Origin of the sequence: Streptomyces djakartensis (assembly GCF_014651075.1) — a bacterium.
GTDB classification, from domain to species: Bacteria; Actinomycetota; Actinomycetes; order Streptomycetales; family Streptomycetaceae; genus Streptomyces; species Streptomyces djakartensis.
Window position 1 is genome coordinate 1 of the sequence record NZ_BMWE01000013.1, and the last position, 111,797, is coordinate 111,797.

Annotated in this window: 107 protein-coding genes and 4 pseudogenes; 52 read left to right on the top strand and 59 right to left on the bottom strand. The window is 71.6% G+C overall.

The genetic code is table 11. The features are described 5' to 3' along the window. The 4 genes and pseudogenes from aspA to IE212_RS35550 form a co-directional block, all read left to right on the top strand. Window positions 1-164: pseudogene (gene aspA / locus IE212_RS22370) on the top strand (aspartate ammonia-lyase); the annotation flags it as partial. Between the two features lie 35 nt (window positions 165-199). Continuing rightward, entirely contained in the window at window positions 200-1,132 is a 933-nt protein-coding gene (locus tag IE212_RS22375) for a glutaminase (protein WP_190199691.1), read from the top strand. A gap of 222 nt (window positions 1,133-1,354) precedes the next feature. Then, window positions 1,355-2,749: a polyprenol phosphomannose-dependent alpha 1,6 mannosyltransferase MptB gene (gene mptB / locus IE212_RS22380; protein ID WP_190199692.1), complete on the top strand. Its 1,395-nt coding sequence runs from the start codon at window positions 1,355-1,357 to the stop codon at window positions 2,747-2,749. Continuing rightward, on the top strand, window positions 2,746-4,128 hold the full coding sequence (locus IE212_RS35550) for a glycosyltransferase 87 family protein (RefSeq protein ID WP_190199693.1): 1,383 nt from the start codon (window positions 2,746-2,748) through the stop codon (window positions 4,126-4,128). The genes mptB and IE212_RS35550 overlap by 4 nt, the downstream gene beginning before the upstream one ends. 59 nt (window positions 4,129-4,187) lie before the next feature. Here IE212_RS35550 and IE212_RS22390 read toward each other — a convergent pair. From IE212_RS22390 to IE212_RS22400, 3 genes and pseudogenes are all read right to left on the bottom strand, one after another. Then, window positions 4,188-5,024 (bottom strand): annotated as a pseudogene (locus tag IE212_RS22390) (D-alanyl-D-alanine carboxypeptidase family protein); the annotation flags it as partial. Between the two features lie 188 nt (window positions 5,025-5,212). Next, window positions 5,213-6,040 (bottom strand): class I SAM-dependent methyltransferase, encoded by an 828-nt coding sequence (locus IE212_RS22395; protein WP_190199694.1) that lies wholly within the window; start codon window positions 6,038-6,040, stop codon window positions 5,213-5,215. A gap of 70 nt (window positions 6,041-6,110) precedes the next feature. After that, on the bottom strand, window positions 6,111-6,509 hold the full coding sequence (locus IE212_RS22400) for a nuclear transport factor 2 family protein (RefSeq protein WP_190199695.1): 399 nt from the start codon (window positions 6,507-6,509) through the stop codon (window positions 6,111-6,113). A gap of 71 nt (window positions 6,510-6,580) precedes the next feature. On the opposite strand from IE212_RS22400, the gene IE212_RS22405 reads away from it, so the two are divergent. Both IE212_RS22405 and IE212_RS22410 read left to right on the top strand, forming a co-directional pair. Beyond that, on the top strand, window positions 6,581-7,144 hold the full coding sequence (locus tag IE212_RS22405; protein WP_190199696.1) for a PadR family transcriptional regulator: 564 nt from the start codon (window positions 6,581-6,583) through the stop codon (window positions 7,142-7,144). 4 nt (window positions 7,145-7,148) lie between these two features. Beyond that, complete coding sequence (locus tag IE212_RS22410) at window positions 7,149-7,928, top strand: class I SAM-dependent methyltransferase (protein WP_190199697.1); 780 nt, start codon at window positions 7,149-7,151, stop codon at window positions 7,926-7,928. Here IE212_RS22410 and IE212_RS22415 read toward each other — a convergent pair. The 4 genes from IE212_RS22415 to IE212_RS22430 all read right to left on the bottom strand — a co-directional run bounded on the left by IE212_RS22415 (window position 7,871) and on the right by IE212_RS22430 (window position 11,725). Continuing rightward, window positions 7,871-8,641, bottom strand: a complete 771-nt coding sequence (locus IE212_RS22415; protein WP_190199698.1) for a GntR family transcriptional regulator — start codon at window positions 8,639-8,641, stop codon at window positions 7,871-7,873. The genes IE212_RS22410 and IE212_RS22415 overlap by 58 nt on opposite strands. A gap of 130 nt (window positions 8,642-8,771) precedes the next feature. After that, on the bottom strand, window positions 8,772-9,938 hold the full coding sequence (locus IE212_RS22420) for a serine hydrolase domain-containing protein (RefSeq protein WP_190199699.1): 1,167 nt from the start codon (window positions 9,936-9,938) through the stop codon (window positions 8,772-8,774). Window positions 9,939-10,050: 112 nt separating this feature from the next. After that, entirely contained in the window at window positions 10,051-11,019 is a 969-nt protein-coding gene (locus tag IE212_RS22425) for an acetylxylan esterase (RefSeq protein WP_190199700.1), read from the bottom strand. A gap of 121 nt (window positions 11,020-11,140) precedes the next feature. Beyond that, window positions 11,141-11,725, bottom strand: coding sequence for an Rv1733c family protein (locus IE212_RS22430; protein ID WP_190199701.1), 585 nt, complete (start codon window positions 11,723-11,725; stop codon window positions 11,141-11,143). A gap of 421 nt (window positions 11,726-12,146) precedes the next feature. Here IE212_RS22430 and IE212_RS22435 point away from each other — a divergent pair, with 421 nt between their 5' ends. After that, complete coding sequence (locus tag IE212_RS22435) at window positions 12,147-12,950, top strand: putative protein N(5)-glutamine methyltransferase (RefSeq protein WP_190199702.1); 804 nt, start codon at window positions 12,147-12,149, stop codon at window positions 12,948-12,950. Between the two features lie 33 nt (window positions 12,951-12,983). Here the strand turns inward: IE212_RS22435 and IE212_RS22440 are convergent, their stop codons facing one another. After that, on the bottom strand, window positions 12,984-15,050 hold the full coding sequence (locus IE212_RS22440; RefSeq protein ID WP_190199703.1) for a SpoIIE family protein phosphatase: 2,067 nt from the start codon (window positions 15,048-15,050) through the stop codon (window positions 12,984-12,986). A gap of 239 nt (window positions 15,051-15,289) precedes the next feature. Between IE212_RS22440 and IE212_RS22445 the strand changes: the two genes are divergently transcribed. The 3 genes from IE212_RS22445 (at window position 15,290) to IE212_RS22455 (ending at window position 18,542) form a co-directional block, all read left to right on the top strand. Next, on the top strand, window positions 15,290-15,658 hold the full coding sequence (locus IE212_RS22445; protein WP_190199704.1) for a hypothetical protein: 369 nt from the start codon (window positions 15,290-15,292) through the stop codon (window positions 15,656-15,658). A 293-nt stretch (window positions 15,659-15,951) separates the two neighbouring features. Further along, complete coding sequence (locus IE212_RS22450; RefSeq protein ID WP_190199705.1) at window positions 15,952-17,967, top strand: NADPH-dependent 2,4-dienoyl-CoA reductase; 2,016 nt, start codon at window positions 15,952-15,954, stop codon at window positions 17,965-17,967. A gap of 32 nt (window positions 17,968-17,999) precedes the next feature. Then, window positions 18,000-18,542: a PadR family transcriptional regulator gene (locus IE212_RS22455; protein WP_190199706.1), complete on the top strand. Its 543-nt coding sequence runs from the start codon at window positions 18,000-18,002 to the stop codon at window positions 18,540-18,542. An 80-nt stretch (window positions 18,543-18,622) separates the two neighbouring features. On the opposite strand, the gene IE212_RS22460 is transcribed toward IE212_RS22455, so the two are convergent. Then, on the bottom strand, window positions 18,623-19,165 hold the full coding sequence (locus IE212_RS22460; protein ID WP_190199707.1) for a hypothetical protein: 543 nt from the start codon (window positions 19,163-19,165) through the stop codon (window positions 18,623-18,625). 733 nt (window positions 19,166-19,898) lie between these two features. Between IE212_RS22460 and IE212_RS22465 the strand changes: the two genes are divergently transcribed. Then, complete coding sequence (locus IE212_RS22465; RefSeq protein WP_190199708.1) at window positions 19,899-20,639, top strand: glycoside hydrolase family 75 protein; 741 nt, start codon at window positions 19,899-19,901, stop codon at window positions 20,637-20,639. 93 nt (window positions 20,640-20,732) lie between these two features. On the opposite strand, the gene IE212_RS22470 is transcribed toward IE212_RS22465, so the two are convergent. From IE212_RS22470 to dhaK, 3 genes are read right to left on the bottom strand one after another with little or no spacing between them, the layout of a single operon-like run. Continuing rightward, on the bottom strand, window positions 20,733-21,143 hold the full coding sequence (locus tag IE212_RS22470; RefSeq protein WP_190199709.1) for a PTS-dependent dihydroxyacetone kinase phosphotransferase subunit DhaM: 411 nt from the start codon (window positions 21,141-21,143) through the stop codon (window positions 20,733-20,735). Beyond that, a complete protein-coding gene (gene dhaL, locus IE212_RS22475; protein ID WP_190199710.1) occupies window positions 21,136-21,735 on the bottom strand; it encodes a dihydroxyacetone kinase subunit DhaL in 600 nt (199 codons plus the stop codon). The genes IE212_RS22470 and dhaL overlap by 8 nt, the downstream gene beginning before the upstream one ends. A 49-nt stretch (window positions 21,736-21,784) precedes the next feature. After that, window positions 21,785-22,777 carry a dihydroxyacetone kinase subunit DhaK gene (gene dhaK, locus IE212_RS22480; RefSeq protein ID WP_190199711.1) on the bottom strand — a complete coding sequence of 331 codons (993 nt, stop codon included), beginning with the start codon at window positions 22,775-22,777 and terminating at the stop codon, window positions 21,785-21,787. 275 nt (window positions 22,778-23,052) lie between these two features. Between dhaK and IE212_RS22485 the strand changes: the two genes are divergently transcribed. Continuing rightward, on the top strand, window positions 23,053-24,006 hold the full coding sequence (locus IE212_RS22485) for a Rieske (2Fe-2S) protein (RefSeq protein ID WP_190199891.1): 954 nt from the start codon (window positions 23,053-23,055) through the stop codon (window positions 24,004-24,006). Window positions 24,007-24,037: 31 nt separating this feature from the next. Beyond that, window positions 24,038-24,532: a DUF1360 domain-containing protein gene (locus tag IE212_RS22490; RefSeq protein ID WP_190199892.1), complete on the top strand. Its 495-nt coding sequence runs from the start codon at window positions 24,038-24,040 to the stop codon at window positions 24,530-24,532. Between the two features lie 10 nt (window positions 24,533-24,542). Here IE212_RS22490 and IE212_RS22495 read toward each other — a convergent pair whose 3' ends face one another. Both IE212_RS22495 and ctaD read right to left on the bottom strand, forming a co-directional pair. Further along, window positions 24,543-24,917: a hypothetical protein gene (locus IE212_RS22495; protein ID WP_190199712.1), complete on the bottom strand. Its 375-nt coding sequence runs from the start codon at window positions 24,915-24,917 to the stop codon at window positions 24,543-24,545. Next, window positions 24,914-26,626, bottom strand: coding sequence for an aa3-type cytochrome oxidase subunit I (gene ctaD / locus IE212_RS22500; RefSeq protein ID WP_190199713.1), 1,713 nt, complete (start codon window positions 26,624-26,626; stop codon window positions 24,914-24,916). The genes IE212_RS22495 and ctaD overlap by 4 nt, the downstream gene beginning before the upstream one ends. A 312-nt stretch (window positions 26,627-26,938) precedes the next feature. Here ctaD and IE212_RS22505 point away from each other — a divergent pair, with 312 nt between their 5' ends. Next, window positions 26,939-28,039 (top strand): winged helix DNA-binding domain-containing protein, encoded by a 1,101-nt coding sequence (locus tag IE212_RS22505; protein ID WP_190199714.1) that lies wholly within the window; start codon window positions 26,939-26,941, stop codon window positions 28,037-28,039. Window positions 28,040-29,349: 1,310 nt separating this feature from the next. Continuing rightward, a pseudogene (locus IE212_RS22510) lies at window positions 29,350-29,682 on the top strand (DUF1731 domain-containing protein); the annotation flags it as partial. 136 nt (window positions 29,683-29,818) lie between these two features. On the opposite strand, the gene IE212_RS22515 reads toward IE212_RS22510, so the two are convergent. From IE212_RS22515 to IE212_RS35440, 5 genes are all read right to left on the bottom strand, one after another. Beyond that, on the bottom strand, window positions 29,819-30,757 hold the full coding sequence (locus IE212_RS22515) for a nuclear transport factor 2 family protein (protein WP_190199715.1): 939 nt from the start codon (window positions 30,755-30,757) through the stop codon (window positions 29,819-29,821). A gap of 64 nt (window positions 30,758-30,821) precedes the next feature. After that, window positions 30,822-31,337: a helix-turn-helix domain-containing protein gene (locus IE212_RS35650; protein WP_190199716.1), complete on the bottom strand. Its 516-nt coding sequence runs from the start codon at window positions 31,335-31,337 to the stop codon at window positions 30,822-30,824. A gap of 449 nt (window positions 31,338-31,786) precedes the next feature. Continuing rightward, window positions 31,787-32,665: an intradiol ring-cleavage dioxygenase gene (locus tag IE212_RS22525; protein ID WP_190199717.1), complete on the bottom strand. Its 879-nt coding sequence runs from the start codon at window positions 32,663-32,665 to the stop codon at window positions 31,787-31,789. A 63-nt stretch (window positions 32,666-32,728) separates the two neighbouring features. Then, on the bottom strand, window positions 32,729-33,760 hold the full coding sequence (locus tag IE212_RS22530; protein WP_229864531.1) for a helix-turn-helix domain-containing protein: 1,032 nt from the start codon (window positions 33,758-33,760) through the stop codon (window positions 32,729-32,731). Between the two features lie 276 nt (window positions 33,761-34,036). After that, complete coding sequence (locus tag IE212_RS35440; RefSeq protein ID WP_268250774.1) at window positions 34,037-34,159, bottom strand: hypothetical protein; 123 nt, start codon at window positions 34,157-34,159, stop codon at window positions 34,037-34,039. Window positions 34,160-34,327: 168 nt separating this feature from the next. Here IE212_RS35440 and IE212_RS22535 point away from each other — a divergent pair, with 168 nt between their 5' ends. Both IE212_RS22535 and IE212_RS22540 read left to right on the top strand, forming a co-directional pair. Then, window positions 34,328-35,029, top strand: coding sequence for a hypothetical protein (locus IE212_RS22535; protein ID WP_190199719.1), 702 nt, complete (start codon window positions 34,328-34,330; stop codon window positions 35,027-35,029). A 30-nt stretch (window positions 35,030-35,059) separates the two neighbouring features. After that, window positions 35,060-35,992, top strand: coding sequence for an IS5 family transposase (locus IE212_RS22540; protein WP_190199893.1), 933 nt, complete (start codon window positions 35,060-35,062; stop codon window positions 35,990-35,992). Between the two features lie 15 nt (window positions 35,993-36,007). On the opposite strand, the gene IE212_RS22545 is transcribed toward IE212_RS22540, so the two are convergent. The 3 genes from IE212_RS22545 to IE212_RS22555 all read right to left on the bottom strand — a co-directional run bounded on the left by IE212_RS22545 (window position 36,008) and on the right by IE212_RS22555 (window position 37,263). After that, entirely contained in the window at window positions 36,008-36,358 is a 351-nt protein-coding gene (locus IE212_RS22545) for a DUF8129 domain-containing protein (RefSeq protein ID WP_190199720.1), read from the bottom strand. Between the two features lie 95 nt (window positions 36,359-36,453). Then, a complete protein-coding gene (locus IE212_RS22550; RefSeq protein ID WP_190199721.1) occupies window positions 36,454-36,813 on the bottom strand; it encodes a DUF6479 family protein in 360 nt (119 codons plus the stop codon). Between the two features lie 36 nt (window positions 36,814-36,849). Further along, window positions 36,850-37,263: a ChaB family protein gene (locus tag IE212_RS22555; protein ID WP_190199722.1), complete on the bottom strand. Its 414-nt coding sequence runs from the start codon at window positions 37,261-37,263 to the stop codon at window positions 36,850-36,852. A gap of 124 nt (window positions 37,264-37,387) precedes the next feature. Between IE212_RS22555 and IE212_RS22560 the strand changes: the two genes are divergently transcribed. The 3 genes from IE212_RS22560 (at window position 37,388) to IE212_RS22570 (ending at window position 39,704) form a co-directional block, all read left to right on the top strand. After that, window positions 37,388-37,762 carry a four-helix bundle copper-binding protein gene (locus IE212_RS22560; RefSeq protein WP_190199723.1) on the top strand — a complete coding sequence of 125 codons (375 nt, stop codon included), beginning with the start codon at window positions 37,388-37,390 and terminating at the stop codon, window positions 37,760-37,762. Between the two features lie 117 nt (window positions 37,763-37,879). Then, a complete protein-coding gene (locus IE212_RS22565) occupies window positions 37,880-39,058 on the top strand; it encodes an acyl-CoA dehydrogenase family protein (protein ID WP_190199724.1) in 1,179 nt (392 codons plus the stop codon). Between the two features lie 430 nt (window positions 39,059-39,488). Further along, window positions 39,489-39,704 (top strand): hypothetical protein, encoded by a 216-nt coding sequence (locus IE212_RS22570; RefSeq protein ID WP_190199725.1) that lies wholly within the window; start codon window positions 39,489-39,491, stop codon window positions 39,702-39,704. A gap of 6 nt (window positions 39,705-39,710) precedes the next feature. Here the strand turns inward: IE212_RS22570 and IE212_RS22575 are convergent, their stop codons facing one another. The 4 genes from IE212_RS22575 to IE212_RS22590 form a co-directional block, all read right to left on the bottom strand. Then, window positions 39,711-40,583: a TrmB family transcriptional regulator gene (locus tag IE212_RS22575; RefSeq protein ID WP_190199726.1), complete on the bottom strand. Its 873-nt coding sequence runs from the start codon at window positions 40,581-40,583 to the stop codon at window positions 39,711-39,713. A 75-nt stretch (window positions 40,584-40,658) separates the two neighbouring features. Next, a complete protein-coding gene (locus IE212_RS22580) occupies window positions 40,659-41,501 on the bottom strand; it encodes an amidohydrolase family protein (RefSeq protein ID WP_190199727.1) in 843 nt (280 codons plus the stop codon). A 10-nt stretch (window positions 41,502-41,511) separates the two neighbouring features. After that, window positions 41,512-42,312 (bottom strand): enoyl-CoA hydratase, encoded by an 801-nt coding sequence (locus IE212_RS22585; RefSeq protein ID WP_190199728.1) that lies wholly within the window; start codon window positions 42,310-42,312, stop codon window positions 41,512-41,514. Window positions 42,313-42,370: 58 nt separating this feature from the next. Beyond that, a complete protein-coding gene (locus IE212_RS22590; protein ID WP_190199729.1) occupies window positions 42,371-43,147 on the bottom strand; it encodes an SDR family NAD(P)-dependent oxidoreductase in 777 nt (258 codons plus the stop codon). 94 nt (window positions 43,148-43,241) lie between these two features. Here IE212_RS22590 and pcaF point away from each other — a divergent pair, with 94 nt between their 5' ends. After that, on the top strand, window positions 43,242-44,456 hold the full coding sequence (gene pcaF, locus IE212_RS22595; RefSeq protein WP_190199730.1) for a 3-oxoadipyl-CoA thiolase: 1,215 nt from the start codon (window positions 43,242-43,244) through the stop codon (window positions 44,454-44,456). A 74-nt stretch (window positions 44,457-44,530) separates the two neighbouring features. Here the strand turns inward: pcaF and IE212_RS22600 are convergent, their stop codons facing one another. The 10 genes from IE212_RS22600 to IE212_RS22645 form a co-directional block, all read right to left on the bottom strand. After that, window positions 44,531-45,355, bottom strand: coding sequence for an ABC transporter ATP-binding protein (locus IE212_RS22600; RefSeq protein ID WP_229864518.1), 825 nt, complete (start codon window positions 45,353-45,355; stop codon window positions 44,531-44,533). Next, window positions 45,352-46,200, bottom strand: coding sequence for an ABC transporter permease (locus IE212_RS22605; protein WP_190199731.1), 849 nt, complete (start codon window positions 46,198-46,200; stop codon window positions 45,352-45,354). The genes IE212_RS22600 and IE212_RS22605 overlap by 4 nt, the downstream gene beginning before the upstream one ends. Beyond that, window positions 46,197-47,057 carry an ABC transporter permease gene (locus IE212_RS22610; protein WP_190199732.1) on the bottom strand — a complete coding sequence of 287 codons (861 nt, stop codon included), beginning with the start codon at window positions 47,055-47,057 and terminating at the stop codon, window positions 46,197-46,199. Before IE212_RS22610 ends, IE212_RS22605 begins: the two co-directional genes overlap by 4 nt. Then, on the bottom strand, window positions 47,054-48,022 hold the full coding sequence (locus IE212_RS22615) for an ABC transporter substrate-binding protein (RefSeq protein WP_190199733.1): 969 nt from the start codon (window positions 48,020-48,022) through the stop codon (window positions 47,054-47,056). The genes IE212_RS22610 and IE212_RS22615 overlap by 4 nt, the downstream gene beginning before the upstream one ends. A gap of 164 nt (window positions 48,023-48,186) precedes the next feature. Continuing rightward, a complete protein-coding gene (locus IE212_RS22620) occupies window positions 48,187-50,361 on the bottom strand; it encodes a hydantoinase B/oxoprolinase family protein (protein WP_229864520.1) in 2,175 nt (724 codons plus the stop codon). Beyond that, the gene (locus tag IE212_RS22625; RefSeq protein ID WP_229864522.1) at window positions 50,358-52,481 is read right to left on the bottom strand and encodes a hydantoinase/oxoprolinase family protein; all 2,124 of its coding nucleotides are present in this window, start codon (window positions 52,479-52,481) and stop codon (window positions 50,358-50,360) included. Before IE212_RS22625 ends, IE212_RS22620 begins: the two co-directional genes overlap by 4 nt. Next, on the bottom strand, window positions 52,478-53,065 hold the full coding sequence (locus IE212_RS22630) for a PadR family transcriptional regulator (protein ID WP_190199734.1): 588 nt from the start codon (window positions 53,063-53,065) through the stop codon (window positions 52,478-52,480). Before IE212_RS22630 ends, IE212_RS22625 begins: the two co-directional genes overlap by 4 nt. 3 nt (window positions 53,066-53,068) lie before the next feature. After that, on the bottom strand, window positions 53,069-54,004 hold the full coding sequence (locus IE212_RS22635; protein WP_190199735.1) for a beta-keto acid cleavage family enzyme: 936 nt from the start codon (window positions 54,002-54,004) through the stop codon (window positions 53,069-53,071). A 324-nt stretch (window positions 54,005-54,328) separates the two neighbouring features. Beyond that, the gene (locus IE212_RS22640) at window positions 54,329-54,496 is read right to left on the bottom strand and encodes a hypothetical protein (protein ID WP_190199736.1); all 168 of its coding nucleotides are present in this window, start codon (window positions 54,494-54,496) and stop codon (window positions 54,329-54,331) included. A gap of 128 nt (window positions 54,497-54,624) precedes the next feature. Then, a complete protein-coding gene (locus tag IE212_RS22645; RefSeq protein WP_190199737.1) occupies window positions 54,625-55,131 on the bottom strand; it encodes a MarR family winged helix-turn-helix transcriptional regulator in 507 nt (168 codons plus the stop codon). A 287-nt stretch (window positions 55,132-55,418) separates the two neighbouring features. Between IE212_RS22645 and IE212_RS22650 the strand changes: the two genes are divergently transcribed. Next, entirely contained in the window at window positions 55,419-56,687 is a 1,269-nt protein-coding gene (locus IE212_RS22650) for an MFS transporter (protein WP_190199738.1), read from the top strand. 169 nt (window positions 56,688-56,856) lie between these two features. Here IE212_RS22650 and IE212_RS22655 read toward each other — a convergent pair whose 3' ends face one another. Next, entirely contained in the window at window positions 56,857-57,801 is a 945-nt protein-coding gene (locus IE212_RS22655; RefSeq protein WP_190199739.1) for a LysR family transcriptional regulator, read from the bottom strand. 122 nt (window positions 57,802-57,923) lie between these two features. Between IE212_RS22655 and IE212_RS22660 the strand changes: the two genes are divergently transcribed. The 9 genes from IE212_RS22660 to IE212_RS22700 all read left to right on the top strand — a co-directional run bounded on the left by IE212_RS22660 (window position 57,924) and on the right by IE212_RS22700 (window position 66,463). After that, window positions 57,924-58,904 (top strand): fumarylacetoacetate hydrolase family protein, encoded by a 981-nt coding sequence (locus IE212_RS22660; protein WP_190199740.1) that lies wholly within the window; start codon window positions 57,924-57,926, stop codon window positions 58,902-58,904. Further along, complete coding sequence (locus tag IE212_RS22665; RefSeq protein WP_190199741.1) at window positions 58,901-59,872, top strand: cyclase family protein; 972 nt, start codon at window positions 58,901-58,903, stop codon at window positions 59,870-59,872. Before IE212_RS22660 ends, IE212_RS22665 begins: the two co-directional genes overlap by 4 nt. 182 nt (window positions 59,873-60,054) lie before the next feature. Beyond that, window positions 60,055-61,218 carry an FAD-dependent oxidoreductase gene (locus tag IE212_RS22670; RefSeq protein WP_190199742.1) on the top strand — a complete coding sequence of 388 codons (1,164 nt, stop codon included), beginning with the start codon at window positions 60,055-60,057 and terminating at the stop codon, window positions 61,216-61,218. Next, window positions 61,215-62,243, top strand: a complete 1,029-nt coding sequence (locus IE212_RS22675) for an amidohydrolase family protein (protein ID WP_190199743.1) — start codon at window positions 61,215-61,217, stop codon at window positions 62,241-62,243. The genes IE212_RS22670 and IE212_RS22675 overlap by 4 nt, the downstream gene beginning before the upstream one ends. A gap of 15 nt (window positions 62,244-62,258) precedes the next feature. Beyond that, entirely contained in the window at window positions 62,259-63,194 is a 936-nt protein-coding gene (locus IE212_RS22680; protein WP_190199744.1) for a VOC family protein, read from the top strand. A gap of 109 nt (window positions 63,195-63,303) precedes the next feature. Continuing rightward, a complete protein-coding gene (locus tag IE212_RS22685) occupies window positions 63,304-64,275 on the top strand; it encodes a fumarylacetoacetate hydrolase family protein (protein ID WP_190199745.1) in 972 nt (323 codons plus the stop codon). Further along, the gene (locus tag IE212_RS22690; protein ID WP_190199746.1) at window positions 64,272-65,021 is read left to right on the top strand and encodes an SDR family NAD(P)-dependent oxidoreductase; all 750 of its coding nucleotides are present in this window, start codon (window positions 64,272-64,274) and stop codon (window positions 65,019-65,021) included. Before IE212_RS22685 ends, IE212_RS22690 begins: the two co-directional genes overlap by 4 nt. Window positions 65,022-65,051: 30 nt before the next feature. Beyond that, on the top strand, window positions 65,052-65,807 hold the full coding sequence (locus IE212_RS22695; RefSeq protein ID WP_190199747.1) for a CoA transferase subunit A: 756 nt from the start codon (window positions 65,052-65,054) through the stop codon (window positions 65,805-65,807). Between the two features lie 20 nt (window positions 65,808-65,827). Further along, entirely contained in the window at window positions 65,828-66,463 is a 636-nt protein-coding gene (locus IE212_RS22700; protein ID WP_308430241.1) for a CoA transferase subunit B, read from the top strand. A 79-nt stretch (window positions 66,464-66,542) separates the two neighbouring features. On the opposite strand, the gene IE212_RS22705 is transcribed toward IE212_RS22700, so the two are convergent. Beyond that, window positions 66,543-66,956 carry a DUF6069 family protein gene (locus tag IE212_RS22705; protein ID WP_190199749.1) on the bottom strand — a complete coding sequence of 138 codons (414 nt, stop codon included), beginning with the start codon at window positions 66,954-66,956 and terminating at the stop codon, window positions 66,543-66,545. A gap of 108 nt (window positions 66,957-67,064) precedes the next feature. Between IE212_RS22705 and IE212_RS22710 the strand changes: the two are divergent. Further along, window positions 67,065-67,256 (top strand): annotated as a pseudogene (locus tag IE212_RS22710) (hypothetical protein); the annotation flags it as partial. Between the two features lie 254 nt (window positions 67,257-67,510). Here IE212_RS22710 and IE212_RS22715 read toward each other — a convergent pair. From IE212_RS22715 to IE212_RS22730, 4 genes are all read right to left on the bottom strand, one after another. Continuing rightward, window positions 67,511-68,374 (bottom strand): universal stress protein, encoded by an 864-nt coding sequence (locus IE212_RS22715; protein WP_190199750.1) that lies wholly within the window; start codon window positions 68,372-68,374, stop codon window positions 67,511-67,513. 291 nt (window positions 68,375-68,665) lie between these two features. After that, window positions 68,666-70,393 (bottom strand): DNA polymerase/3'-5' exonuclease PolX, encoded by a 1,728-nt coding sequence (polX, locus tag IE212_RS22720; protein WP_190199751.1) that lies wholly within the window; start codon window positions 70,391-70,393, stop codon window positions 68,666-68,668. 463 nt (window positions 70,394-70,856) lie between these two features. Beyond that, window positions 70,857-71,738, bottom strand: a complete 882-nt coding sequence (locus IE212_RS22725) for a universal stress protein (protein WP_190199752.1) — start codon at window positions 71,736-71,738, stop codon at window positions 70,857-70,859. Window positions 71,739-71,787: 49 nt separating this feature from the next. Further along, complete coding sequence (locus tag IE212_RS22730; protein ID WP_190199753.1) at window positions 71,788-72,462, bottom strand: CBS domain-containing protein; 675 nt, start codon at window positions 72,460-72,462, stop codon at window positions 71,788-71,790. A gap of 183 nt (window positions 72,463-72,645) precedes the next feature. Between IE212_RS22730 and IE212_RS22735 the strand changes: the two genes are divergently transcribed. Further along, window positions 72,646-73,527, top strand: coding sequence for a pyridoxamine 5'-phosphate oxidase family protein (locus IE212_RS22735; protein ID WP_190199754.1), 882 nt, complete (start codon window positions 72,646-72,648; stop codon window positions 73,525-73,527). A gap of 61 nt (window positions 73,528-73,588) precedes the next feature. Here IE212_RS22735 and IE212_RS22740 read toward each other — a convergent pair whose 3' ends face one another. Beyond that, window positions 73,589-74,041 (bottom strand): universal stress protein, encoded by a 453-nt coding sequence (locus IE212_RS22740; protein WP_190199755.1) that lies wholly within the window; start codon window positions 74,039-74,041, stop codon window positions 73,589-73,591. Between the two features lie 175 nt (window positions 74,042-74,216). Between IE212_RS22740 and IE212_RS22745 the strand changes: the two genes are divergently transcribed. After that, on the top strand, window positions 74,217-74,948 hold the full coding sequence (locus IE212_RS22745) for a CBS domain-containing protein (protein ID WP_190199756.1): 732 nt from the start codon (window positions 74,217-74,219) through the stop codon (window positions 74,946-74,948). Between the two features lie 96 nt (window positions 74,949-75,044). On the opposite strand, the gene hypE is transcribed toward IE212_RS22745, so the two are convergent. Genes hypE through IE212_RS22785 form a run of 8 tightly spaced genes read right to left on the bottom strand, consistent with a single transcriptional unit; the run spans window position 75,045 to window position 82,371 of the window. Further along, a complete protein-coding gene (gene hypE, locus IE212_RS22750) occupies window positions 75,045-76,079 on the bottom strand; it encodes a hydrogenase expression/formation protein HypE (protein WP_190199757.1) in 1,035 nt (344 codons plus the stop codon). Next, window positions 76,076-77,179, bottom strand: coding sequence for a hydrogenase formation protein HypD (hypD, locus tag IE212_RS22755; protein WP_190199758.1), 1,104 nt, complete (start codon window positions 77,177-77,179; stop codon window positions 76,076-76,078). The genes hypE and hypD overlap by 4 nt, the downstream gene beginning before the upstream one ends. Further along, window positions 77,176-77,841: a CBS domain-containing protein gene (locus IE212_RS22760; protein WP_190199759.1), complete on the bottom strand. Its 666-nt coding sequence runs from the start codon at window positions 77,839-77,841 to the stop codon at window positions 77,176-77,178. Before IE212_RS22760 ends, hypD begins: the two co-directional genes overlap by 4 nt. Before the next feature lie 17 nt (window positions 77,842-77,858). Next, window positions 77,859-79,175, bottom strand: a complete 1,317-nt coding sequence (locus IE212_RS22765; RefSeq protein WP_190199760.1) for a Ni/Fe hydrogenase subunit alpha — start codon at window positions 79,173-79,175, stop codon at window positions 77,859-77,861. Beyond that, complete coding sequence (locus tag IE212_RS22770; protein WP_190199761.1) at window positions 79,172-79,936, bottom strand: NADH-quinone oxidoreductase subunit B family protein; 765 nt, start codon at window positions 79,934-79,936, stop codon at window positions 79,172-79,174. Before IE212_RS22770 ends, IE212_RS22765 begins: the two co-directional genes overlap by 4 nt. Window position 79,937: 1 nt before the next feature. Beyond that, window positions 79,938-80,756: an FAD/NAD(P)-binding protein gene (locus IE212_RS22775; protein WP_190199762.1), complete on the bottom strand. Its 819-nt coding sequence runs from the start codon at window positions 80,754-80,756 to the stop codon at window positions 79,938-79,940. Next, window positions 80,753-81,211, bottom strand: coding sequence for a Crp/Fnr family transcriptional regulator (locus IE212_RS22780; protein WP_190199763.1), 459 nt, complete (start codon window positions 81,209-81,211; stop codon window positions 80,753-80,755). Before IE212_RS22780 ends, IE212_RS22775 begins: the two co-directional genes overlap by 4 nt. Continuing rightward, window positions 81,208-82,371, bottom strand: coding sequence for a 4Fe-4S dicluster domain-containing protein (locus IE212_RS22785; RefSeq protein ID WP_190199764.1), 1,164 nt, complete (start codon window positions 82,369-82,371; stop codon window positions 81,208-81,210). Before IE212_RS22785 ends, IE212_RS22780 begins: the two co-directional genes overlap by 4 nt. Before the next feature lie 275 nt (window positions 82,372-82,646). On the opposite strand from IE212_RS22785, the gene IE212_RS22790 reads away from it, so the two are divergent. The 4 genes from IE212_RS22790 (at window position 82,647) to IE212_RS22805 (ending at window position 87,602) form a co-directional block, all read left to right on the top strand. After that, a complete protein-coding gene (locus tag IE212_RS22790) occupies window positions 82,647-83,519 on the top strand; it encodes a universal stress protein (RefSeq protein ID WP_190199765.1) in 873 nt (290 codons plus the stop codon). 124 nt (window positions 83,520-83,643) lie between these two features. Further along, window positions 83,644-84,714 (top strand): zinc-dependent alcohol dehydrogenase family protein, encoded by a 1,071-nt coding sequence (locus IE212_RS22795; RefSeq protein WP_190199766.1) that lies wholly within the window; start codon window positions 83,644-83,646, stop codon window positions 84,712-84,714. A gap of 156 nt (window positions 84,715-84,870) precedes the next feature. Continuing rightward, window positions 84,871-86,595: a sensor histidine kinase gene (locus IE212_RS22800; RefSeq protein WP_190199767.1), complete on the top strand. Its 1,725-nt coding sequence runs from the start codon at window positions 84,871-84,873 to the stop codon at window positions 86,593-86,595. 104 nt (window positions 86,596-86,699) lie between these two features. Further along, window positions 86,700-87,602, top strand: coding sequence for a universal stress protein (locus IE212_RS22805; protein WP_190199768.1), 903 nt, complete (start codon window positions 86,700-86,702; stop codon window positions 87,600-87,602). Between the two features lie 6 nt (window positions 87,603-87,608). Here the strand turns inward: IE212_RS22805 and ppk2 are convergent, their stop codons facing one another. From ppk2 to IE212_RS22840, 7 genes are all read right to left on the bottom strand, one after another. Further along, window positions 87,609-88,412, bottom strand: coding sequence for a polyphosphate kinase 2 (gene ppk2 / locus IE212_RS22810; protein ID WP_190199769.1), 804 nt, complete (start codon window positions 88,410-88,412; stop codon window positions 87,609-87,611). A gap of 14 nt (window positions 88,413-88,426) precedes the next feature. Then, window positions 88,427-88,930: a flavodoxin domain-containing protein gene (locus tag IE212_RS22815; RefSeq protein WP_190199770.1), complete on the bottom strand. Its 504-nt coding sequence runs from the start codon at window positions 88,928-88,930 to the stop codon at window positions 88,427-88,429. 15 nt (window positions 88,931-88,945) lie between these two features. Next, window positions 88,946-89,677 (bottom strand): CBS domain-containing protein, encoded by a 732-nt coding sequence (locus IE212_RS22820; RefSeq protein ID WP_190199771.1) that lies wholly within the window; start codon window positions 89,675-89,677, stop codon window positions 88,946-88,948. Between the two features lie 38 nt (window positions 89,678-89,715). Beyond that, entirely contained in the window at window positions 89,716-92,412 is a 2,697-nt protein-coding gene (locus IE212_RS22825) for a bifunctional acetate--CoA ligase family protein/GNAT family N-acetyltransferase (RefSeq protein ID WP_190199772.1), read from the bottom strand. A 107-nt stretch (window positions 92,413-92,519) separates the two neighbouring features. Continuing rightward, a complete protein-coding gene (locus IE212_RS22830; protein ID WP_190199897.1) occupies window positions 92,520-92,777 on the bottom strand; it encodes a HypC/HybG/HupF family hydrogenase formation chaperone in 258 nt (85 codons plus the stop codon). A 5-nt stretch (window positions 92,778-92,782) separates the two neighbouring features. Beyond that, window positions 92,783-95,059 carry a carbamoyltransferase HypF gene (gene hypF, locus IE212_RS22835; protein WP_190199773.1) on the bottom strand — a complete coding sequence of 759 codons (2,277 nt, stop codon included), beginning with the start codon at window positions 95,057-95,059 and terminating at the stop codon, window positions 92,783-92,785. Further along, window positions 95,056-95,574 (bottom strand): hydrogenase maturation protease, encoded by a 519-nt coding sequence (locus IE212_RS22840; RefSeq protein WP_190199774.1) that lies wholly within the window; start codon window positions 95,572-95,574, stop codon window positions 95,056-95,058. Before IE212_RS22840 ends, hypF begins: the two co-directional genes overlap by 4 nt. A gap of 232 nt (window positions 95,575-95,806) precedes the next feature. Between IE212_RS22840 and IE212_RS22845 the strand changes: the two genes are divergently transcribed. From IE212_RS22845 to IE212_RS22860, 4 genes are all read left to right on the top strand, one after another. Continuing rightward, window positions 95,807-96,412 (top strand): Rv1733c family protein, encoded by a 606-nt coding sequence (locus tag IE212_RS22845; protein WP_190199775.1) that lies wholly within the window; start codon window positions 95,807-95,809, stop codon window positions 96,410-96,412. Between the two features lie 61 nt (window positions 96,413-96,473). Next, complete coding sequence (locus tag IE212_RS22850; protein WP_190199776.1) at window positions 96,474-96,761, top strand: DUF1876 domain-containing protein; 288 nt, start codon at window positions 96,474-96,476, stop codon at window positions 96,759-96,761. 61 nt (window positions 96,762-96,822) lie between these two features. Next, the gene (locus tag IE212_RS22855; RefSeq protein WP_190199898.1) at window positions 96,823-97,743 is read left to right on the top strand and encodes a DUF1918 domain-containing protein; all 921 of its coding nucleotides are present in this window, start codon (window positions 96,823-96,825) and stop codon (window positions 97,741-97,743) included. Between the two features lie 88 nt (window positions 97,744-97,831). Further along, window positions 97,832-98,734 carry a universal stress protein gene (locus IE212_RS22860; protein ID WP_190199777.1) on the top strand — a complete coding sequence of 301 codons (903 nt, stop codon included), beginning with the start codon at window positions 97,832-97,834 and terminating at the stop codon, window positions 98,732-98,734. A 53-nt stretch (window positions 98,735-98,787) separates the two neighbouring features. Here the strand turns inward: IE212_RS22860 and IE212_RS22865 are convergent, their stop codons facing one another. Next, window positions 98,788-100,407: a PucR family transcriptional regulator gene (locus IE212_RS22865; protein ID WP_190199778.1), complete on the bottom strand. Its 1,620-nt coding sequence runs from the start codon at window positions 100,405-100,407 to the stop codon at window positions 98,788-98,790. Window positions 100,408-100,686: 279 nt separating this feature from the next. Between IE212_RS22865 and solA the strand changes: the two genes are divergently transcribed. The 10 genes from solA (at window position 100,687) to IE212_RS22915 (ending at window position 111,768) form a co-directional block, all read left to right on the top strand. After that, window positions 100,687-101,823: an N-methyl-L-tryptophan oxidase gene (solA, locus tag IE212_RS22870; RefSeq protein ID WP_190199779.1), complete on the top strand. Its 1,137-nt coding sequence runs from the start codon at window positions 100,687-100,689 to the stop codon at window positions 101,821-101,823. A 120-nt stretch (window positions 101,824-101,943) separates the two neighbouring features. Further along, window positions 101,944-102,624, top strand: a complete 681-nt coding sequence (locus IE212_RS22875; RefSeq protein WP_190199780.1) for a haloacid dehalogenase type II — start codon at window positions 101,944-101,946, stop codon at window positions 102,622-102,624. A 136-nt stretch (window positions 102,625-102,760) separates the two neighbouring features. Beyond that, window positions 102,761-103,870, top strand: coding sequence for an ABC transporter substrate-binding protein (locus IE212_RS22880; RefSeq protein ID WP_190199781.1), 1,110 nt, complete (start codon window positions 102,761-102,763; stop codon window positions 103,868-103,870). Continuing rightward, window positions 103,863-105,002 carry an ABC transporter ATP-binding protein gene (locus IE212_RS22885; protein WP_190199782.1) on the top strand — a complete coding sequence of 380 codons (1,140 nt, stop codon included), beginning with the start codon at window positions 103,863-103,865 and terminating at the stop codon, window positions 105,000-105,002. The genes IE212_RS22880 and IE212_RS22885 overlap by 8 nt, the downstream gene beginning before the upstream one ends. 3 nt (window positions 105,003-105,005) lie before the next feature. Further along, window positions 105,006-105,899, top strand: coding sequence for an ABC transporter permease (locus IE212_RS22890; RefSeq protein WP_190199783.1), 894 nt, complete (start codon window positions 105,006-105,008; stop codon window positions 105,897-105,899). After that, on the top strand, window positions 105,896-106,762 hold the full coding sequence (locus IE212_RS22895) for an ABC transporter permease (protein ID WP_190199784.1): 867 nt from the start codon (window positions 105,896-105,898) through the stop codon (window positions 106,760-106,762). Before IE212_RS22890 ends, IE212_RS22895 begins: the two co-directional genes overlap by 4 nt. A 136-nt stretch (window positions 106,763-106,898) precedes the next feature. Then, window positions 106,899-108,179, top strand: a complete 1,281-nt coding sequence (locus IE212_RS22900; protein ID WP_190199785.1) for an NAD(P)/FAD-dependent oxidoreductase — start codon at window positions 106,899-106,901, stop codon at window positions 108,177-108,179. A gap of 40 nt (window positions 108,180-108,219) precedes the next feature. Continuing rightward, a complete protein-coding gene (locus tag IE212_RS22905) occupies window positions 108,220-109,671 on the top strand; it encodes an NAD-dependent succinate-semialdehyde dehydrogenase (RefSeq protein ID WP_190199786.1) in 1,452 nt (483 codons plus the stop codon). A gap of 1 nt (window position 109,672) precedes the next feature. Continuing rightward, window positions 109,673-110,656, top strand: a complete 984-nt coding sequence (locus tag IE212_RS22910; protein WP_190199787.1) for a D-2-hydroxyacid dehydrogenase — start codon at window positions 109,673-109,675, stop codon at window positions 110,654-110,656. Between the two features lie 239 nt (window positions 110,657-110,895). Further along, a complete protein-coding gene (locus IE212_RS22915; RefSeq protein ID WP_190199788.1) occupies window positions 110,896-111,768 on the top strand; it encodes an oxygenase MpaB family protein in 873 nt (290 codons plus the stop codon). The last annotated feature ends 29 nt before the right edge of the window (window positions 111,769-111,797 follow it).

The window sequence follows — 111,797 nt, forward strand, 5'->3', positions numbered from 1 at the left end:
ACATCGGCTACACCGCCGCCACCGAGATCGCCAAGGAAGCCCTCGCCACCGGCCGCGGCGTGGCCGAACTCGTCCTGGACAAGGGCCTGCTGCCCGCCGACCGGCTCGCGGACCTGCTCCGCCCCGACATCCTGGCCGGCAGCGGCCCGGCCCCGGTGGCCTGACCCGCGCGAGCGCGCCGGGACCGGCAGAAGGGAGAATGCTGATCGTGACGTCGCCGACGACCTTCCAGCCGGTCCTGGAGCGCATCGCCGAGGAGATCGAGCGGACCCCGGGCCGCGGCCGGCCCGCCGACTACATTCCGGCGCTCGCCGCCCGCGACCCGCGCAGTTTCGGCATGGCTGTCGCCGAACCGGACGGCACGGTGTACGGCGTGGGGGACTGGCGGCAGCCGTTCTCCGCGCAGTCCATCACCAAGGTCTTCACCCTCGCCCTGGGCCTGGCCCGCGAAGGCGACACCCTGTGGGAACACGTCGGCCGCGAGCCCTCCGGCAACCGCTTCAACTCCCTGGTGCAGCTGGAGTACGAGAACGGCATCCCGCGCAACCCGTTCATCAACGCGGGCGCCCTCGTCGTCACCGACCGCCTCCACACCCGGACCGGCGACGCCTCGGGCGAACTGCTGGCGTTCCTCCGGGCGGAGAGCGGCAACCCGGAGCTGGACTTCGACACGGAGGTCGCCGTCTCGGAGTCCGCCCACGGTGACCGCAACGCCGCGCTCGGCCACTTCATGGCCTCCTACGGCAACATCGACAACCCGGTGCCGGTTCTGCTCGAGCAGTACTTCCGGCAGTGCTCGATCGCCGCGTCCTGCGCCGACCTGGCCCTCGCCACGACCTTCCTCGCCCGGCACGGCATCCGCGCCGACGGCACCCGCCTGCTGAGCCGCAGCCAGGCCAAGCAGATCAACGCGATCATGCTGACCTGCGGGACGTACGACGCGGCGGGCGACTTCGCCTACCGGGTCGGCCTGCCCGGCAAGAGCGGCGTGGGCGGCGGCGTCATCGCGGTCGTCCCGGGCCGCTGCACGCTGTGCGTGTGGAGCCCCGGCCTGGACGAACGGGGCAACTCGGTGGCGGGCGTGGCGGCCCTGGACAGATTCACGACACTGACGGGCCTGTCGGTGTTCTGACCGAACCTCCGGAAGCGGTCTGTGCACACCCCTTCGGGGTGCGGGGAACCGCGCGACAAGCCCCCATCCCCGCGGCCTGCCGGCAACCGCACCCCGCAGACGCCGCGCGGCTCCCGGACGCACGCCGCTTGATCACCGCCCGGTTACACTCCGGCCTTTCCCCGGAGTACTCCGCGTCGCTTGGAAGCCACTGCGCAGCGCGAGGCTGACCGAGTGTTGGCCATGGCTCCCTTCGTCGATCTCCGCCGCTGCCAGATACTGGGGCTGGCCGGCACCGCCTTCCTCGCGGCGGGCGGTGAGACATCCGGTGCCCTGCCCGTGCGGGACCTCCTCCACCCGGCCTCCGCACGCGCCGCCCTCGGGCTGGTCGGTGTCTACTTCGGCCTCGTCCTGCTGATTGCGGCCTGGGCCCTGCTGGGCCGTCTGGTCCGAGGACCGAGACCGCCCGCGCCCCGCGCCCTGCTGGCCGTCCTCGCCGTCTGGGCCATCCCTCTGCTGGTGGCCCCACCGCTGTTCAGCCGGGACGTCTACAGCTACCTCGCGCAGGGGGCGATGGTCGAGGCGCACATGGACGTGTACGCGCACGGGCCGTCCCGGCTCGGCGGCCCGCTCGCCGACGAGGTCGCCCCGCTCTGGCGGCACACCGGAGCCCCGTACGGGCCGGTCTTCCTCGCCGTCGCGGCGGCCCTGTCGGGTCTGACCCGTGGGAGCCTGCCCGCCGGACTGTTCGGGATGCGGCTCGTCGCGCTCGCCGGTGTGGCCCTGATGGCGGCGGCGCTGCCGCGCCTCGCCCGCCACAGCGGCGCCGACCCGTCGGCCGCGCTGTGGCTGGGCGCCCTCAACCCGCTCGTCCTGCTGCACCTGGTCGCGGGCGCTCACAACGACGCCGTCATGCTGGGCCTGCTCGGCGTGGGTCTGGTGGCGGCGCTCGGCCGGTGGCCGGTCCTCGGCACCGTCCTGGTCACGCTCGCCGCCCTGGTCAAGGTGCCCGCCGGGCTCGGGCTTGCCGCCGTCGCCGTCATCCAGGTCCGCGCCGGCCGCGGACCTGCGAAGGCCCTCCTGACGACGGCCGTCGCGGCGGCCGCGACGACCGCCGCCGCCACGGCCGTGGCCGGAACCGGATACGGCTGGACAGGCGCCCTCAGCACTCCCGTCTCACCGCAGAACTGGGCCTTGACCACCTTGCTCGGCCGCGCCACCCGGGCCCTGCTGGAACGCCTCGGCAGCGATCTCGCGCCCCTGGCGATCCCGGCCTGGCACACCCTGGGGATCGCGGCGGCCGTGGCCGCGATCGTCCTGATCTGGCTCCGGCTGCGCCCCCGGCCGGTGTACGCACTGGGCCTGAGCCTGGCGACGGTGGCCGCCCTCGGTCCGGCCATCCGCCCCTGGTACGCCCTGTGGGGGCTGTTCCTCATCGCCGCCGCGGCGCCCAGCACCTCCGTGCGCCACCGGATGGCGGCCGTGACCGCTGTCCTCGCGCTCCTCGTCCTGCCCGGCGGCGCCCCGGCGGACACCGGGCAACTGGTGCTGGCCGTCTCCGGCGGCGCGCTCGCGATGGTCGTGCTGTGGCAGGCCCACCAGGCCGAACTCGCCCCGGCGCCGGGACGCGCGGCATGACCCCGGCCCTGCCGCGCACCGATCGGGGCCGGCTGCTGCTGGTGCTCGTGCTCGCCACCGTGGTGACCGCCTTCACCGCGACCGTGCCGCTGCTGCGGGACTGGTTCGATCTGCGCGTCTACCACGGAAGCATCGACAGCTGGGTCCACCACGGCGGCCGGATCTACGACTACCGGGTGCCCGGCACGACGTACGGCTTCACCTACCCGCCGTTCGCCGCGGTCGTCATGCTGCCCATGGCGTTGCTGGACCTGGGCACCGCCGTCATGGCCGCCCTGCTGCTCAACCTGGCGGCCCTGGTGGTGGTCCTGCGCCTGCTCGCCGGACCGGCCTGGCGGCGCCTCGGCTGGTACGGCTGGGCCGTGACCGCCTGCCTGCTCCCCCTGTTCGAACCGCTCCGGGACACCTTCAGCTTCGGCCAGGTGAACCTGCTGCTGCTGGCTCTCGTGCTCACCGACGCGGCGCTGCTGGCCACCGGACGCACCCGCTGGGCGGGGATCGGCATCGGGCTCGCGGCCGCGATCAAGCTCACCCCGGCGCTGTTCATCGGTCTGCTGCTGGTGGCCGGACGATGGCGCGCGGCGGCGGTCGCGACGACCGTCGCCCTCGGGGCCACCGCCGTCGCGGCACGGGTGGATCCCGGGGCCTCGCGCTTCTACTGGACCGACGCACTGTGGGACACCGACCGTGTGGGTCGCCTCGGCTACGTCTCGAACCAGTCGCTGCAGGGCGTTCTGGCGCGTCTGGGCGAACCGGAGCGGGCTTGGTGGGCGGCAGGGGTCGTGGTGGTCCTCGCGGTGTGGGCGCTGCGGGCCCGCCGGGCGGCCGACGCGGGGGACTGGACGGCCGCGTTCGCCCTGACCGGCCTCGCCGCCTGCCTCGTCAGTCCGATCACCTGGGTGCACCACCTCGTGTGGCTGCTGCCGTCCTTCGCCGTGCTGGTCCGTACCGGTCACCTGAGGATCGCGGCCGCGCTGTACGCGGTGCTGTGCTCCAGCGTGGTGTGGCTGTGGTTCGACGACGCGTCCGGCATCGACGGGTTCCTGGGCGGCAACACCTACGCCTGGATCACCCTGGGCCTGTTGTTGTGGCTGCCGGCCGGTCAGCTCCGCCCGGGCCTGCGGACCGCCGACCGCAGCACCAGCACCATGACCGTGGCGCCCAGCCCCGTGGCGCCCGCGAGCAGCCCGGCTTTCGTCCAGTCGGCCTGGGGCTTCTCCGGCACGGCGGCCGCGGCGGCCGGTGATTCCGCCGACGGGCTCGGGGAAGGCCGCCAGGCGTCGAGCGAACCCACCGCATCGACCCGCCCGCCGGCCTCGAACCCCCAGTCGAGCAGCGAGCGGGCCTCCTCGTACACGGCTGATCCGCCGCCCTCCTGAGGGTTCATCACCGTCACGACGAGGGTGTGCCCGTCGCGGCGTGCCGCCGCGACGAGCGTGCTGCCCGCCTTGCTGGTGTAGCCGTTCTTGATGCCGATCAGTCCCCGGTACGGCTCCACACCGGGGGCGCCGCCCAGCAGCCGGTTGGTGTTGCGGATCGGGTACGACCAGCCGCCACCGCCCGGGAACCTCGCCTCGACCGTGGCGCAGTACCGGGCGAAGTCCGGGTTGCGCAGCCCCACCCGGCCGAAGACCGCCAGATCGAACGCCGACGACACCTGCCCCGGCGCGTCGTAGCCGTCCGGGGACACCACATGCGTGTCGAGGGCGCCCAGGGACCGGGCCTTGGCCTGCATCTGCCGGGCCGTGGCCCGCCAGCCGCCGTTGAGTTCGGCCAGGACGTGCACGGCGTCGTTGCCCGAGTTGAGGAAGACCCCCCGCCACAGGTCGGCGATCCGGTAGGTACGGCCCTCGGCGACCCCGACCAGGCTGCTGCCCTCACCGATGCCCCGGAGTTCCTCCTCGCGGACCGTGTGCCGGACCCCGGCCGGCAGCCCGGGCAGCACCGTGACCGCGAACAGGGTCTTCAGGGTGCTGGCCGGGGGCAGCCTGCGGTGTGCGTTGTGCGCGGCGAGCACCGCGCCGGTGCGCGCGTCGGCGACCAGCCAGGAGAGCGCGGTGACCCGGGGGACACGGGGCGCGCCGGCGCGCGGACGGACCTGGACGCCGGGCCGGTTCAGCAGCAACGGGTGCGGGCCCACCGCCCGGGGCCCGCCGGGCGGACTGGGCTCCGCCCGGCCGGGGGCGGCCACCGCGGCCGGCATGAGGGCCAGCAGCCCCGTCGCACACAGCACACCGGTCGAAACGGCCACCCGGGAAGAGAGTCCGAGGATCATGCGATCAACGTAGGAACAGGCCGGCTCCCGACGGTGACAACCGGGCCGGACACCCCGTGCGCGAACACCCGGATGCCACACGCGTGGCAGGGCGGCCCGCACCTCAGTCCGAGGGCGGCGTCGGCTGGACGCGCCGCAGGCACGTCGCGTTGTCCTGGGGCTCGCGCGGCGGATGCGCGCCGGCTGCCTCAGCGGGCGGCCAGCAGCCCGTACAGCAGCGGGATCCGCGGCTCGGGCAGCCGCCACCAGCCGGACTCGGTGACGGTCATCCGCGGCCAGCGCGGCCAGGGAAGTTCGTCGCTCTCACGCAACCTCCGGACGGCGAGTCCCGCGCCCGTCAGCGCGTTGACGACCTCGCCCATTCCGTGCGTCCACTCGTAGCTGTCCGTGGCGCCCACGACGGCCGGGCCGTCCGTGTACGTGTGGGTGGCGTCCCGGTGGACGGGTCCGCCACCGCCCAGGTAGTCGTGGCGCAGGAGCAGCTCGGGACCCTCGCCCGGAGCGGGCTTCGGGCCGAGCGCGTTGAGCAGGGGATGGAACTCGGCGACGTACAACCGGCCACCCGGGCGCAGAAGCCCGCGGACGGTCTCGGCCCACCGGTCCAGGTCCGGCAGGTAGCACAGGGCGCCCTTGCCGGTGTAGACGACGTCGAACCGCCGCCCGGCCAGGGCCTCGACGGCGTCGTACACGTTGGCCCGCACGTACGTCACGTCCGCCCCGGCCCGGGCGGCGATGTCCCTCGCGGCCGCTACCGACGCCTCGGAGAAGTCGAGGCCGACGGCCCGGGCCCCGCGCCGGGCGAAGGCGATGGTCTCCGTGCCGAGATGGCACTGCAGGTGCAGCACGTCACGGCCGGTCAGCTCGCCGAGGTCCTCCCACTCCCACGGAGCGAACCACCGCTCGGGGTCGGGATCCTGGTCGAGACCGTAGAACCGGCTGGCGAGATGGACGGGCGTGCGGGCGTCCCAGTTCGCCTGGTTGGCCCGCATCAGCCGGTCGTGCTCGGCGGACGTCATGGGGACATCCAACCGCGAACCGGCCCCGAGCGGCGGTGGAACGCGCGAAACGGACCGCCGGAGGTGTCGCTCACACCGAACGCGTTCGCGCCTCCTCGGCGATCTGCTCGAACCGCTCGCCCATCGCCGCCGCCAGCGCCTGCGCCCCCGACAACGGGCGCACCATCACGGTCAGTTCGTCGATGAGCCCGTCCTCGTCGACGTGGATGAAGTCGCAGCCGTTGATCTCCCGGTCGCCCACCCGCGCGGTGAAGACCAGGGCGTGGTCACGGCCCTCTGGGTCGTTGATCTCGCGCACGTAGCGGAAGTCCTCGAAGACCTGGGAGACGGCGCGCAGGATGGCCGCCGTGATGGCCTTACCGGTGTACGGCTTGAACACGACCGGGCTGGTGAAGACGACGTCCGGCGCGAGCAGCGCCTCGGCGGCGTCAAGATCGAGCGCCTCGACCGCTTCCCGGAATGCACGCATCGGAACCCCGCTTTAGTCAACTAGTTGAGTAGGTGCGCAGTAGAATAGTCAACTGCTGCTACCGTGTCCACATGTCGCTGAAGTACGCCGTGCTGGCCGCTCTCCTGGAGGGGGAGGCCTCGGGCTACGAGCTGTCCAAGGTGTTCGACGTGTCGCTCGCGAACTTCTGGGCCGCGACCCCGCAGCAGCTCTACCGGGAGCTGGAGCGCCTCGCGCAGGACGGGCTGATCGAGGCGCGGGTGGTACGGCAGGAACGGCGGCCCGACAAGCGGATGTTCACACTCACCGAGGCGGGCCGCGAGGACCTGTGCGCCTTCGCCGCCGCCCCGCCCCGCCGGCCCACCGCGATCCGCGACGAACTGCTCATCAAGATCCAGGCCATGGACGGGGCCGACCCCGAGGCGACCCGTGCGGTGGTCGAGGAGCGCGGGGCGTGGGCCCGCGGCAAGCTCGCCCGCTACGAGCGGCTGCGCGAGCGCCTCCTGGCCGGCCGGGCCGAGGAGGAATACCTGAGGGAGGCCGACCGCATCGGCCCGTACCTCACACTCATGGCGGGCATCGCCTTTGAGGAGGAGAACCTCCGCTGGTGCGAGCGCGTACTGACCATCCTGAAACAGCGAGCTCCTCTAGGCTGAGCCGGTGTTCAGCCCCGAAGGTCCCAGTCTGCGCGAGCTCGCCGTCCAGGCGCTCTCGTCCGTCGAGCGCGGCTACGACCTCCTCGCGCCGAAGTTCGACCACACCCCCTTCCGGACGCCCGATCCCGTCCTCGACGCCGTCGGCTCGGCGCTGCGGCGGACGGCGACCTTCGACGCCGGACTCGATCTGTGCTGCGGCACCGGCGCGGGCGTCGGTGTCCTGGCGGGGCTGTGCCGGGAGCGGGTCACCGGGGTCGACTTCAGCGCCGGCATGCTCGACGTCGCACGGCGGCGGGCCCAGCCCGGCGGCCCACCGGTCTCCTGGGTGCGTGCGGACGCTCGCGCCCTGCCCTTCGCGCCCGCCTTCGACCTGGTGGTGAGCTTCGGGGCCTTCGGGCACTTCCTGCCGCGCGAGCTGCCGGGACTCTTCGCCCAGGTCCGCTCCGTGCTGCGGCCCGGCGGCTGCTTCGCCTTCCCGCTGGTGGCCCCGCCCCGCCCGGGTTCGCTCGGCTACTGGATGCTGCTCGGCTTCGACACGGTGATGCGGGTGCGCAACGCGCTGTGGCGGCCCCGGTTCGTCATGTACTACCGCGCGTTCCGCCTGGACGACGTCCGGCGTGAGCTCACGCGGGCCGGATTCCGGGTCGGGCTGCAGCCGCTGCCGGAGTTCGGGCGGCGGCAGGACGGCAGCCCGCGGGTCCGGCTCGTCGTGGCCCGGCTGCCCGGTCAGCCGGCCCCGTCGCCGACGGTGCCCGCCGGCCGGCCCGGGACGGTGAACTCGTAGACGAGGGCGTCCCGCCGGGCGTCCACCACCAGGTCGGTGATCTCCAGCGGGCGCGCGTACTGGTCGTGCACCCGCCGGGTGACCCGGACCGACGGCGTGCTCGCCGGCCGGGTGATGGAGTCGCGGTGGTGCAGGGTCAGCCCCGCCCGGCGCATCCAGTCGTAGGCCCGGCGCAGTTGTGCGGGAGCGGTGCCGTCGGCGCCGTCGCGGTAGCGGGCCAGCTCCTCCACCTCCGCGAGCGCCACGGCGGAGAACGACGTCACGGCCGTGCGCAGCCCCCGGCCGTCGGCGGTCGCGTGGCGGTAGTGGTGGACCAGGGTCGGACGCCCCGGGGGCAGGTCCAGGGCCTCGGCGTGGTCCGGCGGGGGCGGCTCCCAGCTGACGGTGGCGCGTGCGACGACGCCCGGGGTCGCGGCCCGGGCGCCGACCGGGAAGGCGAGCGAAGCCGGGATCTCGATCGGCGGCCCGGGCGGGGTGGCGTGGCTGCCGCGCCGGTCGGTGGTGAGGAGGCCGTCGCGGCGCAGCAGTTCCAGCGCCTGCCGAACCGTCTCCCGGCTGACGCCGAAGCGCCCGGCCAGCCGACGCTCGCCGGGCAGTCGCCCGCCGGGCGGGACGGTGCCGTCGCGCAGGTCGCCGAGCAGTTCCGTCGCGATTCTGCGGTACCGGGGCTGTTCTTCGGCCGGAGGGTGGCCGTGCGGGGTGGTGCGGGCCATGCCGCGCCTCCTGTCGGTGACGTGCGGTAGCCGTACGGGCTCGGTGCGCCACCAGGTCTAGCATTGGTCTAAACCAGCAGGGAAGAGCGGCCGGGCGGTCCGGCCGAAACCCGTCCGCCCGCCCCCGCCGTCACAGGGCGCTGTACAGGGCGCCGACCAGCGCCATCTTGCGCGGGTCGTCCGCGATATGAGATCCCATGCGGTTCATCACGTACCCCATCGACACCTCCGCCTCCGGATCGGCGAGTCCGCAGGAGCCGCCGTAGCCGTCATGACCGAAAGCGCGCGGATCGGGGCCGTAGGAGCCGTTGGATCCGCTGAGCCACAGTCCGAGCCCCGCCTCGGTCTCGCCCTCGAACCCGGCACCGAGCACCAGATCCCGGCAGCTGCCCTGTCCTTCGCGCACCCGCTCGACCGCCTCGGGAGACAGAACGCGGTGGCCCCGGTACGAGCCGCGCCCCGCGAAGACGCCGTACAGCTCGGCGACCGCGCGCGCGGTGCCGTGCCCGTTCGCTGCGGGGATCTCGGCGGCACGCCACTCGGGGGTGCAGGCCCCGGCGGCGGAAACCGGCGGGTTCGTCAGCGCTGCGATCGCGGCAGGGGTCAACTGGGCGAAGGCGGCGGCCTGTTCACTGCTCGCCGCGACCGGTGGCTGCACCAGCTCGGCCGCCCGCCAGGACTCCTTCTCCGGCAGGCCGATGGTGAAGTCGATGCCGAGCGGCCCGGTCACCTCCCGCTCCAGGAAGGCCCCCGGCATCAGCCCCGACACCCGCCGTATCACCTCGCCGACGAGATGACCGTAGGTCAGCACGTGATAGCCGGACCGGGTTCCCGGTTCCCACCAGGGCTCCGTCGCCGCGAGCCGCCGGGTGGTCAGTTCCCAGTCGCACAGCTGCTCCAGTGTGTGCGCCTCGCGCAGCCCCGACAGGCCGGCACGGTGCGACAGCAGGTGCCGGACGAGAACCCTCTCCTTGCCCGCCGCGGCGAACTCGGGCCAGTACACGGCCACCGGCGCGTCGAGGTCCAGCAGCCCCCGGTCGACGAGGATGTGCGCGCACAGCGCCACCGCCCCCTTGGTCGTCGACCACACGTTGACCAGGGTGTCCCGCCCCCACGGCCGGGTGTGCGCCGAGTCGGCCCAGCCGCCCCACAGGTCCACGACCATCCTGCCGCCGACGGTGACGGCCACCGCGGCGCCCAGCTCGCCGCGTTGCCGGAAGTTCTCCTCGAACGCCGTGCGTACCGCGGTGAACCGCGCGTCGCAGTGGCCGTGCACCTGTATCTCGTTCTCGGGCATGGGCCCCTCCCGCCAGCGGTCTTGGGGCCGGGCCGCCGAGGAGCGGCCCGGGCGGGAAGAACGTACCGACTGGTCGGACTGGGCGGAAGTCCGCCGGGCGTGAACGGCCGGATCAGATACGCGAACGCAGCCAGCGCAACTGGGCCGCCTCCTGGAACGGACCGCCGCCCTCGTGGTCGTTGAAGTCGTACACCTCGATCGTCTTGTCCTCGCCGCTCCAGGCGTTGAAGGCCGCGAAGACCGTCGAGGGCGGGCAGGTCTGGTCCTCCAGAGCGGCCGAGAAGAGCGCGGGGGCCCGGCCGCGGGCGGCGAAGTGGACGCCGTCGAAGTAGGAGAGGGTGCGCAGAGCCTCATCCGTGCGGCCCCGGTGCGTCTTGAGGTACAGCCCGATCTCCCGGTACGGGTGACGGTCCGTGAGCGTCGCCGCGCGCGGGAAGTCGCACAGGAACGGCACGTCCGGCGCGATGCCCGCGAGGTCCGGGACCAGGCCGCCCACCGCGATCGTGATGCCGCCGCCCTGGCTCACGCCGAGGGCCACCGTCCGCGTCGCGTCGGTGAGGGGATGCGAGCGGGCCGCCTCCACGGCACGCACGGCGTCCGTGAACACCCGGCGGTAGTAGTAGTTCTCCGGCGCGTCGATGCCTCGCGTCATGAAGCCGGGGTACGCGGGGGTGCCGCCCACCGGATCGGCCGTGCCGCCGCCCCCACCCCAGACGCTGCCCTGCCCGCGGGTGTCCATCACGAAGTGCGCCCGGCCCGTCGACGCCCACAGCAGGTGCTCGTGCGGCAGTCCGCGGCCCCCGCCGTAGCCGATGAACTCCACGACCAGCGGCAGCGGGCCGTCCGCCCCGGCCGGCAACGTCAGCCAGCCCTTGACCGGATGACCGCCGAACCCGGCGAACGTCACGTCGAACACCTCGACGGTGGACAGGCCCGTGTCGACCGGTTCGAAGCGGGCGTCCAGGTCGTGCTCCCGTGCCTCCTGGAGGGTCTTGGACCAGAACGCGTCGAAGTCCTCGGGCTCGGTGGAGGCGCTGCGGTACTCGTGGAGCTCGTCGAGCGGAAGGTCGAACAGGGCCATGTCGGACCACCTTGGAGATGGAGAACAGGTGCAAAGACAGTTCGGATGATCACCCTACGTGCATGGCCGGATGACTGACCAGGGCCTTCGCCGGGGGGCTCACCGCGCGTCAGGGGCCGCGTCACGCGCGGCGATGGGTCCACTCCGGCTCCGTTCGCGCCCACGCGCGCTCCCACTCGGCGAGCCGGCGGCGCAGGGCCACCCGGCGCACGACGCCATGACCGAGGAGGACCGCCAGGACCACACCGCCCGCGGCGCAGGTGCCGATGGTCAGGGTGTGCTGCCAGACCGCCGTGCTGTCCACCGGCGGGGCGACGCTCCGCCCGCGGGAGTCGAACCAGACCTCCACGGCCTCGCCCCGGTCGGTGCCCGCGGGGATCCGTGCCGTCGCGGTGCGCGTGCCCCCGCCCGGCTCTGTCCAGCGCACGGTCGCCCGGTACGCGTGCTGCCCACGGGCCTGCGCCGCGGGAGGGGCCTCACCCGTCCCGCCGATCACCTCGGCACGGACACGGTGCCGCTCGGCGCGCTGCTCCGCGGAGACCGAGCGCGCCTCGCCGTGGGCCCACCAGGCCGCGGCCGCGCCCACCACGGGCGCGCCCAGGCACACCAGGACGGCGACGGCCAGCACCGTCCACGCCTCGACGACATCCGACCGGCGTCGCAGCGGACTGCGCCGCCAACGCCAGCCGCGCGCCCGGGTTCGCATGCCGACCTCCTCGCCGTCATCTCGGCCGGAGGGCCGTACCGGCCGTGCGGTGGCGGCGCCGCCGCTCCCTGCGCGTCGCAGCCTGTGCGAGCCGCACGGATCTGATACCCCCTCCGGCGTCCATCGATCGCTCTCGCGCGGCCCGGGTCGCCGCGTGCCGGAGCCCTTGCGGCAGGGGTGCCCGGGCCGCCCGCGGCGAAACACCGGGCCCCCGCCTGTGGCGGGCCGCGCGGCGGTCGGCCCGTCGGGTAGTGTTGCCGTCCGGCTGTGGACCGTCACAGCCAACGGAAGCCGAGGAGGTGAGACCCATTACCGCTGTGTCAGCTCGGGTGCTCTCCCCTCGATGTGGCGCGGATCGCCGGCCCTAGGGTCCTGGCGACCGGCCGAGCGCCCTTCGGCTCTCGAAAGGCTCCTGGCTTCCATGCCGTCTGTGTCTTCTTTCCCGCCCGCCATGCCGTCGTCCCGTGACGCGATGGTCCTCGCCCTGCGCACCGCCGGGTGCGTCTTCGCCGAGGACGAGGCCGAGTTGATCCTCGCCACCGCCCGCACCCCCGCGGAGGCCGCTGCCATGGTGGAGCGCCGCGTCGGGGGGCTGCCCCTCGAACTCGTCGTGGGCTGGGCCCGCTTCCGGGGCCTGCGCGTCGCCGTCGCCCCGGGCGTCTTCGTGCCACGTCGCCGAACCGAGTTCCTGGTGGAACAGGCCCTCGCACGGTCGCCCGGCGCCACCGTCGTCGTGGACCTGTGCTGTGGCTCCGGTGCCGTCGGCGCGGCACTGGCCGCGGGCCTGCGCGGTGTCGAACTGCACGCCGCCGACATCGATCCCGCCGCCGTGCGCTGCGCCCGCGGCAACGTCGCCCCGGTCGGCGGTCACGTCCACGAGGGTGACCTGTTCGAGGCGCTGCCCGGCGAGCTGCGGGGCCGGATCGACATCCTGGCGGCCAACGTGCCGTACGTACCGAGCGGCGAGATCGGCCTGCTGCCGCTGGAGGCGCGTGACCACGAGCCGCTGGTGGCCCTCGACGGCGGCGCGGACGGCCTTGACGTGCTGCGCCGGGTAGCGGCCGAGGCGCCGGGCTGGCTCGCCCCCGGCGGCTGCGTCCTGGTGGAGACGAGCCGGCGGCAGGCACCGGCCGCCCTCGCCGCCTTCGAGCGCAACGGCCTGACGGCCCACCTGGCCGTCTCGGAGGAGCTGTACGCCCACGTCGTGATCGGCGTGGGACAGTGACCGTGCCCGGGCGGGCCGGGCCCGCCGCCCGGCTCACTCCGGTGCCGTCGCCCGCGCGATCAGCAGGGCCACGTCGTCGAAGTTGTCCGGCTCGTGCAAGGTGCGCAGCAGCAGGTCGCAGACCTCCTCCAGCGGCCGGTCGGGCCCTTCCAGCAGGGACAGCAGCCTGTCCAGCCGTTCGTCGAGCGGATCGCGGCGCGTCTCGACGAGACCGTCGGTGTAGAACACCAGTTGATCGCCCGGCTCGAGGTCCACGGTCGTCGTGGAGAAGGCGACGCCACCGACACCGAGCGGCACACCGGTCGGCAGGTCGAGCAGCTCCGGAGACCGGCCGGCCCGGACACGCACCGGCGGCAGGTGACCGGCGTTGGCGATCCGGCACTGCCGCAGCAGCGGGTCGTGGACGGCGTAGGCACAGGTGGCGATGGCCTGTTCCAGACCTTCGGTGATCTTGTCGAGGTGCTCGAGGAGCACAGCGGGATCCAGATTGAGGGAGGCCAGCGTGTTGGTCGCCGTGCGCAGCCGTCCCATGGTCGCAGCCGCCGGGATGCCGCTGCCCATCACGTCGCCCACGACGAGCGCCGTCCTGCCGCCGTCCAGCTCGATCACGTCGAACCAGTCGCCGCCGACCTCGCTCGTGGCCCCGGCCGGCTGGTAGCGGGAGGCGACCTCCAGTCCGCACGTCATGGGCGGGTGGCTGGGCAGCAGGCTGCGCTGCAGGGTGAGCGCGGTGTCGCGGGCGCTCTGGTACCAGCGGGCGTTGTCGATCTGCACGGCGGCCCGGGCGGCCAGCTCGCGCGCCAGCAGCAGGTCGTCCTCGCTGAACGGCAGCGGATTGCGGGTGCGTTTGAGGTCCAGGGCGCCCAGCACCTCGCCCCGCGCGATCAGCGGCACCGCCAGATAGGAATGCACCCCGGCCCGGCGCAGCAGCTCGGCCGCCTCCGGGGAACGCGCGATGCGCGGGAGGTCCTCGTCCTCGACCTGCGGCAGCATCACCGGACTGGCCGTGCGTACGCACTGGGTGACGAGCCGGTCCGACGCGTACCGGGCCACCTGGCCGGGCGGGTCGGCCGCCTCCATCGCCTCGGCGGAGTCGTACCCCTGGACCGCCAGGGCCCGGATCACCGCCGACTCGGCGGGGCCGAGGCTGGTGCGCCGGCCCTGCACCACCGCGTCCAGCAGGTCGACGGCCGCGATGTCGGCGAGTTCCGGCACGGCCACTTCGGCCAGCTCGTGTGCCGTGTGGTCCAGGTCGAGCGTGGTGCCGATCCGCCCCGAGGCGTCGGCGATCAGTGCCAGGCGCCGGCGGGCGGCCTCGGCCTCGATGCCCGCCCGGTACTGCTCGGTGACGTCGACGATCGAGAGGGCCACGCCGAGCACGGTCCCGAACGCGTTCTCCAGCCGGTACAGCGAGATCGACCAGGCGTGGTCCTGGTCGGGGTCGGCGGGGGTGCGGCCGATGGTGGACTGGTCGACGACCGGCCGGCCGGTCTCCACGACCCGGCGCGCCGCCGCCTCCAGCGCGTCGACATCCATCTGCGGCACCACCTCGCGGACCGTCCGGCCCAGGTGCTCCCCGGCCGGCACGCCGTTGATCCGCTCCAGTGCCGCGTTGACCGAGACGTACCGCAGCCGCGGGTCCAGCACGGCCAGCCCGGTCGGGGACTGCGCGATCATCCGCGTCGACAGCGCCACCTCGCGTTCCAGCCGGTGCACGGTCGACTGGTCGGCGCACAGCCCCAGCGCGTAGACGTCCCCCCGGTCGTCCAGCAGCCGCATGTTGCGGAACTCCACGAGCCGCGTACTGCCGTCCTTGTGCCGGACGGGGAAGGCACCGGCCCAACTCTGGCCGGTCCCCATCACGTCGGCGAACAGCTTGACCACGAGATCGACGTGCTGTTCGTGGACCATGATCCGGGCGGCGTACTGTCCCAGCGCCTCGCCCGCCTCGTAACCGAACAGCTCCTCGGCCTGAGGGCTCCACAGCACGATGCGGCCCTCGGCGTCGAGGACCACCGAGGCCACGCGCAGCACGTCGAGCAGGCCGCTCGGACGCGCCGGTCCGTCGGCCCCGGCCATGGGAGACCCGGCTGAACTCATCCACGCCCCGCCTTCGCCGATCCTCGCGGCACGCCGTCGCCGTGCCTACACCCCATGTTCCACCGCGCTGAGCCGATTGTCCGAGGCCCCTTCGTCATCTTCCACCATCTCCCAACACGGAGCCGTCCGCTCCGCAGACCCGTCGGCGGTGGTGGGGCATCGCCGGTAGTGCTCGGCGGAAGGGGGTGCTTTGCTGGGTTGGGGGCGGATACGAGGTCGCCGTGAGAGGAGCGGTCGTCATGGACCTTGAGCAACCACACCCCCACTCCGTCTCCGTGGAGATCAGCGGGTGCAGCAAGCACGACGCCCGGATCGTGTTCGACACGCTGTGCGCCTGCTTCGAGTCCGACCGGCGCGCCGACGAGGTACCCGAGGAGCTCCACGAGACCCGTCCCACCGTGTGGCTCGGCACCTTCGACGTCGCCGACGAGCACGAGGGCGCGCCACCCGCCCGGCTGGCCCACTCGGTCGACGCCGACCTGCACGGTGGGTACTGGGCGATCGAGCACTTCCGCGCGAGGCTGGACTCGCTGTTCGCCGTGCAGGACCTGAGCACGGTCTCCGGCGACCAGGAGAGGGAACTGCATCTGCGCCTTCAGAGCCGGTGACCGCCCTTCACACGTCAGCAGGTCGCGCCCCGCCCGCCGGCTGCGGCGGTGCACCGCGCGCAGGTCCGCGAGGTGGACGCACTCGCCCACTCCGCGCAGGCCCCCGTGGCGCAGGAGACCGGCCGCGGCCGGCGGACGCCCAGGGCTGCCGGCGATTGCCGGTGTGCGCCGGGCCTGCCGTCTTTCCGCCCGCGTCCTCGGACTGTGCCCTCCATCACCTTGTGCAACTAGTTGCATAAACAGTCGGCGGTCCTCTACAACTACAGGCACGACACCGTGCACGGAGGACCCCCATGAGCCGTTACCCCCACCTGCTGGCGCCCCTCGACCTGGGCTTCACCACACTGCCCAACCGGGTCCTCATGGGCTCCATGCATGTCGGTCTGGAGGAGGCCGAGGGCGGTTTCGAGCGCATGGCCGCCTTCTACGCCGCCCGCGCCCGCGGGGGAGTGGGCCTCATCGTCACCGGCGGCATCGCACCCAACGACGAGGGCAGGCCCTACGAGGGCGGGGCGAAGCTCACCACGGCTGCGGAGGCCGGGCAGCACCGCGTCATCACCGACGCCGTGCACCGCGAGGGCGGGCGGATCGCCCTGCAGCTCCTGCACTTCGGCCGGTATGCCTACCATCAGGACCTGGTCGCGCCCAGCCCCCTCCAGGCGCCCATCAGCCCCTACCCGCCCCGCGAACTCACCGACGCGGACATCGAGCGGACCATCGACGACTACGCCGCCGCCGCCCGCCTCGCCCGCGAAGCGGGATACGACGGCGTCGAGATCATGGGCTCCGAGGGCTACCTGATCAACGAGTTCATCGCCCGGCAGACCAACCAGCGCACCGACCGCTGGGGCGGCTCGTACGAGAACCGCGTGCGCTTCCCGCTCGAGATCGTGCGCCGGGTGCGCGAGGCGGTCGGCGAGGACTTCATCGTCATCTACCGGCTGTCCATGCTCGACCTCGTCCCCGGCGGCTCGACGCTCGACGAGGTGATCACGCTCGCCAAGGCCGTCGAGGCCGCCGGGGCGACCATCATCAACACCGGCATCGGCTGGCACGAGGCCCGCATCCCCACCATCGCGACCTCCGTGCCGCGCGGCGCGTACACCTGGGTGACCAAGCGGCTCATGGGCGAGGTGTCCGTACCGCTCGTCACCACCAACCGCATCAACACCCCGGAGCTCGCCGAGCAGCTGCTGGCCGAGGGCACGGCCGACATGGTGTCCATGGCCCGCCCGATGCTCGCCGACCCCGACTTCGTCACCAAGGCCGAGGCCGGCCGGCCGGAGGCGATCAACACCTGCATCGGCTGCAACCAGGCCTGCCTCGACCACACGTTCAGCGGCCTGATCACCTCCTGCCTGGTCAACCCGCGCGCCTGCCACGAGACGGAACTCGTGCTGTCCCCGACGCGGCTGCGCAAGCGGGTCGCGGTCGTCGGCGCCGGACCGGCGGGACTGGCGTGTGCGGTGTCCGCCGCCGAACGCGGACACGACGTGACGCTTTTCGACGCGGCGAGCGAGATCGGCGGCCAGCTCAACGTCGCCCGCCGGGTTCCCGGCAAGCAGGAGTTCGACGAGACCATCCGCTACTTCCGCACCCAGCTCGACTGGCACGGCGTCGACGTCCGGCTGAACACGCTCATCACGGCCGCGGACGTCGACGGCTACGACGAGGTCGTCGTCGCCACCGGCGTCACCCCGCGCACCCCGGACATCCCCGGAGTGGACCACAGAAGCGTCCTCGGCTACCTGGACGTCCTGCGCGACGGCGCGCCCGTCGGCGACCGGGTCGCGATCCTCGGCGCCGGCGGCATCGGCTTCGACGTCGCCGAGTACCTCACCGACAGCGGTGACAAGGCCCACGAGAACCCGCAGACGTACTTCCGCCAGTGGGGTGTGGATCTCGACTACAACGCCCCCGGCGGCCTCGCGGCGCCGGAGCGGCCCGTCCCGCCGCGCACCGTCCACCTGCTCCAGCGCAAGACCTCCAAGGTCGGCGCCGGCCTCGGCAAGACCACCGGCTGGATCCACCGCACCGAGCTCAAGCACCGTGGCGTCACCATGGTCCCGGGCGTGCGGTACGACCGGATCGACGACGCGGGACTGCACGTCACGATCGACGGCGAGAGCACGGTGCTGGAGGTGGACACGATCGTGCTGTGCACGGGGCAGGAGCCGCGCCGCGGCCTGTACGAGGAACTGGTCACCGCCGGGCGCAGCACACACCTCATCGGCGGGGCCGACGTCGCCGCGGAACTGGACGCCAAGCGCGCCATCAAGCAGGGCACCGAGCTCGCGGCGGAGCTGTAGGGGCCTGCGGGCCCGTCCCTAGGATGACTGGCATGTCACTCCCGCACGCGATCCTCACCGCCCTGCTCGAGAAGCCGTCGTCCGGGCTGGAGCTGACCCGCCGGTTCGACAGGTCGATCGGCTACTTCTGGTCCGCGACGCACCAGCAGATCTATCGCGAGCTGGGACGGCTGGAGACCGACGGTCTGATCCGGGCCCTGCCGGCCGAGCAGCCGTCCCGCGGGCAGAAGAAGAGCTACGAGGTGCTCCCGGCGGGCCGCGACGAACTGGCCCGCTGGACCGCCGCCTCCCAGGACCCCAAACCGCACCGGGACCCGCTGCTGCTGAGGCTGAGGGCGGCGGCCGTGGTCGGCACGGCGGGTCTGGAGGCGGATCTGCGACGCCATCTTCAGTTGCACGAGCGGCAGCTGGCGGAGTACCGGGAGATCGAGGAACGGGACTTCCCGCCCGGCCGCGACGGAACCGGGGACAGGCTGCGCCATCTGGTGCTCCGGGCCGGCATCGACCTGGAGACCTTCTGGACCCAGTGGCTCAGGCGAGCCCTGGAGGACTTCCCCGGACCCCCGGAGGGCTAGGTGTGCTGACCGGACAGGTGGGTGACGGCGGCCCGCCCGGCCGGAGCGCTGCGGAAGGGCGGGCCGCCGTCCGTACCGGGTCAGAGCCGGTACGGCTTGTTGCGCCGGCGCAGGTACCAGGCCGTGGCGAGCAGGCCGGCCCCGACCAGCGTGCCGCCCGCCACCAGGGTGACGGTGCCGTAGTCCGTCGCGGACCCGCCGACCCCGCCCATGACGCCGCGCGACGGGGAGGCGGTGGGGGACGGGGACCTCGTGGGGGAAGGGGCGGCGGTGACGACCACCGACTGGGTGCCCGCAGTGGTGCCGTCCGAGCAGATCACGATGACCGTGTACGTGCCGGGGCTGACGCTCGACCAGGCGGCCGACTGGCGGGTCTCGGTCCCCGACAGGGTCACCTGGCGTCCCTGCGCGAAGCTGCCCTGGCTGCTGGTGAGGAGTGAGGCGGTGCCCCAGCTGCCGCTGATGTTGGTGCACGCGCTGGTCGTGACCGACACCGTGGAACCCGTGGTGCTCACGGAGATGCCCGGGCCCGCGGCGACGGGCACCGCGGCCAGGGCGAGGGGGAGCACGGTGGCGGCTGCCACGGTCAGGCCGGAGCGGAGAACTGGCGAGGAGTTGCGCATGTTGACTGCCCTCCGGCGGCACGGTCGGCGGTACATCCCTTGCGCCGCCGAGGGTCGGGAAGGCCCGTGCTGCCTCGGGGTCAGCCAATGCGTCTGCGGCCCGGGACGCACGCCGGGCACCTCCGTGCAGGTGACGGGTTCCTTCGGGAGGCCCACCCGGGGGGCCAGTCCGCGCTCCCGGGGGAGCCGGACGGCGGTACAGGCGGGGGAGGGCTCCCGCTCACGCTGTGGATCTTCGCGCCACCCTGATGGACGTCGTACGACACCACACCCCGGTCGTCCGTCGAGGCGAACCAGGACAGGCGGAAAGCCCGGCCCCCCGGCCCCCCCGGCCCCCGGCCCCCCGGCCCCCAGCCACCCGGCCGCTGGGCGCCGACCGGCGGATCGGTGGGGTCGCCCGCCCGTCGGTGCCCTCGCCCGTACCCCGGGACCGCGCGGACCGGCCCCGCCGCCGGTGCCCCGCGCACGCACGGTGAAGACGTGCACCGTGGAGGGCGAGGTGACCGGCGCGGGGGTCGCGCGGAGCAGGACGGGAAACGCGTCGCACGACACCGGTGCGGGGCCCCGTGCCAGGGAGTTCGCGGCCCGGGATCTCACGCCTGCTCAGGTCTCCTGCCGCTGCCGGAGGTTGGGACAGTGCTCCGTCCGGCCCTGCGGCCGTTGCTGAGCGGCCTCGACGGGAACGGATGGGCCTGAGTACCCGTCAGGTTTCCCCAGGAGAGGTGCCCGTATCGTGCGTGTCCAGTCGTTCACACTGGCCGCGGCCAGCGCCGCCCTGCTCGCCCCCACGACGCCCCCCACCGCTCAGCCCCAGCCTCAGCCCCAGCCCCGGCCGCACCGTCAGTCCCGGCCGTACGCCCCGCCCGTGGCCCGGCCCGACACGCCCGTCCGTGCCGCCGACCTGCTGGCCAGGACCCAGGACTGCGTCGCCGTCTCGCGCGGCCGGTACCGCAGCGACAACGGCGCACCCGCGAGGATCCCGATCTGCGGTACCGCGGACGCCGTGTTCTGGAAGGCCGACATGGACATCGACTGCGACGGTCGCCCGGGCCCCCGCTGCAACCGCCGCTCCGACCCGCACTTCGCCGCCACCACCGCCTACGCCCAGTCCGACGGCCGCCCGTTGAGCGCGGAGCGCCTCCCGTTCGTCGTCGTGCCCGCCCCGAGCCGCATCTGGGACTACCGGGACCACGGCGTGGGCGGCGGTTCGGTGGCGGCCGTCGTGTACCGCGACCGCGTGCGGTACGCGGTGGTCGGCGACACGGGCCCGCGGAACATCATCGGCGAGGCGTCGTACGCGACCGCCCGGGCCCTGAGCATCCGCCCCCACCCGCAGGGCGGGGGCACACCGTCGGGCGTCACCTACATCGTCTTCAAGAACTCCGGCGTGTCCCCGATCGAGGACCGCGCCGCGGCGGCGACGACCGGGGAGCGGCTGGCACGGGAGTTCATCGAGGGCGGGCTGAGCGGTTGACGGAGCGTCAGCCGTACGGGCGGGCGTGACGGTTGCCGCCGTGCCGGAAACAGGCCCGGGCACACCGCCCTCCGGTGTACCCGGGGGCGGGCCTCACACCTTCCGGTACGTGTACGCCTCCGCGGCGGCCGACGCCACCGCCGCCAGGTCGGCTCCCGAGGCCGCCGTGACGACCGCGGCCACGGCGCCCTCCACGAACGGCGCGTCCACCAGACGCGTCCGCTCCGGAAGCTCGTCGCCCTCCGCGAGCAGCGCCTTCACCGTGAGCACCGCGCTGCCCAGATCGGCGAGGACGGCGACACCGGCGCCGCGATCGACGGACGCGGCCGCCGCCGCGATCAGTTCGGCGCTGGTGCCCAGCCCACCGCTCTCGGTACCACCCGCCGGGGCGACGGGCACCGCCGGGCCACCACCGGCGAGCCCCTTGGCCATCGCGGCGACCGACGAGGCCACCTCCGCGCTGTGCGACACCAGCACGATCCCCACCAGCCGCGCGTCACTCACCTGCGGCCTCCGCGAGTGCGGCCACCAGCAGCGCCGACGACGTGGCTCCCGGGTCCTGGTGACCGATGCTGCGCTCGCCCACGTAACTCGCCCGGCCCTTGCGCGCCTGCATGGGCGTCGTGGCCACGGCACCCTCCTCCGCCGCGGTCCGGGCGGCGGAGAACGAGGTGCCCAGCGCGTCCACCGCGGGCACCAGGGCGTCGATCATGGTGGCGTCGCCCGGCGTGGCACCGCCGAGCGTCATCACCGCGTCCACCCCGGCCCGCAGTGCCTGCGCCAGTTGATCCGCGCTGACCTCGGCGGCATCGCCGAGCGCCTTGCCGGTGCGGCGCAGCAGCGTCCCGTACAGCGGCCCGGAGGCGCCGCCGACCGTGGAGATGAGCTGGCGTCCGGCCAGCGTCAGGACTCCGCCGGGCGTGTCGGGGGTCTCCTTCTCCAGCGCGGCGGTCACGGCCGTGAACCCGCGCTGGAGGTTGCTGCCGTGGTCGGCGTCCCCGATGGGCGAGTCGAGGGCGGTGAGCCGTTCCGCCTCGCGGTCCACCGACGCGGCGGTCACCGTCATCCAACGGCGGAAGAAATCGGCGTCGAGCACTGGGTCTCCTTGCCTGGTAGGTATGCCGGTGATCCTCTGCCCCTTCCGCTCACACGCCCCAGCGCAGACCCGGCGTCTTCACCGGCGCGTCGTACAGCCGCAGCAGCTCCTCGTCGGCCTGGCACAGGGTGAGCGAGGCGCCCGCCATGTCCAGGGAGGTGACGTAGTTGCCCACCAGGACCCGGGCCACGGGAACCCCGCGGGCGGCGAGCACGCGGTGCACCTCGGCGTTGAAGCCGTACAGCTCGAGCAGGGGGGTCGCCCCCATGCCGTTGACGAGGACCAGGACGGGATTGCGCGGCCGGAGGTCCTCCACCACCGCCTCGACGGCGGCCTCGGCGATCTCGCCGGACGTCATCATGGCCCGCCGCTCCCGGCCGGGTTCGCCATGGATGCCGATACCCAATTCCAGCTCGCCGGGCGGTAGATCGAAGGTGGGGCTGCCCTTGGCCGGCGTGCTGCAGGCGCTCAGGGCGATACCGAAGCTGCGCGAGTTCTCGTTGACCTGCCGGGCGATGGCCTCCACCCGTTGCAGCGGCATGCCCTCGTCGGCGGCCGCGCCCGCGATCTTCTCCACGAACAGGGTCGCGCCGGTGCCGCGCCGGCCGGCCGTGTAGAGACTGTCGGTCACCGCCACGTCATCGTTGACCAGCACCTTCGCGACCTGGATGCCCTCGTCCTCGGCCAGCTCAGCGGCCATATCGAAGTTGAGCACGTCACCGGTGTAGTTCTTCACGATGAACAGCACGCCGGCCCCGCTGTCCACGGCCGCGGCCGCACGCAGCATCTGGTCGGGCACGGGAGAGGTGAACACCTCGCCGGGACAGGCCGCCGACAGCATCCCGGGACCCACGAATCCACCGTGCAGCGGCTCGTGCCCCGAGCCCCCGCCGGAGACCAGTCCCACCTTTCCGGCCACCGGAGCGTCCCGCCTCACGATCACCCGGTTCTCCACGTCCACGGTCAGCTCCGGGTGGGCAGCCGCCAGACCGCGCAGCGCATCCGCGACGACGGTCTCCGGGACGTTGATCAGCATCTTCACGGGAACCTCCTGGTGAGAGGAGCGGACGAGCCTCTGGCCTCGATTCTCGCAGGCCAGTGCTGGCTTGGCGAGCCGTCGATCTTGACGTTTAGCAAGTGGACGGGGCAGCGCGCGCAGGCGCCGTGGCCGACCGAACGCCGACTTGCGTGACGGGACATCAGGCGCGGACGAGCTGAGCACCGCCCCGGGCGACCCACACGCTGCCGCCGCGTGTTTCGCCGTCGCCGCTGGTGGGGACCCGGGCGGGCATGAGCACAAAGCCTCGCCGCCGCCTGATGCGGCAGAACCGGGTTCTGTGGCTGCTGGACCACCTGGAGCGCGAGCCCAGGGCCGACGCGTTGATCGACAAGCTCCGCGAGGGCGTGCGGTCCCTGCCCCTCGGCCCCGGCCGGGACCTGCTGCACGGCCGGTGGCTGGGACACCCCGTCCATCCCCTGATGGTGCAGGTGCCGATCGGCAGCTGGCTGTCGGCAGCGGTACTGGACCTGCGGCCCGGCCGCTCGCGCGAGTCGCGACTGCTGGTCGGCGTCGGCTTGGCCGCCGCCGCTCCCGCGGCCCTGGCAGGCTGGACCGACTGGGCGGAACTGCACCGTCAGCAGCAGCGCGTCGGCCTGGTCCACGCCCTGTCCAACGCGGCGGCCGTCGGCCTGTACGCCGTCTCGCTCGCCCACCGCGCCAAGGGGCGCGAGGCGGCGGGCCGGGCGTACGGCTTCCTGGGGCTGACGGCGGTCGGCATCGGCGGCATGCTGGGCGGCCACCTGGCCTACCGGCAGGCTTCCGGCGCCAACCACGCCGAAGAGGTTCCGCATGTCGTGTCGGAGGGCTGGCACCGGATCGGCGCCGTGCACGAGTTCCCGGCCGGCCGGCCGGTGCGACGCAGCGTGGACGACGTGCCGGTGCTGGTGGTGCGCGAGTCCGGCGGGCAGATCCACGCGCTGGCCGAGCGGTGCAGCCACCTCGCGGGACCGCTCTCCGAGGGCACCGTCGCCGACGGCTGCGTCCAGTGTCCCTGGCACGGCAGTGTCTTCCGGCTCTCCGACGGCTGGAACGTACGCGGCCCGGCCACCTCCCCCCAGCCCGCCTTCGAGACCCGGATCACCGACGGTCATGTCGAGGTGCGGCTACGGCACCAGGACGGCGGCGCACCGGCGGGGAGCGACCGGGAGATGGCCGGGCAGGGGAGCGGAATGCGATCGGGGGGTGCCCGTGAACACGGCCACGGCACCTGACAGCCGCCTCGTGCGCCGGCTGCGGGGGATCATGCGCCGTACGCGGAAGGAGTACGAGGCGGGACACGACCGGCCGTTGGGCGGATACCTCATGGCCATGGCGGGCTTCGCGGCCTACACGGCGGCCTGGACGTCGGCGGTGCGGCGCGGCGGACGCCCGCTGCCCGAGCGGCCCCAGCCGTGGGACGTGGTCCTGACCTCGGTGGCGACGTTCCGGCTCAGCCGGCTGCTGAGCAAGGCGTCGGTGACCAGCCCGCTGCGGGCGCCCTTCACCCGGTACGTCGGCCCGCAGGGCCCCGGCGAACTGCACGAGGAGGCGCAGCCCGACCAGGGCAGGCACACCGTCGGCGAACTCACGACCTGCCCGTTCTGCATCAGCGTCTGGGTGGCCTCGACCCTGACCGCCGGCCAGCTGCTCTCGCCCCGTGCCACGCGCACGGCCATGGGCGCGCTCACCGCCCTGGCCGGGGCGGACGCGCTGCAACTGGCCTACGGCGCGCTGGTGAAGAAGACGACCGGCGACTGAACGCGGGCGTTCAGCGGCCGAACCGGCAGATCAGCGTGCTCACTCCGGCGGCACAGGCGAGAGCCGCGCAGGCCCCGGCCGCGTGGCGCCGGAGCAGGGCCTGCCGCAGGGTGGCGTAGCGGCTCTCGTACTCCTGCCGCAGCCGGCCGGCCCGCTCGACCGTGGTCAGCAGCATCCGGCGGGTGAGACGAACGCGTTGACGCACGTAGTGCCGGGAGAGTTCCTCGGCCTGGGCGGAGGTCAGCCAGGGCAGCCGGGCACAGAGGTCTTCGGCCTCGCGGCGGGCGTCGTCGTGGTGGAGGCGGGCCAGCAGATAGCCCTCGGCCTCGTCGGCCAGCGGATGGTGCCCGTCGTCGTGCGGCGCGGTGTGCCGGGCGTGTGTCATGGCCGTTCGCCCTTGTGCCCCTCGGCTTCGACGACATCTCGTTTGCCGGTGTTCTCCGCCTCGTCCAGCTGCGCCACGTGGGGGTGGTGCAGGTCGAAGGCCGGGGACTCGGAGCGGACCCGCGGCAGGGTGACGAAGTTGTGCCGCGGGGGCGGACACGACGTCGCCCACTCCAGGGAACGCCCGTACCCCCAGGGATCGTCGACCTGCACGCGCTTGCCCTCCTGGGCGGTCTTCCAGACGTTGTAGAGGAAGGGCAGGGTGGACAGGCCGAGGAGGAAGGCACCGATCGAGGAGACGGTGTTGAGCGTGGTGAAGCCGTCGGCTGCGAGATAGTCGGCGTAGCGGCGGGGCATGCCCTCGGCGCCCAGCCAGTGCTGCACCAGGAACGTGGTGTGGAAGCCGACGAACAGGGTCCAGAAGTGGATCTTCTCCAGGCGTTCGTCGAGCATGGTGCCGGTCATCTTCGGCCACCAGAAGCTGAATCCTCCGAACATCGCGAACACGATGGTGCCGAACAGCACGTAGTGGAAGTGGGCGACCACGAAGTAGCTGTCGGTGACGTGCCAGTCGAGCGGCGGGGAGCCGAGGATGACGCCGGTCAGACCGCCGAAGAGGAAGGTGACCAGGAAGCCGGCCGCCCACAGCATGGGCGGTTCGAACGACAGCGAGCCCTTCCACATCGTGCCGATCCAGTTGAAGAACTTCACGCCCGTCGGCACGGCGATGAGATAGGTCACGAAGGAGAAGAACGGCAGCAGCACCGCGCCGGTGGCGAACATGTGATGAGCCCACACGGTCACCGACAGCCCGCCGATGGCGATGGTGGCGCCGATCAGTCCGGTGTAGCCGAAGATCGGCTTGCGGGCGAAGACGGGGATGATCTCGGTGATCACGCCGAAGAACGGCAGCGCCAGGATGTAGACCTCGGGGTGGCCGAAGAACCAGAACAGGTGCTGCCAGAGAATCGCGCCGCCGTTCTCCGGGTTGAACACCTGCGCCCCGAAACGGCGGTCGGCCTCCAGTACCAGCAGCGCGGCGGCCAGCACCGGGAAGGCCAGGAGTACCAGCACCGAGGTGAGCAGCACGTTCCAGGTGAAGATCGGCATCCGGAACATGGTCATGCCCGGGGCGCGCATACAGATGATGGTGGTGATGAAGTTGACCGCTCCGAGGATGGTGCCGAACCCGGACAGCGCCAGGCCCATGATCCACAGGTCTCCGCCGACGTAGGAGGTGCGTTCCCCGCCGCTGAGCGGGGTGTAGGCGGTCCAGCCGAAGTCGGCGGCGCCCTGGGGGGTCAGCAGGCTGCTGAGCACGATGAGGCCGCCGAAGAGGAACAGCCAGTACGAGAACATGTTCAGCCGGGGGAAGGCCACGTCGGGTGAGCCGATCTGGAGCGGCATGACGGCGTTGGCGAACCCGGCGAAGGTGGGCGTGGCGAACAGCAGCAGCATGATCGTGCCGTGCATGGTGAACGCCTGGTTGTACTGCTCCTGGGACAGGATCTGCAGCCCCGGCCGGGCGAGTTCGGCCCGGATGGCCATCGCCAGCGCTCCGGCGATCAGGAAGAACCCGAACGACGTGATCAGGTACAGGTGGCCGATCTTCTTGTGATCGGTGGTCGTCAGCCAGGAGACGATCACCTGGCCCCTGCCGCGGCGCTCCGCCGCGGCAACTGGCGCAACCGGTTCAGTGTGTGTCGCCATCAGTTCCTCGATCGGCAGCAACGGTGCATGGATGGGTGAGCCGGGGTGTTTCCAGCCCGGAGGAAACTAGTGCCGCCGTTGCGCCATTACTGCGTGGGATCGAGCGCTGCTGGGCCGAACGGCTGAATGATCCATTCGTTCGGACTGCCGCCCGGCGTGGCTCCCCGGGTCCGCTCGCTGTGCGGCGGTGACCTGCCGGCCGCCGCCGCTCGCGGTCACCGGCTGACCGCATCTCCCGCGACCGTGACCGGGCAGGCCGCCCGGGAACCTGGACCACGGGCCGGCCCACGACTCGAAGGCCGAGGTGCCCCGATGACCGTTCTCGACGCCCGGGCGCTCAACCGCGCCACTCTCGCGCGGCAGTTGCTCCTGGACCGTTCCGGCCTGCCGGTGGTGGACGCCGTCGCGCACCTGTGCGGTCTGCAGGCACAGGAGCCGCAGGAGCCGTTCACCGGCCTCTGGTCCCGGCTGCGGGCGTTCGAACCGACGGTGCTGTCGGGACTGCTGACCGGGCGGCGCGTGGTGCGGGCCCACCTCATGCGCCGCACCGTCCACCTCGTCACCGCCGGCGATCTCGTGGCCTGGCGGGCCCGCCACGACGGCATGCCGCGCCGGCGGGTGCTCGCGACGTACCGGCGCGAGCTCGAACCGGTGGACCTCGGCGAACTCGCCGCGGCGGGCCGGGCCGTCATGGCCGACGGCGAGCCCCGCTCGATGGGCGACCTCGCCCGAGCCGTCGCCGGCCGCTGGCCGTCGGTGGGACACCGGCCACTGGGTGAGATGCTCGTCGCCGCCCTGCTCCCGATGGTTCAGCTGTCGCCGCGCGGACTCTGGCGTACGACGGCGGGCGCGCGCTACGCGCCGGTCTCCTCCTGGCTCGGGCGTGAGATCGACCCACCGGCCGCGGACGGTGCCGACCCCGTGGGGCAGGTGCTGCTACGGCGGTACCTGGCCGCGTTCGGCCCCGCCGCCCCGGCGGACCTGCGCGCCTGGAGCGGTCTGGCCGGCCTGCCTGCCGCGGTCGCCGCCCTGCGCGGGGAACTGGTCGCCTTCCGGGACGAACGCGGCAGGCACCTGCTGGGCCTCCCCGACGCGCCGCGCCCCGACCCCGACCACCCCGCCCCGGTGCGGTTCCTCCCGGCCTTCGACAACGCGGTCCTCGGCTACCACGACCGCAGCCGGATCATCGACGACGCCCACCGCGGGCTGTCGGTCCAAGGCGCACGCGTGGTCCTGGTCGACGGGCGCGTCGCCGCGACCTGGACCGTCGGGGGGGAGTCCGTGTCGGTCACGCCGCCGCGCCGCTTCTCGAAGGCCGACCGGACCGGCGTCGCCGAGGAGGGACAGCGGCTGGCATCCTTCCTCTCCGGCGGCGAGAGCGACCGGGTGCGGATCGCCGCGTCCCCCGTCTGACCCCGTGACCGGGCCGTCCCGGAATGCCGGCAGCACACCGGAAGGGTGCTGCCGGTGCTCACGGGTGAGTATCGGCCGGTGAGGAAGCCGGAGCCGGTGACCGTGCGCCGCCGGCGTCGCCCGTGCGGTCCGCTCGTACGGTGCGGCCGGGGCACGATCCCACCGGGCGGCCACCGCCGCACGGACGGGAACGTTCCCGCCCCGCGTGCGCTACCGGGAGGGTCCGGGAAACGGGGTCGCGGAGGGCAGGGGAGTGGCCGTCGGTGTCCTCACGGTCGCACCTTCCACCTGACGCACGGTGCCTTCCCCCGGCCCGCTTCCCGTGCCCCTACCGGCGGACAGCTGGGACCAGGCGCCCAGGGCCAGAGCCACGACGGTGGCGGTGGCGACGACATGCGCCACGCACCGGGCCCTGGCACCGCGGTCCATGTCCCGCCAGGCCACCCGGACCCAGGGTTCCTCCGGTTGCCACAGGTCCCCGACGGCGTGCGGGGGTTGGGGCTGCCGTCCCCGCGGCCCGCTCCCGGGCGGAGGGCTCCCTCGGGGCCTCGGCGCGTATGGCGGGCTCGCTGTCCGTGAGGAACCTCAGCCACACCGCGTCCGGGACGGGGGAAGCGCCGCCCGGCTCGTCGGGCGTTCCCCGTCCGCCGCCGGCTCCTTCGGTGGTCACGTCCCGACGTCCCCTCTCCGACCCTCGGCCTGATCAACACACAGCGCAGGATCAGTATGGCGCCGTGCGCGGCCATCCGGGCCCTTCCCCTGTGCGTGACCGCTGGCAGTGGGCGGACTGCACACAGTTCCAGGCGGTGCTGGCCGGGTTCTCCCGATCCCACTGGTCGGCACAGGTGATGCACTGGCCGATGCACGGGCGGGCTTCCCGAAAGACCGGTTTGGGGTCGAGTTCACCGCGGGCTTCGCGCTCTGCCCTCAGCCGTTCGTAGTGCTGGCGGCTCTCCTGGCTCCGGCGTCTACGAGCGGCCTGGCACTGTTCGCGCTCGGTGTTTGTGAGGTGTCCCCAGCACGCCGCCACGGGGTCGGGCATGCCGTCGTAGGGGGGCCAGTCCGCAGCGTCACGGCGACACGAACGATGATCACGGGTAAGGCGGCTACAGGACACGTGGGTCCTCCGAGCGTCACAGGTAGAACTACGTGGGCAGCGTTCCACACCAGAGCAGACGTTTCGTGGCCTTTACCGATCTGGCCTGCAGGGGTGGCCTCGGTGCCGTCCCGTACGGTGGCGGCATGTCCTCCGCCGACCCTCCTCCGCCGCGGGTCCGGGTCTCTTTGCCCGACGGGCAGGAACTGTTCGGCGCGCGTTGGAGTTCTTGATCGACCGGGAGGACATCGCAGGGCCGGTGAACCTGGCGGCTCCCCATCCCCTGCCGCAGCGCGCATTCATGCGCACCCTGCGCTCCGCGTGGGGTGTGCCGGTGGGTCTCACTGCGACCAAGTGGATGGCCGAGGTCGGCGCGTTCGCTCTGCGTTCCGACACCGAACTGCTGCTGAAGAGCCGCCGTGTCGTCCCGGGCCGACTGACCCAGGCAGGCTTTGACTTTCAGTACACACAGTGGCCGCAGGCCGCGGACGAGCTGGTGCGTCGAGTGCGCAAACGGGTCCGAGGCGGTTCCGCGGCACGCCGGTGAACGGATCCGGGACGGCGACAGCAACCAGCAGTGGCGCCTCGGTTGACACCGCCGCCCAGGACTGCTGGCCGCAGACGGCTGACGACATCCTCGACGCCCTTGCCTCATACCGCACATGAATGGACGACTCAGGACACTAGAACATCCCGTTGTCGTTCGCCGAAGTCGCCGGCACGTCCTGGATGACATCCCAGTGCTCGACGATCTTCCCGCCCCGCACCCGGAACAGATCCACGATCGCCTGCCCCCGCTCCTCCGGCGCGTTCACGTAGTGGCTGTGGACGGCGACCAGATCACCCTCGGCGATGACCCGCTTCGGCGTGACCGTCAGCTGCGGGAACTGCTTGAAGTACCCGCCCAGGCCCGCCTTCGCACCGTCCACGCCGTTCGGGATGTTCGGGTTGTGCTGCTCGTACTCGGGACTCCAGTACCGGTCGAGCGCCGACAGGTCCTTCTTCACCAACAACTCATCGAACGCGGTCGTCACCAGCTTCTTGTTGTACGCGGTGAGAAAGCCCGGCCCCGGCTGGTTCGTCCGCGGCCAACTCACCGTGGAGAACATGTCGTTGCCGTCGGCGGGCTTCTCCGGCACGTCCTGGCCGACGTCCCAGTGCTCGGCGATTTTCCCGCCCTGGAAGCGGAAGATGTCGAAGACGGCGGTGCCCCGCGCGCCCGGCGTCAGGACGACGTTCGAGTGCACCAGGACGAGGTCGCCCTCGGAGATCACCCGCTTGATGTCGTACTTGGCGTCGGGGAACTGCTGGTGCAGCGCGACGCCGAGGTTCTTCAGCGTCTCCGCGCCGTCCGGCGCTTGCGGGTTGTGCTGGATGTAGTCCGGCCGTACGAAACGGTCGACGACCGCGGTGTCCCCGCGCTCGAACACGCCCTTGAGGACACGGGCGGCGACATCCTTCTGGTAACCGAGGCGGGCGGAATCACCCTGGGCGCCGTGGCCGGCGTGGCCCGCCGAGGCGGCGCGCGGCGCCGCGAGGGCCGGAACGGCGGCGGCACCCAGGACGGCGGTGGAGGCGACGAAGGCTAAAAAGGCCCTGCGGACGGAGATGGTGGGGGGCATACGACACTCCGGGAATAGATATTGAAAGTTCAAGCTGACGCTTCCCAAAGGAAAGCACTAACCGCTAGTTAGCGTCAACCCCCTCGGACTCCCAAGTTCCCTCGCCTGAAGCGCACTCGACGCCGTTGGCTGGCGTCCTGAGTCCGACCAAGGCGACGAACCGCCCGACGATGTTGCCGGCCGTGCGCCAGGAGGTACGCATCAGGTGGGCCGTCGCGGTCTTGGAGCATTCGCCGGCCATCCAGGCGGTCTGCTGGTCGAAGGCGTGGGTGTGCCCGGCGCCGTGGCGGGCCCAGGGCACAGCGGCGGCTGTCACCCCGTGCTCGTGGCAGGCCACCCGGGGCGCCTCGGCCTCCAGGAACACCCGGATCACGCCGTGGTCCAGGTCGCGCCACCGGCGTCGGCCCCGGCCATGGTCGTACCGGGCGGCCGGACGGAGGCAGCTCCCGCACCGCTGCCGACGGCGGGCATCGGGCCGTACCGACACGACCACACACTGTTCGTTCTCATCGATCCGGACGCCCTCGACCGCGGTGTTCTCCACCGTCAGGGTCCGCTTCCATATCCTGAAGAGGGACACGCCGTTTTCCTGCTTGATCCAACGTGAGCCTGGAGAAGTCAAAGGATGGCAGGGGACGGCGTGTTTCCTGCACCAGGGCTGGTCAGGGCACCCACACATACGGCAGGAGAGCCGGTTTCAGCGTCAAGGAGCTCTCCCGCAGCGCAAGGTGGTGCGGCTGCCTGCACCGGATCGTCTCCGAGGCCACCACGGGCCACCTGCTCCGGGCGCATCGTGCGGTGCGCCCGGAACCGGTGGGCAGGAGGCGAACGCGGTGGGCCACGGTAACGCCTTGGATCAGTACCCGCGACCAACCGGGGAAGTTCATCTTCGCGAATTCTGCATCACATGGTTGACGGGCTGTCACCATCCCAACATTTCGTCACCGTCACCACCGGAACTTTGGCAGGGCCGTTTGCTGTACACACCCGACAGATCGTGCCGACCCCGCAAGGTGCTCCGCTTGGACGTCAGGCCGACGGCGAGACGGGCGGCTCTGGAGTCTGCCCGGAGCTGACGCCGGCCGTGATCGACGCGACGTAGCCGAGCTTCGGACGGCCCGGCCGGAGTGGCCGGACATTCATGGTGGTCTGCGCACCGCCCTGTTCGAGGTAGATGGAGTCCTCCTGGTTGGTGAGCCGCTCGGTGCCGGTGTGCCGCACATACGGCTCCAAGAGCGCGACTTCGCGGCTGATCTCCTCGGGGAAGTACAGCTGACCTGTGTGCACCTCTTGCCCGCCGACGTGCGCCGTGAGGTGGATATGGATCGTTCGCCCGTAGTACCAGCCCGGGTAGATGGTACGGAAGCTCACTTCACCGCGCCGGTTGGTGATCTGCAATCCTCTCAGGAACCTGGAGGGGTCGGTCGGCTCGACGTGCTCCGGGCTTGTGGCCGGGACGTCGGGACTGGTGTCAAGGTGCCCCGAATACCAGCCTCCCGCGTCGCAGTGCCAGATATCCACCTCTGCCCCGGCGAGGGGCGTGCAGTTGACGCCGTCCACGATGGTGATCCGCACCTCCAGGGGTATTCCCTGGCGATCCTCGATGATGTTCCGCCGGATCAGATCCTCATCGATGAAGTAGGGCCCTTCCATCGCCTCGGGGGTCAGGATGCAGGAGGGCTGCGCGAATGCCGCCGGTGTGCCGGACGCGGGAGCGGCCGCACTCGCCCTGGGCGAGGCGGCGGTCCCCAGCCCCAGACCGGTGGCGCCGATCCCCAGCGCCGCCAGGACTGTGCGGCGGCCCATGTTCCTGGTCGGCTCGTTGTGCGTGGCAGGCACGGCGGTGTCGTGGCCCGATGCCGGCTCGCCGGCCCCGTGAGCGTGCGAGGACGCGTTGTCGGAAGTCATGGGTGCAGCGTAGGAAGGTTCACTGGACTGGCCGTGCCGACCGGACCGGAAGTCCTTGAGGTCTCAAGCTGTTGGATTGGGCCACTCGGCCGGGCCCCAGACGAACGGGCCCTTGCCCTGCCTGCGCCGCCATGCCCGCAGCGCCATGTCGATGGAGGCCATGGCCTGCGGCGCCGCTGGTCGGGGACCGTGCAGGTCCACCAAGGCGCACGTGTCCTGCAGCACCTGTAACCAGACTTCATGGGTCGGCGTCAGGTGCACGTGCAGTCGGGGCTGTTCGAAGTGCCAACGATGCAGCGCCAGCAAGGTGGCAGGGTTGCCCGCGTAGCAGATCAGGTGCAGATCGGTGTTCGTCGGCCTCGTCGTCGACAGTCGGTGCAGAAACGCCGGGAATCCGGGAGTCGAGCGGCCACCGGACGACGGCTTTCGACCGGCCACGGCGGCGAGGGCGTCGAGGGCGGTCGAAAGACGTCCGGCTCCGCTGTCCGGGTCGGCAGACGGTTTCACCGGACGGTTCTCCGAAAGGATGGGGGCAAAGCTGAACGGGGCCATCGGGTTCATGGAGCTCCAGAACGCGAGGACGCAGAGTGTCTCGTTCACATAGATCGCCCTCACCGTGATGGGTGGCGGGCCGCTGCCTGTGGCGTCATTAGCCGTAGGTGCAGCCGACCGGGCTCCTGCACCCGGCGTGATTCCATGGGCGCGCCAGATCCGTGCCACAGTGGAGGCCGAGACCCCGACCCGCTGAGCAAGCGTCCGTTTGGACCAGTTCCTGCCCACCGGTGGCGGCTCGTGACGGGTTATGCGGAGCACCTCGGCGATCGTCGCGTCCTCGATCCGGCGTGGCGCCCCCGGTCTGGGGCGGTCCCGCAGGCCCGCCGGCCCCTCCGCCACATACCGCCTGGCCCACTTGTCCACCGTCTGAACGGAGACTTCGTACCTGCGAGCGACCTCGGCCCGCGCCATCCCGTCCGCCAAGGCCAACACGATATGGCAGCGCACCACTTGCGCCTGTGGCGTCAATGCCCCGTTGGCCTGTCGGATCAGTTGGGCGCGCTGCGCCGCAGTGAGTTCGAACGTGAGGCCGGATGTCATCGATGTCACTCACGCTATACTAAGAGACTTCTGGTCCACCTTTCTCAGCGGCAGCCCGGCGATGTTCGGCGAACAGCGGGCGCCACAAGCCACGGTGATCAGTCGACCACCGTGGTGCGTGCCAAGGACGCTTTGAACCGCCCCGGGACTCTGCTGCTCAATTCGGCTGAGCAGCAGAGACCGACTGGGGAGGCCGCAACCACCGCCGCGTTGTCGCAGGTCGCGGTTCCCTCACCGGAGCCGCCTCGGAATTGAGCAGCAGAGTCCGGGTGCGGGCTACTGGGTGAGCTGGTCCAAGAGCCAGGGGATGACGGTCCGGACGGTGCCGGAGACGGCACCCTGCAGAACGGCACAGGCCACGGCCAGGCGCTCGCGGCGTGTCAGGCGTGTGCGGGGCATGGGGTCTCCAAGGGATGACGGTGGGCGGGTGGGCAGCCGGCCGGCTCGCTGTCCACGCTGAGGCCCCCGCAGAGATCGACTCCCAGTTGCGACGAACCATCCACTGATGCAGACAATGGTGCTGTTCAGGGCCACGCCGGGACTCCGGGGTCGGAGGAAGGTGGTGCGATGAATGGCGACGAGAAGGGCAGTCCGGCAGGGCAGAAGCGGCCGCGGGTGCTGGGGCGGGCGCGGGTGGGATGGCCGCGTGCGCTGCGAGAGCTGAAGGACCTGCTGTACGAGGTGTACCTGGCGGCGGGCGCCCCCAGCCTGGATGAGATCGCCGAGGACATCGACAGCGCCGATACCGAAGACCGCGAGGTTCCGGGGGCGCCGAGCCGGGATACCGTGCGCCGCGTCATCAGCGCCCCGCCTCTGCCGCCCAGCCAGGCCGATGTGGTTACCGTTGCCGTGGTGCTGGCCCGCCGGGCCGCGTGGGATGCGCAGGATCTGGCCGGGCGGGTGCGCGGTCTGTGGGTGGCGGCCCGGATGGCCCAGGGCGTGGGGCGGCCGCTCGACGAGTTTGACGACAAGCTCGTCCTGGCCGATCTGGAGGTCCACCCGGCTCTTGACACCGGTGACGCCCGCGACCGGTTCGGGGCCCTGCCCGCCTACGTCCGGCGCGAGCACGACACGCGTCTGGAGGCGGTGGTCACCGCTGCGGAGGAAGGGCTCAGCGGGATCGCGGTCCTGGTCGGGGGTTCGTCCACGGGCAAGACACGCGCCTTGTGGGAGGCGGCCCGGCGGCTGCCTGCCTCCTGGCGGCTGTGGCATCCCTTCAGCCCCACCCGCCCGGATGCGGCCCTAGGACTTGTCCGGCCGATCATGTGACTGCCCCGTGTCTGCCTCGTTGTTATGGGCATGGGGCGGGGCGATCTGACGGATGCCGAGTGGGAACGGCTGCGACCGTTTTTGCCGGTGAGCAATGGACGTTGTGGCAGATGGCGGGATCACCGGCAGGTGGTCGACGGGATCCTGCACCGGGTGCGGACCGGTGTGCAGTGGCGGGATCTGCCAGAGCGGTTCGGGCCGTGGAAGACGGTCTATGAACGCCATCGGCTGTGGTCGGCCGACGGCACCTGGGAGCGTCTGCTGCAGCAGATCCAGGCCGTCGCTGACACCGCGGGCGAGATCGACTGGGACATCGCGGTGGACTCCACCATCGTGCGGGCTCACCAGCATGCGGCCGGCGCCCGGACCGACCCGCCGCCGGCCCCTGCCTCAAAGGGGGGCCGAACCAGCAGAACACCAGGGCGAAACGCCATGGCAGAGCCTGCTCGCCCGCCTGGTGGAGGTGGTGCAGGAGGTGGGGGCCTGGGCCGCTCGCGGGGTGGGTTCACCAGCAAGCTCCACCTGAGTGCTGACGGCCGCTGCCGCCCGCTGTCCCTCGTCATCACCGGCGGGCAGTGGGCGGACTGCACACAGTTCCAGGCGGTGCTGGCCAAGATTCGCGTCCCGCGGTCCGGTCCGGGCAGGCCGCGCACGAAACCCGACAGCCTCGCAGCCGATAAGGCCTACAGCAACGGGCCATGCCGCGAATACCTGCGGCGTCGGGGCATCCGGCACACCATTCCGGAGAAGACCGACAGTCAGGCCGCCCGCCTGCGCAAGGGCTCACGCGGCGGACGGCCACCCAGCTTCGACGACGAGCGGTACAAGAAACGCAACACCGTCGAACGAGCGATCAACAAGCTCAAACAGCCCCGGGCCGTGGCCACTCGCTACGACAAACGCGGCTACGTCTACCTCGGCACCGCCACCGCAGCAGCCCTGGTCATCTGGCTCCGCACATGATCGCCCGGACAAGTCCTAGGCGCGGTCACCCTTCGGCTTGCCCCGCTGGTCGGGCGTGCCGTGCGGCGGCGGGCTGAACGGCTGCGGGGACGTCGCGGGCGACACCGGAGAGCCGCCGTGCCCCTCGCCCGTCTCGGGACGCAGTGCGCCGGGATCACCCGAGGAAGGCTCCGCCCCTGCGCGCAACTGCTCCAGCCGCGACCCCAGCAGCTCGGTGACCGGCAGCCGGTCGGCGTGTGACCGTTCGTACGCCAGCAACTCCTCGACCTCATCCGCCGACAGCGACCGCACACGGCTCTCCAGGCCGCCGATCGGCAGATGGTCGTAGTCCGGCAGCGGCAGGGTCTGGCGGGCGGGATCGGCCATGATTCTCACTTCCCTGTGTACGACGTGTTGTACGACGTGTACGACGAATTACGTGCGACGTGGGGTACGGAGCGGGGTGCCGCGAGGAGCGGAGATCAGCCGCCGCCCGGGCCGCCGCTGCCGAAGGAGCCACTGCTGCCCTCGTTCCAGCGGGGACGCTCCTGGTTCGCGCTCGTCCGGTCGGCCTGGTTGCCGTGCGTCTTCAGCTCGTGCGGCGTCAGACGCCCGCGGCCCTGCGGCACCTCGTCGGGCTCCCTCTGCTCCCTGGTCTCCCGGACCGGGCCCCCTTCGGGCAGCCTGGGCTGCTCCTCGGGACGCGGCGGGCGCCTGCGCTTGAGCCGGATCCCCAGGATGAAGGCACCCAGCAGCAGGGCCACGACCGCCAGACCCGTCACGACGAACCCGAAGCCGGGGGCGTCCCCGCCCGCGGCCATCTCCATCCATGCGGTATTCATGGCCCGCGGGTACCCCGGGTCCGCGCCATGAACCGGCTACCTCGACCCCGAGGCCCGTGCCGACCGGGTCTTCGACCGGTTCTCCTTGCGGACGGCGTCCAGCAGCTCGGACTTCGACATCCGCGAGCGCCCCTCGACGCCCAGCCGCTTCGCGACGTCGTAGAGGTGGTGCTTCGAGGCCTGCTCGTCGACGCCCTCGCCGCTGCGGCCGCCCTGCTGCCGGGGCCGGGCCGACCGTGGGTCCGAGGGGGCCTTGCGGCCGCCCTCCTTGCGCTCCCAGTGGTCGCCGACCTTCTCGTGCGTGTGCTTCAGCGCGCCGAAGGCCGTGCGGTGCGCGCGCTCGCCCTCGCCGTACTGCTCCACGGCCGAGTCGTGCGCCTTGATCCAGGTGCGCTGCGCCTCCTCGGAGGACCGCTCCAGGGTCGACGGAAGCTCCTGTCGCCCGGGCATGTGACTCACCTCCGTACGTGGTCGTTCCGGGATCGCCCGGGTGCCCGGCGTGCGGTCCGGAAAACCGGACGGAACCCTTGGGAGCACCGGGTTTGACCGGCATCGGCGGGGCTACCCGCGCGGTGTGACTTCGACGACATCCCAGCAGGAGCTGTTCCGGTTCCTCGAGGACCGCTTCGCTTGCGCTCAGGCCTGCACCGAGTGCGCACGGGCGTGCGCGCTGCGCGCGAGCCTCGTGGATCCCGACGGCACCGAGAACCAGGAACTCGTACGACGCAAGGGCATCATGTGCGCGGAGGTGTGCGACGCGACCTGCCGTGTGCTGTCCGAGCAGAACCAGGTGGACGAGGGCAGCATCCGTGTGCAGGTGGAGTGGTGCCGGACCGTGTGCCTGGAGGCGGCGCACGTCTTCGACCGGCAGCCGGGGGCGGAGGACTCGGCGGCGATGTGCCGTGCGTGCGCGCGGGCGTGCACGGACTTCCTCGCCACGCTGAACTGAACACATGACACCGGGTGAGGGCGGGGTCCGGCCCGTTCGCGCCCCGCCATTCCCAATTTCTGCAACACGTTCTACGGTGTGCGCCGACAGGACCGGCCTTGGGAGCCTGGAGGCGCCGTGCACCTCGACTACACGCCCGAGCAGCAGCGGCTGCGCACCGAACTGCGTGCGTACTTCGCCGACCTGGTCCCGGACAACGCGTACGCCCGGCACAGCGACCCGTCGGAGCGGAAGCGGTTCTACCGCGACACCATCCGGCGGCTCGGCGCGGACGGCTGGCTCGGCGTGGGCTGGCCGAAGGAGTACGGCGGACGTGGCCTGACGGCCATGGAGCAGTTCATCTTCTTCGACGAGGCCGCGCAGGCCGGTGTCCCGCTGCCGCTCATGGCGCTGAACACCGTCGGCCCGACGATCATGCAGTACGGCACCGACGAGCAGAAGGCGTACTTCCTGCCGGGGATCCTCACCGGCGAGATCGACTTCGCCATCGGCTACAGCGAGCCCGGCGCGGGAACCGACCTCGCGTCCCTGCGGACCCGCGCGGTCAGGGACGGTGACCACTACGTCGTCAACGGCCAGAAGATCTGGACGACCAACGGTGACACGGCGGACTGGGTCTGGCTGGCGGTCCGGACGGATCCCGACGCACCGCCGCACAAGGGCATCACCATGCTCCTGGTGCCGACATCCGACCCCGGCTACTCCTGCACCCTGATCAACACCCTCGCCTCGCACGACACCACGGCCAGCTACTACGAGAACGTCCGCGTCCCCGTCTCCCGTCGGGTCGGCGCCGAGAACCAGGGCTGGCGGCTGATCACCAACCAGCTCAACCACGAACGCGTGACCCTGGCCGCCCACGGCACCATGGCCATCCGCGCCCTGCACGACGTGCAGCGCTGGGCGACGCAGAGCAAGCTCGCCGACGGCCGCCGCGTCGCCGACCTGCCCTGGGTGCGCCGCCTCCTGGCCCGCACGCACGCCCGGCTGGACGCGCTCAAACTGCTCAACTGGCGGATGGTCGGAGCCGTCCAGGACGGCACCCTCACCCCGCAGGACGCCTCCGCCGTCAAGGTGTACGGCTCCGAGGCCCGGCGCGACGCCTACGCCTGGCTGATGGAGATCGTCGCCGCCCCGGGCACTCTGAAGGAGGGCTCGGCGGGCGCGGTCCTGCACGGCGAACTGGAACGCGGCTACCGTTCGGCGGTCATCTTCACCTTCGGCGGCGGCAACAACGAGATCCAGCGGGAGATCATCTCCTGGATCGGGCTGGGGATGCCGCGGGTGCGGCGCTGACGGGCTGTGACGAGGCTTATCAGTTGGCACAAAAGCGGGATAGTTGGCACTGAGCGGAGCGCTTGGCCTGGCGCGCGATGGGCTTGGTCTATTGCGTCCTGGGTCCGCTGACCTGCTAATTCCCCAGGGCCAGCGCAACTATGCCGTACGGGGGCTGAGGCGGCGGCCGATACTGAGGTCGCCGGCGTCCGGGATGTTGAACGGCGCCAGCGCGATCCCGTGGGCCTCGCCGCCCATCTGTGTCAAGCGGCGGTGGCCGACGTCGTCGGCCCGGGCGAGATCGCGATCCTGCTGTCCTGCTCTTCATCGCCGTATGGCACTGTCGGCCGCTGTGGGCCGTAGTGTGCGGCACGCTGAACGGCGTCGCCCTGCTGTTCACGCCGGTCCGCTACTCGCACTCGCTCTCAAGGACGACGGCACCCTCGGCTCCATGGTCGGCGGCCTGGTCTTCATCGGTCTGGTGGCCGGCCTTGCGGCCTACCTGTGCTCCCTCGACTACCGCCGCACCGTCGCCGTCAACGGGAACCGCCGCGAGCAGCGCCTGGCGATCGCCGCCGACCTGCACGACTTCGTCGCCCACCACGTCACCGGCATCTTGGTCCCACGCACGCGACACCTTACCGATGACATCCTGACCGCGGCCTGAGTCTGGTCAGGCCGTGCGGGGGCGGGTCTCGGAGCGACCGTGGAGTGGTGGCTCCCCGGCGTTCGAGGGCTGTACCAGGTGCTGGAGGCCGGGGCCGTAACGCGTGCGCAGTTCGTCGGGGAAGTCGGCGTAGATCTGCTGGACGTAGAGGTCGTGGCGGATGTAGCCCTTGACGACGGCGGTGAACAGCGGGTCGTTGATGACGGCGGCGGCCCAGTCGTGGCCGTCCGGTGCGAGGGCCCAGAGGGTGTCGTGGTTGTCGGCGACGACGGCGAGGTGCCTGGCCTGGTGGTGGCGGTAGAGAACGCCTTCAGTGCTGGTGTGCTGCACGGTGCGGCCGTTGTGCACGGTCACCGGGCTCGGGCCGAAGCACAGGATGTCGAAGCGGACCCCGCGGTCCTGGGCGTCGCTGATGTCGGCCTCCAGCGGGGTGAGCTGGTCGGCATGGGCGGAGAGGTAGACATGCTGTGTGGCGCGGCGGAGGATGCCGGACGCCGTGGCCGCGACGGATTCCCAGTCGGACAGCGACGGCAGCACATGGGCGCGCTGGTTCGCCTGCCCCTGGCTGACCTCGGCGAGGCTCCTCCGGGACTCGGCGACACGCGCACGGAACCCGGCGTCGACCTGGGCGAGGAGCTGGTCCGAGGGCACGGCGAGAAAGCGCGCCGGATTGTCGCCCACGCGGACCACCGCGTCCTTCTCCTCCAGTCTGCGCAGGGTCTCGTAGACCTTGGGCTGCGGGATGCCGGTACGGTTGGCCAGGGCGTACCCGGTCATCGGCTCGGAGCCGAGCAGACCGACGTAGGCCCTGGCCTCGTACTGCGAAAATCCCAGTTCGGTCAGCTGCTCGACGGCCTTGGCCGTGGCATCCCCGGACACCTTTCCAGACACCTCCTGGAGTCACCACTGCGGTAGTGATGACACTATCGCGCGTGCCGGCGGCCGGTCAGCTGATCAGAGTCCCAGGATCCGCTCGGCGTTGCCGTGGAAGACGTCGGCGAGGACGTCGTCCGCGTAGCCGATCTCCTCCCACTCCCGGAAGATCCGCTCGTAGGGGAGGCTGGGGTGGTCACTACCGAACATGATCTTGTGGCGGAGCCGGCCGCGGACATCCTTCTTGAGCTGCTCCGGGAAGTACTTGGGTGCCCAGCCGGACAGTTCCCAGAAGACGTTGCCCTTGTGCAGGGCGACGGCTGTCATCTCGTCGATCCAGGGCCAGCCGGGGTGGGAGGCGATGATGGTCATGTCGGGGAAGTCGGCGGCGAGGTGGTCCACCGCGAGGGGGTGGGCGTGCTCGATGCGGGAGCCGAGACCGCCCGGCATGCCGGCGCCCATGCCGGTGGTGCCGACGTCGATCATCACCGGCACGCCCAGGCCGGAGATGGTCTCGAACAGTGGGTACAGTTCGCGGTCGTCGACCCGGTAGCGGCCCATGATCGGGTGGAAGTGGAAGCCGAGGACGCCGAGTTCGGTCACCGCGCGCTTCGCCTCGGCGATCGCCGCGTCTCCCTTGAACGGGTCGACCGCGCCCCAGGTGTGGATGACGCGCTCCGGGTACTTCGCGCGCAGCTCGGTGACGTAGTCGTTGGTGCAGGGCGGCGCCCCGATGACGGACTCGATGTCGAAGGCGACCAGCACCACCTCGACGCCGGCCTCGGTGAACTTGTCGATGACCTTTTCCTCGGACTCGGCCGACCAGGCGCGGCCCCAGTACTTTCCGAGTGCTTCGACGAAGACGCCCTGCGAGTCGATCCAGGGCTGGGTGCCGGGATAGGCGTGGAGATCGATACGGCGCACAATGCCTCCTTCAGGGGCGGGGGTCCGTGCGGCGACGCGCACGGGCCCGTTCCAACGCTTCGGTGAATGCGGGCTGGTGCAGGGAGTGCACCTGGCGGTCGAACTCGGTGTCGACCATCCGTGGGAAGTCCGGTTCCGCGCCGCTTTCGCGCAGGGTCTGCTTGATCGTCCGCAGCAGGGTCGGATCGGTGCCGGCCGCCCGCCCGCCGAGCGTGACCGCCGCGTCGAGGAGTTCGGGTCCCGGCAGGCAGCGCAGGGCCAGTCCGGTGTCGGCTGCCGCCTGCCCGGTCAGGGGCTGGGCGAACAGGAGCATGGCGGTGGCGACCTGGTGGCCGACGGCACGGGTGAGCATCCAGGTGTGGCCGCCGCCCGGGTGCAGGCCGAGCCGGGCGAACCTGCAGTCGAACAGGGCTTCTTCGGAGGCCAGTCGTACGTCGCAGGCCAGGGCGAGGTTGAGACCGGCTCCCACGGCGGGGCCGTTGACGGCGGCGATGGTCGGCAGTCGGCAGGAGGCCACGCGCAGGAAACCCGCGTACACCTCGCGCAGCCGGTGCTCCTCGCCCTTGGCGGCGGCCAGCAGGTTGTCCAGTTCCGCTCCGGCGCAGAACGCGGGGCCGGCGCCGGTCAGCACGATCGCGCTGACGGTGTCGTCCTGCTCGCACGCGTCGACGGCGTCGACCAGGTCCTGCACCATGCGCGATGACAGGACGTTCCTGCGGTCCGGGTCGTCGAGGTGCAGGACGGCCACCGTGCCGCGATCCTCCCGGCGCACGAGGGGCCGGTCCGCCCGGGGTTCGGGTTCGTTGTTCATGGGGTGCCTTCCTGGCGGGCGGCGCGATCGAGGCCGATCGGGGCCGCCTTGAGCACGGTCAGGTCGTGGCCGTGTAGCCGCCGTCGATGACGACCGTCTCGCCGTTGACGAACGGGTTGCTCGTCGCCAGGTTGAGGATCGTGGTGGCCACGTCGTCGGCGGTGACGCACTTCCTCAGCGGCGTGCGCTTGGCCCGGCGGGCCATGAGCCCCTCGTAGTTGTCGCCGAGGGCCTGCTCCATCCACTCGCCCTCCATCCAGCCCGGGGCGACGGCGTTGACCCGGATGTCCGGGCCCAGGGCTCCGGCCAGCGTCCGGGTCAGATTGACGATCGCCGCCTTGCTCGCCGCGTATGGGAACGGCTGCGGGCCGGGGCGTACGCCGACCACGCTCGCCAGGTTCACCACGGCGGCCGGTGCGGACCTTCTCAGGAGCGGTACGCAGGCCCTGGTCACCTGGAAGGTGCCCCGGACGTTGACCGCGAAGATGCGGTCCCAGTCCTCCATGGACAGGCCGTCCAGGTCGGAGGGCGGGGTGTCGGTCGTCGTACCGGCGTTGTTCACCAGCACGTCCAGCCGGCCGAAGTGCACCTCCACCGCATCGGCCATGTCCCGCACCGCCGTCTCGTCGGCCACGTCCGCCTTCACCAGGAGTGTCTTGGCGCCGGCCTGCTCGGCCTCGTCGGCGACGGCCCGGGCCGCGTCCTGGCTGCGGCTGTAGTTCACCGCCACATCGAAGCCGGCCCGGGCGAAGGCCAGGACCGAGGAGCGGCCGATGCCGCGCCCGCCACCGGTGACAAGGACGGTACGGCGTACCGGGGAATCCGCTGTTGTCATTCCAAACCTCCAGGTCGAGGACTAGTACCTACCGTAGTAGGTAGTATTCTCCCGGGCAAGCAGCCAGGGAGGCTGACGTGCCAAGGAGGCCGATATGAGCGACACGGCTCGGGAAGCATTCGTCGTCACCGGAGTGCGTTCTCCCATCGGGCGGTACGGCGGCGCCCTGTCCGGCATGCGGCCGGACGATCTCGCGGCCGAGGTGATCGGCGACCTGATGGAGCGAGTGCCGGCGATTCCGGCCCAGGCGATCGACGACGTGACCTTCGGTTGCGTGAACCAGGCCGGTGAGGACAACCGCAACGTGGCCCGCATGGCGGCGCTGCTGGCCGGGCTGCCCGAATCCGTCCCCGGCGCCACGGTCAACCGCCTGTGCGCCTCCGGTCTCGACGCGGTCGCCACCGCGGCGAAGTCGATCCGGTGCGGCGAGGCGGAGCTGGTGATCGCCGGGGGAGTGGAGAGCATGAGCCGGGCGCCGTACGTCATGGCGAAGCCGGACACCGCGTTCTCCCGCACGCCGGAGGTGCACGACTCGACGATCGGCTGGCGCTTCGTCAACCCGCGGATGGCGGAGCTGTACGGCGTCGACTCGATGCCGCAGACGGCCGAGAACGTGGCCGACCGGTGCGGCATCTCCCGCGAGGACCAGGACGCCTTCGCGCTGCGTTCGCAGGAGCGGACCGCGGCCGCGATGGACAGGGGCCGGTTCGACACCGAGATCGTGACCATCAAGGTCCCACGGCGGCGGGCCGAACCGTTCGAAATCGCCCGCGACGAGCACCCTCGGGCGACGTCCGCGGACGCACTCGCCGCACTGCGTCCCCTCGTGACCGGGAACGGAACCGTCACCGCCGGCAACTCCTCGGGCGTCAACGACGGGGCGGCCGCGCTCCTGCTCGCCTCCGGTGACGCCGTACGGTGGTACGGCCTCACTCCGCTCGCCCGGGTGGTCGGGGGCGCGGTGGCCGGAGTGGCGCCGCGCGTCATGGGACTCGGCCCCGTCCCCGCGACCCGCGCGCTCCTGGAGCGCACCGGGCTGACCGTCGCGGACCTGGACGTGATCGAACTCAACGAGGCCTTCGCCGCCCAGGCGCTGGCCTGTCTGCGGGAACTCGGACTGCCCGACGACGCCGAGCACGTCAACCCCAACGGCGGCGCGATCGCCCTGGGCCACCCGCTCGGCATGAGCGGGGCCCGGCTCGTCCTCACCGCGGCCCTGGAGCTCTCCGAGCGCGGGGCCCGGCGGGCGCTGTGCACGATGTGCATCGGCGTCGGACAGGGCATGAGCGTGCTCCTCGAACGGGTTTGATGAGGGCCGGGCGACGCCACGTGACGTGGCGTCGCCCGGCCCTCGGTGAATGCCCGCTGTCAGGGGACGGGCACTCATGCCTCCGCGGCGGGCGAAGCGCCGATCAAGTCGTGGATGCGCCTGCGCAGTTCCGAGAACTCCGGCAGGGCCTTGACCGCGAGTTCGTCCCGGGGACGCGAGATGTCGACCTGCAGTTCGGCCACGACCCGGCTGGGCCGTGCGGACAGCACCACGACCCGGTCGGCCATGAAGATCGCCTCGTCGATGTCGTGGGTGATCAGCAGGGTCGTCAGGCCCAGTGCCGCGCTGATCGACGCGGTCATCTCCTCCAGCGCCGTGCGTGTCTGGGCGTCGACGGAGGCGAAGGGTTCATCCATCAGCAGGACGCGCGGGTGCAGGGCGATGGCGCGCGCGATCGCGACGCGCTGCTGCATGCCGCCGGAGAGCTGCCAGGGGAAGTGGTCCGCGAACCCTTCCAGCCGCACCCGCTCCAGGGCCTCGCGGGCCCGTTCGCGGCGTACCGCGCGCGGCAGGTCCGTCAGCCCGAACTCCACGTTGCGCCGCACCGTCAGCCATGGGAACAGACTGCGGTTGTACTCCTGGAAGACGATGGCGAGGTCGCCGGGAACCCGGTTGACGGGCTCCCCGGCGTAACGCACCTGCCCCTGGTCGGGACGCAGCAGCCCCGACAGACACCGCAACAGGGTCGTCTTGCCGCAGCCCGAGGGCCCGACGATGGCGACGAACTCCCCGTCGGCGACCGAGAGGGAGACATCGCCGATCGCGTGCGTGGTGGGACCGGTGCCGAGGGAGAAGTGCTTGCCGAGACCGGTCACCTCCAGCAGCGTGTGATCCGTCCGTTCCTTCATGGGTACCGCCTGCTTCGTCTGCTCCGTCATCGGTCCTGCCCTTTCAATCCGTAGAACCAGGCCAGAGCCCGTCGCTCGACCGCGGAGAACAGCAGGGTCAGCAGCCAGCCCAGCACTCCGAGCAACAGCACACCGGCGTACATCTGGTCGAGTGCGTACAGGCGCTGGGCGCGCAGAATGAGGTTCCCGAGACCCGAGGAGGAGGCGATCATCTCGCTGATCACCATCATGATCAGCGAGAGCGCCAGGCCCACCCGCAGCCCCGCCATGATCTGCGGCGTCGCGGCGGGCAGCACCACCCGGCGCAGCAACTCGGCCCTGCCGCCCCGGGCGTAGACCCGGGCGCTGTCGATATATCCGGCCTCCACCCGGCGCACCCCGTCGGTGGTGTTGAGCAGCACCGGCCACACGGCACCGAGCGCGATCACGCCGACCCGGGTGGTGTCGCTCGCCCCGAAGGCCAGGATGGCCAGAGGCAGCAGGGCCGGGGCCGGCACCGCGCGCAGGAACTCCAGTGCGGACCGGCACCAGGGTTCCAGGCCGCGCCACCAGCCGAGCGCCACGCCCAGGACGACACCCACCAGCGAGCCGATGACGAAGCCCGCCAGAGCCCGTGCCAGTGAGGGCATGATGTCGGTCATGAGGGCGTCGCCGGTGATCAGGTCCACCAGCTCGGTGGCGACGACGCTGAACGGTGGCAGAAGCGCGGTGGTGTCGGCCCGCCCTGCCATCTCCCACAGCCCCAGCAGCAGGGCGACGAAACCCCACCCCAGGGCAAGGGCCGTCACCCGGCGCCGCATTCCGCGGAACCCGCCCCGCGCTTTCGCCCTGACGGCTCCGGGCCCGGTGACCCGGTTGATTTCCGTGGTGGTCATCGCCTGCCCTCCGTGGTGTGCCGCTGCCACCCGGCGAGACGGTTCTCCGCCGCCCGCGCGGCCAGGTCGACCGCGACGCCGAACAGCCCGGCCAGCAGGACGGCGGCGAACGCGTCGGTCACCCGCCCGGACTGCTGGGCGGAGTTGAGGTGGTAGCCCAGGCCCGGGCTGCCGGAGACGATCTCGACGGCCACGGCCACGACCACCCCGATACCGGCGGCGGTCCGCAGGCCCGTGGCGAAGGCGGGAACCGAAGCCGGCACGATCACCCGGTACAGCACCCGCGCCCGCGACTGGCCGAGGGCCCGCGCGGAGTCGATCAGCAGCGGATCGACCGTGCGCACCCCGTGCCGGCAACCGATCAGGACCGGCCACACGGTGGCGAAGGCCACCAGGAACACCTGCAGCCCGATCTGCAGCCCGAACACCACGATGCCCACCGGAATCAGCGCCACGGCGGGCACCGGCCGCAGGAACTCCACGGCCACTCCGGTCACGGAGTCCGCCCACCGGGACAGCCCGGTGACCACACCCAGCGGGAGACCGATCGCCGTGGCGAGCGCCAGTCCCAGCGCCCACGCCTGCGCCGTGTCGCCCAGCGGGCCGGCCAGGGTGCCGTCGGCCAGCCCCGATGCCAGGGCCGAACCGATGGACGGCACGCCGGGCGCGCTCGCGGAGGGCAGCACACCGACGAGCCGCAGCAACTCGTAGGCGGCGACCAGCGAGACAAGCCCCACCGCGCTGCGCGCCACGGCACCGGCCCACCGGGCGCCCGTTCCCGCCGGGCGCCGGGCACGGGTCTGCCCGGTCGCCCCTGCGTCAGCGCTCTTCGGACCGAGCGACGAGAGGCCGATCACGGGGTGTAGAAACCTTCGTCCGCAGCGATCTCACCCTTGGCCAGCTTCTCCTTGGTGAGTACGTCGGCCCAGGCCTGCCAGCCCTTCGCCTCGAAGGACGCGGTGAACACCGGCAGCAGCATCTTCTGGGCCGCCTGCTCGGGAACCTGGGTGAACTGCGGGACCAGGGCGCGGACCTTGTCCGGGTTCTTCTGGGCGTAGGCGTCGGCCTTGGCGATGGCGCGGTTGAAGCGATCGACGACGTCCTTGTTCTTGCCCAGATACTTCTCCGAAGTCAGCATCACCGTGTGCGGCCAGGTCCCGTCCTGTCCCTCGGTGGAGGACAGCAACGAGCGTGCTCCGGCGGCCAGTTGTGAGGTGACGAAGGGCTCGGCCGCGTTGACGGCGTCGACCTTGCCCTTCTTCAGCGCGTCGGCCATCTGCGGGAACGGGATCTCCACGAACTTCACCTTCGACGGATCCACCCCCTCCGTGCGCAGTGCGTGCCGCAGCGACAGGTCCGGCAGCTGGTAGAGGGTGTCCACGGCGACCGTCTTGCCCTCGAGGTCGGCGGGATCCCGCAGCTTGCTGTCCTTGCCGACGAGCAACTGGATGTACGACTTGCCCGGGTCCGGGTCGGGGGCGCTGATCCCGGCGACGGCCACTGCCGGAACGCTGTTGCTGCGCGCCGTCAGTACGGCCGGGGCGTTGAGCATCGCGAACTGCGCCTGGCCGCTGACCACCGAAGGGATCATGGCTGCCGGCTCGGCGTAGCTGATCTTCGCGTCCAGACCCTCGTCGGCGAAGTAGCCCTCGCGGACGGCGATCTCGATCGGGGCGGCCGCGGCCACGGCGATCGCCGAGACGGACACGGAGACCTTTCCGGAGCCGTCTGCCTTGGCGGTGGAGTCCGCCGTGCCCCCGGAGCCGCAGGCGCTGAGAGTGAGGACGGCTGTTATGAGTGTTGCGGCCAAGCGTCGCTTCATCGGGACCTCCTGGATATCGCAGTCACCGGAGGACCCGACGGTCTCCGGAAGAGGGTGGTGAGCCGTCCGGCCGACGGGGCGGCGGGTTCGGCCATGACGTACCTCCTCGGCGTCATCGCCAATGGGGTCGGTCGGGGAGACAGGGGATCGGTTGGAGAGCGGCGCTAGAGGGTCAGAGACAGCTCGTCCAGGGGTTCCTCTGCCCGCAGGTGGACGTCCACGGAGAGGAGTTCGCCGGACAGCGGGCAGTAGTGCGCGGTCATGGCGAGTTCGTCGTGCAGGCTGATGCGGTGTGCGCCCGGATCGATGCGGCGGCTCACGGCGCCGGACCGCCAGTGGGTGGAGCCGCGGGAGAGCACGGCACCGGCGGTGGTGTGCACCTCGACGTCCCCGGTGTCCGTCCGGACCAGCCGCAGTGCGGGGCCGAGCGCGTGTCCCGGCGCACCGGGGTCGGCCCCGGCGACGGGCGGCGCTCCGATCCGTTCGGTGCGCACGGCCAGCCTGCGTTCACGTGTGCGTTCCTCGTCCACGGCCCCCTCGGTGAGGACGACGCCGTACACCTGCTCGGCGTACGTCGCGCTGACCACTCCGCGTTCGACGTCGGCCGCCACGTCCTGCGGTGCCCGCGACAGGGGGTCCCCCCACCCGCCGCCGCCCTGCCAGGACACGGCGAAGACATCACCGGGGCGCATGGGGAACTCGCCCGGTTTGGGACCGAGTTCCTGCCAGGCCGGCTCGGCGCCCGCGAGGTGCTCTCGCAGCAGGTCCTCGTCGTCGCGGCCCGCACCGGGCGCGAAGCGCTGGCGCACGGTGGCACCGGGCCAGCCGCCGAACAGGCCCACCGAGTTGGGAACCTCGGCGCCGTGCGTCATGACCAGGGCGTTCGCTCCGGTCACGCCGCGCAGTGTCAGCCCCATCTCGCCGGAGTGGCCGCCGCTGCGTGCGCCCGCTCCCGCGGTGTCGGGGCGCAGCCGCCGGTACAGGTACAGCAGCGGCGAGACCTGTTCGTTGGACTCGACGTCGGCGATCGCCGGCACCGGCACCGCCACGGGGCCGCCCGCGTCGATGCCGTCGTGGCTCGCGAACGCCCCGGAACCGCCGGCCAGCGGATCGAGGGAGTGCAGACCGAACCGCTCCCCGAACTGGTTGGTCCCGCCCAGGTTGAAGGTGGCCATCGTGCCCGAGCTGACGGCCTGCCCGCGCTCGGCGTACTCGGGCGAGCAGGAGAGCAGCAGGTTGAGTGCCCGCTGGACGACGTTGGTGACGGTCCAGATCGTCTCGACGGTGGCGCTGCCCACGGGCGCGGGATGCCGGGCGGTGCACACCAGCCCGTCCGGGGCCACGATGTCGATCGGCCGCAACAGGCCCTCGTTCCAGGCCAGTTCGAAGCCGAGCGTCGGGATCAGCGCTCCCGTCACCCCGCCGCGCAGGCCTGCGCGGGTGGCGTTGATGAAGCCGGGGGCCTGGGGGCTGGACCCACCGAAGTCCAGCGTGAGCCGGTCCCCGGTCTTGGTGGCGACCAGGTCGACCGCGTAGAGGCGGTTGGCGTGGCCGTCGTGCTCCAGGAAGTCCCGTACGTGCACCTGGCCGTCCGGGAGCTTGGCGAGCCGGGCGCGGGTCTGGCGCTCCGTGGCTGTGATCATCCGCCGCATCACCTCGGCGACCACGTCCGAGCCGTACCGTGCGAACAGGCTGTGCAGCCGCTCGGTGGCGACGTTGATCGTCGCGATGAACGCGCGGATGTCCAGGCCGAGCGAGGCGGGCAGCCGGCTCGCGGAGACGATCATCTCCAGGACGTCGTCGCGCAGTTCGCCCTGGTCCACGAGTTTGACGGCGGGGATGCGCAGGCCCTCCTGGTACACCTCGGTGGCCGTCGGGCACCAGGACGCGAAGTTCATCCCGCCCACGTCGGTCTCGTGCGCCATGACCCCGGCCCAGGCGACCAGCCGGTCGCCGTCGAAGACGGGCCCGGTCATCTGCACGTCGTTCTGGTGGAGGGCACCGACGTACGGGTCGTTGCCGATGTACATGTCTCCGGCGCGGGGAGCGCGGCGGTTGGTGTTGATGTGCCGGATCAGGGAGCCGACGGGCGGCGCCTCGTGCGCGACCTGGAAGCCCATCGTCGCGAACTCCCCGTCCGGCAGGTACAGGCCGGTGAAGAAGTCGGAGGCCTCGGTCACCGTGGGGGAGCCGGAGACGCTCTGCAGCGCGATCCGCATCTCCTCGGTCACGGCGAGCAGACGGTTGCGGATGATCTCGTACTGGATCGGATCGAGTGCGGTGCCGGTTGTCGGCGGTTGGTCGTTCACGTTCTTCACGGGCGCCGGGGTGCCGGTCATCTGCTCGCCCCTTCATCTTCTGTGTCGTCGAGGGTCACCACGAAGTCCCCCAGCTCATCGGTGCGGGCGACGGCTCCCGGCGGGACGACCAGCGTCTGACCGGGGAACATCACCAGACAGGGCCCGCTCACCGTCTGGCCCGGCGCGGGGAAGGCGGTCCGGTGGACCTGGCAGTCGACCGGCTTCAGGGGATCGTCGAAGACGACGCCGCGGGTGCCGTGGGGCTCCAGCTCGTCCCGCGCGGCGGGCCGGACCTGCCCGTCGAGCCGCCGGGAGGCCAGGACCCGCAGACCGGTCAGTTCGAAGCCGGCCTCGCGGAACGCCGATCCGGTCCCGTACAGGGCCTCGTACTGCTCCTCGAAGCAGCGCAGCGTCTTGCCCAGAGCGGCCGGTGAGGAGAGCTCCTCGGCCACGGGCACGTCGAGGTGGTGGGCCTGGCCGCGGTAGCGGATGGCCGCCGTCCGCCGGATCGTCAGCTCTCCCCGCTCGCCCTGGGCGGGACCGGCGGTGGAGGCCGCCTCCGCCTCGGCGGTCATCGCCGCGAGCTTCTCGGCCAGCGGTGCGACGTCCTCGGCACGGATCTCACCGTCGCCCGGCAGCCGCAGGTAGTGAGGGCGGCTGACGGTGCGCTTGAGCTCGCACGTCCCGGTGCCGAACGCGGACTGCCCGGTCGCGGTCGGAGTGACGACGAACGTACGGATGCCGAGTTCACGGCAGAGCGCCCAGGCGTGTGACGGGCCCTGCCCGCCGCCCGCGAAGAGCACGAACTCGCGTGGGTCGTGACCCTTTTCGATGGTGACGCTGCGCAGCAGGTCGGCCATCTTGCTGTCCAGTACCTGACGGATGCCCCAGGCGGCCTCGAGGACGCCCAGGCCGAGCGGTTTGGCGACGCGTTCTTCGATGGCGTCGGCTGCGGCGGCCCGGTCGAGCCGCATCGTGCCGCCCGCGAAGTCCTCTTCGTCGAGGACGCCGAGGACCAGGTCGGCGTCGGTGGCCGTCGGTTCGGTGCCGCCGCGCCCGTAGCAGACGGGACCCGGCCGGGCGCCCGCGCTGAACGGTCCGACGGTCAGCGCGCCGTCGCGCACCCGGGCGATGCTGCCGCCTCCGGCGCCGATGGTGCCGACGTCGATCGCGGGCCGCTGGATGTCGGCACCGCCGATGGTGAGGCGGCTGCGCATCAGCGGCTCGCCCTTCACGACGGTGCCCACGTCGAAGCTGGTGCCTCCGACATCGACGGTGAGCAGCTTGTCGTGGCCGAGGCGGTGACCGATCTCCCGGCACGCGATGACGCCCGCGGCGGGGCCGGACATCAGGACCGACACCGGCTGGTCGCTGACCACGTCGGCGGAGACAACGCCGCCCTCGCTGGTCATCACGACCACCGGCACGGCGAGCCCGCGCTGCCGCAGGGCCTCGTCCAGGCGGCGCAGGTACGCGCTCATCACCGGCCCGAGCGCAGCGTTGACCGCGGTGGTCGACATCCGCGCGTACTCACCGACCGCGGGCGCGACCTCGTGCGACAGGCTGACGAACAGCTGCGGGAATCTCTCGCGCAGCGCGGCCGCGATCCGCTGCTCGTGCTCGGGGTTGGCGACCGACCACAGCGTGGCCACGGCGACGGCCTCGACCTCTGCGGCGGCGACGAGATCCAGCACGCGGTCGATCTCCGACCGCTCCAGCGGTACGACGACCTCGCCCGCGGAGTCGACGCGCTCGCCGATCTCGAAGACCAGCTGCCGCGGCACCACCGCGGGCCACCGGCCGCGGTTGCGGTAGTCGCCGATCTCCAGCTCGGTCAGCCCGGCCAACTGCCGCTTCAGGCGTCCGATCTCCAGGGTGTCGCGGAAGCCCGCCGTGGTGATCAGCGCCGTGGGGGCGGCCGAGGAGGTGAGCAGCGCGTTGAGGCCGGCGGTCGTGCCGTGCCCGAAACGGTCGATCGAGGCGCAGAACTCCTCGACGGACAGCTCGAAGTGGTCTGCGGCGAGCTCCACGGCCCGCAGGATGCCGCCGATGATGTCGGCGGTGCTGGGGGCCTTGAGTACGGCCTGGCGGCCGTCGTCGCCATACACCCACAGGTCGGTGAAGGTGCCACCGACATCGGTGCCCACGCGGAACCTCATGTCTGGTCCTCCATGCCTTCGAGCCAGGTCAGCGCGTCCTCGGCCCAGTGGATCTCGGTGCGGGCGCGGGCGATGTTGCCCTGCATGGCGAGCACCTTGAGTCCGGTGATCATCTTGTGGGAGCTGCGCGGCCGGGTGGCCAGTCGCTTGACCAGCCGGGGGAAGACGCCCCGGTGGAGCTCGCGGAGCTGCTGGGTGTAGACGGCCAGCAGGTCCTCGTGGTGCTTGCGGTGGTCCTCCAGGTGCCGGCGGATCGCCTCGACGGGGGCGCCGTCCAGGAAGACGAGCTTGACCCGTTCGACATCGCGTATCGGGGCGTAGTCGGTGGGCTCCTCCAGCCAGGCCTGCAGCGCCGCCTCGCCTTGCTCGGTGAGGTGGTAGATCCGCTTCTGCTTGCCGGGATTGCCAGGCGAGGCCGTGCTCGTGACCAGGCCCTCGGCCTCCAGCCGACGCAGTTCGGGATAGATCTGGCTGTGCGAGGCGTACCAGAACCAGCCCACCGACTCGCCGAACTCGCGGGCCAGGTCGAATCCGGAGGCGGGTTCGGTGCTCAGGAAGCCGAGCAGCGCGTACTTCAGCGACATCGCTCACCCGGCCTGTGCGGTCGCCGGAGTGGCCGGAGTCGCCGTGGCCACGGTGTACGGCCGGTCCAGTCCGAGCATCTCGCGTGCCTCGGCCGGGGTGGCCGGTTCCAGGTTCAGCTCGCGCAGGATGCGGACCATGCGCTCCACCAGCTCCACATTGGTCGCCAGCCGTCCGCGCGCGTAGTAGATGTTGTCCTCCAGGCCGACCCGGGCCTGGCCGCCGAGGATCAGGCTGTGCACTGAGGACGGCAGCTGGGCGGGGCCGATGCCGCTGACGCAGAACAGGGAGTTCTCCGGCAGGTCCTCGACGAACCGCTGCAGGTCCTTCGGGGTGTACGGGGTGGCGCCGGACATCAGCTTGTGCGTGCCGAGCACGATGTTGATGTAGTAGGGCGGCTTGTCGTAGCCCAGCGCGATCAGGTCCTTGACCCACACCAGGTCGGACAGCGACATCACCTCCCACTCCGGTTTGATGCCGCGGTCCTTCATCGCCTGGGCCAGCTCAAGGCACCGGCTCCAGGAGGTGTCCATGAGCAGTTCGAGGTCACCGCGGTGCATGCACTGCATCTGCGGATCGAAGGTGCACATTTCGGCACCGGCGAGGGTGCCCTTGATGCGCTGCTCGAAGGAGATCTCCTGGCGGCCGTCGGCAAGGGTCGCGATCATGTCGCCGCTGATGCCGCCGCCGGTGCTGTTGTTGATGATGATGTCGCTGCGCGAGCGGATCAGTTCGTTGATCCGGCCGTAGATCTCCGGGTCGCAGGTCGCGCCGTCGTCGGGCCGGCGGGCGTGCACCGCGACGATGCTCGCCCCCGCCTCCCAGCAGCGCACCACGTCGTCCGCGATCTCCTGCGGCTGGGTGGGCAGATGCGGTGTGACCGACTTGTCCGCCATGCCACCGGTTGGGGCGATCGTGATGATCACTTTTCGGTCAGCCATCGGGGCGCCCTCCATTGGGTGCGGTCCGAGTTGGGACGTGACGCAGCGCACGCTAGGGTCGCGTCGAGTTAAATGTCAATGCTTACATATAGGTAATCTGAACGTAGCTTGCGAGCAGGGTGGATGTACGGAACGGCCGGTACATCCATGTCAATCTCGACATGTGTGCGGGTCCGCTTCATCCGGCGTTGCGGGCGTCGGTGGGCTCGCCCGACTGTGAGAGGAGCCCCTCGACTTGGAGGAAGGAGTGGCTTGTTCACTCCGGCCGCACCGTGTCGATCGGAGGCCTACCGGGTCTGCCCATGGCGAGGGGACTCATCGGCCTCAGCAGGGACGGGTCAGTGAGCTTCCGGCGCATGGGTGTGCTCGCTGCGCCACGGGGGAGATGGTGATCGGCAGGATGATGCCGAGGGACAGTTCGCCGGCCCGCCGGACGCACATCGCGGCGACCGCGAGATCCTGGACGGCCGAGCCGACGGACTTGTAGACCACGACCGCGTCGAAGGCCTGCCCAGTTCGCGCTGCTCGGGCAGGGGGCGCCGATCGAGACGACCGTGGCGTCGCGCGAAGTCACGGGACGGGGACGATCACCTCACCTGGAAGCGACGTTCGCGGCAGTCCTACCGCCGGCGCCAGGGCAGCGGCTCGTGGTCGTTCTCGGTGGTGTCCGCGAACTGCAGAGCGGAGTTGATCGTCTCGCCGATCTCCGCGAAATGGCGCACCTGCTCCGGGGTGAGCACGTCGAAGACGACGCGACGTACAGCCTCGACGTGGCCGGGGGCTGCCCGGTCCAGAAGGGTCTGCCCCTGCGCCGTGAGGACGGCAAGCTGATTGCGGCGGTTGCCGGGGGCGTCGCGGCGGCTGACGTAACCGGCCTGCTGGAGGCGGGTCACAGCATGGGTGAGCCGACTGCGCGTGACTTTCAGGCGCTCGGCCAGCTCGGACATGGTCAGTGTGCGGTCGGGGGCCGCGGACAGGCGGGCAAGCAGGCTGTAGTCCGAGTGCGTCACCCCCGCGTCCCGGCGGAGCTGCCGGTTGAGATGGTCGGCCAGCAGCGTGGAGAAGTCGATGTAGGCCAGCCAGGCCCGCTGCTCCTCGCTGTTGAGCCAACGTGGCGACGTGGTCATGATCGCAAGCCTAACCGGCTCGCGGTTGAAATTTCAAACGACTCGTCCAGCCGTCACTGAGTCTCGGCTTGGGAGAGCGCCTGGCGCCATCCACCGTGTGGATGGGGCGGATACGGAATTCTGATCGCGCAGAGGATGGCGACAAGACCCCGAACCGCTCATAGTCGTCCCTACCCGCACGCCGCTGTCCGGATCAGCCGCCGGTGTGCGGCCGTCCTCAGCATGCCGTGCGCCGTCGGCGCCCGTGAAAGGCATGCCCGCTCCCGTCCACCGTCCCTGGAGTCGCCATGCCCGGTTCCGTTTCGCCACCGTCTCCCACCGTGGTCGACGACGCTGCTCCGTCACCCGTTGCCGTCTCGGGTCCGGCCCATCTGTTGCGCGTGACCCTGCTGATGGCGGGCAGCTGTCTGCCGATCCTGGGGGCGGTGCTGATCGCTCCGGTGCTGCCGAAGATGCAGGACCACTTCGCGTCGACCCCGGGGGCCAAGGCGCTGGTTCCCCTGGCGCTGACCGTTCCGGCGCTGGCGCTGGCGTTGCTGGCCCCGTTCGCCGGGGTGATCGTGGACCGGCTCGGCCGCAAGCGCCTGCTGCTGGTGGCGACCGTCCTCTACGCCGCGTTCGGTACGGCACCGCTCTGGCTGGACTCACTGGGTGCGATCATCGCCAGCCGCGCCCTGGTCGGTGTCGCCGAGGCCGCCATCATGACCTGCTGCACCACCCTGATCGGCGACTACTACAGCGGCCGGCAGCGGGTGAAGTACCTCGCGCTGCAGACCATGTGCGCCTCCGCGTCGGCCACCGCCTTCTTCGTGCTGGGTGGCGCCGTGGGCGCGGCGGGCTGGCGCCTGCCGTTCTGGGTCTACGCCGTGAGCCTGCTGATCGCCCCGCTGATGGCCATTGCCCTGCCCAACCCGGCGTCCCGCACGGCCATCGAGGAAGCCCGGGTCGAGGAGGAGACCCGCCGTCCGTTCCCCTTCCGGCAGCTGGCGGGCATCTGCGCGCTCACCTTCTTCGGCGCGATGGTCTTCTACACCGTGCCGGTGGAGATGGCGTACCTGCTCGACGACCTCGGGGTGGAGAACACCGGTGTGATCGGTCTGGCCACCGCGCTCGCGAGTGCCGCCACCGTGGGCGGAGCCATCGTCTTCGCCCGGTTGGAGCGCTCCCCGGACCCGATGCTGCCCGCCGTCTTCGCGGTCTGCGCTGCCGGCTTCGGCGTGATGTTCCTGGCGGGCAACGCCCCGCTGCTGGTCGTCGGAGCAGTCATCAACTGTCTGGGTACCGGCATGCTGCTGCCGGCCCTTCTCACGAGTGCCATGTCCCGGCTGGCGTTCCAGGACCGCGGCCGCGGCACAGGGCTGTGGATGGCGGCCTTCTTCGGCGGTGAGTTCGTCTGCCCACTGGTGCTGCTTGCCGTGGAGTCGGTGGTCGGGTCTCTCGCCGGTGCGGTGGGCGTCCTGGGGCTGGCCGCCGCCCTGGTCGCGGCGGGGCTGCTGGCGGCCCGCCGCCGCGCGGGCGCCGCGGACCCCCGGCCGTTGCCGGAGCAGTTGGCCTGACGGTGGGGACGCCGATGAGCCGGGGAGTGCCGGAGACGGTGCCCCGGCTCGTGGCGCGAGGGCCGGACTCCCGTGTCTCTCCGTGCGCCGACACGGCCGGTTGTGAGGGCCGGGAGTGCCGCTGGTTGCCGACGCTGCCCGGTCGGCAGCAGGGCCGCTCCGGTGCCGGCTATGCGCCCTCTGCAGGAGGTACGGCCGCGCCCGTCCCGCCGTCCGTCAGAGTCGCGCCCACCTCCGCGGCCTTCTGCCGCAGCCAGATGTGGGACGCGTCCTGGGCGTGCACGGGGTGCCACCACAGCGCTTCCTGGACCGGTACGGCATCGAAGGGGCAGGGCAGGACGCGCACCGCGGCGGAGCGGACCGCGCTGCGGGCCAGGCGTGCCTGGATCATCGCGACGCGGCGGGTGCCCTCGACCATGTGGGGGAGGAGCTGGAAGGTCTGCACGGAGACCTCCACCTGGGGGCTGATGCCGAGCATGCTCAGCTGGCGGGCGGCCGGGGCGTCGTAGGGGCGCTGGTACACGGCCCAGGGCAGGCGGGCCAGCTGGTCGAGGGTGAGTTCGTCGCCGATCTCGGGGTGATCGTCGGCGACCAGGCACAGCCAGCGGTCGCTGAAGAGCTCGACGGCGGGCAGGCCGTTGATGACACCGTGCGGCATCAGCAGTCCGTCGACGGTACTCAGCACGGTCGCGGTGTTGTCCACGACCGACGGCGCCGGGTGCTGGAAGGTGAACCGGATCCCGGGCGCCTCCCGGTGCACGGCGCGGGCCAGCGCGGCGCCGAACACGGCCGCGCCGTAGTCGGAGGCGAGCAGGGTGAACTCGCGCGTCTCAGCGGCCGGGTCGAAGTCGGCCTGGCTGGAGAACACACGCTCCAGCAGGTCGCAGGCGGTCGCGCTTCGGTCCCGCAACGCGACGCCGAGCGGGGTCAGCTCGTAGGAGTTGCCGGTCCGGGCGAGCAGTTCGTCGTCGAAATGGCGGCGCAGCCGGGACAGTGCCGCGCTCATCGCCGGCTGGCTCAGTCCGATGCGCTCGCCGGCTCTGGTGACGTTGCGCTCCTCCAGCAGCGCGCGCAGGGCGACGACCAGATTGAGGTCGAGTCGGGAGAGATTCACCGGGCACCACCTAGCAGCCTATGAAGGTATCCATCTCGTGGATTTGCTGCATCCACAGGATTGATTTCCTTGATTCGTTGATCGGGGTCAGAGTAGACCGCACCCCAGCAGGAGGAAATCTGATGGCAACGCTCGCGCAACCGGTCGGCCCGTTCGCGCTCGGCACGTTCTCGGCCACGGACAAGGACGCGTTCCCCGGTCTCGTCGCCCGGGAGCGGGTGCTGGATCTGAGCCGGGTCCTGGCCTGGGAGCCGTCCGACATGCGTGCCGTACTGGAGCAATGGGAGGAGGCCCTCCCCGTCCTGCACACCCTCGCGCACGAGGACGCCCTCGACTGGCGGCCGTTGGATGGCCTGAGGGTGCACGCCCCGCTGGAGCCCCGCCAGATCTTCCAGTCCGGCGCCAACTACCGCCAGCACGTGATCGACCTCGAGGTCGCCCACCGCTCCCCCGACGACCCGCGCACGGTCGAGGAGGCGCGGGCCGAGATCGCCGCGGTCATGGACCGGCGGGCGGCAGAGGACCTGCCGTACGTGTTCATCGGCCTGCCCAGCACCATCGCCGGCCCGTACGACGATGTCGTACTCCCCGCATGGGCCGAAAAGCCCGACTGGGAGCTGGAACTGGCGGCCGTCATCGCCAAACCCGCCTACCGGGTCTCCGCCGAGGAGGCCCTGGAGTACGTCGCCGGCTACACGATCGCCAACGACCTCACCGACCGCGCCACCGTCTTCCGCCGCGACATGCCCGCCATCGGGACCGACTGGCTGCGCTGCAAGAACGCTCCCGGTTTCACCCCGCTCGGCCCGTGGATCGTGCCGGCCGAGTCGATCGCCGACCCGGGTGACCTGCGGGTCACGCTGAAGCTGAACGGCGAGACCATGCAGGACGAGTCCACCAAGGACATGCTCTTCGGCGTCGCGCGGCTGGTGTCGTACATCTCCCAGACCTCCCGGCTCCTGCCCGGCGACCTGGTGCTGACCGGCAGCCCGGCCGGCAACGGCATCCACTGGGGGCGGCTGCTGCGCGAGGGCGACGTGATGGAGGGTTCGATCACCGGTCTGGGTGTGCAGCGCACCCGCTGTGTGGAGGAGAAGCCATGAGCCTGGACCGCCACGACCCGGAGGGCGCGATCGCCGAGGCCGCCAAGGCGTACTCCAACTGGGGGCGCTGGGGCGAGGACGACGTGCTCGGCACACTGAACTTCCTCGACGAGGCCAAGCGCCGCGAAGGCGCGGCGCTCGTGCGCCGGGGCGTGAGTTTCTCGCTGTCGCAGCGGTTCGACATGAACGGGCCGCAGAAGGGCTGGCGCCGGCGGACCAACCCCGTGCACACCATGCTGGACACGGGAACGGACGCGGCGCTTGGCAACCAGGGCTTTCCGCACGGCATCGGCGGCGCCGACGACGTGATCGCGATGCCGCTGCAGTGCTCCACGCAGTGGGACGGCCTCGGGCACATCTTCGACCACGGCAAGGCCTGGAACGGACGCGATGCGGAGAAGGTCGTCACCTCCGACGGCGACCTGGTCACCGGCATCGAGCACATGGCCCCGTACGTGGCCGGTCGCGGCGTCCTGCTGGACGTGGCCCGGGTCATCGGTGACGACGACGGCGAGCCGGAGCTGCCGGACGGTTTCGCGATCACCGAGGAGCACCTGACCGCTACCGCCGAGGCCCACGACGTGAGCGTCGGACGCGGCGACATCGTCCTCGTCCGCACCGGACACCTCGCCCGTGCCCGGCGCGACGGCTGGGGCGACTACGCGGGCGGGCCGGCGCCCGGCCTGTCGTTCACCACCGCCGGCTGGCTGCACGGCACCGAGATCGCCGCGATCGCCACCGACACCTGGGGCTTCGAGGTACGGCCGAACGAGTTCGAGAACGCCTTCCAGCCCCTCCACCAGATCGTGATCCCCAACATGGGCCTGCTGATCGGCGAGATGTGGGACCTCGACGCGCTCGCCGCCGACTGCGCCGACGACGGCGTGTACGAGTTCTGGCTCACCGCCGCACCGCTGCCCATCACCGGAGCCGTCGGCTCCCCGGTCAACCCCATCGCCGTCAAGTAGATCAAGTAGCCCTCTCAGCCGCCGGATGCGCCCACTCCCTGGACAGCAACGGGCGCATCCGGCCCACACCGCTCCACCCGTTCTGCCGCACCCCGTCCCCACCCCAGCCCCGCACTCTCAGCGGGCGAGCCGCACCTCGCCGCGCGAAGCCGCGCGGCCCAACCCCGGGAGGTATCCCCGACATGGCTGACAGCCTCACCCTCCCCCAGCCTCCGGCTGGGGGCACCCCCACGGTCCTGGTCATCGGCGGGGGCGCCTCCGGCAACGCCGTCTCCGTCCTGCTGCGCCGCGCCGGCATCGCCGTCGACCTGATCGAGGCGAAGCCCGACTGGAACGCCACCACCGGCTCCGGCATCACCCTCCAGGGCAACGCCCTGCGGGTCCTGCGCGAACTGGGCGTGTGGGAAAAGGTGGAAGCCTCCGGGTTCGCCTTCGGCTCGTTGGGTGTGACCGCCCCCGACGGCACCGTGCTGTTCGTCGCCGAGGACATCCAGACCGGCGGGGAGGACCTGCCCGCCACCCTCGGCATGCAGCGCCCCCAGCTGCAGCAGATCCTCATCGACGCGGTCCACGCCTCCGGCGCCCGCGTTCTCCTCGGCACCACCGCCGAGGTGCTGGAGCAGGACGCCGACGGCGTCTCGGTGCGCTTCAGCGACGGCAGAGAGGGTCGATACGACCTGGTGATCGCCGCCGACGGCCTCAACTCCGCCACGCGTGCCGCGATCGGCATCACCGACAAACCCGAGCCGACCGGCATGGCGATCTGGCGCATCGCCGCCCCTCGGCCCGAGAGCGTCACGCGCACCGACCTCGCCTACGGCGGCCCCGCCTACATCGCCGGCTACTGCCCCACCAGCGAGAACACCATCTACGCGTACGTCGTCGAAGCGTGCCGCGACCGGGCCTCCATCGACCCGGCCACCTACGCCGACGAGATGCGCCACCTGGCGCAGGCCTACGGCGGGGTCTGGCCGGAGATCACCGAGCACATCACCGACCCGAAGAAGGTCAACTACACCTGGTTCGACCGTCTCCTGATCGAGGGCTCCTGGCACCGGGGCAGGGTGGTGCTCATCGGCGACGCCGCCCACTGCTGCCCGCCAACTCTCGCCCAGGGCGCGGCCATGTCCCTGGAGGACGCCTCCGTCCTCGCCGAAGTGCTCACCAGCGGCCGGGACTGGGACGACGAGCTGTTCCAGGGCTACTACGAGCGCCGCATCCCCCGGGTGCGCACCGTCGTCGAGGCGTCCGTGCAGATCGGCCAGTGGCAGTTGGACGGCGTGCGCGACGCCGACATGGCCGGGCTGGTCGCCCGCACCATGAACTTCCTCAAGGAGCGCCCGTGACCGCCACCGCGTCCTCAACGCCGACCATCGACGTCCACGCCCACCTGCTGCTGCCGGAGATCGAGGAGGCCGTCGCCGGACGCCCAGGCCTGGCCGAGGCACGTAACCTCGACGCCCGACGCAACGGCCCTGCGGCCCTCGCCGTGAACGGTCCCATGGTCGGCGAGCGGGTGCCACGGCTGACAGATGTCGCCGTGCGCCTGGCGGCCATGGACGCAGCCGGCGTGGACGTGCAACTGGTGAGCCCCTCACCCGGCCACTACCACTACTGGGCCGACTCCCAACTGGCCGCCCGCGTCTGCCAGTTGGCGAACGAGGGGACCGCCGCGCACTGCGCCAAGGCCCCCGACCGGCTGCACGGCCTCGGCCTCATCCCGCTCCAGCACCCCGACCTCGCGGTGACGCTGCTCGACCACGCACTGGACCAGGGGCTGAAGGGCGTCGAGATCTCCTCGCACGCCCCGGGCCCCGGCGGGACCCGGGAGGTGGAGCTCTCCGACCCGCGGCTCGCACCCTTCTGGGCCCGCGCCGAGGAGACCGGCGCACTGGTCTTCCTGCACCCCTTCGGCTGCACCCTCGACGAGCGCCTCGACCAGTGGTACCTGTCCAACTCCGTCGGCCAGCCCACCGAGAACGCCGTCGCCCTCTCCCACCTGATCTTCTCCGGCGTCCTGGACCGCCACCCGCACCTGAAGCTCATCGCGGCACACGGCGGCGGCTACCTCCCCACCCACATCGGCCGCTCCGACCACGCCTGGCGGGCCCGCCCCGACGCCCAGGCCTGCACCCGGGCACCGAGCAGCTACCTGAAGCAGCTGTACTTCGACTCCCTCGTCCACGACCCGCACGTACTCCGAGCCCTGATCAGCACCGCCGGCGCCGACCGGGTCCTGCTCGGTTCCGACTTCCCCTTCGACATGGGCACCGAGGACCCGCTGGGCGCGCTGCGCGCGGCCGGCCTGCCCGACCACGACTTCCACGCCGTGCGGGGAGGCAACGCCGCCGCCCTGCTCAACCTCACCTGAGAAGGAACCCCCACGATGAACCGCCTGCTCACTCATCTCCGGCACGTCGACCTCGCCGTGCCCGACTACGACAAGCAGCTCGACTTCTACGCCGGTGTCTGGGGCCTGACCGAGGTCGCCGAAGACTCCGGGATCTCCTTCCTCGCCGCCGAGGGCAGCCCCGAGCAGTACGTCGTACGACTGCGCAAGGCCGACGAGAAGCGCCTCGACCTCGTCTCGTACGGCGCCGGGAGCGCCGAGGACGTGGACACGCTCGCCGAGCAACTTCTCGCCGGGGGCGTGCAGTTGCTCTCCCAGCCGGGCAAGATCGACACACCCGGCGGCGGTTACGGCTTCCGCTTCTTCGACGTCGACGGCCGCACCATCGAGGTCTCCGCCGACGTCGAGGCCCGCCGGCATCGCAGGATCGAGGAGAAGGAGTCGATCCCGGTCCGCCTGTCGCACGTGGTGCTCAACTCACCCGACCTGGACAAGACCCGTGCGTGGTACGAGACGCATCTCGGCTTCCGGCTCTCCGACACGCTCAGCTCGCCGCACATGGGCGAGGTCATGCACTTCATGCGGATCAGCAACCAGCACCACTCGATGGCCCTCGCGAAGGGCCCGCACACCTCCCTGCACCATGTCTCCTTCGAGATGCGCGGCCTGGACGAGTACATGCGCGGCTCCGGGCGGGTGATGCGGGCCGGGTTCAAGAAGATCTGGGGGCCGGGCCGGCACATGGCGGGCGACAACACGTTCACGTACTTCCTGGACCCGCACGGCAACACCGTCGAGTACACCACCGAGCTTGAGGAGCTGGACGAGGACACCTGGCACCCCCACGTCTACGACTTCTCCCAGCCCGAGGTCACCGACCAGTGGGGCACGGCGAACCCGATGAACGAGCTGGTCGCCAAGGAGTCGTTCAACGACGTCGACCGCGGCTGCTTCGTCGCCCCGCCGGTCTGACCGGCGAGTCCCTCAGTCCCCGGGGTGCGGTGGCCCTGTCAACTGCCCTGACTCCCCACGCCGCACCCCGGTCTCCATGCTCGCCCCTCACGCCGACAGGAACCTCCGCATGCGTTTCGCCGCGTACGAGTACCAGAACCGACGCCATGTGGCCGTCGTCGCCGAGGACGGGATGCTCCGCCCCCTGCCCGGTGTCCACTCCATAACCGGACTACTCGCTGAGGAGGGCGGCCTGCCGCAACTGCTCGAAGCGGGCTCCGCGACGCTCGACGTGCCGACCGGTCCACATGTCTCCGAGGTACGGCTGCTGCCGCCCCTCCAGCCGCCCACCGTGCGGGACTTCGTCACCTTCGAGGAACACGTCGAGGGCGTACGGCGGTCCGTGGACGGCACCGCCGGCGTACCCGAGCGGTGGTACGCGGCCCCGACGTTCTACTTCACCAACCCCTACGCCGTGTACGGCCCGCACGACGACATCCCCATGCCCCCGGGATCGAGCGTGCTCGACTTCGAGCTCGAAGTCGCTGCCGTGATCGGCAAGGAGGGCCGCGACCTCACCCCCGAGCAGGCCCGCGACCACATCATCGGCTACACGATCTTCAACGACTGGTCCGCCCGCGACCTTCAGTCCGCCGAGATGAAGGTCGGCCTCGGCCCCTGCAAGGGCAAGGACACCGCCACCACGCTGGGCCCCTACCTGGTCACCGCCGACGAGCTGGAGGAGTACCGCGACGCGGACGGCTTCCTGCGCCTGGCGCTGACCGCCTCGTTGAACGGCGAGGTCGTCGGCAAGGACCTGCTGTCCAACATGAGCTGGACCTTCGAGGAGATGGCCGCCTACGCCTCCCGCGGCACCTTCGTCCGCCCCGGCGATGTCCTCGGGTCCGGTACCTGCGGCAACGGCGGCTGCCTCGCCGAGCTGTGGGGCGTACGCGGCAGACAGGACCCGCCGCCGCTCAAGCCCGGCGACACGGTCACACTCACCGTCGAGGGCATCGGCTCCGTCTCCAACACCGTGGTGCCCGGCCCTGATCCCATACCGGTTCCGGTCGCCCGGCGCCGCCCCCGGGAGCGGCCGTGACCGACCTGCACCCCAAGCGGCTCCTCGGCAAGGTCGTCGTGGTCACAGGCGCGGCCGGTGGCCAGGGTGCCGCCGAGGCCGAGGCACTGATCCGCGAGGGCGCCCGGGTGATCGCCACCGACGTGACCGAGGCAGCCGGCTGCCGCCGCCTCGACGTCACCAGCGAGAAGGACTGGGCGGAACTCGCCGCCGACCTGCGCGAGGCGTACGGGCAGGTGCACGGCCTGGTCAACAACGCGGGCGTCACCTGGCGTGCCCGGATCGACGACGTACGCCCCGAGGACATGGCCCGTGTCCACGCGGTCAACGTCACCGGAACGCTCCTGGGCATCCAGCACCTGGTACCACTCATGCGACCGGGCGCGTCGATCGTCAACGTCGGTTCGTCGGCGGCGCTGACCGCCCACTACCCGGTCGCCTACACCGCCAGCAAGTGGGCGCTGCGCGGCCTGTCGAGAACCGCCGCCATGGAACTGGGGCCCCGCGGCATCCGCGTGAACATCATCCACCCCGGCTTCATCGAGACCGACATGACCGCCTCCGCGGCGCCCGGGTTCCGCGAGGCGAACCTCCACGGGACACCGCTCGGCCGCACCGGAACCGTCGACGACATCACCCCTCTCGTCACCTTCCTCCTCTCCGACGAGGCGTCCTTCATCACGGGCGCAGAGATCCCCGTCGACGGTGGCCTCACCGCCCACGGCGGTGCGAAACCGATCTCGGACGCCCTGCGCGAGAACGCCTGAACCCGCAGCGAAAGAAAGGCACTTCTTCTCATGGACAAGGTCTGGGCGAGCGCCGACGAGGCGGTCGCGGACATTCCCGACGGTGCGTCCCTGGCCGTCGGGGGCTTCGGCCTCAGTGGCATCCCCGACGTGCTCATCCAGGCCCTCCACGCCCAGGGCGCCACGGGTCTGGAGGTCGTGTCGAACAACTGCGGCGTGGACGGGCGTGGACTGGGCGTCCTGCTGGCCGACGGCCGGATCGCCCGCGTCACGGGCAGTTACGTGGGCGAGAACAAGGAGTTCGCCCGTCAGTACCTGTCGGGCGAACTGGAGGTGGAGCTGGTCCCGCAGGGCACGCTCGCCGAACGGCTGCGCGCCGGCGGCGCGGGCATACCCGCCTTCTACACCCCGGCCGGCGTGGGCACCCAGGTCGCCCGCGGCGGACTGCCCTGGCGCTACACGGCGGACGGCGCGGTCGCCCACGCCTCCCCGCCGAAGGAGACCCGCGACTTCGACGACCGCACCTACGTCCTGGAACACGGCATCACCACCGACTTCGCCCTCGTACGGGCCTGGCGCGGCGACCGCCACGGGAACCTCGTCTTCCGCAAGTCCTCCGCCAACTTCAACCCCCTCGCGGCTATGGCCGGCCGGATCACCGTCGCCGAGGTGGAGGAAGTCGTCGAGCCGGGTGAGCTGAGCCCGGACGAGATCCACCTGCCGGGCATCTTCGTCCAGCGCCTCGTGGTGCTCACCCCGGCCCAGGCCGCCGACAAGCAGATAGAGAAGAGGACCGTACGCGCATGAGCACCACCCTTGGTACGCAGCTGGGCTGGACCCGGGACCAGATGGCCGCCCGCGCCGCCGCCGAACTCACCGACGGCTCCTACGTCAACCTCGGCATCGGCCTGCCCACCCTCATCCCCGGCCACCTCCCGCCGGACGTCCACGTGGTCCTGCACTCCGAGAACGGCATCCTCGGCACCGGCCCCTACCCGTACGAGCACGAGGTCGACCCCGACCTGATCAACGCGGGCAAGGAAACCGTAACCGTCCTGCCCGGCGCCTCCTTCTTCGACTCCGCCCTGTCCTTCGGCATGATCCGCGGCGGCCACATCGACACCGCCGTCCTCGGCGCCATGCAGGTCTCCGCCGCCGGCGACCTCGCCAACTGGATGATCCCCGGCAAGATGGTCAAGGGCATGGGCGGCGCGATGGACCTCGTCCACGGCGCCCGCCGGGTTATCGTGCTCATGGAGCACACCGCCAAGGACGGCAGCCCCAAGATCGTGAAGGAGTGCACCCTCCCGCTCACCGGCGAACAGTGCGTCCACCGCATCATCACCGACCTCGCCGTCCTCGACGTCACACTCGAGGGCCTGACGCTCGTGGAATGCGGGCCGGGTGTAACCGTCGAGGACATTGCCGCCCGCACCGACGCGCCTCTGGTCCAGAAGCCATGAGCCGTCGATGCGGAAGGCCGGGCGGGCAGGGATCACGATCCCTGCCCGCCCGGCCTTCCGCATCCTGCTCACACCGCCCCTACGACAGCGGCATGACCTTGCGGTAGGCGAACACCGCGACCACCGCGACCACGACATGCATCAGGAGCAGCGCCACGACGCCGGTCACGCCACCTTCACCGAAGAGCAGGAAGTCGGGAACGAAGGAGACCACGACGACAGTCGGCACCAGCCAACGCATCAGCGCCTCGGGGGCCTTCGACAACTTGCGGACCAGGGCCCAGCCGAGGGCGCCCGCCACCATCCCGACCGCCGTCAAGAAGATGTACGAACCCGGCTCCAGCGGTTGGAAGTCGTCGGGCGCGCCGACGGCGAGGGCGAGAAGGGCGATCACCGCGTCCGCCAGGGACGCCGCCACGATCGCGGCGAGCACACCCCCTGCCACGACGAGCGGACCACGGCGGACGGGTACTGCTTCAGGGGTAACAGACACGGCAACTCCTGGAGGGAACTACGAGAAGCGCTTCGGAAGTAACGTTTGAAGAATCAAACATAGGATCCCAGGACTTGCTTGAAGTTTCAAGCCGTCGTGGTCCCGCCTATGCGCATACTCGTGAAGCCGCCGGACCCGGCCGGGAAACTGATGGCCGGTAGCTGTCTGCCCGTGCTGGGCGCGGTACTGATCGCTCCTGTGCTGCCGAAAATGCAGGACCACTTCGCCTCGACCCCCGGCGCCACGGCGCTCGTCCCCCTCGCGCACCACGCCCGCTGCCCCGTCATCACGGTCCCGGCGTGAGGCGGCGAACGGCACGGGACCCGTCTCACGGACGGCCCTTTCCGCGCAGGCCGGCCCGTCACACGCCGAGAGAGCACCGCCGTTCATGAGCGGCGCACAGGCGAGCACGGACCCGCTGGCACAGGACGGAGGGACGTGCCACGTCAGGTGCGGGCCGTGGTGTTCGCCACCGGCGCGGCGACCGAGTGCGGGCGGATCTACCGGCTGGCCGCGGCCGCCCCGCGGCTGAAGAGGTCCCGCGGAGGCGGGGCTCAGCCATGTGGAACGACGGCGACGGGGCAGCGCCCGTGATGAATGGCGCCCTGCGCGACGGGACCCAGGTGGGGGCCAGGACGGTGCTCGCGTCGGCCGACGACCAGCAGGGCGGCGCCTTCGGCGGCCCGTACGACGGCCTTGGCGGGGCTTTCGAGACGGATGCCCTCAGTCACGTCCACCTGCGGGTACTTCTCGCGCCAGGGGCGGAGCGCCTTGCCCAGCTCCTTCAGCGCGTCCCGCCTGATCTCCTCGGTGACGTTGTGGTCCACGCCCCAGGGCACGCGTGCGTGGAGTGGCACGCTTCGGCCGTGGACGGCCTGGAGGGGAACGCCTCTGGCGGCAGCCGTGTGGAAGGCGAAGTCGAGGAGGTCGTCGGACGAACCGTGCAGTTTCAGGGCCACGACCACGCGGCCCGCGGATGCCGGGGCTGCCTCTTCCCGGCCGGTCCGGGCGCGGACCAGTACCACCGGCCGCTCCGCCCGCGCCACGACGGGCATGCTCACGTCGCCGAGGAAGTAACTCTCGACGGGCTCCAGCCCCCGCGAACCGAGCACGAGCATCTCGGACTCCGTCGCCGCTTGCAGCAAGGCGTTCTGGGCATCGTCGGCGACCAGGTTCCCGACGATGGACAGGCCCGGGTGACGCGCCTGAAGTTCCGCCTGGGCGGTGTGCACGAGACGCTTCGCCCAATAGTTCTGATCGACCTCGGAGGGGGCGTGGGCCGGTTCCGGTACCAGCAGTGGCCAGGCGTGCAGCAGGCGAAGAGTGAGCTTGCGCTTCTCGGCCTCGTCGGCGGCCCAGTGGGCAGCGGCAAGACTCTCCTGTGAGCCGTCCAGGCCCACGGTGGCGACTGGTTGCATGGCGGCGGCCTCCGTCTCGTACGAAGCTGGGAACGACGGGGATGACGGTGAACGAGTCCGATCGGGTGCGTGGTCCGGACGTCGCCGACATGCCGAGCAGCGCGGCCTCTCATTCGAGGAGTACACCAACCGCCCCCATGGCGCATTTCGGGCCTGCGGACGAGGGACGCGATTCTCCCGGCGGTCGGCATCGACGGGTCCGAGCCGGGTCTGGAGGGGAGGAGCACCGGCCGGGGCGGACCGGACTCCATGGGCTCTTCCCGGGTGGCAGCGGCCAGGGCGCCTCACGCCTCAGCCCGCCCGGTCCTTGCGCAGGAACCGGCGCAGTCGCCGCAGCGGCCACGTGTTGATCACGTCGTCCGGGGTGAGCCAACCGCGTTGTGCCGTGCCGACTCCGTAACGCAGGAAGGCGAGCTGGGGAATCGAGTGGGCGTCGGTGTCGATGGCGAACTTCGCCCCGTGACTCCTGGCGAGGAGGATGTCCTCGTCGCCCAGATCGAGGCGGTCGGGCTGGGCGTTGACCTCCAGGGCCGTGCCGGTGCGGGCGCAGGCGGCGAACACCTCGTCGAGGTCGGCGTCGATGCCCGGCCGTTTGCCGAGCAGCCGGGTGGTGGGGTGGCCGATGATGTTGACGTGGGGGTTCTCGCAGGCGTGGACGAGCCTGTGGGTCATCGCCTTGCGGCCGACGTTGAAGTGGGAGTGCACCGCGGCCACGCAGAGGTCGAACCCCCGGAGGAACTCGTCGGGCCAGTCCACCTCGCCTTCCGGGCCGATGTTGAGCTCGGTGCCGTGCAGCAGCCGCATTCCGTGGTGTTCGCCGTCCAGTGACCGTACCTGCTCGCGCTGGGCGCGGATCTTGTCGTCGGTCATGCGCTGCATGTACAGGTTCGGCGCGTGGTCGGTGACCGCGTAGTACGCGTAGCCCCGCTCGGCGGCCGCTGCCACCATCTCCTCCAGTGAGGTGAGGCCGTCGGTGAGGTCGGTGTGGGTGTGCAGGTCGCCGCGGATGTCCCGTTCGGTCACCACCTCGGGCAGTTCGCCGCGCAGGCCGGCCTCGATCTCGCCCCGGTCCTCGCGCAGGGTGGGCGGGATCAACGGCAGGCCGAGCCTCGCGTAGACCTCGTCCTCGGAGCGGGAGGCGACCCGTTTGCCGCTCTCGGTTTCGAACAGGCCGTACTCGGAGAGCTTCAGCCCCAGCCGGACGGCGATGGTGCGGGTGCGGATGTTGTGCGCCTGGGAGCCGGTGAAGTACTGCATTCCGGCGCCCCACGCGTCCGGTCGCACCACGCGCAGGTCGACCTGGACGCCCTTGACGGTACGGATCGACGTCTTCTTCTCCCCGTGTGCGATGACCTCGCCGGTGGAGGGCAGTTCGGTGAGCGCGTCCATGAACGGGGCCGACCTGCGGGCGGCGACCAGGATGTCGATGTCGCCGATGGTTTCCTTCATACGGCGCAGCGAGCCGCCGTAGGCGCAGTGTTCACAGCCGGTGATCCGGGAGAGTTCGGCGACGATGTCCTCGGCCGCCTCCATGGCGGTGCTCATCAGGATCCGCCCTCCTGCCTGCTGCATGAGGGCGATGCCGTGCAGGATGTTCTCCTCGGTCTTCCTTCCGAAGCCCTTGAGATCGCGCAGCTTCTCCGCCTTGACGGCGTCGGCCAGCTCGCCCACGGAGGAGATGTGCAGATCCTGGTAGAGCGCCATCGCCTTCCTGGGGCCGAGGGTGGGGATGGTGATGAGCTGCCGCACCCCGGCGGGGATCCTGGCCCGCCGCTCCTCGACCACCGTGACATGACCGGTGTGGAAGTACTCGACGACCTTCTCGGCGATCGACTTGCCCACACCCGGGATCTCTTTCAGACCCGCGACGTCCAGGTGGGAGACGTCGGCGGGGTAGCCGCCTATCGCACGTGCGGCCTTTTCGTAGGCGCGCGCCTTGAACGCCTCGCCTCCGGTGATGGCGATGAGGTCCGCGTACTCCTGAAGGAGCGCCTCGACCTCCTCGTTGGGCCGGACCACGTCTCAAGTCTAGGCACGCTGATCGGTCCGCCCTGTCCTGGATGGCCTCGTCGCGGCCACACGGTTCGCCGGTCGGCGTCCTCGCCCAACCGGTCCGGGACGCTCTGATGAGGCCGGTCGGCCCTGGTGGGGCCAGGGGGCCGGGAGTTGGTCCGGAAGCGGGACGGTCCCGATTGTGGTGCGGCGGGTGAATTGGCCTCCCCACCCTCGTGCGCCTGCGCGGCTTCAGGCCCGATCGGCCAGGGGAGAGAACGCCATGGCGGCGGGCGCGGTGCCGGTGGCCTCCAGGAACGGTTCATCCGTTCGAAAAGGCCGTCGAACTCGGCGGCGATCGGCTCGCCCCGACTCAGTGGGCCTCGTGGCCACCGTGGCCCTGTTGACCGGCCCTCCCGATGCGCTCAGGGTGGCCACGACACTCATCCCGGCACGGGCGGCGTGGTCAGGCCCGATCCCGGTGCGCGGGTCACTCACTGCCATGGCGGACCACGGCGACAGGGCACTGCGCGTGGTGCAGGGCGGCCTGGCTGACCGAGCCCAGCAGCAGGCCCGTGAAGCCACCTCGGCCCCGGGCCCCGACGACGAGCAGCTGCGCGTCCGCGCTCGCCTCGATCAGGGTGTGGCGGACCCGGCCGGCGACCGGCCTGCGCACCACCTCGACGTCCGGATACCGCTCCTCCAGGCCGGCCAGCGCCACGTCGAGAACATGCTCCGCGTGCTTGCGCAGGTGGGTCTCGTCATAGGTGACGAAGGGAGGATCGGCCGGGCCGTCGTAGGCATCCGGGCTGCCCGTCCGGTACACGTGCACTGCAGTGAGGCCCGCGCCGCGCAAGGACGCCTCGGCGAAGGCGAAGCGTACGGCTTCGTCGGATGTGCGCGCGTCGTCGACCGCCAGCAGGACGGGTCCGTCCGGACTCGGCCGTCCCCGCACCACCAGCACGGGGCAGCGGCCGTGCGCGGCGAGGTGCGCGGACGTCGAGCCGAGCAGCAGGCTGCCGAAGGCGCCCAGACCACGGCTGCCGACCACCACCAGCGAGGCCGTGCGTGAGGCGATCTCCAGCACCGTCAGCGGCTCACCCACGGTGACGTCGCGGGTGACGTTCACGTGCGGTGCCGCCTCGCGGGCCAGCCGCTCGGCCTCCGTCAGCGTGCCGTCGAGCATCTCGCGCACGCCCGCCCCAGCGGGGTTCCACGGTGGCCCGCCGGGCGGCAGGTGAGGCGACGGCGACCCGAAGGCGTGCACCAGCCGCAGTTCCGCACCGCGGATCTCGGCCTCGTGGCCCGCGAGCTCGACCGCCTCCAGACTCGACCGTGAACCGTCCACGCCCGCCACCACCGGCATCGTCACGGCGACACCCCTTCCTCCTCGCATTGCGCCCGGGGCGGCGAACGCCCGGTCAGCCGGTGGGACCAGGCCCCGGCGGCTCGTCGAAGCGGCACGTCAGGTCCGCTTCCACGGACACCACGCCGTCGACGCCACGGCACAGCCGCTCGACGACGGGGACGAGCCGACCGGTGTCCACGCGGCCCTTGAGCGTCACCCGGCCCTCGTGCACCTCCACCGCCACGTCGGCCGGGGCGAACCCGAGAGTCCGGGCCAGGACGTCCTGGGTGATCTCGTCGCGCAGCGCCTCGTCCCGGCGCAGGAAGACCCGCAGGAGATCGCCACGGCTGACGACGCCGACCAGCGTGCCCGCCTCGTCGACCACGGGAAGCCGTTTGACTCCTTCACCGTCCATCACGCGTGCCGCCTCGACGACCGTCCACTCCGGGCGGGCGCAGACCGCGGGAGCGGTCATCAGCTCTCCGGCCGTGGTCCCGTCGTCCGCGGGGAGGGTGCCGTCCCGCCCCGCCGACGGCAGCGGCAGGCCGTGGGGGTCGGGTCGCGCCGCGACCACGCGGAGCAGGTCGGCTTCCGACACCACCCCTACCGGGTGATCGAGGTCGTCGACCACGGGCAGAGCGGTCACGTCGTGGTCGGCCAGCATCCCGGCGACGCTCTTGAACGGCGTGTCCCGTCGCACCCGTACGACGCCACGAGTCATGAGTTCTCCGATCGTGCGGTGCTGCATGACGCGCCTCCCTTCCTCGTCTCCTTCAGCCTGCTCCCCGGACCCGGCCGCGTGCTGGGGGCCTTCGTGCAGACGCAGAGGGCTGCACGTCCCCGATCGGCGGGACCTTCGGGCCCTGGTGCGGGGGCGGGACCTGCGCGTGATGCTGGTGGAAACAGCCATCGACGAAAGAGGGCACGCCCCATGCACGCCCACCTTGGCGACCGGCTGATCGTAGAGAGCCCGTCCACCGGCCTCGTACGGCGCGACGGGGAGATCGTCGGCCTCCACCACGAGGACGGGACACCGCCGTACGACGTGCGCTGGTCGGACACCGGCGATGTCACGCTGGTCTTTCCGGGGCCGGACGCCCATATCCGTCACGGTCGGCCGGGCCCCGCGCAGGAGCCGCCCGCCGAGACCGGGGGCCCGACGGCCGTGCAGCCGGGTGACGTGGGACGCCGCTTGGCGGCGGCACGGCGACGGCGGGGCCTCGGTGTGGACGAGGCCGCCCGTCGCGCCCGTATGTCCCCGCAGTATCTCGACTACCTCGAGACCCACGCCTCCGACCCGAGCGTCGGCACCCTGCTGCGCCTGGCCGACGCACTGGGGACCACGCTCGTCGAACTCCAGGGCGGCGATCAGGAGCGGCCTCCGGGGCAGGGACAAGCCCTTTACCACCCCGTGCTGCGGGATCTCGGTGAGCAGGAGTGCCGGTCCCTGCTCTCGACACACGGTGTGGGGCGGGTCTCGCTGACCACCCCGCACGGTCCTGCCGTGTTCCCCGTCAACTACGAGGTCGCCGACGAGACCATCGCCTTCCGCACCGCACCCGACGCCGCCCCGGCCGCCGCGGTGGGGAACCAGGTGGCGTTCGAGGTCGACCACGTCGACGACGCGATGAGCCAGGGCTGGAGCGTCCTGGCGGTGGGCCGGGCCGACGCCGTCACCGACCCGGGCGCGGTGCGCCGGCTCGAGAATCGGGCACACACCGCCCCCTGGGCGGGAGGCCGGCGCACGCTGTGGGTGTCGATCACCGTCGACCGCCTGACCGGCCGCCGCATCACGTCCGCCGACGCCGTGTGAGCGCACGGACGCACCTCGCGAGGCCACGAAGCGCGGCGGACACAGGGTGATCAGTGGGCGATCAGTGGGCGGGGTCCGCCTGCTGACCGACCACGACGACAGGGCAGGCCGCGTGCTGGGCACAGCGGTGGCTGACGGACCCGAGCATCGCCCGGGCGAACGCGCCCCGGCCGCGGCGGCCAACGACGAGGAGCTCGGCTCCTTCCGAGGCCTGGATCAGCGCCTCCGACGGGTCCCCCTCGACGAGGTGCTCCCGCAGGAGCGCCGGACGCTCGCCCGGGAAGACGGCGCTCAGCTCTTCCGTGAACCGCTCCCTGGCCTGCTGCATATCGAACGCGGGGTCGATGGCCGGCCCGGTGTAACCCCGGGCGGACGGCGTGTCCCAGACGTAGATCGCCTCCACGACACCGCCGACCATGCGCGCGTAGCGCTCGGCCCATCGCAATGCGGCATGGGAGGAGGGAGAACCGTCCACACCCACGACCAGCCGCGGTACCGGCTCAGAGGATTCCATGTGTGTCGCCTCATTCAGCAGTCGTTACCGCCATGCAAACCCGCGTTTGCGTCTTCTGCCAGCCGTGCGGGCCCGGGCGGGCGGTGGGCGGGGCCGTTCGGCCCATGCCGACCGCTGGAGCAGTGGGGGAGCCTGGAAGTGTCGCGAGACCTGGCCACACGGGTGGGAGGACGCCATGCACGGCTCTGTGTACACCGTGAGCGATGTGATGACCCGCACCGTCGTCGCCCTGGCCGCCGGGGCGGCCTTCAAGGAGATCGTGCGGACCGTGGAAGGGCGGCGGATCAGCGCCCTGCCCGTCGTCGACAGCGGGAACCGGGTGGTCGGTGTCGTCTCGGAGGCTGATCTGCTGCGCAAGGAGGAGTTCCGTGACAGCGCCCCCGACCGGGGGCCGCGGGCCCGGCCCCCGGAAGGCCTGAGGAAGGCACAGGCGGTCACCGCGGCCGATCTGATGACGTCCCCGGCGGTCACGGTCCACGCCGACGCCACCCTCGCCCAGGCGGCCCGGATCATGGCCCGGCGCAAGGTCAAGCGGCTGCCGGTCGTCGACGACCACGGCGTGCTGCGGGGCATCGTCAGCCGTGCGGATCTGCTCCGGGTGTTCCTGCGGCGCGACCAGGACATCACGGACGAGATCCGGCACGAGGTGCTGGCCGGGCGGCTCCCGGACGGGATCGAGTCGATCCGCGTCGACGTGCGGGAGGGCGTCGTCACGCTCTCCGGCCGGGTCCGTGACACCTCCGTAGTCCCGCTGGTCGTACGCCTGGTGCGGTCCGTCGAAGGAGTGGTGGACGTACGCAGCCGGCTCACCGGGCCCCGGCACCGTCCGGTCCTCGAACCCGACCTCGAACCGGACCTCGCACAGGACGGGGACGGCCGGCGGGCCGCGCCCCGGGCACGTTCCTGAGCGCACCGCGGGCGACCCGGGCCGGCCGGGCCCGTGGCCCGGGTGGTGGGACGGACCGGCGGGGGCGCGGCATGCGCGCGCCCCCAGGGCGAACGGTCAGCAGATGCGTGGCAGTTGCTCGCCCAACGGCATCTCCACCACGCGCCGGGCACCGACCAGTGTGCGCAGGGCGACCCGGCCCGGCGGGCCGGACGAGGACACTTCACCGATGCGTACCGCTTCCCGGCCCTCGGGCAGCGACCGCAGCAGGGCGAGCGCCTCGTCGGCCGCCGCCGGAGCGACGAAGGCGACCAGGCAGCCCTCGTTGGCGACGACCAGGGGATCGAGGCCGAGCAGATCGCAGGCGGCGGCGACGGCGCGAGGCACCGGGACGGCACTCTCCTCGATCTCCACCGCGACGTGCGAGTCACGCGCGATCTCGTTCAGGGCGGCCGCCAGCCCTCCCCGGGTCGGGTCGCGCAGGCTGTGCACCTGCTCGCCGAGGGGCGCGAGGGCGTCGACCAGGTGGTGCAGGGGGCGGCTGTCCGAGGCGATGTCGCTTTCGAAGCCGAGTCCCTCCCGCGTGGACAGCACCGTGGTGCCGTGCAGTCCGATCGGCCCCGACAGAATCACGGCGTCCGCGGGCCGGGCGAGCGCGGCGGACGGGCGCAGGGCCAGATGCCGCTGTCCGACGCCCGTGGTGTTGACGAAGATCCTGTCCACGGCGCCGCGGCCCACCACCTTGGTGTCGCCGGTGACCACGGGCACCCCGGCGTCGCGTGCCGCCTTGCCCGACGACATGACGACTCGGTGCAGTTCGTCGAGCGGCAGCCCCTCCTCGATGATCAGGGCCAGCGCGAGGGCGACCGGCCGCGCTCCGCGCATCGCCAGGTCGTTTATCGTGCCGTGCACGGCCAGGGAGCCGATGTCGCCGCCGGGGAAGAACAGCGGGCTCACGACGAAACTGTCGGTGCTGATCACCAGGTCCGGATGGCCGGGCAGCAGGGCCGCGTCCTCCAGGGGGCCGTGCTGTCCGTCGACGGCGGGCAGCACCAGCGCGTCGAGGAGTTCAGCGGTCAGCCGGCCTCCCGCACCGTGACCGAGCAGGACGACGTCGTCCTCGTGATGGGGGACGGGGCAGGTGACGGTCATGGCTGAACCACCTCCTTAGTGCGGCCGGCGGCGTGGAAGGCGGCGCAGGTTCCCTCGGCGGAGACCATGGGTGCCCCCAGCGGGTGGCGCGGCGTGCAGCGGGTGCCGTAGGCCGGGCAGTCGGTGGGCAGCCGGGCACCGGTGAGTACGGCGCCGGCGATGCACTCGGGGTCCTCGACGGTGCGAAGACCCCCGACGTCGAACCGCCGCGCGGCGTCGAAGCGCGCGTACTCCCCGGCCAGTTCCAGTCCGCTGTCGGGCAGCTCGCCGATGCCCCGCCAGGCGCGGTCGGTGATCCGGAACACGGTGCGCACCGCGTCCTGCGCCTCGGTGTTGCCGGAGCGGCGCACGGCCCGCACGTACTGGTTCTCGACCTCGCAGCGGCCCTGTTCCAGCTGGCGCACCGCCATCAGGACGCCCTCCAGCAGGTCGAGGGGTTCGAATCCGGTCACCACGATCGGCACGCGGTACCGATCGGCGATCGGCTCGTACTCGCGCCAGCCCATCACCGCGCACACGTGCCCCGCGGCGAGGAAGGCCTGCACCTCGCAGTCGGGGTCCTCCAGCAGGGCGGTCATGGCGGGCGGCACCAGGACGTGGCTGACCAGTACCGAGAAGTTCCCCAGCCCCAGCCGCGCGGCGTGCAGGACCGCCATGGCGTTGGCGGGCGCGGTCGTCTCGAACCCGACCGCGAGGAAGACGACCTGACGGTCCGGATGGTCGCGTGCCATGCGTACCGCGTCCATGGGTGTGTACACGACCCGTACGTCCGCGCCGCGGGCCCGCAGCGACAGCAGGTCGGTGTCCGTGCCGGGTACCCGCAGCATGTCGCCGAAGCTGGTGAGGATCACGCCGGGACGTCCGGCGATGGCCATCGCCCGGTCCAGGGTCTGCAGAGGGGTGACGCACACGGGGCAGCCGGGACCGTGGATCATGCGGATGCCGGCGGGCAGCAACTCGTCGATGCCCTGCCGGACCAGGGTGTGGGTCTGACCGCCGCAGACCTCCATGATCCGCCAGGGCGTCGTCGCGGTGCGGCGCAGCTCGTCGAGCAGCCGCCGGGCGAGCGCCGGGTCACGGTATTCGTCGAGGTACTTCATCCCGGGTCCCTCACGCTGACCCCGCCGGACAGGGCCATGTCGACGTCGACGACGCCTTCGACGGAACGCACCATGCGGGCGGCGATGGGCACCAACGACGTGTCCCGGATGTGCCCGGTGAGGGTGACGACGCCGTCCGCGACCTCCACCCGGACCGGCTCCGGTGCGGCGGGGAAGAGCGGGGCGAGAACCTGTCGGCGGATCTCCTCGGCGATCTCGTCGTCGGTCCGCAGGAAGACCTTGAGCAGGTCGGCCCGGCTGACGACGCCTTCGAGCAGACCCTCGTCGTTGACGACGGGCAGCCGCTTGACCTTGCGCTGGGCCATGACGCGGGCCGCCTGCGCGAGGGTCGCGCCGGCATGGACGGTGACGGCCGGGGTGCTCATCAGATCCGCCGCGGTCATGCCGCCGGCCTTGGCCAGGTCGGACAGGCGGCTCATCTGCGTGAACCGGTCGGGATCGCTGTCGCGGAACTCCTCCTTCACCAGCAGATCGGCCTCGGACACGACGCCGATCACCCGGCCCTCGCCCTCCAGCACGGGAAGGGCGCTGACCTTCCACTCCTGCATGAGCTCGACGACGTCCTTGAACGAGGCGTCACGGCCCACCGCCACCACGGTGTGGGTCATGACGTCGCTGACGATGTGCGGACTGGTGTGCATGGTGCCCTCCCCGGGCGTCAGGAGCGGTCGATGGTCAGGTCGAGGAAGTGCGCGGAGCACGAGATGCACGGGTCGTGGTTGCGGATCGCCCGCTCGCACAGGCGCGTCAGTTCCGCGTCGGTCGGATCGCCCTCGGCGAAGACCCTCTCGACGGTCCGGACCAGGTCGTCCTCGATGGCGCCCTGGTTCTGCGCGGTGGGCGGCACCAGGCAGGCATCCGTGACGGTGCCCTCGGCGTCCAGCCGGTAGCGGTGGTAGAGCAGTCCGCGCGGTGCCTCCGTGGCGCCGTGCCCGGTGCCCTGACGAGGCGGTACGTCGACGTGGGGCCGGGCCGGAGGCTCGTACGCGGCGATGATCCGCAGGGCCTCGTCGACCGCGTGCACCACCTCCACCGCCCGCACCAGCACCGAGCGGTAGGGGTTGCGGCAGACCGTGCCGAGGCCGGCCTCGCGGGCGGCCTCGCGGGCCGTGGGCGACAGCCGGTGGCCGCCGATCGCGTAGCGGGCAAGGGGGCCCGTCAGATGGCGCCGCCCGTCGAGGCGGGAGTGCAGGGCGGTCGAATGGGGCACCTGCTCTTCTCGCACATGGTCCAGGAAGGCGCTGACCGGGAACCGCGCGCGGCCGCCGTCCGTGCGCAGCACGGCCGGCGTGCCGTCCTCGACGGCGTACGTCGTCGGCGACGCGAGGGCCAGGAAGTCGGCGTCGAAGGAGGCGTCCGGGAAGTCGAACCCCGCGACCAGACGGACCGTCTCCCAGGCGTCGTCGGCGGCGCGGCGCAACCGCTCCTCCAGCGGCCGCAGTTCGGCTCCTGCGGGCACCCGGTGGAAGCCGCCGAGCCGGACGTTCACCGGATGGATCGCACGCCCTCCGAGCAGTTCCAGGATGGCGTTGCCCGCCTGCTTGAGCCGCAGTCCCCGCTCGACGGCGGCGCGCTCGGTGCGAGCGAGGTCGACGGCGCTGTCGCAGCCGAGGAAGTCCGGCGCGTGCAGGAGGTAGATGTGCAGGGCGTGGCTCTCGATCCACTCGCCGCAGTACAGCAGCCGGCGCAGTTCGCGGACCGGATGGTCGACACTGACGCCGCAGGCGTCCTCGATCGCCCGGCAGGCGCTCATCTGGTAGGCCACGGGGCAGATCCCGCACACCCGGGCGGTGATGTCGGGCGGCTCGGTGTGGGCGCGGCCGCGCAGGAACGCCTCGAAGAAGCGCGGCGGCTCGTAGATCCGCAGCTGCGCCTCCTCCACCTCGCGGCCGGTGACGCGCAGGTGCAGGGAGCCCTCTCCCTCCACCCGGGCCAGCGAACCGACGCGCAGGACCCGGGAGCCGCGGTGGCTCATGACCGCACCTCCTTGCCGACCTTGTCGAAGGCGGCCGCGTTGAACGTACGCAGCAGGCGTTCCACCGCTCGGTCGTCCATGCCGTCGCGGTGCAGCAGCGGGATCAGCGCACGCAGGTTCGGCGACCCCGACGGGCCGAAGCAGCCGTAGCAGCCACGCCCGTACGCCGGGCAGATCGCCCCGCACCCGGCGTGCGTGACGGGGCCGAGGCACGGGGTGCCGTGGGCGACGGTGACGCAGACCGTGCCGCGGCGCTTGCACGCGAAGCACACGCTGTGATCGGGGATGTCCGGCTTGCGGCCGGCCAGGTAGGCGGTGATCACCTCGAGGAGCTGCGTACGGTCGATGGGGCAGCCGCGCAGCTCGAAGTCGACGTCCACGTGGTCCGAGACGGGCGTGGAGGTGGCGAGGGTGTCGATGTAGTCAGGCCGGGCGTACACGGCGCGGGTGAACTCCTCGACGTCCGCGAAGTTCCGCAGCGCCTGGATACCGCCGGCGGTGGCGCACGCGCCGATGGTCACCAGGTGGCGGGACTGCGCCCGGATCTCCCGGACCCGTTCCGCGTCGGCGGGGGTGGTGACCGAGCCCTCCACGAGCGCCAGGTCGTACGGGCCGGGTGTCACGGCACTGGACGCCTCCAGGAAGTGGGCGATGCGTACCTTCCCGGCGAGCGTGAGGAGTTCGTCCTCGCAGTCCAGGAGCGTGAGCTGGCATCCGTCGCAGGACGCGAGCTTGAACACCGCGAGTGTCGGCACGGTCATGTCACAACTCCCTCACCGCGAGCAGGGATTCGACCCGGTCCCAGCCGATCACCGGACCGTCGAGGCACATCAGCACACCTCCGAGCTGGCAGTGGCCGCAGTGCCCGGTGGCGCAGCGCATGTTCCGCTCCAGCGACACCCGGATCCGTTCCGGTCGCACACCTCGGTGCAGCAGGTCGCGGGCGGTGGCACGGATCATGGGCTCGGGCCCGCACACGTACGCCGTGGTGTTCTCCGGCGTGAAGAGCGCGCTGTTCAACAGCGTGGTGACGAGACCCACATGGCCCCACCAGGCAGGGGACGGCCGGTCCACCGTGACCTGGCAGTGGAGTGGGCCGTGCGAATCCACCCAGGCGCGGATCCGGTCGGCGTACAGAAGGTCCTCGGGGGTGCGCGAACCGACGAGCAGGTTCAGCCGCCCGTAGGCCCGCCGGGCCGCCAGCGCGGCCAGGACGAGGGGCCGCAGCGGGGCGAGGCCGATCCCGCCCGTCACGACCACGATGTCCTGGCCGGCCGCCCGCTCCAGCCCCCAGCCGGTGCCGAAGGGCCCCCGCAGGCCCACCTGTGAGCCCGGCCGCAGAGCGCACAGCGCGGCCGACACCGCGCCCACCGAACGGACCGTGTGCACGAGTTCCCGGCGGCCGATGCGCGACACCGAAACAGGGATCTCCCCGACCCCGAAGGCGTACACCATGGCGAACTGCCCCGGGGCGAAGGGCTCGAGCGCCTCCTCGCCAGCGGGCGCCAGCGTGAGACTGACCGTGTCGGCCGACTCGCGCCGCACACCGGTCACCTGATAGGGCACGGGGACGTCGTTCATGCCGGGGTCCCGCTGCCGTACGGGGCGTACAGATCCAGCAGCCTGATGCGGGACGCCTGCAGCCGGTGGGCCACGACCCGTCCGACCCAGGTCGCGACGGCCCGGCCGAACTCCGGGTCCCGCGCACACGCGGCCCTCACGGCCTCCGCGTCGAACTCCCAGGCCCGGACCGGGCTGAGCGTCTCGGCACCCAGCTGCCACACATAGGGGGCGTAGTGCCAGGACCAGCCCAGCAGCTCGCCGTGGCCCAGGGACTCGATGACGGCGGCCCGCCGGCCGGGCACGTGCAGGTCGAGGAGGACGGTTCCGGTCCGGATGATCCAGAACCGGTCGGCGCGCCGGCCCTCTTCGAAGAGACGCTCGCCGGCTTCGAAGGAGACCTCACGGGCGAGGCGCATCAGCCGATCGCGGTGCTCGACCGGAAGAGCCATGGACAGAGTGGTCGTGGACGTCATCGTTCCGTCTCCTTCTGCTTCTCGCGCCGCAAGCGGTCGGTGAGCTCGTCGTGCAGCGCGGCGGCTTCCTCGGTGATGTCGATGCCGACGGGGCACCAGGTGACGCAGCGTCCGCAGCCCACACAGCCGGAGCTGCCGAACTGCTCGTACCAGGTGGAGAGTTTGTGGGTGAGCCACTGCCGGTAGCGGCTGCGTGCCGAGGCCCGCACGGGTCCGCCGTGGAGGTGGGAGAAGTCCACGTCGAAGCAGGAGTCCCAGTGCTGCCACCGCTCGGCGTGATCGCCGGTGAGGTCGGTGACCTCCTCGGTGGTGGTGCAGAAGCAGGTGGGGCAGACCATGGTGCAGTTGCCGCAGGTCAGGCAGCGGGCGGCCACGTCGTCCCAGCGGTCGGCCTCCAGGCTCTCGCCCATCAGCGCCCGCAGGTCGACGGGCGGCATGGCCCGCCCCATCCGGTCCCGGGCGGCGTCGACCGCGGTGCGGGCCGCGTTCCGCGTGTGCGCGTCGGCCGGATGCCGGGGCAGGCCGGAGAGGACTTCCTCACCGGCCTCACTGCCGGTGCGGACGAGGAAGCGGTGACCGGCCCGGTCCAGGACCTCGGTCAGGGCGAGGTCGAAACCGGAGTCCGCGGCGGGGCCGCCGCCCATGGAGACGCAGAAGCAGGTGGCGCCGGGCTCCGTGCACTCGGCGGCGATCAGAAATGCACCCGTTCGCCGTTCCCGGTAGCCGCGGTCCGGGTACCGTCCGCCGGCCAGGACACGGTCCTGGATCGCGATGGCCCGCAGATCGCACGGGCGTACGCCCAGGAAGGCGTACGACGGCTGCTCCGAGCCGTCCTCGGTGACCGACAGATGGCCGTCCGCCGCCCGCTCGGCGCTCCAGAGCCTCTCCCGCTGAGGGTGCAGGTAGGTCTTCCACGACTGCGGGCCCGCCGTGTGGGCGAACACCGCACCGTCGTCGCGCGGCACGAGACGGTAACGGCCGGCCTCGACCTCCGTGCCCCACCCGAAGGGGAGATCGTCGGCCGACGCGATCTCGGCCAGGACGACGGCACCGTCCCGGACCGTCGGACCGACGACCGTGCGCCCCTGGGCGGCCAGGGCCTGGACCAGGGCACTCAGCCCGTCCCGGTCCAGGACGGCGGTTGTCGTGCTGTTCGTCATGACCGCCCTCCGGATGGCGATGCGGCTCCTTGATGCCAGCGTGTTCCGCACGGTGGTGCGACGCCACGGGCCGCAAGGGCATCGTCATGGGGCCCTTCGGCCTTGTTGAGGGCCGGTGTGCCGGGCCGCCGGAACGGGACCGGGCGCCGGAGGTGGGCCGAAGGTCCTCGTCAGGGGCCGATGCGCCCCTGTCGGCCGGGGCGCCGGAGTGCGACCGTGACAGTGACACCCCCCAGCTGCGCAGGTGGCAGCCCGAGAGATTGGCGGTGGGGATCATGGAACTGCCCTTGGTCGTGGGCGTCGACGGGTCGGACGGCAGCATCCTCGCCGTCGACTGGGCGGTGGACGAGGCCGCACGCCACGGTCTGCCGCTGCGCCTGGTCCACGGCTCCCTGTGGGAGCGGTACGAGGGCGCGCTGCCGTCGCTGAGCCGGCGGCGACCGTCTGAGCAGGTGATGGCGCAGCACATCGTCGCCTCCGCCGAGGAACGCGTCCGGCGGATCGACCCGGATGCCAAGGTGTCGGCCGAGACGGTGGCCGCGGAAGCGGTGTCCGCCCTCCTGAGCGAGGGTGACAGCGCCTATGCCCTGGTGACGGGTTCGCGCGGGCGCGGCGAGCTGCAGGGAGCCTTGCTGGGCTCGGTGGGTCTCGCCGTGGCGGCGCGCGCGTACTGTCCGGTCATCGTGGTCCGAGGCGACAGAGCCGGTCTCACCGGGACCCACCGGCGGATCCTGCTCGGTGCCGGGGACCCCGGCACGAGCGGCGAGGCCGTCCGGTTCGCGTTCCGGGAGGCCGAAGTGCGTGGCTGCGTGCTCGATGTCGTCCGCGCCTGGCGCTTCCCGGCACGGGCGAACGCCGGGAAACCGGCCGCCGTGGGGGAGCCCGCGGAGCACGAGGCCCAGGCCTCCGAGCTCGTCGACACGCTGGTCGGCGACGCGATGGCCGATCACCCCGGTGTCCGGGTGAACCGGGTGACGGTCGAGGGACCGGCCCGCAAGGTGCTCGTGAACCGCTCGGCCGCCGCCGACCTCGTGGTCGTCGGCGCACGGCGGCGGTCCGGCCACTTCGGCCTCCAGCTCGGCCGGGTGAGCCACACGCTGCTCCACCACGCGGCCTGCCCGGTGGCCGTCGTCCCGCAGCGCGTCTGAGGCGCCGGGCGAAGGCCACCGCTCTGGTCAAAGATGGATCCATGGGGCATCGCGATGCACTCCGTGCCCGCCCCAGCGGTTCGCCGACGCCAAAGCGAGGGCCGGAGACTGAGGAGGAACAGCCATGAAGGGCTTCGTTTTCCACGGCCCGGGGCAGTCCGCCTGGGAGGACGTCGCGGACCCGGGCGTCAAGGACCCCACCGACGCCATCGTCCGCGTCGACGCCGTGACCATCTGCGGGACCGACCTGCACATCCTCAAGGGAGACGTACCGGAGGTGCCCGCCGGAACGGTGCTCGGTCACGAAGCGGTCGGCGAGATCGTCGAAACCGGCAGCGACGTGCGTACCGTCCGGCCGGGCGACCGGGTCCTGGTCTCCTGCATCACCGCCTGCGGCCGCTGCCGCTTCTGCAAGGACGGCGCGTACGGCCAGTGCCAGGGCGGCGGAGGCTGGATCCTCGGTCATCTGATCGACGGCACACAGGCGGAGTACGTCCGTGTGCCCCACGCCGACCTGTCCGTGCACCGGCTGCCGGGCGCGCTGGAGAGCAACGACGCCGTGCTGTTCGCGGACATCTTCCCGACCGCCTACGAGGTGGGCGTGATCAACGGGGGCGTGCGGCCCGGTGACACGGTCGCCGTCGTCGGAGCCGGGCCCATCGGACTCGCCGCGATCCTCACCGCACGGCTGTACTCGCCGGAGCGGATCATCGCCGTGGACCTCGCCGATTCCCGGCTGGAGGCCGCCCGGCGGCTCGGCGCGGACGCCGTCGTCCCCGTGCGCGACCAGCCGGAGCAACTCGTCACCGACCTCACCGACGGCATCGGCGCCGACGTGGTCATCGAGGCGGTGGGAGTGCCGGAGAGCTTCGAGATGTGCACCCGCATGGTGCGGCCCGGCGGCCGGGTCGCCAACGTCGGTGTCCACGGCAAGCCGGCGACCCTGCACCTCGAAGATTTGTGGATCAAGAACGTCACCATCACCACCGGCCTGGTCGACACGTCCTCCACGCCCATGCTGCTGAGGATGGCGGCCTCCGGCCGTGTGTCCACCGCGCCCCTGGTCACCCACACCTTCCCCCTGGACCACATGGAGGAGGCCTACGAGGTCTTCGCGCACGCCGCCGACACCGGCGCGCTCAAGGTCGTGCTCGGCGGGCAGCGTCACGACGAGGTGGCCGTACCGGCGGCATAGGTGCGCGGAGGCCTTCGCCCGGCGAAGTGGTCAACGACCACGGCCGGTACGACAATGAGGGGGGTCGGTCCGCGGCTCCGGCCGGGCGCAGCCGTCGCCCGGCCGACCGCTCGCTCGTCCCCTGGACGTTGTCCGTCGTGGACCTGGAGGAGGACCGTGGCAAGCTCCGGCGAGTCGCAGACGGCCCGGGTGCGGCTGCCGCAGCTCAGACTGGACGAGCTCCTGGAGGAGCTCCAGGCGCGTCTGGACGCGGCTCGCGGCACCCGCGACAGGGTGCACAGCCTGCTGGAGGCGGTGCTCTCGGTCGGTCGCGAGCTCGACCTCGAGCAGGCGCTGCGCGGCATCGTGCAGGCGGCGGCGACACTCGTCGACGCCGAGTACGCCGCCCTCGGTGTGATCACGCCGGACGGCAAGGGGCTGTCGGACTTTCTCACCGTGGGGGTCACCGACGAGCAGATCGCCGAGATAGGGCACTATCCGGAGGGCCACGGCATCCTGGGTGAGCTGATCCGTCATCCCGAACCGCTGCGGCTCGCGAAGATCTCCGAACATCCGGCCTCGTACGGATTCCCGGCCCGTCACCCGCCCATGAACACCTTCCTGGGCGTCCCGATCCGGGTGCGCGACCAGGTCTTCGGCAACCTGTACCTGACCGAGAAGCGCGGTGGGGCGCAGTTCGACGAGGACGACCAGTCCGTCCTGGCCACTCTCGCGGTCGCGGCCGGCGTCGCGATCGACAACGCCCGCCTCTACGAGGAGTCCCGGCTGCGTGAGCGCTGGCTGCAGGTCAGCGCGGAGATCACGCACAGTCTGATGTCCGGCCACGAACGGGCCGAGGTGCTCAGGCTGATCGCCGAAAGGACCCGGGAGATCACCTCGGCGACTCTCGCGGTGGTCGCCGTCCCGGTGGACGACATCGGCGCGCTGACGGTGGAACTCGCCATCGGGAAGGGCGCCCACCGGCACAGGGGACGGGTGCTGCCGGTGGAGGGCAGCCTGATCGGGCGGGCCTTCCTCAGCGGAAGCCCCGTCACCAGCGTCGACCTGTCGAGCGACGAGAGGGTTTCCGCCGATCCCGCCCGGGTGAGCGGCCTCGGTCCGGCCGTGGCCGTTCCCATCGGCAAGGGCGCCGGTGCCCGGGGAGTCGCCCTGCTGGTCCGCGAGGCGGGCCAACCGGTGTTCACGGCGAAGGAGACCGAGCAGTTGCAGGCCTTCGCGGGGCAGGCGGCCGTCGCCATGGAGCTCGCCGAGCACCGCCAGGACGCCGAGCAGATCGCGATGCTCCAGGAACGCGACCGCATCGCCCGCGACCTGCACGACCTCGCCATCCAGAGACTGTTCGCCACCGGGATGACCCTGCAGAGCGCCGGCCGCCTGATCGAGCACCCCGAGGCGGCGGAACGCGTGATGCGGGCGGTGGACGACCTCGACGAGACCATCAAGATCATCAGGTCGACCATCTTCGGCCTCCGGTCACACGAGACCGGCGGCGGCTCCGGACTGCGCTCCCAGGTGGTGCGTGCGGTCGGGGAGACCGCGCCTCTGCTGGGTTTCGCGCCCGGCCTCCGGATGGAAGGGCTCCTCGACACCCAGGTGCCGAAGGAGATCGGCGGCCAGGTGATCGCCGTGCTGTCGGAAGCGCTGACCAACGTCGCACGGCACGCGCACGCCGGACGCACCGACGTGGTGCTGGAGACCGACGGCCGGGAGGTGCGGCTGTCGGTGACCGACGACGGCCTGGGCATCCCCCCTGGCGGCCGCCGCAGCGGACTGCGCAACATGGCGGAACGGGCGGAGCAACTGAACGGAACGCTGGAGGTGACCGCCCCGGCCGGCGGCGGTACGTCCCTGGTGTGGTGCGTGCCCGTCAAGCAGCCCTGAGGGGATGAGGCCGAACGGCCCCGGTCCGGGACCTGCGCCCCCTGCACCGCGATGCTCATCGGCGCGAACCTGTAGACGGCAAGCCGATCCAGGAGGTGGACAGCATGTTCCGCTGCATCATGGTGGGCCTCGACGGTTCGTCCGAGAGCCGGGCGGCCGCGGAGTGGGCGGCCCGTGAGGCGAAGCTGCGTGGACTGCCCCTGCGGTTGGTGCACGTCTGGGAGCCTGTCGCGGAGCCCCTGGCCCAGGCACCGCTTCTCGGGACGGAGACCCTGAAGCACTGGAGCGAGCGTATTCCGCGCGGGGCCGCCGAGGGGCTCCGGTCGCGTCACCCGGGAGTCGAGGTGAGCGCGGTCCAGCTGAGCGGGGTGCCGGGCGATGTCCTGGTGGACGTGGCGAGGGACGCCGAACTGCTGGTCCTGGGATCCCGAGGGCTGAGCGGGGTCGGCGGCTTCATGGTCGGTTCCGTGGGCCAGGTGGTCATCGCGCGCACCGAGGTGCCGGTGGTGCTGGTGCGGTCCGGGGAGCAGGCGGCGGACGAACACGCCATGGACCCGGCCGGCATCCCGTCCGCGGCGACGCGGTTCCGCCCGGTGCTGCTGGGCCTGGACACCCGCACCCCCGACGACACGGTCGTCGCCTTCGCGTTCGATGAGGCCGCCCGCCGTGAGACCTCCCTGCGCGTTCTGCACGCCTGGAACCCCCCGCCCTACATCCACGGCCTGTCCGGCCACGCGAGCCTGTACGACGAACTCGCCCGGGAGCAGGCGGCCGCGCTCACCGAGGCGCTGCGCCCCTGGCGGCAGAAGTACCCGGCCGTCGAGGTGATCGAGGCCTCCCGCGCGGGCAGTGCCGCTGACCAGCTGGTGAGTTCCTCTCGCTATGCCTCGCTGGTCGTCGTGGGCCGGCGGACACGGCGCGGCCGGTTCGGCGTGCACATCGGACCCGTCGCGCACGCCGTACTGCACCACGCCGTCGCCCCCGTGGCCGTGGTGGCACACGCCTGACGACGCTCACAGCCCCGCCACGTGGTCGGGAACGTAGGTCTGCAGGTCGCGCGGCGGGCGCTGGTAACCGGTGGAGGGCGGTCGGTCCGGCAGGTCCAGCACGGGCGGCAGCACGTCGTGGTACGGCACGGAGTCCAGCAGGTGGGCGATCATGTTCAGCCGGGCGCGGCGCTTGTCGTCGCTCTCGACGACGTACCACGGGGCCTCGGCGATGTCGGTGTGCACCATCATCTCGTCCTTGGCCCGCGAGTACGCCTCCCAGCGGCTGATCGACTCCAGGTCCATCGGTGACAGCTTCCAGCGCCGCAGCGGATCCTCCAGACGCTTCCGGAAACGCTCCTGCTGCTCGGTGTCGCTCACCGAGAACCAGTACTTGCGCAGCAGGGTGCCGTCCTCGACGAGCATCCGCTCGAAGATCGGGCACTGGCGCAGGAAGAGCCGGTACTCCTCGTGGGTGCAGAAGCCCATCACGTGCTCGACACCGGCCCGGTTGTACCAGGACCGGTCGAACAGCACGATCTCTCCGGCGGTCGGCAGGTGCTCGACGTACCGCTGGAAGTACCACTGGCCGCGTTCACGCTCGGTGGGTTTCGGCAGTGCGGCGATGCGCGCGACCCGGGGGTTCAGGTGCTCGGTGACCCGTTTGATGGTGCCGCCCTTGCCGGCCGCGTCCCGCCCCTCGAAGACGACGACCAGCCGGGCGCCCTCCGCGCGCACCCATTCCTGGAGCTTCGCCAACTCCGTCTGAAGGCTCAGCAGTTCCTTCTCGTAGGCCTTGCGCGGCAGTCTGTCCGCCTTCTTCTCCGCCATCTCGCCTCCCGCTGTCAGCCGCCGGGCGTCGCGAGGTCGCGGGCCACCATGGACGCCCAGGCGCCGATCCGCTCGAAGTCGCGGTAGTCGCCGCCCCTTCCGGACTTGACGATCATCCGGGCGATGCGCCCCTTGACGTCGCCCTCCAGGCGCCCTCCGAACGTGGCGTGACCGCGAGGGTCGATGCGGTACATGACCCGCCGTACCCCGGGCGCCGGGGGGATGTCCCGCTCGGACGCCGAGGGGTCGAGAGGCCCGCTGCTGAACAGCCACACCGGCCGCTCGGCCAGGGCCTTGCGGTGCCGCCGTGCGAAGCGGCGGGCGTCACGCTGCCAGCGGCCCCCGTAGAGACCACCGCCGAGGACGACCGCACCGTACGACGTGACGTCGGCGACGTCCGCCGCGGGGCGCACGCTCACGTCCAGCCCTTCCTTGGCCAGGATCTCACCGACGTACTCGGCGATCTCGGCCGTCGATCCGTTGGTGGAGCCGTAGGCCACCAGCACTGTCTCGTTCATGATCGTCAGACCTCCTCACGGCCTGCGCTGCCAGTAGTAGGGGAGCCCGTGCAGGGCCGGTTCACCGGACGACGGCCGGGAGTCGTCGAAACGGTGGGTGAGGTGGTCGACGACCCCCACCACACCGTCCGTCCGGCGGCACATCTCCACCACCGTGGTGGCCTCGACACGCCGTTCCAGCTGTCCGGCGAGAACGACCACACCCTCGTGGACGTCCACGTCGACGGCATCGGACGGCAGCCCCATGGCCCGCTCCAGCACCTCGTTCCTGATCGCCCCCCGGATCTCCGCGTCGGGGCGCAGGAAGACCTGGAGCAGATCGCGGCGCGTGACCATGCCGACGAGCCGCTCCTCGTCGTCGACGACCGGCAGCCGTTCCACGCCGTGGTGTGCCATCACGCGAGCCGCCTCGACAACGGTCGCGTCGCTGTGCACGGTGATGGCCGGACGGGACATGAGCTGCCCGGCCGTCCGGGCCTGCGCCCTTGCCCGGCGGGCGCGCGATCCCGGCGTCCAGCGCGGCCGCCGGGACAGCCGTCGCGACCCCGGCGCGCCCGGGGCCTGCGCCTGCCTCGCCATGAGGTCCGTCTCGGAGATCACCCCGAGGACCTTCTCGTCGTCGTCCACCACCGGCAGACCGCTGATCCGGTGCTCGGCGAGCCGCCGGGCCACCTCCTTGAACGGTGTGCCGTACCCGGCGCGCACGACGTCGGCCGTCATCAGCGCACCGACCTTGTTGTGCCTCATCGTGTTCCGCCTCCTTCCGGTGGTGCAGGGACCCGCGTTCAGCGAAGCCGGCGCAAGTAGGGATCGTGGGCGCGGCGCGGCAGCAGCCGGATCCGCGCGTCCAGGGCGGTGACGTGCTCCGGCCGGGCGAGGACCGGATCGAAGTCCGCCTCGGCCAGCTGCGGCAGGTCGCTCGCCATCCGGGACAGCCGCAGCAGGAACTGCTCCAGCCCCTGGAGGTCGACCGGGCCGGTGCCGTCACGACCGAAGAGGAGCGGCGCGCAGCGCGGGGCGGTGATCAGGTCGTGCACGTCCTGATCGGTGAGCGGCGCCAGCCGGGCCGCGTGGTCGGCCAGAACCTCCGTCGCCGTGCCGCCGAGTCCGAACAGGACCAGCGGCCCGAACACCTCGTCCTGCACCACTCCCGCGAAGAGCTCGATGCCGCGCGGAGCGAGCGGCTGGACCACCGCACCGGTCATGATGTGGCCGAACCGGACGTCGAAGTCCCGGAAAGCGGCACGCACCTGGGCGTCTCCCCGCAGGTCCAGGTGGATCGCGTGCCGGGCGGTCTTGTGCGCGAGCCCCGGCCAGGAGGCCTTGAGGACGACGTGCCCGTCCGGCCCCTTGAGCCGGTCGGCGGCCCACACGGCCTCGTCCTCGGTCTCCGCCCAGGCCCACGGTGACTGCGGGATGCCGTAGCAGTCGAGGAGTTCGGCGCAGGTGCGCGGGTCGAGCCATCCGCCGTCGGGATGCCGCCGCAGGAACCGGTCGGCGACCGCCCGGCCACGGGTGGTGTCGACGCCGTCCAGGACCGGGACGGTGCCGGGCGGCCGGGCCAGCCGGCGGGCGCGCTCGGCCGCGTGGGCGAGGGCACGGGCGGCCGCCTGCGGGTCGGCGTACGCCGGCACCTGGCCGTTGTCCGAGGGCAGCAGCCGCACCGGAACGTCCTGGTCCAGGAGGACGGCGGCGACCGTGCGGGAGCGGCGTGCCGGAGCGTGGGTGAGGGCCCTGACCAGTACGTCGCCGGTGGCTGCGGCGACCGCGGTGGGCACCAGCGCGACGAGCACCGCGTCGGCACCGTCGTGGGTGGCGAGCCGGTCCACACAGGCACGCAACTGCTCCTCGGAGACCGCCGCCGTCGCGTCGACCGGGTTGGCGGTGCTCGCGCCCGCCGGGAGCACCGCCAGCAGGTCGTCGGCCAGGCCGGGCGGCAGCGGGGGCAGGTTCAGCCCGGCCTCCGCGCACGCGTCCGCGGCCAGGACACCGGCGCCGCCCGCGTTGGTGACCACGACGACCCGGCTCGCGGCGGGCAGCGGCTGGGTGTGCAGGAGGGCGGCGGTCTCCAGCAGTTCCGGGACGCTGCGGGTGGCGGTGATCCCGGCCTGGGCGAACAGGGCGCGCCGGGTCATGGTCGTCGTGGCGGCGGCCGCGGTGTGCGAGGCGGCGGCCCGCCGGCCCGCCTCGGTACGGCCGGCGTCGACGGTCAGGATGGGCATCCGGCGGGTGACACGGCGGGCGGTGCGGGAGAAGGCGCGCGGATTGCCGAAGGACTCCAGGTGCAGCAGAGCCAGGTCGGTGCGCCCGTCGGACTCCCACCACTGGAGCAGGTCGTTGCCGCTGACGTCGTACCTGTCGCCGAGCGAGACGAAGCTGGAGACCCCGATGCCGAGCCGCTCCAGCCCGCCGAGCAGGGCGATGCCCACCCCGCCGGACTGCACGGCGACACCGGCGCTGCCCGCTGCGGGGTGCGCGGCGGCGAAGGTGGCGTCGAGACGCACCCGTTCCTCGGTGTTGGCCACACCGAGGCAGTCGGGGCCGACGAGACGCATGTCGTGCTCGCGGCAGGCGGTCAGCAGGGCGCTGGACCGGTGGGCGTCGAGGCCGGAGGAGAGCACCAGCAAAGCACGGACGCCGAAGCGCCCGCACTCCTCGGCGACCTGTCCGACACCTTCGGCGGGCACGGCGATCACCGCGAGGTCGGGGACCCGCGGCAGGTCGCGCACGGCCGGGTAGCAGCGTACGCCGAGGACCGACGCCGCCGCCGGGTTGACCGCATACAGCGCACCCGTGAACCGGCCGGTGGACAGGTTGTGCAGGACCGCCCGGCCGACCGAGCCGGGCCCGCGTCCCGCCCCGACGACCGCGACGCACCCGGGCCGCAGCAGCGGCACCAGGCTGGCCACGTCCGCGGTCTGCCCGCGCCGTTCGACGCTCCTGCGGTAGTCCTCCGTGTCGTCCAGGGGGATCACGCAGTGCACTTCCGGTCCCGCGAACCGGCGTTCCGCACGCAGCCCCAGGTCGGCGAAGACCTTGAGCACCTCGTGGTTCTCGGCGAGCGCGTCCGCGGTGAACGTCCTGATGCCGTCGGCGCGGGCGGCGGAGACCAGATGCTCCAGCAGCAGTGTGCCCACTCCGCGGTGATGGCGTCCGTCCCCGACCGCGAGCGAGATCTCGGCGCTGCCGGAAGCGTCGCCGCCGTCGGTCCGGTACTCGGCGATGCCGATGATCCGGCCTCCGTGCTCCGCGACGAGCGCCCGGTAGCCGGCCTCCTCCGGCTGGGCGACCCTCGCGGCGGCCTGCTCGGCGGAGCGCCGGCTCACGGAGAAGAAGCGCAGCCGCAGGTTCGCGTCCGACATCTGCGAGTACAACCCGAGGACGGCCTCCCGGTCGTCCGGCCGCGCCGGACGTACGCACACCGTCGTGCCGTCGGTGAGCAGGGCGTGCACCCGTTCGCCGGATGCCCGGATGGCGGTCATGGTGTGCCTTTCGTCAGCGGGTCCTCGCTCTCAGCCTCGGCCTCGGAAGGCCGCGAGCCGATGGGCCGGTCGGGCACGGGGAGGACCGACGGTCCCGGGCCGGGCCCTCACGGCAGCGGCTCGCCCAACTCCGTCTCCACGGCGCCCGCCATCGCGCGCAGGACGTCGAGGGTCCGCCGCGCCTCGGCCTCGTCGACCTCGGTGATGGCGAAACCGACGTGCACGATGACGTACGAGCCGATACCGGCGCCAGGCGTGTAGTCGAGGCACACCTCGCGCCGTACACCGCCGAAGTCGACGGTGGCCATGCGCAGTCCGGCGTCGTCGCGCACCTGAAGGATCTGACCGGGTATGCCCAGGCACATCGCGTTCACCTCTCCCTCGCGAGCCGGGCGGCGGCCACCGCGGCCTGGCCGTAGCTGATGCCGCCGTCACCGACCGGAACCTCACCCCCGGCCAGGACCCGCAGGCCCTGGCTCCGAAGCCGTCGCCGCACCTCGGTGAGCAGACGGCCGTTGACGAAGCAGCCACCGCCCAGGCAGACCGTGCGGGGCGCGCCCTCCTCGACGGCCCGCGCGACGAGGTCCGCCGTGACACGGGCGAGCGTGAGGTGGAAGGCGGCCGCCAGGTCGGGCACCGGCTCACCGTCACCTCGCCGCTCCAGCAGGCCGGCCACCGTGGCGGTCGAGTCGTACACCCAGAGGCCGTCGGAGCGCACGATCCGGTGGGCGAGCGGCACGGCGTGCGCCGTTTTGGCCGCGGCCTCCAGGCGCACGGCCGCCTCACCCTCGTAGCTGACGGAGACGGCGAGCCCGAGCAGGGCGGCGACCGTGTCGAAGAGCCGTCCCGCGCTGGACGCGCGGGGGCAGTTGACGCGGCGAGCCACGAGCGCGCGTACCGCGGCGGCCTCGGCCGGATCCAGGTTCTCGGTGAAGCGCCGGACCAGCCCGGGGGAGGGGCGGGGCGTGCCCAGGGCCTCGGCGTCCAGCAGGTGGCCCAAGGCGGTGCGGGCGGGGTGGCGTACCGCCGCGTCGCCGCCGGGCAGGGGCGCGGTCGCGAACCTGCCCACGCGGCGGTAGCCGCCCAGATCGGCGAGGAGGATCTCGCCGCCCCACAGGGTGCCGTCGTCCCCGAGTCCCAGGCCGTCGTAGGCGACCCCGAGGAAGGGACCGGTCACCCCGTGCTCGGCCGCGACGGCCGCCACATGCGCGTGGTGGTGCTGGACCGCGATCCGGCGCAGGGGCTGCTGACGCGCCCATTGCGTGGACAGGTAGCCGGGGTGCAGGTCGTGGGCGAGCGCGCCCGGTTCGATGCCGGTGAGCCGCTTGAGGTCGTCGTAGGACCGGCGGAACGCCTCGTACGTCGCCACGTCGGCCAGATCGCCGGTGTGCGGGCCCAGATGCGCCCGCCCGTCTGCCGCGAGCGTGAAGGTGTGCTTGAGCTGGGCCCCCACCCCGGCGAGCGGGTCCTGCACGGCGAGTGGCATCGGCGCGGGTGCCAGGCCGCGGGCCCGGCGGACGGTGATCCGCTGCCGGCCCGCGATCCGGATCACCGAGTCGTCGTACCGGGCCCGGACCGGCCGGTCGTGGGTGAGGAACCCGTCCGCGACGCGGGCGAGCGCACCGAACGCCTCGGCGTCCTCGACGGCGATCGGTTCGTCGCTGAGGTTGCCGCTCGTCACCACCAGCGGGCGGGCCACCTCGTCCAGCAGCAGATGGTGCAGGCCGGTCGTGGGCAGGAAGAGACCCAGCCGCGGGACGCCGTGCGCGACCTGCGACGCGACCGGGTGCCGTCGCCGCGCGGCCAGCAGCACCACCGGACGCGCCGGCGAGGTGAGCACCGCGCGCTCCATGCGGCCGATCCGCGCCAGTCCGGACGCCGTCTCGAGGTCGCGGACCATGACCGCGAACGGCTTCGACGGCCGGTGCTTCCGCGACCGCAACGCGGCCACGGCCCCGCCGTCCGTCGCGTCGCACACCAGCTGGTAGCCGCCGAGCCCCTTCAGCGCGACGATGCCACCCCCGGTGACCGTCCTGACCGCGGCCCGCAGAGCCTCCTCGCCCCGCAGATCGTCCCAGGCCGGCCGAGGTCCGCAGACGGGACAGGCGACCGGTTCGGCGTGGAAGCGGCGGTCACCCGGGTTGGCGTACTCGGCAGCGCAGTCCGGGCAGAGAGGGAAACGGCGCATGGTCGTGCGTGCGCGGTCGTAGGGGAGATCTTCGATGATCGTCGCCCGGGGCCCGCAGTCGGTGCAGTTGATGAACGGGTAGCGGTACCGCCGGTCGGCCGGCTCGTACAGCTCCCGCAGGCAGGCGTCGCAGACGGCGGCGTCGGGAGGAATCTCGCGGTTCGTGGCCCCGGCGCGGCCGGACGCGCTGTGCCGCACCGCGAAGCCTCTGCCCCGGGCACCGGCCCGTGCTCCGGTCAGGTCGACGCGCCGTACGCGGGCCAGTGGCGGTGCCCCGGTGCCGAGGCGGGCGGCGAACTCGTCGATGGCCCGGGGGTCACCCGCGACTTCCCCTTCCACGTGACCGTCCACGTTCGCCACCCAGCCGTCGAGGCCCAGGGCATCGGCTGTGCGGTACACGAAGGGCCGGAAGCCGACTCCTTGCACGGTCCCGTACACGCGGAAGGCCCGTACGGTCATCGCGCACCTCCGGCCTCCGCGGCCCGGTGGCGGACCGCCTCCTCCTCGATCTCCTTCTCGACCGAGTCCGCGAGTGGTTCCACGACATCCGCCACGGCGGGCGTCAGACCGGTGCCGAGGGAGGCGTCGGCGCCCTCCACCGCGTACACGACGAGGCGCCCGGGCAGCCGTCCCAGGACGCGGGCGAGGTCGACGGCCTCACCGAGTCCGAGACCGTGCGAGCTGGTCGTCGCCGGGCGTCCCAGGCGCTCGGCGTCGAGTTCGATCCGGTGGATCCGGCCCGCGGTCCCCGGATGCGCCTGCGCCGCGTCCACGACCACGGCCAGCCGGGCGCCCTCCCACAGCCCGATCAGACGGGCCGGGTCACCGTCGCAGGCCGCCAGCACCGTCTCCGCAGGAAAGGCCCGGCTCCCGGCGCGTTCCAGCAGCCGGGCGAGAACCGCCGGGCCCACACCGTCGTCACGCCGGAACTCGTTCCCGACGCCGATGACGGCGATGCGCGCACCTGACCCCATGACTCCACGCTGGCGCCCGCCCCGACCGACGCCCCAGGGCCGAACGGCCCTCATCGGCGGGCCGTCCCGCCCGCATGCGGGGACCTGACGGCGGCCGGTTCCCCGTCCGGCCGTCCGAGGGGACGGAAGTCCGGTCATGCCGGGACCTTCGGCCCTGGGACCGGGAACGCTGCCGTCCGATGGTGGGAGCAGGTGGTGGGGGACGGATCAGCGACCTGTCGGAGGCCGGCTCATGAACAAGCGAGGTTCGCCGTTCGCATCGGGTCCGCCGCCACCCCGCAAGCACCACGTGGCGGCGCGGTCGAACCCGCTGAGGCGTCCGTCCGACAGGTTCGAATCCTGGCTCCACCGCTTCCTGATGCTCGTCCTCGTCATCGGACTGCCACTGGCGGCGATCGGCGCGGGGCTGACGGCCTACGACTCCACGATGCGCACCGTGCGCACCCAGACCGCGCAGCGCCATGAGGTCACCGCCCGGCTGACGTCGAACGTCACGGGCGGCAGCGAAGCGACCAGGCAGCCGGCGCAGGTCCGCTGGGCCGAGGAGAACGGCACCGTCAGGACCGGCACCACCCTGGTGAAGCCCGGAACGCCCAAGGGCGCCACCGTCCGGATCTGGGTGGACCGGGCCGGAACCGTCACCGATCGGCCGGTGACGGCGGCCACGGCGTGGAGCAACGGCGGCTTCCTGGGCGGTATGGCGGCCATCGGCCTGGTCGTCGGCGTCTACGGCGTACGCGCGGGCGTCGGCCTGGTCCTCGACCGGAGGAGGTATGCGCAGTGGGACGCCGAGTGGGACCTGCTGGAACCGCGGTGGTCCGAACGCTTCCGCCGGTGACCGGCGGGCAGCGCAGCACGTCCGGACCACATCCGTCCGGACCCGGACGAGGAGGATCGCGATGTCACACACCCTGGACTGGAACGTCCGGCTCCACCTCTCGGAGGACGACGAGGGAACGACCAGGGCACAAGCCGTGCTGGACACCGGCGCCGCCGCGCTCACCGGCCACGGAACAGCGCACTGCAACCCGGCGGACACCGACGTGCCGGAGATCGGCGACGAGCTCGCGGCCGGCAGGGCCATGAGGGACCTCGCCCAGCGGCTCCTGGACGCCGCCGAGCACGACATCGAGGGCATGGGCGCGACCCGGCCGCGCAGCCGCGAGGCCGCCGCATGGCTCAAGTGACGCCGGGAGCCGGTCACCCCCAGGACGCGACAGCACTAGCACGAAAGAGAGAGCAGTGATCATGCATGCTCATCTCGGCGACCAACTCGTAATCGACAGCCCGACGACCGGTGCGGCAAGGCGCGACGGCGAGATCATCGGACTGCACCATCCCGACGGGACGCCGCCCTACGACGTGCGCTGGTCGGACACGGACGAGGTGACGCTGGTCTTCCCCGGGCCCGACGCCCACATCCGTCACCACGGGCACGAGCCCGGCACCACGCACGATGCCTCCCCGCCGCGTACGGCCGGGCCGCAGGACGGAGCCCCGGACGGCCCGCCCGCCATGACAGCCCGCCTCGGGGACCTCGGACGCCGCATCGCCGCGGAACGCCGCAGACAGCGGCTGAGCAGGGAGGAAACGGCCCGCCGCGCCCGCATGTCACCGGAGTACCTGGCGTATGTGGAGGAGCGGCCCGCCGACCCGAGTGTGGCGACGCTCATCAGGCTGGCGGACGCCCTGGGCACCACCGTCGGCTCACTGCGCGGCGGAGGCGGCGACCTCCCGCCCGGTCAGGGGCACGCGCTGCTGCACCCGCGGCTGCGCGACCTCACCCCGGCGGAATGCCGCACCCTGCTCTTCACGCACGGCGTGGGACGGATCGCGATCACGGCGTCCGACGGCCGCCCGGCGGTCGTCCCGGTCAACTACGAGGTCGTCGACGAGGCGATCGTCTTCCGGACCGCGCCCGACTCGGTGCCCGCGGCCTCCGTGGGAACCGAGGTCGCCTTCGAGGTCGACCACGTCGACGAGGCCCTCAGCCAGGGCTGGAGCGTGCTCGCCGTCGGCCCCGCGAGCGTCGTCACGGACCCCGGCGCCATGCGGACGCTCACCCGACGCGCGCACACCACGCCATGGGCGGGCGGTGAACGCGAGATGTGGGTGTCCATCCGCCCCGTCACCCTCACCGGACGCCGCATCATCGCGGCCGACCGGTAGGGGCCACCCACACCGGAGGACGGCCGCGTCCGCCGTGCCGCCGGTCGATGATCCGGCGTCACGCACGAAACACCAGGAGGTGCCGGTCATGGCCAACTCGGTTGTCGCCGGTGTGGACGGCTCACCCGAGGGTCTCGCGGCGGCCGACTGGGCGGCCCGGGAAGCGCTCCGCCGGGGACTGCCGCTCCGGCTCGTGCACGCCTGGGAGGGGGGCCTGCCGGACGAAGTCGCCCCCGAAGCGGTGCTTCCGGAGCTGAGGGCCCCTCAGCAGAACGCCCACCACGTGCTTCGCAACGCCCTCGCCCGCGTGTCCGAGCGCTATCCGCGGCTGTCCGTCACCGCGGAACAGGTGTGCAGGCCGCCTGTCCCCACCCTGCTCGCCGAGTCCGGCGACGCCGCCCTGCTCGTCATCGGCAGCCAGGGCCCCAGTGGTCTGGGCGGCTTCGTGTCGGGGTCGGTGGCCATGGCCACCGTCGCCCGCATGGAACATCCGGTCGTCCTGGTACGGGCCGGCGAGAGTGCCGAGGCGGAGCATCTTCCGGACGCCGATGGCCGGCCCTCGACCCACACGCCCTGCCGGGACGTGGCGGTCGCCGTCGATACCGGCGAACCGTCCGGCGACGTCCTGGACTTCGCCCTCCACGCCGCCGAGCTGCGCCGGGCACCACTGCGCGCGGTCCGCGCCTGGCGGGTGCCGTTCTCCTACGGCCTTCCCGACGCCGGGACACGCGCCCGGCTCAGGGCGGCGGCCGAACACGAGCTGGCGGAACTGCTCGCACCGTGGCGCGAGAAGTACCCCACGGCCGTCGTCAAGGAGGAACTCCACGAGGGCTGGCCGGCACACGTCGTCGTCCGGGCCGCGGCCGGCGCCGGTCTGCTCGTCGCGGGCAGCCGCAGGCGCCGTACGGCGGTCGGCCCGCACACCGGCCCGGTCGCGCACGCCCTGATCCACCACGTGCGCTGCCCGCTCGCGCTGGTGCCGCACGACTGAGCGCTGTACGGCGCTGCCGGCCCGGCGAAGGCCCGGCTCGGCTCCCGGACGCGTCACTCGCCGGGCACCGCTGCTTCCCGCGCGTCGAGGACCAGCACCGCGACGTGCAGGGACGTGCGCTGCAGACCTGATTCCAGGTCGCAGCCGAGGACTCGTTCGATGGTGTGGAGGCGCTGGTAGTACGCCTGCCGGGACATGCCGGCCCGCTTCGCCGCGACCGACTTGTTCCCGGCTGCCGCGAGATAGGCCCGCAGGGCGGGAAGCAGGTCGCCGCCGTTGCGGTCGTCGTGCTCGATGAGGCGGGTCAGCTGCCGTTCCGCGTACCGCTGGAGCCGGGTGTCCGCCCGCAGCACACCCAGCAGCTCCGGGAGCCCGACGTCGGCGGAAACGTAGAACCAGCGGTCGGGTGAGGCGGGCGTGATCGCCTCGGCCGTCTGCTCGGCCTCCTGCCATGACCGGGCTATCCCGGAGAGGTCGGTCACGCCGGGGCCGACCGCGACGACGGCCTGCGGACCGAGCTCCTCGCGGGTCAGACGGCCGATCCGCTCGGCCACCGGCTGCCAGGCGCTCGCCTGCGCCAGGGCGAGCAGTACGCCGATCCGCCCCGGGGCCGTCGCGCCGACCAGGGCGCGGATGCCCGTCTGGGCCAGCGCCTTCGCCATCCGTTCGTCGAGATGCTCGTCGGCGCCGGTGTGCGGGTGGCGGACGACCACGGCGAAGAGTCGGTGGCCGAAGGCCGGCAGCCCCAGGGCCTCGGCGCGGGCACGGGCGTCCGCGGGGGAGCGGAAGCGCCGTTCGTACAGGTCCCGCAGCACGCAGCGGTGAGCCCGGCGCTCCCACCAGGCCGGTCCGGCCAGACGCGCCATGCTCAGGGCGACCGCCGCGCGCTCCAGGACCAGGATGTGCTCCGGGTCGGGCTCCGCGTTCAGCCGGCCCTCCAGCAGGACCAGCCGCCCCCACGGCCCGTGGTGATCCTGCACGGGTGCGATCAGCCACCCCTCCGGGCCGCTCGGCGCGATCTTCTCCGTGGTCGGCGCGGCCCGGGAACGCCTGGACCAGGCCGACACCACCGGCTCGTACGGCCGGCCGAGCAGTTCGCACATCAGGACCCGGTGGTTGAGGTCCTCCAGCACCACGGGAGCTCCGGTGAGCTCCGCGGTGGTGTGCACCAGCTCCTCCGGGTCCGCGCCCCGCAGCGTCAGGGCGGTGAAGATGTCCTGGACGTCCCTCCCACGGCGCAGCAGCGCCCCCTGGGCGTCCAGGATGAGCGCGTGCACCGTCTGCGTGACGTCGATGAACCGGACGCCACGGGCCAGCTCCACCAGGGGCACGTCCCGGGCACGGCAGGCCGCCACCAGTTCGTCGGGAACCCTCCGGTACCGGTGTCCGAGTTCAACGATCAGGCCGGCCGCGCCGACGTCGGCGAGCTGGTCGACGTAGCCACGCAGTTCGGAGGCGTCCTCGGGATAGGGCATGCCGGTCGTCAGCACCAGCTCGCCGCCCTCGAGGAAGTCGGCGGGGTTGAGCAGTTCCGTGACGTGCACCCACCGCACCGCACGGTCCAGCTGTGACTCGCCGGCCAGGACGCGCGGCATCCCCTCGGCGAGCACAGGCAGGCGCAGTACCTCCGTAATGCTGGGGAAGTGCCCGATTGCGGGATGTCTCGGCGGCATAGGGGGTGCTTTCGTGCGAGGGGTCGGGGTCACCTTCGCACCGGCCACTCACCGTGACAAGAGGGGGACGGACACTTTCCGAAGCGTGACCGTCCGCCGTGACAGAACGTCTCGAGAAGGCCCCAAGGCGGAACAGAGTGTGGGTTGACCAGCGTGTTCCCCCGGGCCGAAAGTGAACGCCATCCCCAGAGAGACCTGACTCGAAGAGGTCCGCCCGGTATCCGCACCGTGGTGGGGCACAACCGCCATCCAGACCACACCCGGCGAAAGGACGACCTCATGCGCATCCCGAAGCGCGTCGCCGTGATCGGTGCCGGCAGCATGGGCAGCCAGGTCATGTGGCGACTGGCCGCCCGCGGAGCCGAGGTCATCGGCTACGACCGGTACGCGCCGGGACACGACCGCGGCGCCGCCGGGGGCGAGACCCGTATCTTCCGCGCCGTGCACCTCGGTGACCCCGGGTACATCCCGCTGCTGCACCTCGCGGACCGGATGTGGGACCGGCTCCAGCGCGAGTCCGGCTTCCCGCTGCGGCGCCGCAGCGGCTGCCTCGTGATGGGTGATGCCGACTCGCCTCCCATGCGTCTTCTCCTCTCGGCCAGCACCGCGCACCGGCTGGACCACGAGGTACTGGACCAGGAGGCACTCGCCCGCCGCTACCCTCAGCACCGCCTCCCCACCGGGCACACCGCCGTCCTCGACCGGCTGGGCTCCGTCATCAGGCCCGAGGCGTCCATCCAGGCCGCTGCCGCTCGCGCCGAGCAACTCGGCGCCCGGCTGCACCGCTACACACCGGTGCGGGAGATCGCCCCCGCGCCGGGCGGCGGGGTGCATGTCGTCACCGAACACGGCACGGACCACGTGGACGCCGCGGTCGTGACGGTGGGCCCGTGGATCAACACCCTGCTGCCGGACCTTCCGCGGACGGTCGACGTCCGCCGGCTGATCAGCTCCTGGCACCTTCCCACCCGCCACGACTGGTTCGCGGGCGGCGCCCCCGCCTTCGTGCGCAGTACCCCCCACGACTGCTACGGACTCCCGTCCCCCGACGGCATCTCCGTCAAGCTGGGCCTCTCCTTCGCCCGCTATCTGCCGGTACCCGACCCCGAACGGCTCGACCGCACGGTACGCCCGGAGGAACTCGCCACCTTCCGCGAGCTCATCGCCGAACTGATGCCCGACCTGAACCCCGATCCCATCAGGCTGTCGGTCTACATGGAGGGATACACCACCTCCGGGAACCCGCTCGTCGGCCATCTGCCCGGCGAGGACGACATCATCGTCATGGTCGGCTTCTCCGGCAGCGGCTTCAAGCTCTCGCCCGCCATGGGTGAGATCGCCGCCGACCTCGCCCTCGACGGCAGCACCGAGCACCCCATCGGCTTCCTCGCACCGGCCGGCGTCGGCGCCCCCTGATCCACGGCAACCTCACCCCCGCTCCGGCCAGTCCGCCCCCGGCGCGCCCGAAAAAATCTGACAAATACCGAGCTGAAAGCTGTTCAGCTGTTCAGTTCCCCGGCTCCAGGGAGCACTCCCATGCCCATTCCCTCATTGCAGTTCCGGCCGAAGTACGTCTCGTTCGACTGCTACGGCACGCTGATCGAGTACCCGATCACCCCCATCACGCGTGAACTCGTCGGCGACCAGATCCCCGCGGAGCAGTGGGACCAGTTCGTCAAGGAGTTCCGCGGCTACCGCTACGACCAGGTCCGCGGCGAGTACTACTCCTACGAGCAGGTGCTGCACGACTCGTTCGAGCGGGTCTGCCGCAAGTGGGGTGTGAAAGCCGCCCCGGACGCGGGCAAGCGGTTCGCGGACGGCGTCCGCAGCTGGGGCCCGCACGCGGACGTGCCGGAGCCGCTGAAGAAGATGAGCGAGCACTACAAGCTGGTGATCTTCTCCAACGCCGACGACTCCTTCCTGGAAGAGAGCGTGCCCAGGCTCGGGGCGGACTTCCACGCGGTGTACACCGCTGAGCAGGCCGGCTTCTACAAGCCCCGGTACGCCGCCTTCGAGTACATGCTCGACCAGCTCGACGCGTCCCCCGAGGACTTCGTGCACGTCTCCTCGCACACCCGCTACGACCTGATGCCGATGCACGACATGGGCTTCCGCAACCTGATCCTGCTGGACCGCGGCTACGACCCCGTGACCCACGGCTACGACTACGTGCCGGTGAAGTCGCTGGACGACCTCAACACCATGCTCGGCATCTGACTGCGGCGCACACCGTCCCGCACGGACAGCCCCAGAGGCCTTGGCCGGCGGGTGGGTCTTCCACGGCATGCACGGCCCCGCACCCCCGTCCCCAGCCATCCCTCTTTCCCCTCAGCAACACCCCAGGAGGCACACGATGAGAGACGCCCGTATAGACCGCAGGCTCTTCCTGCGCGGCGTCGGCGGAGCCACGGCGGGTCTCGCCGCCGCGACCGCCCTCAGCGCCTGCGGTACCGGCGTCAGCCGCAGCGCTTCCACCGGCACCGGTGGCAAGGGCGGCAAGACAGTGGTCGTCCGCGACAGCGGCGGCTCTTACGGTGCTGCGCTGCAGAAGGCGATCTACACGCCGTTCCAGCAGGAGACCGGCATCCAGGTGAAGGTACTCAACCTGGACGACGCTCCGCTTCTCGCCCAGATCAAGCAGGGCCGTCCGCAGTGCGACCTCATCAACAACTCGATGATGTCCCACCTCAAGTACGTCAAGCAGGACGCGCTGGAGACGCTGGACCGCGACCGGCTCAAGAGTCTGAAGAGCGCGAAGATCCCGACGGCGCAGATCACCGATCACGCAGTCGGTCACAGCTTCTACGGGCAGTGCATCGGGTACCGCACGGATGCCTTCGACGGCAGGAAGCCGCAGTCGTGGGCGGACTTCTGGGACACCAAGCAATTCCAGGGGTCACGTGCGATGGTCCACCCGGACGGTGACCTGCCGGAGCTCGAGTTCGCGCTGCTGGCCGACGGTGTTGCGATGGACAAGCTGTATCCGCTGGATGTGGACCGTGCGTTCAAGGTGCTGACCCGGCTGCGCTCGGACATCAAGAAGTTCTGGGACAGCGGCCCGCTGCCCGGTGTGCTGCTGAGCCGCCAGGAGGTGACGATGTCCACGGTGTGGGACGGTCGGCTGGCTGATCTGCAGAAGCAGGGTGTGCCGGTGGCGCGTCAGTTGAACGGGATGCGCCGTCAGTTCTCGGGCTATGCCATCGCCAAGGGCGCGGCCAACGTGGATGCCGCCTACCAGCTGATGGACTTCGCGCTGCGTGCCGAGAGCCAGGCCGCCCTGGCGAAGGCGTTCCCGTCGAACCCGTCCTCCCCGGTGGCCTACGCCAAGCTCACCGAGGACGAGCGCAACGCGCTCGCGGGCGCGCCGAAGTACTACGACAAGGGCTTCGACGCGGATGTCGACTGGTGGCTGAAGAACGAAGCGGCCGTCACCAAGCGCTGGTTGGAGTGGGCCCGTGGCTGATTTCGGTGTTGCCGCACCGTCGGTGAAGGTGGCCGGCGCCAAGCCGGCCACCGCGACCGGCAAGGCGCTGTCGGTGGTGGCCCTGCGCAAGACCTACGGCGATGTCGTCGCCGTGGACGAGGCGTCGATGGAGATCGCGGCAGGGGAGTTCGTCACCTTCCTCGGCTCCTCCGGGTCGGGCAAGACCACGACGCTGATGATGATCGCCGGGTTCTGTGAGCCCGACTCCGGCACCATCACCGTCGGCGGCCGTGACGTCACCCGGCTCGCCCCGCAGAAACGGAATCTCGGCTTCGTCTTCCAGCAGTACCTGCTCTTCCCGCACATGACCGTGCAGGAGAACGTCGCCTTTCCGCTGACGTTGCGCGGGGTGGGCAAGGACGAGATCCGCCGCAGGGTGGGGGAGACGCTGGAGATCGCGGGCCTGTCCGGGTTCGGTCATCGCAAGCCGCGTGAGCTGTCGGGTGGTCAGCAGCAGCGGGTGGCGCTGTGCCGGGCGCTGGTCTACCGTCCGCCGGTCATCCTCATGGACGAGCCGCTCGGCGCCCTGGACAAGAAGCTGCGCGACCAGCTCCAGGTCGAGATCAAGACCATTCAGCAGGAACTCGGCCTGACCGTCATCTATGTGACGCATGATCAGGAAGAGGCGCTGGTCATGTCCGACCGCATCGCGGTCATGCGCAGCGGCCTGATCGAGCAGTTCGACACCCCGAGGGAGCTGTTCGAGCGTCCCAGGACCCCGTTCGTCGCGGACTTCCTCGGCGCGGCCAACTTCCTGTCCGGCCGGGTACTGCAGAGCACCGACGGGCACACCGTCGTCCGCCTCACCGCATCCGGAGGTCTGATCAAGGCGCGCCGTCACCGGTTGCCCTCCGGTACGCAGGTGAAGGTCGCCGTGCAGCCGGGCCGGCTGCGGGCCTGTGCCGCCGATGACGGGTTCTGTACCGGCACGGTCGAGACCGCCACCTACGTCGGCACGCTGGTCCGCGCGGGTGTGCGCATCGACGGCGGCGACGCGCCGCTGCTGCGCCTGGAAGTACCCGCCGGACGCGGCCCGGTCGCCGGCGAACGGGTCGGAATCACCGCCGACCCCGACGACGTCAACCTCTTCCCCGTCGAACAGGACGGGTGAGCCATGGCCGCCACCCTCACCCAAGCACCCGCACCCCCGCGCAAGCTCCTGGCCTCCCGCCGCACCCGGGTCGGCATCCTCTACGCGCTGCCGGTCGTGGCGTATCTGCTGGTGCTGTTCGTCTACCCGATCTTCAGCACCCTGCTGCTCAGCCTGAAGGACGCCGACGGGTCCTTCACGCTGCACTGGTACGCCGACGCGCTCACCGGCGTCAACCTCTCCGTGCTGTTCACCACCCTGCGGATCTCCGCCGAAACAGCCGTGCTGAGCCTGGTCTTCGGGTTCCTGCTGGCCCAGGCGATCACCCGGCTCAAGCCCGTCCTGGCGGGCCTCGCGATGCTGGTCGTGGTCGTACCGCACTTCATCAGCGCCCTGGTGCGCACCTACGGCTGGATCATCATGCTCGGCGACAAGGGCCTGGTGAACGAGACCCTCACCGCCCTGTCGATCCCCGGAGCGCCGTTCCAACTGCTCTACAACGAACTCGGCGTGGTCATCGGCACCACCTCCATGATGCTCCCGTACACGGTGCTGCTGCTCTACGGCGTGATGCGCGGCGTCGACCGGCGCCTGATGGCCGCCGCGGCCAGCATGGGCGCCGGCCGCGTGACGATCTTCCGCCGGGTTTATCTGCCGCTGGTCGCCCCGGGTCTGGCCAGTGCGGGACTGCTCAGCTTCATCCTCTCGCTGGGCTACTACATCACCCCCGCCCTGATGGGCGGACCCAACCAGACGATGATCGCCACCCTCATCAACCAGCAGGTCACCAAGGAGAACCAGTGGAACGGGGCCGCCGCTCAGGGCGTCATCCTGCTGCTGCTCACCTTCGCCGGACTGCTGCTGGTCAAGGCCGTGACCTCGCTCGGCGCCAGCCGTAGGAAGAGGAGTGCGTCATGATGGAACTGCGCAGCAGCCTGACCGGGCGGATCGTCCTGACCGCGGTGGCCACCGTGATCCTGCTGTTCCTGGCGCTGCCGATCGTGGTCATCCTCGTCACCTCCTTCAGCAACAACGCCTTCGCCGCCTTCCCGCCCCAGGCGTGGACGCTGAACTGGTACAAGGCACTGTTCGCCGACGGCAGCAAATGGCCGGCCGCACTCTCCCTGAGCGCGTTCGTCGCCTGCCTCAGCACACTCTTCTCACTGATCATCGGCGTGACCGCCGCGACCGCCCTGACCCGCAGCGAACTCCCGCTGCGCTCCGCGGTCTACGCCCTGGTCCTCGGACCGCTGGTCATCCCCCAGATCGTCACCGCACTCGGTCTGTTCCTGCTCTTCGAGCCCGCAGCCATGCTCGGCAGCCCCATCGCCATCGCCCTGGGCCACACCGTGCTGGCCTCACCCATCGCGGTGCTGATCCTGATCGCGACCCTGCGGAGCATCGACGAACGCCTCGAGGACGCCGCGGCCAGCATGGGCGCCGGCCGGCTGACCATCGCCCGGCGCATCACCTTCCCCCTCGCCGCCCCCGGCATGATCGCGGCCGCGATCTTCTCCTTCATCACCAGTTTCGACGAGTTCTACATCTCCCAGTTCCTCTCCTCCGTCGACACCGTCACCCTGCCCGTGCAGGTCTACAACTCCCTCACCTTCGAGATCGACCCCAGCGTGACCGCCGTCAGCGCGCTGCTCACCGCCTTCGCCGTCCTCGCCCTCGGCATCGTCGCCCTGGTCCGCTGGATCGGCTCCGGAAAGCAGGGCTCCCTGCTCTCGGTCGAGAACACGGCAGGTGTCGCCAACCCGGCGGGCGAGGCCGTATGACCACCGCCGCCACCGCTCGGCGGGCCGATTGCGCGAGGACGGCTTCCACGCCCCCGTCCGCAACCGTCGCGCGCCGCTGAACCAGATCACGCCCCCGGGCCACGCCCCACTTCGAACTCCCCGCAGAGGACCTGACATGAAGACCATTCCCTACTGGATAGAAACCGCTGGGGCGTTCCCCGACCGTTCCGGCAAACCACTTGCCGAGGACGCCGACCTGGTGGTCGTCGGTGCCGGACTGACCGGCCTGTCCACCGCTCTCCACTCCGCCCGCAAGGGCGCCCGCGTCACCCTCGTCGAGAAGGGCCAGATCGGCTCCGGTGCCTCGGCACGCAACGGCGGTATGGCGAACCTGGGCTTCACCATCGGTGTCCGCCAGGCCATCCGCCGCTACGGACTCGAACGGGCCCGCGAGATCTACAACTCCTACGGCGAGGCCGTGGACACCGTCGAGCGGCTCGTGAAGGAGGAGTCCATCGACTGCCAGTTCCGGCGCGTGGGACGCCTCGGCGTCGCCTCCCGCCCCGCGCACTTCGAGAACAAGAAGGCCCAGCAGCGCGACCTGGCCAGGTACTTCGGACACGAGACCACGCTGATCGGCAAGTCGGAGCTGCGTTCCGAGATCGGATCCGGCGCCTACCACGGTGGCCTGCTCGACCCGTTCAGCGCCGCCCTGCACGTGGGCCGCTTCGTGCGCGGCATGGCCGAGGCGTGCGAGCGTTCCGGCGTCGAGATCCACGAGCGCAACGCGGCCACCGGCGTGCGGCGCAACGCCGCCGGCCGTTTCGAGGTCAGCACCGAGCGCGGTGTGATCCGGGCCGGGCAGGTCATGATGGCCACCGACGCCTACACCGACAAGAACTTCCCGTGGCTGCGCCGCCAGCAGGTCTGCCTGGGCAGCTTCATCATCGTGACCGAGCCGCTCGGCGAGGAACTCGCCCGGGACATCATCCCCAAGGCGCGCCTCATCGTCGACTCCAACAAGGTCTGCCACTATTTCCGGCTCACCCCGGACAACCGGCTGCTGTTCGGCGGCCGTGCCCGCTTCGCGCCGTCCGACCCCACCTCGGACAAGAAGAGCGGACAGGTCCTGTTCCGTGAGATGTGCGAGATCTTCCCCCAGCTCGCCCGGACGAAGGTCGAGTACGTGTGGGGCGGCTCCGTCGGCTTCGCGATGGACCGCATCGTGCACGCCGGGCAGACCGAGGACGGCGTGTACTACTCGATGGGGTACGCGGGCCACGGCGTGCAGATGGCCACCCACATGGGACAGGTCATGGCCGAGGTGATGGACGGCCGCCCCGAGGTCAGCCCGGTCCGTGACATCGCTCCGCCCCGCATCCCCCTCTACAACGGCACCGCCTGGTTCCTGCCCTTCGCGGGCGCCTACTACAAGACGCTGGACCGCATCCGCTGACCGGTCGGCAGTACCTTCACGCATCCGAGGAGAAACCAAGATGACTGTCGTCCACGACGTTCCCAAGCAGCTGTTCATCGGTGGTGGCTGGCGGGACGCGGAGTCCGGCCGGACTCTGTCCGTCGACGATCCGGCCACCGGCGAGGAGCTGTGCCGGGTCGCCGACGCCTCTCCGGCCGACGGCCGGCGCGCCGTCGAGGCGGCGGTCGCCGCTCAGGCCGACTGGGCCGCCACACCGCCCCGCGTGCGCAGTGAGATCCTTCGCCGTGCCTACGACATCATCATCGCGCGCACCGAGGAGCTCGCGCTGCTGATGACGCTGGAGATGGGCAAGCCCCTGGCCGAGGCGCGTGCCGAGGTCGCCTACGGCGCCGAGTTCTTCCGCTGGTTCTCCGAGGAAGCCGTCCGGATCGACGGCGGTTCGATGACCTCCCCCGACGGCAGGAACCGCCTGCTGGTCACCCGCCAGCCCGTCGGCCCCTGCCTGCTCATCACACCCTGGAACTTCCCCCTGGCCATGGGGACCCGCAAGATCGGCCCCGCCATCGCCGCCGGCTGCACCATGGTCCTCAAGCCCGCCCCCCAGACCCCCCTGACCTCCCTGGCCCTGGCGGAGATCCTCACCGAAGCGGGTCTGCCGGCCGGTGTGCTGAACGTCGTGCCCACCACGGACGCCGCCGGGGTCGTCGAACCCCTCCTGCGCGGCGGGCAGATCCGCAAGCTCTCCTTCACCGGCTCCACCCAGGTCGGCCGGATCCTGCTCGCCCAGTGCGCCGACACCGTCATCCGCACCTCCATGGAACTCGGCGGCAACGCCCCCCTGATCGTCTTCGGCGACGCCGACCTCGACGTCGCCGTCGAGGGCACGATGGTCGCCAAGATGCGCAACATGGGCGAGTCCTGCTGCGCCGCCAACCGCATCTACGTCCACACCTCCGTCGCCGGGGAGTTCGCCACCCGGCTCGCCGCCCGGATGGCCGCCCTGACCGTCGGCCCCGGCACCGAACCCGGCACCGACGTCGGCCCCCTCATCGACATCGCCGGCCGCAGCAAGGCACACGACGTCGTGCGGGACGCCGTCAAACGCGGAGCCACGGTCCTCACCGGCGGGGAACTTCCCGAAGGCCCCGGCTGCTTCTACCCGCCCACCGTCCTCACCGGCATCACCCCCGACGCCGCCATCAACGACACCGAAGTCTTCGGCCCCGTCGCCGCCATCCTCACCTTCGACGACGAGGACGAAGCCGTCGCCGCCGCCAACGACACCGAATTCGGCCTGGCCGCCTACCTGTTCACCCAGAACCTCGACCGCGCCCTGCGCGTCGCCGAGCGCCTCGAAAGCGGCATGATCGGCATCAACACCGGCCTCGTCTCCAACCCCGCCGCCCCCTTCGGCGGCGTGAAGCAGTCCGGCCTCGGCCGCGAAGGCGGGCGCGTCGGCATCAGCGAGTTCCTCGAGTACAAGTACCTCGCCATTCCCACCGGAGCCTGACATGCCCGACCGACTCGTCGTGCTGTACCGGGGCAACCGGCCACCCGCCACAGCACTCATCGAGCGGCTCGCGGACACCGTCTACGCGACCGAGGAGGAGCTGCCCTACCTCCTCCCCGGCGCGGACGCCCTCCTGGCCTGGGTCACCATCACCCCCGCCGTCCGCGAAGCCTGGCCCGACAACCCCGAAAAGGCCCCCCGCTGGGTCCACGCCTCCTCCGCCGGCGTCGACTCCCTCCTCTTCCCCGCCCTCGTCGAGGATCCGGGCGTCATCCTCACCAACGCCCGGGGCGTCTACGACCAGCCGACCGCCGAGTACGTCCTCGGACTGATCCTCGCGCTCGCCAAGGACTTCCCGGGCACCTGGGAGCACCAGCAACGGCGCGAGTGGCGTCCACGGCCCAGTGACAACATCACGGGACGTACCGCGCTGGTCTGGGGCACGGGGCCCATCGGCCGCGCCATCGCACGGCTGCTGGACGCCGCCGGAATGCGGGTCCGCGGCGCCGGCCGCACGGCCCGCACCGACGACCCCGACTTCGGCACCGTCCACGGTCCGGCCACACTGCGCCCGGCCCTGACGGAAGCGGACTACGTCGTCCTGGCCGCGCCCCTCACCAAGGACACCCGGGGCATGGTCGACGCGTCCGTGCTGGCCGCGATGAAGCCGGGGGCCCGGCTGATCAACGTCGGCCGGGGCGGACTCGTCGACGAGGAGGCGCTCGTCGACCACCTCGCCGCCGGCCGGCTCGCCGGCGCGGCCCTGGACGTCTTCGGTCAGGAGCCCCTGCCGGCCGGATCGCCCCTGTGGGACATGCCCGGTGTGATGATCTCCCCGCACACGGCGGGCGAGACCACCAGCGAACGGGAGGCACTCATCGAGGTGTTCCTCGACAACCTCACCCGCCACATCGAAGGCCGCCCCCTGCGCAACGTCGTCGACAAGCGTCGCGGGTACGTGGTCGAGGAGACCTACTCCGTCTGAAGGGCGCCCGTACGGGCGCACATCAGCGCGGCCACCCGCGACCGTGACCCGCGAAGGCACCCGGCATCAGCGTCAGCGAGACGGACAGAGCGGACCCCACCTGCGGCATGACCGGTTCGCCGGAGACCCACGACTACGAGGGCGACAAATCTCAGCTACTGGACGTTTCGTCGACGTCCCTGGGTGTCGACCGGTGGTCCGCTCTGTGCCATGGTGGGCGCCGGGCGGAGGTGAGAGGCATGACCGGCGCGGACCCCGGGCTCTTCGGCCCGAGCTCGGTGACCTGGCAGCTGCACGGCGACCCCATGATGTGGATCGCCGGCATCCGGGCGCTCTACCTCCAGGCTCTGCACCCGCGCGCGGTACGGGGTGTCCTGCAGAATTCCGACTTCCGGCGCGACGCCTGGGGCCGCCTGATGCGCACCGCGGACTTCGTCGGCACCACGACGTACGGCACCACCGAGGCCGCGGAGCGGATGGGTGCCCGGGTCCGGAAGATCCACAGCATGCTGACGGCGACCGACCCGGACACCGGCGAGCGCTACGGCGTGGGCGAACCCGGCCTGCTGCTGTGGGTGCACTGCGCCGAGATCGACTCCTACCTGGACGTCCTGCGCAGGTCCGGCCTCCCCCTCACCGACGCGGCGGCCGACCGCTACATCGGCGAACACCGGCAGAGCGCACGACTGGTGGGCCTCGACCCCGGCGCCGTACCCGGCGACCGGGCCGGACTCGCCGCGTACTTCGAGGAGGCGCGCCCGCACCTGGCCGCCGGAACCGAGGCACGCGAGGTGGACGATTTCCTGCTCCGCCCGCCGACGCACCCGCTCCTGGTACCGGCGCGCGAGGTGCTGTGGCGGCGCGTGGCGCAACTGGCGTACGCCTCTCTGCCGCCGTACGCCCACGAGCTGTACGGCAGACCGGCCCCCGCGCCCGCCACCGTCACGCGGCAACTGCGCCTCACCGGCTTCCTGTTGCGCCGCGTTCCCGCACGTCTGCGCTGGCAGCTCCCGCCGAAACACATCCTGCGCGCCATGGCGAGGCTCGGCCCGGACGCCCGCCCCGCACCGTACAAACTCGGACGACAGGGCGCCATACTGGGTCAGCCATGAGGAGGGGCGGGCGAACAGCTACCGGGGGG

Coding starts and splice junctions, on each gene's coding strand:
- IE212_RS22375 (WP_190199691.1), top strand. CDS start 200: ATGCTGATCGTGACGTCGCCGACGACCTTCCAGCCGGTCCTGGAGCGC.
- mptB (WP_190199692.1), top strand. CDS start 1,355: ATGGCTCCCTTCGTCGATCTCCGCCGCTGCCAGATACTGGGGCTGGCC.
- IE212_RS35550 (WP_190199693.1), top strand. CDS start 2,746: ATGACCCCGGCCCTGCCGCGCACCGATCGGGGCCGGCTGCTGCTGGTG.
- IE212_RS22395 (WP_190199694.1), bottom strand. CDS start 6,040: ATGACGTCCGCCGAGCACGACCGGCTGATGCGGGCCAACCAGGCGAAC.
- IE212_RS22400 (WP_190199695.1), bottom strand. CDS start 6,509: ATGCGTGCATTCCGGGAAGCGGTCGAGGCGCTCGATCTTGACGCCGCC.
- IE212_RS22405 (WP_190199696.1), top strand. CDS start 6,581: ATGTCGCTGAAGTACGCCGTGCTGGCCGCTCTCCTGGAGGGGGAGGCC.
- IE212_RS22415 (WP_190199698.1), bottom strand. CDS start 8,641: ATGGCCCGCACCACCCCGCACGGCCACCCTCCGGCCGAAGAACAGCCC.
- IE212_RS22420 (WP_190199699.1), bottom strand. CDS start 9,938: ATGCCCGAGAACGAGATACAGGTGCACGGCCACTGCGACGCGCGGTTC.
- IE212_RS22425 (WP_190199700.1), bottom strand. CDS start 11,019: ATGGCCCTGTTCGACCTTCCGCTCGACGAGCTCCACGAGTACCGCAGC.
- IE212_RS22430 (WP_190199701.1), bottom strand. CDS start 11,725: ATGCGAACCCGGGCGCGCGGCTGGCGTTGGCGGCGCAGTCCGCTGCGA.
- IE212_RS22435 (WP_190199702.1), top strand. CDS start 12,147: ATGCCGTCTGTGTCTTCTTTCCCGCCCGCCATGCCGTCGTCCCGTGAC.
- IE212_RS22440 (WP_190199703.1), bottom strand. CDS start 15,050: ATGAGTTCAGCCGGGTCTCCCATGGCCGGGGCCGACGGACCGGCGCGT.
- IE212_RS22445 (WP_190199704.1), top strand. CDS start 15,290: ATGGACCTTGAGCAACCACACCCCCACTCCGTCTCCGTGGAGATCAGC.
- IE212_RS22450 (WP_190199705.1), top strand. CDS start 15,952: ATGAGCCGTTACCCCCACCTGCTGGCGCCCCTCGACCTGGGCTTCACC.
- IE212_RS22455 (WP_190199706.1), top strand. CDS start 18,000: ATGTCACTCCCGCACGCGATCCTCACCGCCCTGCTCGAGAAGCCGTCG.
- IE212_RS22460 (WP_190199707.1), bottom strand. CDS start 19,165: ATGCGCAACTCCTCGCCAGTTCTCCGCTCCGGCCTGACCGTGGCAGCC.
- IE212_RS22485 (WP_190199891.1), top strand. CDS start 23,053: ATGCGGCAGAACCGGGTTCTGTGGCTGCTGGACCACCTGGAGCGCGAG.
- IE212_RS22490 (WP_190199892.1), top strand. CDS start 24,038: ATGCGCCGTACGCGGAAGGAGTACGAGGCGGGACACGACCGGCCGTTG.
- IE212_RS22495 (WP_190199712.1), bottom strand. CDS start 24,917: ATGACACACGCCCGGCACACCGCGCCGCACGACGACGGGCACCATCCG.
- ctaD (WP_190199713.1), bottom strand. CDS start 26,626: ATGGCGACACACACTGAACCGGTTGCGCCAGTTGCCGCGGCGGAGCGC.
- IE212_RS22505 (WP_190199714.1), top strand. CDS start 26,939: ATGACCGTTCTCGACGCCCGGGCGCTCAACCGCGCCACTCTCGCGCGG.
- IE212_RS22515 (WP_190199715.1), bottom strand. CDS start 30,757: ATGCCCCCCACCATCTCCGTCCGCAGGGCCTTTTTAGCCTTCGTCGCC.
- IE212_RS22525 (WP_190199717.1), bottom strand. CDS start 32,665: ATGACTTCCGACAACGCGTCCTCGCACGCTCACGGGGCCGGCGAGCCG.
- IE212_RS22530 (WP_229864531.1), bottom strand. CDS start 33,760: ATGACATCCGGCCTCACGTTCGAACTCACTGCGGCGCAGCGCGCCCAA.
- IE212_RS35440 (WP_268250774.1), bottom strand. CDS start 34,159: ATGCCCCGCACACGCCTGACACGCCGCGAGCGCCTGGCCGTGGCCTGT.
- IE212_RS22535 (WP_190199719.1), top strand. CDS start 34,328: ATGAATGGCGACGAGAAGGGCAGTCCGGCAGGGCAGAAGCGGCCGCGG.
- IE212_RS22540 (WP_190199893.1), top strand. CDS start 35,060: ATGGGGCGGGGCGATCTGACGGATGCCGAGTGGGAACGGCTGCGACCG.
- IE212_RS22545 (WP_190199720.1), bottom strand. CDS start 36,358: ATGGCCGATCCCGCCCGCCAGACCCTGCCGCTGCCGGACTACGACCAT.
- IE212_RS22550 (WP_190199721.1), bottom strand. CDS start 36,813: ATGAATACCGCATGGATGGAGATGGCCGCGGGCGGGGACGCCCCCGGC.
- IE212_RS22555 (WP_190199722.1), bottom strand. CDS start 37,263: ATGCCCGGGCGACAGGAGCTTCCGTCGACCCTGGAGCGGTCCTCCGAG.
- IE212_RS22570 (WP_190199725.1), top strand. CDS start 39,489: ATGGTCGGCGGCCTGGTCTTCATCGGTCTGGTGGCCGGCCTTGCGGCC.
- IE212_RS22585 (WP_190199728.1), bottom strand. CDS start 42,312: ATGAACAACGAACCCGAACCCCGGGCGGACCGGCCCCTCGTGCGCCGG.
- IE212_RS22590 (WP_190199729.1), bottom strand. CDS start 43,147: ATGACAACAGCGGATTCCCCGGTACGCCGTACCGTCCTTGTCACCGGT.
- pcaF (WP_190199730.1), top strand. CDS start 43,242: ATGAGCGACACGGCTCGGGAAGCATTCGTCGTCACCGGAGTGCGTTCT.
- IE212_RS22600 (WP_229864518.1), bottom strand. CDS start 45,355: ATGACGGAGCAGACGAAGCAGGCGGTACCCATGAAGGAACGGACGGAT.
- IE212_RS22605 (WP_190199731.1), bottom strand. CDS start 46,200: ATGACCACCACGGAAATCAACCGGGTCACCGGGCCCGGAGCCGTCAGG.
- IE212_RS22615 (WP_190199733.1), bottom strand. CDS start 48,022: ATGAAGCGACGCTTGGCCGCAACACTCATAACAGCCGTCCTCACTCTC.
- IE212_RS22620 (WP_229864520.1), bottom strand. CDS start 50,361: ATGACCGGCACCCCGGCGCCCGTGAAGAACGTGAACGACCAACCGCCG.
- IE212_RS22625 (WP_229864522.1), bottom strand. CDS start 52,481: ATGAGGTTCCGCGTGGGCACCGATGTCGGTGGCACCTTCACCGACCTG.
- IE212_RS22630 (WP_190199734.1), bottom strand. CDS start 53,065: ATGTCGCTGAAGTACGCGCTGCTCGGCTTCCTGAGCACCGAACCCGCC.
- IE212_RS22635 (WP_190199735.1), bottom strand. CDS start 54,004: ATGGCTGACCGAAAAGTGATCATCACGATCGCCCCAACCGGTGGCATG.
- IE212_RS22645 (WP_190199737.1), bottom strand. CDS start 55,131: ATGACCACGTCGCCACGTTGGCTCAACAGCGAGGAGCAGCGGGCCTGG.
- IE212_RS22650 (WP_190199738.1), top strand. CDS start 55,419: ATGCCCGGTTCCGTTTCGCCACCGTCTCCCACCGTGGTCGACGACGCT.
- IE212_RS22660 (WP_190199740.1), top strand. CDS start 57,924: ATGGCAACGCTCGCGCAACCGGTCGGCCCGTTCGCGCTCGGCACGTTC.
- IE212_RS22665 (WP_190199741.1), top strand. CDS start 58,901: ATGAGCCTGGACCGCCACGACCCGGAGGGCGCGATCGCCGAGGCCGCC.
- IE212_RS22670 (WP_190199742.1), top strand. CDS start 60,055: ATGGCTGACAGCCTCACCCTCCCCCAGCCTCCGGCTGGGGGCACCCCC.
- IE212_RS22680 (WP_190199744.1), top strand. CDS start 62,259: ATGAACCGCCTGCTCACTCATCTCCGGCACGTCGACCTCGCCGTGCCC.
- IE212_RS22685 (WP_190199745.1), top strand. CDS start 63,304: ATGCGTTTCGCCGCGTACGAGTACCAGAACCGACGCCATGTGGCCGTC.
- IE212_RS22695 (WP_190199747.1), top strand. CDS start 65,052: ATGGACAAGGTCTGGGCGAGCGCCGACGAGGCGGTCGCGGACATTCCC.
- IE212_RS22715 (WP_190199750.1), bottom strand. CDS start 68,374: ATGCAACCAGTCGCCACCGTGGGCCTGGACGGCTCACAGGAGAGTCTT.
- IE212_RS22730 (WP_190199753.1), bottom strand. CDS start 72,462: ATGCAGCACCGCACGATCGGAGAACTCATGACTCGTGGCGTCGTACGG.
- IE212_RS22735 (WP_190199754.1), top strand. CDS start 72,646: ATGCACGCCCACCTTGGCGACCGGCTGATCGTAGAGAGCCCGTCCACC.
- IE212_RS22740 (WP_190199755.1), bottom strand. CDS start 74,041: ATGGAATCCTCTGAGCCGGTACCGCGGCTGGTCGTGGGTGTGGACGGT.
- IE212_RS22745 (WP_190199756.1), top strand. CDS start 74,217: ATGCACGGCTCTGTGTACACCGTGAGCGATGTGATGACCCGCACCGTC.
- hypE (WP_190199757.1), bottom strand. CDS start 76,079: ATGACCGTCACCTGCCCCGTCCCCCATCACGAGGACGACGTCGTCCTG.
- hypD (WP_190199758.1), bottom strand. CDS start 77,179: ATGAAGTACCTCGACGAATACCGTGACCCGGCGCTCGCCCGGCGGCTG.
- IE212_RS22760 (WP_190199759.1), bottom strand. CDS start 77,841: ATGCACACCAGTCCGCACATCGTCAGCGACGTCATGACCCACACCGTG.
- IE212_RS22765 (WP_190199760.1), bottom strand. CDS start 79,175: ATGAGCCACCGCGGCTCCCGGGTCCTGCGCGTCGGTTCGCTGGCCCGG.
- IE212_RS22770 (WP_190199761.1), bottom strand. CDS start 79,936: ATGACCGTGCCGACACTCGCGGTGTTCAAGCTCGCGTCCTGCGACGGA.
- IE212_RS22775 (WP_190199762.1), bottom strand. CDS start 80,756: ATGAACGACGTCCCCGTGCCCTATCAGGTGACCGGTGTGCGGCGCGAG.
- IE212_RS22780 (WP_190199763.1), bottom strand. CDS start 81,211: ATGACGTCCACGACCACTCTGTCCATGGCTCTTCCGGTCGAGCACCGC.
- IE212_RS22785 (WP_190199764.1), bottom strand. CDS start 82,371: ATGACGAACAGCACGACAACCGCCGTCCTGGACCGGGACGGGCTGAGT.
- IE212_RS22790 (WP_190199765.1), top strand. CDS start 82,647: ATGGAACTGCCCTTGGTCGTGGGCGTCGACGGGTCGGACGGCAGCATC.
- IE212_RS22795 (WP_190199766.1), top strand. CDS start 83,644: ATGAAGGGCTTCGTTTTCCACGGCCCGGGGCAGTCCGCCTGGGAGGAC.
- IE212_RS22805 (WP_190199768.1), top strand. CDS start 86,700: ATGTTCCGCTGCATCATGGTGGGCCTCGACGGTTCGTCCGAGAGCCGG.
- ppk2 (WP_190199769.1), bottom strand. CDS start 88,412: ATGGCGGAGAAGAAGGCGGACAGACTGCCGCGCAAGGCCTACGAGAAG.
- IE212_RS22815 (WP_190199770.1), bottom strand. CDS start 88,930: ATGAACGAGACAGTGCTGGTGGCCTACGGCTCCACCAACGGATCGACG.
- IE212_RS22820 (WP_190199771.1), bottom strand. CDS start 89,677: ATGAGGCACAACAAGGTCGGTGCGCTGATGACGGCCGACGTCGTGCGC.
- IE212_RS22825 (WP_190199772.1), bottom strand. CDS start 92,412: ATGACCGCCATCCGGGCATCCGGCGAACGGGTGCACGCCCTGCTCACC.
- IE212_RS22830 (WP_190199897.1), bottom strand. CDS start 92,777: ATGTGCCTGGGCATACCCGGTCAGATCCTTCAGGTGCGCGACGACGCC.
- hypF (WP_190199773.1), bottom strand. CDS start 95,059: ATGACCGTACGGGCCTTCCGCGTGTACGGGACCGTGCAAGGAGTCGGC.
- IE212_RS22840 (WP_190199774.1), bottom strand. CDS start 95,574: ATGGGGTCAGGTGCGCGCATCGCCGTCATCGGCGTCGGGAACGAGTTC.
- IE212_RS22845 (WP_190199775.1), top strand. CDS start 95,807: ATGAACAAGCGAGGTTCGCCGTTCGCATCGGGTCCGCCGCCACCCCGC.
- IE212_RS22850 (WP_190199776.1), top strand. CDS start 96,474: ATGTCACACACCCTGGACTGGAACGTCCGGCTCCACCTCTCGGAGGAC.
- IE212_RS22855 (WP_190199898.1), top strand. CDS start 96,823: ATGCATGCTCATCTCGGCGACCAACTCGTAATCGACAGCCCGACGACC.
- IE212_RS22860 (WP_190199777.1), top strand. CDS start 97,832: ATGGCCAACTCGGTTGTCGCCGGTGTGGACGGCTCACCCGAGGGTCTC.
- IE212_RS22865 (WP_190199778.1), bottom strand. CDS start 100,407: ATGCCGCCGAGACATCCCGCAATCGGGCACTTCCCCAGCATTACGGAG.
- solA (WP_190199779.1), top strand. CDS start 100,687: ATGCGCATCCCGAAGCGCGTCGCCGTGATCGGTGCCGGCAGCATGGGC.
- IE212_RS22875 (WP_190199780.1), top strand. CDS start 101,944: ATGCCCATTCCCTCATTGCAGTTCCGGCCGAAGTACGTCTCGTTCGAC.
- IE212_RS22880 (WP_190199781.1), top strand. CDS start 102,761: ATGAGAGACGCCCGTATAGACCGCAGGCTCTTCCTGCGCGGCGTCGGC.
- IE212_RS22890 (WP_190199783.1), top strand. CDS start 105,006: ATGGCCGCCACCCTCACCCAAGCACCCGCACCCCCGCGCAAGCTCCTG.
- IE212_RS22895 (WP_190199784.1), top strand. CDS start 105,896: ATGATGGAACTGCGCAGCAGCCTGACCGGGCGGATCGTCCTGACCGCG.
- IE212_RS22900 (WP_190199785.1), top strand. CDS start 106,899: ATGAAGACCATTCCCTACTGGATAGAAACCGCTGGGGCGTTCCCCGAC.
- IE212_RS22905 (WP_190199786.1), top strand. CDS start 108,220: ATGACTGTCGTCCACGACGTTCCCAAGCAGCTGTTCATCGGTGGTGGC.
- IE212_RS22910 (WP_190199787.1), top strand. CDS start 109,673: ATGCCCGACCGACTCGTCGTGCTGTACCGGGGCAACCGGCCACCCGCC.
- IE212_RS22915 (WP_190199788.1), top strand. CDS start 110,896: ATGACCGGCGCGGACCCCGGGCTCTTCGGCCCGAGCTCGGTGACCTGG.